We start from the raw sequence: 115,343 nt of genomic DNA on the forward strand, positions 1-115,343 counted from the left end.
GACAGTAGGTTCAGGCATGATTCTGTTCCTCGCAGGACTCATGAGCGTGCCTGCAAGTCTCGTGGAAGCCGCCAAGCTTGACGGTGCGGGACGCTTCCGGATTTTTCTGAATGTGACACTCCCCATGATATCACCGGTGCTGTTGTTCCAGCTGATTATGGGTGTCATTGACTCCTTCCAGGTATTTACGCAAGCGTACGTCATGACCCAAGGCGGTCCTAACTATTCGACATGGTTCTATGTTTACAACCTGTACACCAGCGCCTTCAAAGAATACCGGGCTGGATACTCCTCCGCCCTCGCGTGGGTTCTGCTGATCGTTGTCATGCTGTTTACGGCACTTATAATGAAATTCTCGAACCGTTATGTTCACTATGAAGGAGGCGGACGCAAATGAGAACCATTCCGACAGCCAGTCCTTCGGCTTCACCTTCTACGAATAAACGCCGGCGCAAAATCGATGCCGTAAGCATTGCCAGCTTTATTGCCTTAGTGGTTACTACCTTTCTCATGCTCCTGCCTTTGTTTTTCATGGTTTCGACCTCGCTGAAATCGAAGAAGGAACTCCTTAAGTTTCCTCCGACCTTTTTGCCGGATTCCTGGCAGTGGAGCAACTACAAGGAAATTTTCGAAACGCTAAACTTCGGCCAAATGTACATGAACAGTCTCATTATCGGCACTTTGACCGTGGTCGGCACTCTGTTGTCGTCGGCGCTGGCAGCCTACGGCTTTGCCAGATACCGGGGCAAGGGCAGCAACCTGTGGTTCATGTTGATGCTCAGCACCATGATGCTTCCTTATCCAGCGATTATGATCCCGCAGTTCATTCTTTTTTCCAAGCTGAACTGGATCGATACGTTCTTGCCGCTGATCGTACCTGCATTTTTCGGCTCGGCATACAACATCTTTTTGCTGCGCCAGTTCTTCTCCACGCTGCCGGATGAGTTGTTTGACGCCGGACGCATGGACGGTTGCAGCGAGCTGCGGATGTGGTGGCGGATTGCCTTGCCTCTGTCTGGTCCGGCACTTGCAACCGTTGCCATCTTTGCCTTCATTTACAGCTGGAACGACCTGCTGACACCCGTGCTCTACCTAAGCTCATCGGATAAATTTACGCTTCCGGTCGGTATGTCTTCCTTCACCTCGTCACGTTTTCGCATTCCGCCGTGGCATCTGCTCATGGTTGCCTCCGTGCTCGCCATGCTGCCGATTGTCACCTTATTTGCGATAGCCCAGAAACGATTTGTTGAAGGAATTGTACTTACAGGCATCAAGTAAAGACCCTGCCGCAGCGGCGGCAAACAAACTTGAGTATATGGGGGACTGTAGTTCATGAAAAAAAGAAGGATTAAAAAGACCTATACACTTCTGCTTGCGTTCAGCATGCTCGTCGTATTGGCATTGTCCGGATGTACCGGCGGCAAATCAGCGGGAGAAGTGGCTCCCGAAGGCAAAGGCGACAGCGGCGGTTCTTCAGGCGAGCAAGTAACCATTACGCATTACACGATGGATTCGGAAGACCGGACTTTTATTGAGAAGCTGGTTCCGGACTTTGAAGCCAAGCACCCTAACATCAAGGTCCGAATAGAAAAGGCCCCTTACGAGCAGTTTGATAGCAAGCTGCAAACGCTGATCGCTGGCGGTAAATCGCCTGACGTGACAAGCCATTATGGCTACGGCGGTTTTGCGGAATATTTCAACAAAGATATGCTGCTTGACATGAACGACATTATAAAGGAAGACGGCTTTAAGGCATCCGATTACAGCATCCCGGAAGACCTCATGGACATCTATACCATCAAAGACCATGTATACGGGATTCCGGTCAATATGTATGTGACCCTCATGCTCTATAACAAAGACATGTTTGATGCTGCCAATGTTCCTTATCCTCCAAGCGATTACGAGGACAAGAGCTGGACGTTTGATAAAATGGTTGAAGAAGCCAAGAAAATGACGCATGTATCCGACGATATCGCTAAAACACAGTATGGCGTCGACTTTACATGGTCCGAACGCGATATGCGCCCGCTGTATTTCGGCGTTGAACCCTACTCCCAGGATACCTGGACCAACGGCGGCGTGCCTTCGGAGACACACTTTGATTCTCCTGAAGTGATGGCAACCTACAACAAACTGTTTGACCTGATTTTGAAGGATAAGGTTTCCCCGACGACGGAATGGAGTAAGAGCGTAGCCGGGCAAAATGGCGATGCATTCGTAACCGGCAAGGTTGGCATGACCGTCAGCGGCTCCTGGAGCCTTGCAGGCTCCAATGACTTTCCGTTCGAGGTCGGCGTGGCTGCAGTTCCTGCTGGCGGCAACGACAAGATCCGCAGCGTGCTGTTCGTCGATCCACTCTTTATTCTGAAAGGTTCCAAGCATCCGAAGGAAGCTTTTGAATGGATCAAATATCTGGTCAGCGAAGAAGTTCAGGAAAAATCCATTGACCTGAGCGGCGGCAATCCACCTGTCAATACGAAGGCAGCTGAAGCTTATTACAAGCATTTTGAGGGCATCGATCCGGAAGATGTGAAAAAGGTTTATGAAGGCGCTGTGAAATACGGTTTTGAATCCTATAATCACTTGATCACCAACTACTCGCAAATCAATGACATGTTCATCAACGAAATGCAGCCGATCGATACCGGACACAAGACCGTTGAAGAAGTGATGCCAACGATTCAGAAAAAAGTCATGGAAATTATCAAACGTTAATGCAGACTATGGTACCGCCCCGAATGGGGCGGTGCATCTGTTAATTTAGCTTCGCGGCCAGGCCTCCGTCCATGTATACTAGTGTTAAGCCAATGTAAACGTACGGAAAATCCGCCGCAAGGAGTATAAACAATGAAGGTTAGTATATTTGACGTAGCAAAAAAATCAGGCCTGTCCGTTGTAACGGTTTCACGTGTCTTAAACGGTGCCGAATCTGTTCGAGAGAAAAACAGACAAAAGGTTCTGGAAGCCATCAAGGAGCTTGATTACCGTCCTAATGCTGCCGCTCGGAGTTTAGCCCGCGGTAAGACAGGGATTGTCGGTTTGATCGTGACCACCCTTCAGGACTCCTTCTTCGACGCTGTGGTCAAGGAGTTGAATGAAGTGCTGGCACTTCACGGTTATTTCCTGGCCATTTCGGTCTCTACGGGCATAGGCTCTGACGAAGCCCATTATCTGATTCAGGAAGACCGCGTGGACGGACTGATTCTGCTCTCTCCAATGGAAGAAGACAACTATATCGTGGAATTGAAACGGCGCAATATCCCTTATGTCCTGATTGACAACCAGAAGCCGGATAATGACGCTTTTTCCGTCACCATAGACAACTACAAAGGCGGTTATACCGCAACGAAGCACCTGCTCGATCTCGGCCATACTTCCATTGCGCATTTAAGCGGGCAGGATATGTTCCGCAGTACGAGGGAACGCCGAAGCGGCTTTCTGCAGGCACTTAAGGAAAAGAACCTGGCGCCGTTCGAAATGATTACGGGCGATTTCGAAATCGACTTTGGTTATGATATCTGCCGCAAATGGCTGCAGGAAGGGCGACTTCCTTCCGCCGTATTCGCAGGCGATGACAATATCGCGCTCGGGGTCATGAACGCTCTTCTGGAAGAAGGCATCCGGATTCCAGAACAGGTAGCCATTGTCGGCTATGACGATCAGTATATCTCATCCAAGCTGCGCCCCCATTTGACAACGGTCCGGCAGCCTACTGACCGGATTGGGCTTGCCGCAGCGGAAATGCTGCTGAAGCGTATGGATGGTACGATGAAACGCGGGGGCAATGTTCGGATTGACCCTGAACTTATCGTGAGAGAATCTACGGTTATACCTGCAGAATAGTCAGTTGTTTCATTCAAAGAAGAGTGCCTGGTCCCCGTATTTACGGGGACCTTTTCTTTTTTATCGAATGTACGAGTAGATGAGCATGCAGCTTCAAATACCATACATCGGTTAATAGATCAATGACTCGATAGAGTGATTTTTTTGTTTTTCACCGAGTTGTCGGAAAGATACGATTGTTTGTTGAACGAGAGGCTTTCGTGATTCATTTGAGACATTGCTTCGTTATAATAACGTTTAAATATCGGGTATGTACTTATTAGGGTCAATCCCGATCAACGAATGAACAGGGTTTGAAAGGAGGCAGTATCTCGTGGTTATAGATACGGTGCTGTGGAGCAAATGGCTGACAGGGCTAACCTTGGCGTTTCATGTCATTTTTGCCACGGTTGGCGTCGGTGTTCCGTTAATGATTGCCATTGCCGAATTTGTCGGTATACGTAAGAAGGATCCCCATTACATGCTCATGGCCAAAAGATGGTCGCGAGGATTCGTTATTTCGGTGGCGGTTGGCGTGGTGACTGGAACGGCGATCTCCTTGCTGCTCGCGCTTGTTTGGCCGAACTTTATGCAAGTGGCGGGGAATGTTATCGCGCTCCCGTTATTTATGGAGGTTTTTGCATTCTTTTTTGAAGCCATTTTCCTGGGGATATATATGTACACGTGGGATCGGTTCCGCAACCCGTATATCCATTGGCTGCTGACGATTCCGATTGTTGCCGGGGCAGGCATGTCCGCTGTTTTTATTACGACGGTGAACGGATTCATGAATCAGCCTGGAGGCTTTGTCATGGAGGCAGGCCACTTTACGGCGGTTAACCCGCTGCAAGCGATGTTGAATACGGCGACGCCTTCAAAAGTATTCCATGTACTAACCTCGGCCTATTTGACGGGAGCTGCCCTACTGGCAGGAATCGCAGCCTACGTGATTCTGAGAAAAGGGACCTCGGCATATTACAAGAAAGCATTGAAGCTCATGATGGCGGTTGTTCTGGTGTTCAGCTTGCTGACAACCTTAGCCGGGGATATGTCGGCCAAGTTTTTGGCGGAGCATCAACCGGAGAAGCTGGCCGCTGCAGAATGGCATTTTGAAACGGAAAGCGGTGCGGATTTGATATTACTGGGCTGGCTTAATGCGGAGCAGAAGGTAATGGGAGCCATCCACATTCCGAAAGCGCTCAGCTTCCTGGCCTTTGGGGACTTTGATGCCGAGGTAAAGGGGCTGGAGGAGTTTCCGCTTGATGAAAGGCCGCCTCTGCTGGTCCATTATTTGTTTGATTTCATGGCCGGGATCGGTTTTGTTATGTTAGCCGTTGCGGTCCTGTATTTCCTGTTTTTGTTCTGGAAGAGACGCAATGAGCTCAACAAGTGGCTGCTTCGGGCCATTGTTTTTAGTGCGCCTCTCGCATTTTTGGGCGTTGAAATGGGCTGGTTCTATGCGGAGCTCGGGCGGCAGCCGTGGATTATCCGCGGATATATGCGCGTAGAGGAGGCGGCTACGACTTCACCGAATGTGAGGATTCTCTTTTTCCTCTTCCTGCTACTGTATATTGTTCTTGGGACCATGTGTGTCTTTGTCCTGAGACGTTTGTTCCGTAACAAACCGGCAGAAGCCGAGCTGGACGAGTTCGTGAAAGAAAAACGCGATCAATCCACAGGAAAGGGTGAGCCGGTATGATCCATTACGAGTTGATAGGCATCTCTGTTCTTTGGCTGTTTTTATACGGCTATTTAATTATAGCTTCCATTGATTACGGCGCCGGTTTTTTTGCCTTCTATGCCCGTCTGACGAAGCAGGACCACCTGATCAATCGATTGATATCCCGTTATTTATCGCCGGTCTGGGAGATTACCAATGTGTTTTTTGTTTTTTTCTTTATCGGCATCGTCGGTTTTTTCCCGGACACGGCCTATTATTATGGCTCTGCGCTGCTTATACCGGGGAGCATCGCCATTATTCTGCTGGCGATCCGCGGCTCCTTTTACGCGTTTGAAAATTACGGCTCCAAAGAAAACATCGTGTATCTGTTTTTATATGGGGCCACAGGTTTGCTCATTCCGGCTTCCTTGTCGGTAGCATTAACGCTTTCCGAAGGCGGTTTTATTGTGGAAAGAGGTGGAGCTGTTTCTCTGGAATATTGGACGCTGATGACGAGCCCGTTGTCGTGGAGCATCGTCGCATTGGCCATCGTATCGGTACTATTTATAAGCGGGTCGTTCCTGGCCTTCTACGCCTCCCGAGCGGACGATCAGCCAGCGCTAAAGCTGGTGCGGACATATGCCCTGTTCTGGAGTACGCCAACCATTATTGCCGGGCTCACGGCATTTATTTTCCTCAGTCAACATAATGAGCGGCATTTTCAAAACATGATGGATTTATGGTGGCTGCTGGCGCTTTCCGTTGGTTTTTTCATGATAGCCATTTGGCTGCTGTACAAAGGACGCCGCTACGGACTCGCTTTTATTTGTGTCATGCTGCAATTTTTCTGTGCATTTTTTGCATACGGTATCGGGCAATATCCTTATATTCTGGATCCGTACATTACCATTCAAAGCGGAGCCACGCATGAGTCGATGGGTGCTGCGCTTGTAGCGGCCTTTATCGGCGGCCTCTGCCTGCTGATTCCGTCCCTTATACTGGTCTTCAGGCTATTCCTGTTTGATGCGGATTATGTAAAAGGCAAAAAATAATAATCGTGCGTGGGTATCACTTCATTCAGGAGTACCTTGCAGTGGTTTGGTATAAAGGAGGGGAGTTACTTGAAGGGGAAAACCAGTCTGCTGTCTCAGCAAATGTCCGCACAAAGGAAATGGTTTATTCTCTTGGGGATTATGTCGCTTGCGCTCGGTGCAGCCATGACAGGCCAGGCCGCGCTGCTCGCCGAAGCGGTCCAGAGGATTTTTGTGCAGCGGGCTTCCTTTTCGTCGGTTGTTGTCATACTTGGCGCATTGCTGGCTGTGATGGCTGCGCGGACGCTGCTGTCTTATGGAAACGGGATCATTGGCTTGCACATGGCTGCAAGCGCCAAGACGGAGATGCGAGCAGCGGTGCTGCGTAAGCTGGCCCATGCTTCCGTAGCTTCAACGCTTCGTGGACAAACGGGCGGAAAGGTCAGTGTGGCGCTGGATGCGGTGGATGAGGCGGACAGTTATTTCAGCCAGTATATGCCGCGTATGATAGAAGCCGCCATCATTCCCGTCCTGATTCTGGTCATTGTTTTTACTAAGCATATGAATTCCGGCTTGATTATGCTGGTTACCGCCCCCTTTATCCCGATTTTTATGGTGCTTGTGGGGCTGAAAACGAAGAACAAATCGGAGGAGAAATTCGCACAGCTGGCCGAGTTTTCCGGTACGTTTCTCGACTCTCTTCAAGGGCTGGTTTCGCTCAAACTGTTTGGTCGGACCGATCATCAGCAACAGGAAATTGAACGCAGCAGCCTGGGCTATCGGGATGCAACGATGGGCATTTTACGGATTGCGTTTACCAACACCTTCATGCTGGAATCCATCGTTATGCTTAGCATTGGCGTTGTCGCGCTTGAGCTGGCGCTGCAGCTGCTGGTTTTCAAATCGCTTTCCTTCCACACTGCCTTTTTGATCCTGCTGCTGGTGCCCGAGTTTTATAGCCTGCTAAAAAACACGGGAACTGCTTTTCATAGCGGTCGTACCAGCATGGGGGCTGTCCGAAAAGTAGAGGAGATGCTCACGGAAACAAGGGAAGCAGGAGCAGTGACAGATGGGCAAGAGGGCGCCGGGAAAAAGGACAGAACAAACAGGGGTGATCAGATGGATACGGCGGATAAGCCTGAGACAGCCGACTTGGGTTTGATTCGGATGCCGCCATCCATCGAACTGAGGGATGTCCGGTTTCGGTATGCGCCGGATTCGTTCGAGCTTGCAGCCGGCTCCATGTCGTTTGGACCAGGGGAGCAAATCGCCATTGTCGGTAAAAGCGGATCCGGTAAAACCACTTTGCTGCATGTGATTGCCGGGCTGCTTGCGCCGACGTCGGGAGAAGTGCTGGTGAACGGACGTCCGCTTGCGCAATACGATGAGGTTCACTGGTTTGATCATGTTAGCTACATTACCCAGCATCCGTATATTTTTGCCGGCACGTTTGCCGACAATATTGCGATTGGTGCGGGCAGGGACGCCTCCAGGGGCGAAGTCGTGCAGGCAGCGGAGGCCGCCGGACTAGCTGCGGTTGCAGCCGAGTTGGAGCAGGGCTATGACACCTTTGTCGGCGAAGGGGGCCGGGGGTTGTCGGGCGGCGAGAAGCAGAGGCTAGCGCTGGCGCGTGCTTTTTTGAAGCGGCCTGCCGTTATTTTGTTTGATGAACCCACCGTCGGATTGGACTTGCACACCGAACGCGTCTTACAGCGGTCCATTGCCGAGCTTGCAAGCAAGGCGACCATGATTACCGTGGCGCACCGCTTGTACACGATACGGCATGCCGACCGAATATTGTTTATGGACAACGGAGTGCTGCTGGACAGCGGGTGCCATGATGAGCTTCTTGCGCGTCTGCCCCAATATGCTGAAATGGTGGATGCCCAGCGGAAAGGGGGACTCGCATGAATGAGCTGGCTATTTTAACCAAGGCGATGATTCAGGAACGGAAGGATATTGCCATCGCCATCATCGGAGGATTCGTTGCCGGCATCGCAGGTGTATGCCTCTTCGCCGCAAGCGGGTATCTGATCTCCCAGACTGTATTTGCCCCGCCTCTCTATACCTTGATTGTGCTGACGTCCCTGGTAAAAATACTTGGTCTGCTGCGGGCGGCAAGCCGCTATGCGGAACGCTTGTATTCCCATCGGGCGACATTCTCTCTGCTCAGCCGTTTGCGTACATCCTTTTTTGCCAAGCTTGTTCCTTTGACGCCAGGGATATTGGGCAAAAAACGGAGCGGAGAACTGCTCGCACGGATCGTCGGGGATGTGGAGAGCTTACAGCATTACTTTCTGCGTGTCGCCTATCCGCCTGTCATTGTTGTCATGGTCTTTCTGGCTACGGTTTTGTTTACTTCCGCCTTTTCATTCTGGATTGCCTGTTTGTTTGTGCTGGGGATGCTGGCAACGGCTTTTGTGGTTCCTGCACTTGTTCTTCTTGGACAGAGAAGGATATATGGCCGCGTTCGCCAAGAGCGAGCGGCGCTTTCCACAGAAGTGACCGAACTGCTTTACGGTTTCCGCGATTTGAAAGTATACGGGCAAATGAACAAGCGCGAGCAGCAGCTGCAGCGTACCTCCGCCGCATTGGCAGCGGAACAGCAAGCGGCAGCCCGGCACTTGCTGCGCGGGCAATTACTACATGTTTTTGTAACGTATCTGATTTCGTGGGGCGTACTGATTCTTGGCGCCTATTTGATTATGGACGGCTCGCTTGCCGGCGTGTTTCTCGCCATGCTGGTCATGGCTTCGCTTACGGTGTTTGAAGAAGCTGCACCAATGGCCACACTGCCCGCTTATAAGCTGGATAGCGAACATGCGGCTAAGCGGCTTGCGGAAACGGTTCTTGCCGCAGATAGGCAGCCGCCGCAGCCAAGCGGTGTCCTTTCCGTCGAGAAAGCCGTTTCCATTGAGCTAAGCGGTGTTTCATTTCAATATGAAGATGAATGGCGTCCAGCGCTGAAGGACATTTCCCTCTATCTTCCGCCGGGGTCTAAAACCGCTATTGTCGGTCCGAGTGGATCAGGGAAAACAACCCTCATCGAATTGCTGCTCAAGCTGCGCACACCGACAGAAGGCCAGATTCGTTTAAATGATACTTCGATTAAGGAACTGGATGAAGCGAGCATTTGGCAAGCCTCAAAGGTAGTGCTGCAGCACAGTCATTTCTTTCGGGGCACCGTTCGGGACAACCTGCTGTTGAATGAGGAACATCATTCCGATCAGGCGTTGTTGGTTATGCTGGATAAAGTACAGCTGCCGAATAAGTCTCTGGACGATATGGTATATGAAAAAGGGGAGAACTTGTCGGATGGAGAGAAGCAGCGCTTAGCCTTGGCTCGGGCGATGCTCCGAGAAGGACGGTTATGGCTTCTGGACGAACCGACGTCTTCACTGGATTACGTTACGGAGCAGCGTGTTTTTCGGCATCTGTTGGCGCAAGCGGTTAACGATACGCTTCTTCTGATTTGCCATCGGCTGAACGGCTTGGAAGAGATGGACCGGATTTTGGTGATGGACCAAGGCAGAGTCATTGAAGCGGGCACGTATTTAGAGCTGATGGAGCAACAGGGATATTTTTATGAAATGAAACAAATTGAGCTGCAAATGATCGGCGAAGATGGGTAGAACGAGTGTGTTAGCATGAACTGTTGTGGAGCACGCCTACTTATAGTTTCGATTTAGAAAACCTTTATGTTTAGCGTTTGATATAATACAAATTAGCTTTTGAAATATAATCGGAAGTACAAAAAGAAGTCGATGAATCGGGCTTCTTTTTTTTTTGTTACTGATGCAATTGGAAACTACCTTCTATTACCATATATACTTATTATTTATATATCGGACATATAATATATTATTTCTTAATGACTTGTCTCTGTATACTTAGGATGCACCACGAGATTTGGACTATACGAGATTTGGAGATGATTCGTTTGAGAAGAAGTGTGCTGCCCTTGATTGCAATTGTATGTTTATTGATCTCTGCCGCCTGTTCCGGCGTTGGCGGGGGAGAGGCCAAAGAATTGGAAAAGCTGCAAGTTGAAGTGAATCCTGTTCAAGACGTCCTCGTATCCGGCCGCGCCATTCTCATAGATGCCCATATAACGAAGGGAAGCGATCCAATCGTCGATACCGCGCGAGTCGAATTCGAAATATGGAAAAAAGACAGCGCCGAACATGATATGATCACTGCCATTCCAGACCAGGATGGGAATTACCGGATTAAAACGCTGTTCTCTGAAGGCGGGGAGTATTTCGTCAAAGCCCATGTGGAAAATGAAGGGGCATCGGTAACGACGAGTGAAAAGAAACTGGTCGTTCATAACGATGAGATGAGCTAAGAATCACCGCTTATTAATGGATAGTACCATTTGGAGGAAGCCGGAAAAAACGGCTTCCTTTTTTAATCGATAAACGACCATTGACCATTTCAGCGTGGATCTAGCCTTTTTTTGCGATCGAAATAAAATCGCGGATGAATCCCTCCAGATCATCTTTATCATGAGAGCAGAGCACGATTTTGTTGGTAAAACGGACGCCAATGACATCCACTTTAGCTAATTCTCCCCGTTTGATGAATGGACTGGCCACAAGAGAGGATACAAAACTGACGCCATATCCGGCGACCACAGCCTGGATGGTTTCATTAAGGCCGTTAAATTGCAGTTCGATCTTTGGTGGGCTGACATCTTGAACGCTGCACAGCTCAAGGAGCCTCTTTCGGGTCGTGCTGCCTTCCTCCCGCATAATAAATGGCTCTTTCACCATGTCTTCCATGGAAATTTGCCTGTTGGCATACTTATGATTCGGCGCAACCACAAATTTGAATTCGTCTTGATATAATTCCAGGCAATGGAGGGAATGGTCATTCTGGTTTGTAATTTCGCTATTTCCAAAGATGGCGATATCCGCCTCGTAATTCGTCAATCTTTCAAGTGCAACTTGTGAATTCACCGTCGTGATTTCCACTTCCACTTTCGGATACCTTTGCTTGAATAAGGAAGCCCACTTGGGGATCAGAACGCTGGTCGCCAGGTAATTTCCGGAGAGCCGAAGTTTTCCCTGCGGATGTTGATGATAGTCTTCAATCATGGTTTCGATTTGCTCTTCGAGAAGAAACAGCTTTTCGGTGGGTTTAAACAGCTTTTGGCCAAAAGAGGTCAAAACCAGGTTTCTTCCTTTTTTCTCAAATAAAATGACGTTGTACTGTTTTTCAAAATTCCGAATTTGGGCAGAGATGGCAGGCTGGCTGATATTCAGCCTCTTGGAGGCCTCGGTAACGCTTCCGGCAAGAGCGACGTTATAGAACAGCATCAATGCATGCAGATTGAGAGACAATCCCATCACCTTCTATACATTTTGTTAATACATAATATAAAACATATATTTTTATTTTATACATTGCGGACGTATACTTCAATTACCAACAAAGGAGGGAGCAACATGACGACCACCACCATTTATTTCATAAGACACGGCCAGACCCAATGGAACGTGGAACAGAAGATGCAGGGGCATATGGACTCACCGTTAACACCTGAAGGCAGACGGCAGGCTGCACGGTTGCGTGACCGGTTACAGACGGTCACGTTTGATGCGATTTTTTCGAGTCCCAGTCCGAGAGCGTTGACAACGGCACAGATGATTTGCGGAAGCACATCGGAAAGAATCGTTAAATTAGATGAACTGAAGGAAATTCACATGGGGCTGTGGGAAGGACAAAGCGTACCAACAATACAGAATGAGCATACCGCTGAGTTTGATCATTTTTTGCATAAGCCTCATTTATACCGTCCAACAGGACAGGGAGAGGCCTATCCCGAGCTGCTGGATCGGGCGGTAACCGCTGTGGAAAGAATCCTGCTAAGCTATCGGGGAGGAACCGTTCTGATCGTAACCCACCGCATGACCTTAAAGACGTTAATGAACCATTATTCCGGAATGCAGTTGAGCGACATGGGGAATTTGCCGGATGTTCCTTCAGCGAGCTTAAGCAAAATTGTATTTCATGATTCTCATCCATTCATCGAGTTGTACGGAGACACCTCTCATTACGAGGGAAGCGCGGACGTTTTGCTGAAATAAGGGGAGGATGCATGAACACGAAGAAAAGGAAAAATCTCTTGGCTTACACGATGGCCTTCGCCATGATTATCCTGATGGCCGCGGCTTCGGAACTTAGTCATAATCATGAGTTCATCCTGCCCGAAATCGCAGCCATGGTGATCGCCATGTGGGTCTACCGGGATCCGAATTGGCTCAGGCATCCGCTTCAGATTTTCCTTGCTCCCACACTCACATCCGTGATCGGTTTTACCGTCAATCATCTTCCTGCTGCTTATCTCTGTAAAGTGGGTATCGATTTCATCTTGATTATGGCCTGTTTGCGTTTGATCCAATCCAACTTCGCTCCGTCCCTTGCGACCGGCTTGCTGCCTCTGATCACCGACGGGCATGATTGGAAGCTTGTCCTGATCATTTTCCTCGCCACTTTAATATTAATGCTGGTGGTCATATTCTTTCGAATGAATGCATCCCTGGAGAAGAAGGCGCAGATCCATTATAAATATACGTATTTTTTCCTGTGTCTGATCTTTATGTGGATCGGAATATGCTGGATCACCGGCTTCGGGAAGCTGGCCGTCATTCCGCCCATCATTGTCGTAGTGTATGAGTCGATTCAAAAAAGTGAGTACAGCGCTAAGCTGGCATTGAAGCAGGGAACTGCACTAACTATATCCGCGACGATGGGGACACTGCTGTTTCTGGTTTTGGATTCTTTGGTCATCATAACGGTACTGGATATGATGCTGATGCTGTTATTGCAGTGGGTGGTTAAGATTCGTATGCCCGCGATATATGCTTTCCCGCTGCTTCCGTTCATCTTCACGCATGATGTCGTGCTGCTGCTCCCGCTGACAACAGTGTTCACTTGTTTGTTTATGTTTACAGCGGCTGTCGCTTATAAAAAAATTGAATCTGCTATCCGACCGGAGCGGGTGGACGTGGATATCTCCATGTAATTGAATCCATCTGAATCTATCCATTCATTAATAAAACGCACACATTCCCAATATAAGCTTGGGGATCTGTACGTTTTTTTATTTATCTGCTCCGGTCAGCTCATTTTCCCTGATGAAACATATTGAATCATCCTTTCCCTTAATTATGATTTAGCAGAGCCTACAAATCGATTTCTAGCTGCCCCTAGACCGAATATGAAAAGCAATACTGATGCAGTGACCAATATTGAGAAGCGGAAGGGTCCAACTGTTTGTTACATCATGCAAAAATCCGAAAATGGTTGGGCCGATTGCGGCTAGTTCTGTGGGGGTTCGGGCCACCAGTTGGGTGGCCCTTCTACCCGGAGGGGCATAAAATTATCTGCCCTTTACTCTAGCACTGCTGCCTTCACAGTTCCGGCAGGACATGTATGGGTGATTGAGCAGCAATTAACTAAGAGATAATGCTTGCTCACTCAACTCCCTAACTGGTTGGGCAACCTCTACAGCAATAGAATGGCAGCACCAATCATTGGGGTGAGGACCATGCAGGTTTTCAGCAAGACAACGGGTACCCGCTTCGTAAACTTTGCTCCCACATACGAGCCGGACATCGTACCGATCACAACAGCGACGAGCAGTTGAACATCCAGGTACCCGATGGAGAAGTACCCGGCTCCTCCGGCCAGTGCGATTGGCATAATGACCAGCATGGTCGTGCCGGCGGCAAAACGCATCGACATGCCGAGGATCAGCATAAGCCCTAACTGGATGAAAGGGGTGGAGCCGATTCCGAACAGCCCCGATAAGGCGCCGGTGATGAGTCCGATGAGCAGCGCCTGCAGCCAGTATCGGAAGTCATGGACGACGGATGGCATCGAGTTCCCGGAAGCCTTCGACCGACGTGAGACGTACAGCATCCTGAACCATAAGGCTAGTCCAGAGGCGAACAGCATACCGGATGTCATGAAGCCCAGCTTATCCTCGGGAATAAGCGAGGACCAGCCCGAGCTGACCCATGCCCCTGCCGCACCGGCCAAGCCGACGACGGCCCCCGTCTTCAGTACCATGTTCCCTTCCCGGTAATGGCTGACAGAACCGGAAAGCGACGAGAAGAACATCGCCGCCAGTGCGGTACCCAGCGCGGTATGAATGGGATAACCGAATACGACGGTTAGGATGGAGATAATGAAACCTGAGCCGCCTGCACCTACGAAACCGAGAAGGAGTCCGAGCAGCACCATAACGAGGGCAATATCGACTAACTGCATCAGACCATCCTCCAAACCGGATGGGGAACGCCGATCCCAGCCGGAACCGGCAGGTCTTCGCGAACGCAGCAAGCCTTGTCCAGAACCATGGTGGCGTGCCCGCTTCCATAGACGGGCCAAGCCGGCAGCGCATGGATATTCGGATCTCCGCTTTGTATAAATGCAACCCATGCTTCCCGCATGGCGCCGGCCAGTGCATAACTCTCAGCTGTTACAACATATGGATCCTCAATGGTGGGCAATGTGGGCATAGGATTGTCGGGTAACGCCGCATGGATGAGACTGCCTTCATAACCGTGTATCGCGCCGAGTGTGCCGCCGCATTGAAGCCGATACATCCACACCGATGTTCCGGACGATGCCACGGCTTCTGCGAACTGCATCGCTCCAATCGTATAGAGATGTTCGGTCAATGCTATGCTCCACGCTTCACCCGATGCCATCGATTGCTCATAACGAGCATAAGCATTCCACGCCACAGCGGCATTCCCTCCGAAGAATCGTTCGAGCGTCTCGAGAGCCGGAGACTGAAGCACGGGATCGTTATGGATAAAAATAGCCGCTTCATTCTCATTCGTGCCGATCAGCAGCGGTGGAAGGTCGGCGTTCCCGGCTAGACTCGCCAGCGGATCCAACGGAATGACATGGCCGTCGGCAACCGGGCCGAATATATGCAGACTGCGCGAGGTGTCGGAGCCGATCGCCGACTGCGCTTCGATGATTCTCTCCGCAGGAAGTTCAAGCAGCTGATGCGCCTGCGCTTGCGATAACCCCAGCTCTTCAAGCAGCCGGAGAGTCGTGACATTGGCGGTTTGGCAATCCCGTATCGACTGCGTTGCGCCGCTTTGGGCAATGGCCCGGTGAAATAAGCCCTGTGTCGCTTCCATCACGTAGAGGGTGGCGGTACACTTGGCCCCGGCAGAGTTGCCAATGACGGTTACGCGCGACGGGTCGCCGCCGAAAGCAGCAATATTAAGCTGGACCCATTGGAGGGCAGCAGCGATATCCAGCATTCCATTGTTACCGGAGGTTTCATACTTTTTGCCCAGCACTCCTCCCAAATATAAGAAACCTAGCGCACCAAGCCGATAATTGATCGATACGTAGACGATTCCATCCTCTGCTGCATATCGTGATCCATCACACTCCGCTCCGTTGCCCGATACGAAACCGCCGCCATGGATATAGACCATGACTGGCTTTAGCTTATCGCTTGCACCTGAAGTCCACACATTCAAGTTTAGGCAGTCTTCGGACTGCACAAGCTCCGGCATGCAGCCTTGCGGATTATGCTTCTGCGGTGCGATGGGTCCGAATTGATTGCACTGCCTCACGCCCGGCCAGGAGAGCTGAGGTGCCGGAGGCTTGAATCTTCGCTTACCGATTGGCGGGGCTGCATAAGGGATGCCCCGGAATACATACGAACCTTTTAATTTTTCGCCTGCAACTTTTCCTGATAATATCTGTACGATCAAGTTGATTGTCCCCTATCCTTACGATTTGAGACTATTATATCTTGTATATTTCATGAACCCTAATATATATTGAATTATATTAATAATAACTTACAGGTTATGTATTGTGGAAAGTGGGGATCGGAATGGAACTGTTGCAATTAAAGTATTTTCAGACTGCCGCCCGAATGCAGCACATGACGAAAGCAGCCCATAGCCTACATATCTCTCAGCCGGCACTAAGCAAAATGATCGCGTCGCTTGAAGCTGAGCTTGGAACCAAGCTGTTCAAACGGGAGCGTAAAACGATACGGCTGAACGAGCACGGCAAGCTGTTTCTCCATCAAGTGGATATCGCGCTGCAAGCGCTGGAGGATGGAAAGCTGCAGCTGCAGGATGCTAATGGCAGCGCCCCCACCGCCATCACGCTTGATGTTCGCGTCTCCTCGCATTTACTGCCGGATCTATTGGCTGATTTCCGCAAAGAATGGCCGAATGCAGAGTTTCAATTGCAGCAGCACGTTTCGTCATTCGAAGGTATGCCGAGCTTCGATTTGTGCCTATCCGATGGCGCAACACCACCAAAAGGAACATCGTCGGTCTGCTTGCTCGAAGAGGATATCGTGGTTGCCGTTCCCGCCGAGCACCCGCTCGCGGATCGGAACCATGTCAGCTTGCAGGAGCTCAAGGAAGAGAGCTTCATTACCCTGCCTCCGGGTAAATCGTTGCGTGAAACAACCGATGCCTTTTGCCGCCTTGCCGGATTTACCCCCCGTATCCGATTTGAGAGCGACGATCCCGCCACCGTCCGAGGATTAATTCGAGCCGGTCAGGGAGTTGCCTTCCTGCCAGCCGTTACGTGGAGCGGATCAACCGGACCTGATGTCGTCCAACTGCGGCTCGAAGAAAGCTGGTGCAAACGCTCAATCTCCTTGTCTTGGCCCGAGGACCGATACCTCACGCATACTGCGGTACTGTTCCGGGATTTCATCATTCGATACTTCGCAAGACTGGCCGAATCGCACCGGCAGGACATCGCTCGAAGAGGATTCTAGCCTGTTTTTCTTATCCGTGTTGGAATTATTGTGAAATCAAAAGCGAAAGGAGCGTTTTAAGTGGAAACCAAGCAGCCCCCCAGGCTAACCAATGAAGATTACCGATTGCAGCCCCACGCGCCTGTTCAGGTGTTTCACGGCATTCATCCGGGGACAATTCCACTGCATTGGCATGAATTTTACGAGCTGAGTTATGTGGTTTCCGGAAAAGGCGAACACAGGCTCAACGGTTCGTCGTATCCGCTGTCTTCTGGAACCATCTTCTTGCTGACGCCAGCCGATTTTCATGAGCTGGCTTCCTTGGAAGAGGAACCACTTGAAATTTATAATGTCATTTTCACCGAAGCCATGATGGATGATAGCGTCTACCATTGGTTATTTGGCGGGAAACTTTTGCTGCAAGCACAACTTGAGGAGAAGCAGCTCCCGGGGGTATTCGCCGACTATGAACGGATGAGGGAGGAAAACGGAACCTGGCGGGAAGGCAGCGAGATCGTGATCCGGGCTACGCTTCAGCGGCTGTTGGTGGATCTGTATCGTGGCAGCGCCGCAAATCGCATTCAGCCCACGAACGGGACGAGAGATCGGCAGCTCAACTTAAACCTGCAAAAGGCTCTGATCTACATTCATCATCATTTCCGTGAGGATTTGAGATTGGAGGATGCAGCTGGCCAGGCCCAATACTCGGCTACTTATTTCAGCGAGTGTTTCTCGAAATCCGTGGGGCAATCTTTTCAACGTTATCTGCAAAATGTCAGAATGCAATTCGCCGAATCGCTGCTTCAGGCATCCTCGCTGCCTGTTACCGAAATTTGTTACGTCTCCGGCTTTAATACATTGGGGCATTTTGAAAGGGTGTTTCGTCAGCGAAAAGGAATGTCCCCCCGACAGTACCGCAACAAGGCAGAAAAAACCGAAGATATGCAGCATTTATCCTAACGAATGCGCAGTATGGCTCTGACCGTCCGGGATATAATGACCACAGTTAACGAAATCCCTACTTGACTGGAGGTTACGATGATGACAACGCAAGCCCTTTCGAAGCAAGAAGTTGAGTTTTATAAGGAAAATGGGTACTACTTGTACAAGAAGCCGCTCTTTAGTGCCGAAAAAATGCAGGTTCTGACATCGATCTTTGAAGAGCAGCTGGAGGAGAAGGGCAGCAAATTATCCGACGAGCTGGATACGCCGCATTTCCGTGACGAAAGGCTGCTCGATTTTCTGTTATCCGATGAGGTACTGGATCTGGTTGAACCGATCATTGGTCCGAATATCGGGTTGTGGTCCAGCCACTTTATCTGTAAAGATCCGCATGTCGGACGTGCTACGCCATGGCATGAGGATTCGGCCTACTGGAATGGCAGATTAAGCAGCTTCGACAAAATTATCACCGTATGGCTGGCGATCGATCGCAGTTGGAAGGAAAACGGATGCATGCGGGTCATTCCAGGTACGCATCGTAACGGCTTCTCGGATTATGAGGAAGTAGATCGGGCGAGCAATTTATTCGACACCCAAATTAAGAGCGGTTCCGTCGATGAGTCTCAAGCGGTTTACTTCGAGTTGGAAGCGGGAGAATGCTCGCTTCACGATTCGCGCATCATTCATGGCGCAGCCCCGAATACTAGCCCGTACCGTCGCTGCGGCTACACCATGCGGTATTTCTCGACGGAAGCGCTTGTCTATCCGGATAAGAACCCCGGCTTTAAAGTGTGGCTGGCCCGCGGAAAGAACATAGCCGGAACGAAATTCGTCAACGAATAACCTGAAGGGGAAAAGGAGACTTCGCGAATTGAATATTCAGCTGTATAAAGCCCTATGGGGCATGGAAGGAAGCTACAGGGACCAATTGACGCGGGCTGCACAAGCCGGTTACGCGGGGATTGAAGCCCCGCTGCCTCCTCGGGATCTGGAACGCGAATTCAAAGACCTGCTTGCCGAACTGCAGCTTTACTATATTGCCCAGGTGGTCACTTCCGTTCCCCATCAAGAAACCTTCGCCGAGCAGGTACGCCGGGCTGCCGATTTCGATCCGAAACTGATCGTGTCCCATAGTGCTCGGGATGGCATGAAGATAGAGGACCAGTTGGGTTTTTTCGAAGCCGCGTTGAAGATTGAGCAAGAGGTCGGCATTACCATCGGCCATGAAACCCACCGATCGCGGGCGATGTTCACGCCATGGACAACGCGCCGCTTGCTGGAGGAATTCCCTGAGCTGAGCATTACGGCTGATTTCAGCCATTGGTGCTGTGTGACGGAGACCATGCTGGAGGATTATGCGGAAGACATGGAGGTCGCTATTCGCCGTGCCGTCCATATACACGCGCGCGTAGGTTACGCTCAGGGGCCGCAGGTTCCCCATCCCGGAGCGCCTGAATATAGCCGGGAACTGGCCGCATTTGAAACGTGGTGGAAACGAATTGTCCAATACCGGAGCGAGCAAGGGTTCAGCTATACCAGCATAACGCCTGAATTCGGGCCTGCCAATTCCGGTTACATGCATACGCTTCCCTTCACAGGAGCTCCTGTTACTGATCTATGGGAAGTAAACGAGTGGATGGCCAAGAGGATTTCGGAACGGATGACACCATAAAAAAAGAAACTAAAACAAGCCGGACCATGAAGGTTCCGGCTTGTTATTCGTGCGTTTGGAAAGGCGACCTTGTCCAATCCTTCACGTACGGCCGACAGCCATCCAACTTATTAGAATAAAACAATACCGGCAGCGCCGGCCATGAGAAGTATCAACAACGGGTGAAGTTTATACTTCAGCAAGAGAAATAAACAGGCTCCGCAAATCAGCAGCGTAGGAATGAGGCCCTGAATGAGCCCTTCACCCTCATCGGGATACCCAAAATGAATAGCTGCATATATAATGAGTCCTGTCGTTACGGGACGCAGGCCATATAAAGAAGATTGTACATATGGATTGCCCCGCATGCGATAGAAGAGGGCGGACAGCAGCACGATGACGACCAGCGACGGCAGGATGATGCCCGCGGTTGAGACGGCGGCTCCGATATAGCCGGCGGACTGATAGCCAATCAGCGTAGCGGCATTGGTGGCGATCGAACCGGGCGCCATGCCGGCCAGCGCCACGGTCTGCTGGAATTCCGCAGCAGTCAGCAGTCCTTTTTCCGCTACCTCCTTCTGAATGACCGGGATTACCGCATAACCGCCGCCAAAGGACACGAGGCCTACACTTATGAACATCATGAACAAGTCCCAATACATGTTTCAATCGCCCCGATTCGTTTCGCTCAAATGTAATATTCCAGTTCCGGGCAGCTGTTGATCCCTGCCTTCTTCTCTGTATTCGCTTGAAGGCCCAGCCGTTTTTTTATCTGAATGACAGCCATTCCGCATAGTAAGCTTAGCGCAATAAGATAGAGGGGGTGCACCCCTGTAAACAGCATCACGGAAACGGTGGCTAGGGCGGATATCGTTGTCGTTGCATCAAAGACGGCATGTTTGGCCATCCGGTAAGCCGCGACAGCGATCAACGCAATAACGGCGCCATGCATCCCCTTTAAGGCAGCTTCAACCTTGGGTTGATCCGGAAAATACACGGCACCTACGCTGATCAGGATCACGATCAAAAACGTGGGGCATGTCACGCCAAGCACGGCCGAAACAGCCCCGGCAATGCCGGCTTGCCGGTGGCCGATCATCGCGGCCGCATTCACGCCGACTCCACCGGGAGCGGAACCGGCAAGCGAGATAAGCTCACCGATTTCCTCCTCGTTTACCCACTTTTTCTTGCTTACCACTTCGCGCTCAATAATGGGCAGCATCGCATATCCGCCTCCGAAGGTGGAAGGCCCGATGCGAAAGAAGGTCCAAAATAGCCGGGCCAGCAGCGTTAACCGTTCTTTCAGCCTGCTAAAGTATGCGTTTTTCCTTTCCATTAGGCGTGATGAATTCTCGGCATCGGCATCGGCTCCTTGCCAAGCTCGGCCCAGATGTATTTGAGCAGAAGCTCTGCCTTCAGCTGCTCGTACCCCGGTTCGTCCCATAAATTGCGCAGTTCGCCGGGATCTGCATCTAGGTCAAAGAGCTCGCCATAGGTTTGATTGTAATAAACGGTGATTTTATAGCGCTGCTCGATGTACGTTTTTTGATGAATTGTCGAAGGCTCGTGCCGGAATTCGCAGATAGCGTGCTGCCGCGCGGCGTCCGCGTTACCGAGCCACACTTCCTTTTGGTCGATGCCCGTCATCGCTGGCGGTTTCGGTATATTGCAGAAGGAGAGGAAGGTAGGGGCCAGGTCGACCAGGGACTGCATTGCAGTTGTCCTTTTTCCGGCAGGCACCCACCCTGGATATCGTGCAATGAATGGAAGCTTGATCAAATCCTCGTAATGGAACCCGCCCTTGGCTTGAAGGCCGTGCTGGCCGAAGAAATGTCCATGATCAGTGGTGAAGACAACGATCGTATCCTCGGTCAGTCCCAGTTCATCCAGTTTATCGAGAATGCTGCCGATATATTTATCCATCATGCTGATCATGCCGTAATACACAGCGACCAGCTTCTTCTTGTCGTACTCCGTTAACCTGGATTTCGAACCGTATTCGTAATAGTGATGGGAACGGTAGCCGTGAATGCCGAACCCGGTTTCAGCGAGATGTGAAAAATCCGGATCTTCTTCCTGCGTCAAGCGGAAGTGCGGCGGATTGCGGTCATGCTCACCTGGCGTCAGGGATGGGATCGTGAGTTGTTCCGGATCGTACATCGAAGCCCATGGTTCCGGTACCAGGTATTCCGGGTGCGGGTCGAAGAAGCTCGCCCACATAAAGAAGGGGTCATCCGCTTTCTTATATTCTTCCAAAAGAGAGTTGGTTCGATCAGCGATCCAGGTGTTGTAGTGGTATTTTTCCGGGATGGGCCAGGTGTACGTTTGGGAAGGATCCATGGTTCCCGTAGGCGGTAGGAAGTACTCCCGCCAATTGGCGCATCCTTGCTCCTCGAGCCATAAGGCATAATGTTGTCCGACATGGGCCTCATTCGTATGGTTGCGGGCCAGCTCGACGTGATCGAATCCGTAAAATGGCCCGTTAAAATTCCTCCAATACTCCAAATCTTGAAGAATCGGGTAGGCCTCCACGGATGGGTAATCTTCCGTTGATTTCAACGGCTGAAAATGCGCTTTTCCCACCAGTGCGGTCCGGTAGCCTGCGTCTTGGAAGCTTTCCCCCACAGTATGGCGGTCTTCCAGCAGCTTCGTCCCCAAGGTCCATGCTCCATGCTGGCTCGGGTACTGCCCCGTAATGATGGAGGCTCGACTCGGCGTGCAGGTGGGATTGGGGCAATACGCCCGATCGAACGTCGTCCCTTGACGCGCAAGGCGATCCAGGTTGGGCGTAGAGATTTCAGGCTGAAAGGCTCCGATTGTATTCCAATGCTGCTGATCGCTTGTGATTAGCAAAATGTTAGGTCTTCTCGACAAGTGTAATCGCCTCCTAGTATGATGATATTGAAAATAACGGGTTATAAAAATAGCGAGGTGTTATATTTTTGTTGTCATTTTGTTATTCTTGATGGAAAAATGAAGGAAGAGGAGGGAGCCATGATGCAGGAATACGAATATGAATATGCGGAATTCATCTATTATACGCCGGGATATTTGGATAAAGAGGAACAGATCTGGCCTGTCCGGGCGGGGCGAAGCATTGCCAAGCCCAATTACAGAGTCGGACCGAAGCGAATCGAGTGTTATAGCCTGCATTTTGTACATGAGGGCATGGTACGGCTAGAGTTCGATGACAAGCGAGTGGATCTGCAGAAGAATGATCTGTTCTGCCTGTTCCCGGGCCGGACCTATTATTATCACATGCTTCCCGCGGATACACCGCTTCAGATGAGCTGGTTGGCAGTGGACGGGAACAGGGTCAAGCCATTGCTTGCGCTGGCCGGCTTATTTCCGGAAAGCCCGTTCGGCAAACAGATGATATCCTCTAAGGTCAAAGAATCCTCCGAACGCGTGATTGATGCCCTGGCCGGTGTCGAGCGCTGGAAACCGGCGGTATCGCTGGAGCTGCACGGCTTGATTTATGGACTGCTCGCCGGCATGGTCCCGGATATGGCTTCCGCACAGCCGACGGAGCTAGCGGGATGGATTCACGAGTGTTTGGATTATATGGAGCTGCATGCTACCGAGGGGATTTCCGTACAACAGGTTGCCGAATTCGCGGGGGTGCATCGGTCGTACTTCTCCAATATGTTCACCCATCAGGTAGGAATGCCGCCGTTAAAATACCTTCAGCGCATACGAATGGAAAAGGCAAAACGGTTGTTACAAGAAACGGACGCAACGATTACCGAGATTGCCTTATCTCTCGGCTATCCGAATTTGTATTCGTTCACCAGGGCTTTCAAGATCTATTATAAGGTGCCTCCCATAACCATGCGCGGAGCTCAATGCTGACCGTACGGACGGCAACACGCTTTTGTAAACGTTTACTATCGATTTCTTCTGATCTGGAAAAAGGAGACACGCGTCATGAAACTCTCTACGATTCAAAGGTGGATATCACCCAGACGAAGTATTCAGGGGAAAATTTTCATTGCGTTCAGTGCGGTTACGCTCGTGTCCATCGTCTCCATTACGGTCATCGTGTATATGAGCATGCGCGAGACGATCATGCAAAATGCGATCACCTCGGTTTCGGACAGCATCAGGCAGGCGGATGAATCACTGAATATGATGCTGGAAGAGATCGACCGGCTGAACACCGTCGTGGTGACCAACAAAAATACGGTGATCGACACCTTACTGAGCCCTCATGAAGAAATTAGCTATGAATGGTTTCAAGAGCAGAAACGGATCGATGAGTTTCTATCCGTGCTGATCGATTACAAGCCTTATATTTCACGGATTGCCGTGGTCGGTTTGAACGGCAAGGTGTTTTTCTCGGGTGGTCCGTGGCTGGACAAGACGGTCTTGGGGACCGGAATGATGGATTACATGCTCCAGAATGGATCGCGTCATGCGTATTTCAAGCAGACCGGGGTGTCGGATGCCATCACGATCGGGCGGGAGATCCGATATAACCGGGAACCGATCGGGGTTGTCATGGTGGATTTGAATTATGATTTCATCCAAAAAACATACGGCGTGAAGCCTACCACCGATAGCATGATCTACGTGCTGGACAAGCAGGGCGGGTTTGTCTATGAGGCAGAATCGGCGCCGTCCTTTGCCCCGTCGTTCGAGAAGATCCTCAGCATCCACGGAGAACTCGCAGGGAATCGGGATGCCATCAAGCAAGGCATTGACGGCAGAGACTACATCGTTGTCAGCCGCCAATCCGGTTATACGGGATGGACTACCCTGGCTTTGATACCGATGGATTCGCTGCTTAGCGAATCGACAAAGCTCCGTAAACTGTTGGCGGAGGTATCGGTTATCGTCTTCATCGTTGTCCTGATCGGTTCGCTGCAGGTATCTTCCCGAATCACCCTTAATATCCGGAGGTTGAAGTCATTAATGATGTTTGTGAAGGAAGGGAATCTTACGTTTCCGAGAAAAGAGATAACAAGCGAAGACGAGACCGGGCAGCTGTACCGCGTCTTTATCAGCATGGTGGAGGAATTGAAGCGACTGCTGGAAGGGATCCGGGTCAGCGAGAAGGAGAAGCGGGAGGCCGAGTTAACGGCGCTTCAGGCGCAAATTCATCCCCATTTTTTATACAACTCGCTGAACACGATCAAGTATTTGGCCAAGATGAACGGCGTGCCGAATATCGAAGAGGTGTCCGGATCGCTGATTGAGCTCATGCGCGGCGTTCTGGGCAATTCGAGTGAATTTCTGACGGTGAGGGAGGAGCTGGATTATGTTGAACGCTATATCTCGATCGTGAAGTACAGGTATATGGAGCCGATCCGAATGGTTACCCAGATCGAGGACGACGTTTTGCTGGAATGCCGGGTGCTGAAGCTGATGCTGCAGCCCCTTGTGGAGAATGCCATCATTCATGGAATCGGAGCGATGGAGCAGGAAGGGCTCGTGCTGATACGCGTATGCGATGAGGGCAGCGATCTGAGGATTGAAGTGATCGACAATGGCAAGGGCATAACGGAAGGGCAAAGGGCACACCTGCTGGGTGGGACGGGCACGAAGGCAGAAACCTCCCGTTTTAGCGGTATGGGCGTGCGCAATGTGCATGAGCGGATCGTTCACATGTACGGCGATTCGTACGGCGTCAAGCTGTACAGTGAGCCGGGTTTATATACGAAGGCCGAGATCCGGCTGCCGAAAAAAATGGAGAGTTCGGACAAATCCCGACAAGAGGTGATATAAAGCCATGTTTCAAGTGCTGCTCGTTGATGATGAGCCGCTCGTGCGGCATGATCTGAGAACGTTATTGGACTGGAATGAGCATGGATTCGAATTATGCGGCCAAGCGCATAACGGATTGATGGCCTTGGCCATGATTGAGCAGTCTCCCCCGCATATTGCGATCATTGACGTGAATATGCCCGAAATGAACGGCGTAGAGCTCAACCGGGCGATCAAAGAACGGTTTCCGTTCATTCAGACGATTATGCTCAGCAGTTATGATGATTATGACTACGTGAGGGAGTGCCTGAAGAACGGCTCCATTGATTATTTGTTGAAGCATCGGCTGGACGGTGCAGTGCTGGTTACCCTGTTAAATAAAGCGGTCATGGAATTGCGGCAGGAGGATCGGTTGCTGGAAGAACGCATGACTAACGAGGCCGTGGCCGAAAGGCCGGGTCCCGTGCTGCTCCGTGATTATATCGTGTATCTCGTTAGCGGGAGGAAGGATGCAACCACGGAGGTGAAGGCTTTTTCACAAAAAAACCGCCTGTACACCCACGCCTTAAGCTATGCGGCAGCGGCTGTGCAGATTGTTCCGTTTCTGTTGCTGACGGAGTCATACAGCGACGTGCAAACGAACCGGCTGGTTCAGCAGGTGGTCGATATGATGCAGCAGAGCTTGGGTGATATTCAGGAGCGGACGGCAGCTTACGTGGAGGATGGACGGTTTATTGTCGTGTTTGCGTTCAAGGAGCGGAGCGAACATGCCATAAAGAATGAGATAGCCGGACGGATGAGGAAGCTTCAGCATGCGCTCGAGCTGTTCCTTAATCTAAAATGCGTGGTCTCCGTCGGACATGTATGCACCAGCTTGTCACAACTTGGCTCAAGTTATAGCTCCGCTGAGCGGATGCTCGACGCTTCCACCATGGAGCCGTCCGGAAGCCATGCGGCACCAAGGATGCCGGGCCGGGCGGGGGGACTTGCAGGCGGCAACCATCAGCGCGTATCTTTGACGATCGAGGAACACAAACAGCTGCTGCTTTCGATTGAACGACTGGACATCGAAGGCGTGCACGGTTTAATCGCCTCTGTTTTTGCTTCGATCCGTCATCTTCCGGTCCATTCGCATACGATCCAGATGTTCGTCAGTGAGCTCATGCAAACCGGGGATAAGGCGTGGAAGACATGGATGCCATCTGTTGGAGCCGCGAAGGAGAAGCTTCCTTCAAGAAGCGAGCTCGGAAGAATCGGCAGTGTCGGGGAGCTGGTGCAATGGCTGCAATCCTACTATGCGGACTTGCTTGCCCTGCTGAAGCAGCATCGTGCGGCGGGACCGTATTCCCGCCATGTCACGCAGGCTGTTCATTTTATTCTGGAGAGGTATCCGGGTTATGTCACGCTGGAGCTTGCCGCGGGTGCCATCGGCCTGAACTCTTCTTATTTAAGCCGAATCTTCAAGGAAGAAACGCAGCGAACGTTCTCGGAGTATCTGAATCGGGTTCGGATCGACGCAGGGCGGAAGCTGCTGGAAAGCGGCAAATACTCGATCAAGGAAATCAGCAATCAAGTGGGTTTTACGACCCATAACTATTTTTTCAAAGTATTCAAGGAAATAACGGGGGTGACCCCACAGGAGTATTTGAACCGCTTGGGAAGAGGATAGGCCAAAAACCAAGTATTCAGATCGGCAGAAGAGCCGTGCGGGGAGGTCGCCGCTCACAAACCGTAAAATATGTGGAGTAAATGGTCATATTTTTGTAATGGGCCGTCTTGAAGGGTGAATTATAATAATCACACACCAATAGTAAACGCTTACAAATGGCGCTTGGTGAATGAAGGGATATGGGGGTCGCTTATTTATGCGTAAACGCTGGGGAAGAAACGCGGTCATCACAATGATCGCTTCCAGCTTGATGCTGGCTGGATGCAGTTCCGATGGAGGTTCGAAGAAAGAGGCAACACCCGAAGGTACAGAGAATGTGGTTCATGCTACAGGGTTTCCGATTGTAGAGCAGCCCGTGGATCTCAAGATGTTCACCCGGATTGCACCCGTGAACGGTCCGTTCAAAGAGATGCCGGTATTTCAGGATTACGAGAAATTGAGCAATGTGAAGGTTGAATTCATTGAAGCGCCGACGGATGGTTTTCAGGAGAAGAAAAATCTGTTGTTCGCCTCCAACGAGCTGCCTGATGCCTTGTTCCGTTCCGGCCTATCCCCGCTCGAGGCCGTTCGCTACGGATCGGCAGGGCAATTGATTCCGCTGGAAGGCCTAATCGATGAATATGCGCCGAATCTGAAAAAATTGATGGAGCAATATCCCGAAATTCGCTCGGGTATCACAACGCCGGAGGGGCATATCTATGCGATTCCGGGCATTGTAACGCTGGGCGCGGCACGGACGGATAAGAAATGGATCAATCAGATGTGGCTGGAGAAGCTGAATCTGGAGGTGCCGGAGACGACGGAAGAATTGTATGAAGTGCTGCTGGCCTTCCGTGACGGGGACCCGAACGGCAACGGTAAACAGGACGAAATCCCGATGACGGCTCGGCTCGGATTGCCGGTTGTGGCCGCAATGAGCGGATCATTCGGACTGGATTCCCAGCTCGGCTATAACGTCAATATCGAGAATGACAAAGTCAGCATCTGGATGGGCAGCGACAAGAATAAAGAGATGCTCATGTACTTAAACAAGCTTTACAAGGAGAAGCTTCTGGATCCCGAGATATTCTCACACACCGAAGCGCAATATTTGGCCAAGCAGGGGTCGGGCAATGCGGGATTCTTCTTTGACCAGACCAACAATAATTTCTTGTCGATCCAGGACCAGTATACCGGAATCGCGCCTCCGGCTGGCCCGAACGGAGATCGGATGCAAAGCCAGGCCTTGCCGATTGCGCGGGATTTTGGAGCCTTTGCCATCACGTCCATTAATAAGTACCCGGAAGTAACGATGCGCTGGATCGACTATTTCTATAGCGACGAAGGATCGACGCTTCTGAGGTTCGGCAGGGAAGGAGAGCATTATGAGCTCAAGGACGGGATTCCGTTCTATACCGAGGATTTCCTGAAGGATATTACCAATCAGGCCAAAATCACGCCTTACGCCGGGGGAGGGGCACCTCATCTCATCAGCGAGCAGGTTTCTTCTTTCATCAATCCGCCGCAGGTACAGGAGGCGCAGCAGAAGCTGGATCCGTTCATGCCGGAGGTTCGTTATGCGGCTCCGATGTTTGATGAGCAAACCGCACAGCAGGTCAACATCCTGCGAAACGATATCGACAAATATTACGAAGAGCAAAGCACGAAATTCATTGTTGGCGCGCTTAGCTTCGACAAATGGGGAGAATTCCAATCCACGCTCAAGAAGATGAAAGTAGGCGAGCTGGAGCAATTGTATCAGGATGCCTATGACAAGATGCAGAAATAATGCTGCTACATCATGGATAAGGAGTGGATGCCCATGAAGCGTGTCAAAGCCGATACATCGATGGCTCTGCCTCGAAGCGATTCGAGGCGGGGTCCCCGCCTTTTAAGGCAAATGGCCAAGCGTTATGATCTGTATCTCATGCTGCTTCTGCCGGTCGTCTGGTATCTGGTCTTTCATTATGGTCCGTTGTACGGGCTGCAGATCGCGTTTAAAAATTTCAATCCGGCAAAAGGGATCCTCGGCAGCAGCTGGGAGGGCTTCGGGCATTTCGAACGCTTCTTCGATTCGTATTATTTTTGGCGGCTGTTGTGGAATACACTTTCCATCAATTTGTTTTCCTTATTGATCGCCTTCCCGATTCCGATCTTGCTGGCGCTGATCATCAATGAAATACGCAACAAGACTTTCAGCAAATGGCTGCAGAACATTACGTACATTCCGCATTTTATTTCGGTGGTTGTGATTGTTGGCATTCTGAACGTGTTCCTCTCGCCCAATAGTGGTCCGATCAATCAGTTGATTGAGGCCGTTGGCGGTATGCCGATCCGCTTTCTTGAGGAAGCCGGCTGGTTCAAGACCATCTTTATTGGTTCTAACATCTGGCAGAACATGGGGTGGCAGTCCATCATCTATATTGCGGCACTGAGCGGGGTGAACCCGCAGCTCTACGAGGCGGCCAAGATGGACGGGGCATCGAGGCTGCGGCGCATTTGGCACATCTCTTTGCCGGGAATCGCGCCTGTCGTTATCATTTTGCTTATTTTGGATATCGGCCATTTCATGAACATTGGCTTTGAGAAAATATTGTTGATGCAGAACAACTTGAATCTGGAATCGAGCGACGTCATTTCCACGTTTGTCTACACGACAGGCATTTTAAAGGGAGAATACAGTTACACGGCAGCGATCGGGCTGTTTAATTCGGTCATCAATCTGATCCTGCTGCTGTTCGTAAACCGGATTGCGCGTAAGACGTCAGAGACAAGCTTATGGTAAAGGAGGGGACGCGCCATGCCCAAGCCGTCGATAGTAAAAGAAGCCGCGAATGACCGGGTATTCGATGTCATTATATACGTGATTGCCTCGATCATTATCGTCATTGTGCTGTACCCGTTGATTTTTATTGTCAGCGCTTCGTTCAGTGATCCGACAAGGGTATTGAATGGCGAAGTTTGGCTGCTGCCGAAAAGCGTCACGCTGGATGCCTATGCGAATATTTTGCAAAACGAAAAGATTTGGATAGGATATCGCAACACGATCTTCTATACGATCGTCGGTACAGTGATCAATATTATCATGACGATCTTGGCTGCCTACCCGCTATCGAGGCCTGACCTTCCGGGGCGCAATGCCATCATGGTGTTTATCACGCTGACCATGTTCTTCAGCGGAGGGTTGATTCCAACGTATCTGCTGGTCAAGGATTTGGGAATGGTCGATACGATGTGGGCGCTGATTGTTCCCGGCGCCATCGCTACTTACAATCTGATTGTGATGAGGACCTATTTCCAATCGAGCATTCCCTGGGAGCTGCAGGAGGCCGCCCATATCGACGGCTGCTCCAACTGGAGGCTGCTTTTCAGTATCATTCTGCCTCTGTCCAAGCCGATCCTGGCAGTCATGGTTTTGTTTTATGCGGTAGGTCACTGGAATTCATTCTTTAATGCGCTCATCTATATTCGCAACGAGAATTTGCACCCGCTTCAACTGGTGCTGCGCGAAATTTTGCTGATCAGCCAATCCGCTTCCGTGGACGGCAGCGTTGGACTGGAGGATAAAATTTTACTTGCCGAGAGTATTAAATACGCGGTAATTATCGTCTCAAGTTTACCTGTACTGTTGATGTATCCGTTCGTGCAGCGGCATTTCGTTAAAGGCGTCATGATTGGCTCGATTAAAGGTTGATTTCCGATACCGATCGTACGGGCGAGCCTAAAATTCCTTTGGGAGGTTTTATGTTGAAAACGAACGCAACGATTACCATTAATTGCAGCCGAAAGAGCGATCATACGATCAATCCTTATCTGTTCGGGCATTTTGTGGAGGATATTCGGGACCATATGGAGGCAATGCTTGCGTTTCCGTTAAAGGACATGGATTTTGAAAGCGAGGCGGAGACCAAGACGCCGGTATCGGGAAGCTGGCGCCCCTATACCAACGGACGGAACACCAGGTACGCCATAGAAGCGCCGGCACCCCGGCATTCTGGACACGCTCAGCGCATCCGGATCCTGAGCGATGACGAAGCCTACGCCGGCATCGCGCAGAAAGCGGCATTAAAGGGTCCGATGAAGTATACGGTCCGGCTTGTTGCCCGCGCTTCCATTGAGCTTCAATACGTGAGGGTCGAAGCCGTGGATCGGCGCACGGAAGAGTCGCTTGGTCAGCTTCGCGTGGAGCTGGGCAGCCACAACTGGCAGGAATACGAGGGAGAGCTGTCCATAACACGCGTTTGCAGCGATGCCGAGATCCGGGTGTATGTTCCGGCCGAGCATCCAAGGTGGATCGATCACGTATCCACCGGCATGCTCTGGATCGATCACGTGTCTCTGCTGCCGATCGATAGCATTGCGATGGTGAAGCGTGAAGTGATCGAGATGACTAGAGGACTGAATGCGGGCATGATGAGGCTCGCGGGCAATTACATCAGCGCATACCATTGGGAGCACGGCATTGGCCCGGTTCTGGAGCGCCCGGTCATGTACAACGAGGCTTGGGGAGGATGGACCAGCAAATATTTCGGAACGGACGAATTCATCCGCTTTTGCCGCGAGCTGCGGGTGGAGCCTTTGATATGCGTGAACGATGGATCGGGTACCCCTGAAGAAGCTGCGCAGTGGATCGAATACTGCAATGGGAGCGTTGATACGCCGATGGGAGCTCTGCGAGCCCGAAACGGTTTCCCTGAGCCGTATAACGTCAAGTATTGGGAGATCGGCAACGAAGTATGGGGCCAATGGCAGGTCGGCACTTGTACGGCAGACCGGTTTGCGGAGCGGACGATCTCGTTTGCCAAGGCCATGAAGGAGGCGGACGCTTCCATCGTGCTGCTGGCCTGCGGTCATTACGACCAGGAATGGAACCGAACCGTGTTGGACCTGGCAGGCGAGTATATGGATTATTTGACGCTGCATTTGTATCACGGCTACGGACCTTTCGGCATGAACCGCGAAACGCCGGCGGAGGAACGCTATAAGGCGATTGCCTCTTATCCCGAGTGGACCCGGCACCATATCCGGCAGACGACGGAGCTGATTGAGTCCAAGGCGAAGCACAGCCACGTGAAGCTGGCGATCACCGAATATAACACGATGTACTATCCGAATACGGTGCGAAAAGGGCTGCCGAACGAACATACGCTGGGAGCCGCGGTGGCCAACGCCGCCAACCTGAACGAAATGATTCGCTGCAGCGACATGGTGCATATCGGCAGCTTCTCCGATCTTGTGAATGGCTGGCTTGGAGGATGCATCCGGGTAGGGGACTACTATGCGGATCAGTATTGCGGCAAGGAGCCCGGATGGAGCGGGCTTCCGCTCACGATATACGGGACGCCGACCTATGAAGTGTTAAAGCTTTACGCGAATCGGGACGTCCGGCGTATTCTCCCCGTCCAAGCGGAATGCGGAACTTTCTCCGTGGCATCAAGCAAGAAGACGCCTATGGAGCTTGATGCGCTTCCGGACCTGGACGTTGCGGCCGGGACGAATGACGACGGCAGCAAAGTCACCGTATTTATCGTTAACCGAAGTCTGGAGGAGGTAAGGGCCGTACTTAATCTGCAGGCCTTCGAGGCTTCCGGGGAAACGATCCTTTATGAAATCACCGGCAATTCTTACGATGATATTAACTCCGTATTCCAGCCGGATCATATTGTGTGCAAGGAAAGCAGGGTGCCGGTAGAAGCATGGCGCCAAGGTTACAACCTGCGGCCTTCATCCGTTTACGCGCTTGAATTCAAAGCGAGTGTATAGTGGCAGAAGGTACAGAGGAATGATGTAAGCTCCATAACAAATCGTTGCACCAAAAAAGTCGGACTGCGCTGGCAGTTTTCGGCTTTTTTGGTGCAGGTGGATGGTTTAGGCTCCGCCTGGATCATGATAGATCCCTGCAAAGGAAAACGGAATTATAAAGGATTCATCGTTTAACTTATTTTGGGGAAGTGTAAACAGAGACTAAACACAAGGATGGGGTGATTCAGATGTCAAACGAAACCGTAGTGAACCAGGAAGCGGTCGAGACCGTGAAGGATATTATTAAGGATATTGAAACAGCGATGTTCTCCACGATATCGGAGGGCGTGATCAATTCCAGACCGATGCAAACGCAGGATATCGAATTCGACGGCGATTTGTGGTTTTTAACGAAAAGGGACACCAGCAAATATCAAGAAATTATGGCCAATCCCAACGTCAATGTCGCTTATGTCGGCAAATCCTATGTATCGATTCGGGGAACGGCCGAAGTCGTGGATGACCTTGAGCGGAAAAAGGCGCTTTGGAATGCGGCATATGAGAAGTTTCTGCAAACGTCCTACGACGATCCCAACATTATTTTGATCAAGGTGGATACAGATACTGCGGAGTATTGGGAAACCGGAAACAAAACGAAAACGGTCAAAGCCTTCTTCAAGAAAATGGTGGGCCAAGAGCCGAAGGGTGACTCGGATATAAACAAAACCGTAGATCTCCATGGATAACGAAATACGTAACAACATGATGGAAAAACCGCAGGATCCAGCCACGATCCTGCGGTTTTTTCCTGTAAGTTGAACCAGCCTGCACGGATCCCTCTAGACGAATGCCATTATGGTTATGAATGGATGAACAATAGATGAAGCGTACATTTTAATACATAACAGGGTATATTTAGTACCACGTAGGAATATACCTCATCAAACAAGTGAGAATTATGTGAATTCGTGCTGGAACCCGCCCTCAAACCATAACGTGCAACTGGATGGTTTGAGTGCTGCCATGATATAATTTTTTCATAAATATGAAAAATAGATTCCAGGAGAGGAGGTAGTACATTGGGAAGGCGTTATTGCAAATGGATCAAATTGCGGAATTAGGCTGTAATATTCTCATCTGCGAACTACCTCTTTTTCATGGAAATATCGTATATAGACATGACCTGTTCTGATGCACAACATATGGCCTTTAATTCAATCTGGAGGTGAATCCCTCTGAAGAGGGAAATCATTGGACATTATTACCATCACTAATTTAATCATGCTTGCCATACTGATTGCGTTGACCGCTTTTTTCGTAGCGTCCGAGTTTGCTGTCGTTAAAATCCGCATGTCGAGGATCGATCAATTGATAACGGAAGGAAACAAAAAGGCGGTTGTTGCCAAAAAGGTAGCCGGGGATCTCGATTACTATCTCTCGGCCTGCCAGCTCGGCATTACAGTGACGGCGCTGGGGCTCGGGGCCATCGGCAAGCCGGCCGTTGAACGTTTCATGTACCCGGTATTCGATTGGTTTGACGTATCGGCTTCAACGGCCTCGATTGCCTCTTACGCCATTGCGTTTATTCTCGTGACATTTTTGCATGTCGTGGTGGGGGAGATGGCGCCCAAGACCTTGGCTATTCAATTCTCGGAAAAGACGACGCTGCTCCTTGCAGCCCCGCTGTATTGGTTCGGAAAGTTGATGTATCCGTTCATTTGGGCGTTAAATGGAGCCTCGCGCGTGCTGCTTCGTTTGTTCGGCGTGAAACCTACGCCCCATGAGCAGGCCTACTCGGAAGAGGAACTGCGCATCGTCATGGCGCAGAGTTTTCAGGGTGGCGAGATCAATGAGACCAAGCTGGCTTACATGGAAAACGTGTTTTCGTTTGATGAGCGGGTGGCCAAAGACATTATGGTACCGAGAACGGATCTGATCACACTTGATAAAGGCATGAAACACCCGGACATCGTCCGCATCCTGGATGAGCACAACTATACGCGGTACCCTGTCATCGAGGACGGCAGCAAGGATCGGGTGGTTGGCGTCGTCAACGTCAAAAAGATGCTGCCCCACATCGTGGCCGGACGAGACCGCAAGCTGGAAGAATTCGTTCGGGATCTCCCGGTCGTCCTAGAATTTACGCCGATCCAGGATGCCATGCTGAAGATGCAGCAGGAGCAGATGCATATGGCTTTGGTGATTGATGAATACGGCGGTACGGCGGGGATTCTGACCCTGGAGGATATCTTGGAAGAGATCGTAGGGGAAATTCGCGACGAATTCGATGAAGATGAAGTAGCGGATATCCGCAAGATCAGTGAACGGGAATACCTGATAAACGGACGGGTTCTCTTGGAGGAGCTTGAGAAGCGCTTCGGCTTGGTATTCGAGGATAACGAGGAGATGGATACGATCGGCGGCTGGATACAGTATCAGAAAGGCACGACGGCTCAAGACGGCGATGAGATCCAGCATGGCGAGCATGTATGGGCCGTAGCCGAAACGGATAATTTCCAGATCAAACACGTCATTCTCAGACACGGGTGATCAAGGGCATAGTGTGATCCCGTGTACATTCAGACCATAACTTTTTTGGAGGTGAATCCCTCGCAAGAGGGAAATCATTGGACGGAATAATCGTGTTAAATTTATTTTTGGTAGCTGTGTTTATAGGACTGACTGCATTTTTCGTGGGCGCCGAATTCGCCATCTTGAAGGTGCGGCTGTCCCGAATCGATCAATTGATCGCAGAGGGGGATAAACGGGCGGTCACGGCCAGGAAGGTAGCCCATGAGCTGGATTACTACTTGTCCGCTTGCCAGCTTGGAATCACCATTACGGCCCTCGTGCTCGGCGCGCTGGGCGAACCGACCGTCGAAAGAATGCTGCATCCGCTGTTTGATCGATTCGACGTGCCGGCGGCGGTGGCAACGGTACTCTCTTATGCCATTGCGCTTGGGATCATTACGTTCCTGCACGTCGTCATCGGGGAACTGGCACCTAAAACATTAGCGATCCAATTTGCCGAGAAAATGACGTTACTGCTGGCATCTCCCTTGTATTGGTTCGGGAAGATCATGTATCCGTTTATCTATGCACTGAATGGAGCTTCGCGTCTTCTGCTTCGATTATTCGGCGTAAAACCGGCAGGGCATGAAACGGTCCATTCCGAAGAGGAATTGAAGTGGATCGTGGATCAGAGTTACGAAAGCGGCGAAATTAATCAAACCGAGATGGGTTATTTGACCAATATATTTGCTTTTGAGGAGCGCACCTTGCGGGAAATCATGGTCCCAAGAGATCGCATCGTAACATTAGAACGAGGGTGGCCCCTTGCCAATATCCTGGAAGTTCTCGGCGAGTACGACTATACCCGTTACCCGGTGACGGAAGCGGGACGCGCGGAGGATTTCATCGGGTTTATCAATACGAAGGAGATGCTGACGGGCATAGCGGCCGGAAGAAACTGCAGCGTGAATGACTTTATTCATGACATGCCGCGTTTTCCGGAATCGTCTTCGCTCAAGGACGTCCTGATCAAGATGCAGCAAATCCGCGTTCATATGGCCGTCGTCGCGAACGAATCCGGCGCGGCAATTGGGCTGGTGACGATGGAGGATATCCTGGAGGAAATCGTGGGCGACATTCGGGACGAATCGGATCGTCACGAGCTGCAGGGTGCACAGGCCTAAGCGATGGCGAATTAGCATCGGGCACGATCTTAGAACATGAAAATGCTTTTAGCCACCCATTCGGTGGTGAGAGAGCATGGCCTTGCGGAATCGTGAAAAGAGCAGCTTCAACACGAAAGCTGCTCTTTTTGCATTTGTTCTATAGACTAGGTCAGCGTGCTGCCCCCATCGTAAAGCTGAAGCTATACGTTCGGTTGGAGGGCAGCGTGAACTCTTCATGGATTGGCGCTCCCCAGCTGTCGTCGCCGCCTACGCCCATTTGCTTGTAGTTGATGCGCAGGACGGTTTTATCGCTTGGCGGGAGCTTGTACACATGGTCGCTCCCCTCCAGTTCATCCGGCGTCCACGGCAGGGCGCACACCTCCATAAAGGAGGAGCTTTCGAATCGTAGACCTTCCCCGCTGCTTCCTTCGGTAAGGCTCGCGAAGCGGACATCCGTTTTGTTCCCGCACTCTTGAGGTCTCAGATAAGGAACGAACTGATCGGCTGCTTTTCCCGTGTATCGACCGATCTTGGCGCCCGTCTTCCGGTCCCAATAATTATCATGTGGCCCCCGGCCGTACCAGCTGAGCATATCGAGGCCTTCATCCAGCAAGAACAGCATGCCGATTTCCGGAATGTCAGGCAAGCCGCTGCCTGGGACAAAGGTTTCTTGCACGCGGATGGTTCCATCCGGGAAGATTCGATACTCCAAGGTCAGTCCGGATATAGGAGCGGTCTCGATCTGATAGTGACTGGAGACCACGACGGCAGGACCTTCCGTGTGCCAGCGCAGAGCCAGCAGCTTCCGCTGATTATGGGCCGTTCTCCATACGCCGCAGCGTTCGGGGAGCCGGTTGCCCAGATCGTTATCGGTTACGGCTCGCCAGAAATTCGGTCTGGCCGGTGCGAGCAGGTATTCCTTGCCGGATCGCGCGTAAGATGCCAGATCACCGGTGCCAAGGTGGAAGCGTAACGAAACGGCAGGACCCGTGATGAGAAGCTCTTCATCCGACTCGGTAACTTCTAGGATCTCCGCGTTTGAAAGAGAGTCTGTTTCCGATTGGCTCGCTATATAAGGCGTTAGCGCGAACTGCTCCCAAGCCTCTTCATGTCCTGCGGGTGCCCACTTGGCGCTCTCCTTCCGAACCAGGGAGACGGTGAGAATCGTTTCTTTTCCATCGTTCTTTATAGGAGAATAAGGAACCTTGATTTCGGTATGGTCACCGGGCTGGAGCGAGAGCTGGAACGTGCCGGATTGGCTTTCTTCTCCGTTCAGTTGGATCTCCCATTTTACAAGATACTGATCGAGATTAGTGAACAAGAAACGGTTGCTGACCCGAATCCGGCCTGCGGCAGGGTCCAAACATTCGAACTTGACGTTCTGGTAGCATTTTTTCACTTCGTCTAGCTTGGGGGTTTTGCTGCGGTCCGCGAAGATCAGGCCGTTTCCGCTGAAATTGCCGTCATGCGGCGTTTCGTTAAAGTCCCCACCATACGCTAAATATTCGATACCATCGGCCGTTTGGGTGCGGATCGCTTGATCGATCCAGTCCCATATAAAAGCTCCCTGTAAAATGTCATACTTCTCAAACAGCTCCCAATACAGGTGAAGCCCGCCGCAGGAATTGCCCATCGCGTGACTGTATTCGCAAATGATATAAGGCTTGCTCGGGTTGCTGATTGCATACTTCTCCACTTCCTGCGGTTTTGCATACATGGTGGACTCCATATCGCTAGCCGCCTCGGACGCCCTGTAATGAAAGATCCCTTCATAGTGAACGAGCCGCGACGGATCGGCCTCCTTCAGGAAATCGTGCATCGCAATGAAGTTGTCGCCTCCGAAGGATTCGTTGCCAAGCGACCAGATGATGACGGAGGGGTGATTCTTGTCTCGTTGAAACATCGAATTGCAGCGGTCCAAAACGTTGTCCCGCCACTCGAGCTTGCTGCCGGGGACCGTTTCTTTCAGTTCCTGCTGCCCATACTCCCACGTTCCGTGCGTCTCTAGATTCGTCTCATCGATCACATATAATCCATATTCATCGCAGAGGTCATACCATACGGATTGATTCGGGTAATGGGAAGTCCGTACCGCATTTATGTTATGCGTCTTCATCAGCTCAATATCGGTGATCATGTCTTCGCGGCTAAGCGCCCGCCCGGTATCCGGGGAGAATTCATGCCGGTTCACGCCTTTGAACAGAATGCGCTGACCATTAATCCGCATCAATCCGTCCTTAAGTTCGAAGTGGCGGAAGCCGGTGCGGCAGCTTACGGCCCCAAGGCAAACTCCGTCCGTGTCCTTTAATGCCAGAACGACGGTATACAGATAAGGCGATTCCGCGCTCCATTTTTTAGGTTCGGGTACGTTCATGCTAAGGGTGAAGGTGCTCTCCTCCATAATGTAATCCGCTATGGTGAGCGTTTGTTTCCGAACCAGCTGACGGTCCTGGTCGTATAGAAGCGCCTCAAGCTGAAGCTTGTCCTTATCAATGGTTTCATGAAAGTAATTCGTAACGGCTGCATCGATCTCCAGCTCGGCATCCTGGTATTCGTCATCCAGAACCGGCCGGACGAAGAAATCGGAGATATGGATGGCAGGGACGGTATAGAGGTAGACCTCGCGGAAGATCCCGCTAAGCCTCCAGAAATCCTGATCCTCGAGCCAACTCGCATCACACCAGCGATACACTTCAACAGCCAATTTATTCTCGCCTTCGATCAGATAGGGGGTAATGTCGAACTCGGCCGGCGTAAATGTATCTTCGCTGTATCCGACCATCTCGCCGTTCACCCATACATAGAAAGCGGATTCAACACCTTGGAAGCTAATATAAACGGGCTGTTCCTTCCATGTGTCCGGTACCGTGAATTCGCGAATGTAGGAGCCCACGGGATTGTATCGTGTTGGCGCGAAGGGGGCTTTCAATTCAGGCTCCGATTCGGACCAGGGGTATCTAACATTCGTATATTGAGGATAGTCATAGCCTTGAAGCTGCCAATGGGAAGGGACGGGCATATCGGCCCAGCTGCTGGAATCATAATCGGTCTCGTAGAAATGTTGGATGCGCTTGTCAGGGGTTTCCGCAAATGCAAACTTCCACATCCCGTTTAATGACTGATACCAGAGGGACATGGAGTGGGCATGGCTCAGCGCCTCGGACTCCGACGGAAACGTCATCATGTAAGCATGGGCTTTGTGACGGTTTAGCTGAAAAATATTCGGATTATTATTCCATTCGGGATAACCGTTTGCAGGTGCCTGGTAAATGAATTTGGTACGCAATGTGCTCAGCTCCTCCTAGATTATGGTTTCCTTCTACTGTCAGTATAGAGGTTAATTCGGTCCAAGAGTATAAGGAAGTTGCGTCTTTCTATTAAAAACGGCAGCCGGATTACACACCAGAGCGGTCAGCAGAGGTGAACAGAGCTTTTTTGCAGGAGTCATGCCGTATCTTGATGTGCGTGTTCGCCTCTAGGCTGTTTACATTTGAGAAGGTTTATGAAACAATGGTTAGTAAATGATCATTTACTAACTGTAGGGAGGCAATCACGCATGGTAAGACCTCGCGAATTTCAAGATGAGGCTATCTTCTACGGTGTCTACCAGGCACTGTCCAAAAAAGGATACGGTCAAGCAGCATTAACCGACATCACGCATGAAGTGAATATTTCGCCGGCAGCTTTAATGAAGCGATTCGGTTCGAAGAAGAATTTGTTCCTGGCCTATAGCGATTATGTTATTGAACTAACCAGGCATGCCTTCCAGGAGGCCAGCCTATCCGATCAATCCAGACTTGATGCACTAAAGGCCGTGTTTAAGCATGCGGTTTTACATATGAAAGATCCTGTTGAATTGGCTAACCATACTTCCTTCTATCTGGAAGGGACGAATGATCCGGATTTGTTGGAGAAGACCCGGTACCGACTGCAGCTGATCGATGAGTTTACCCGGCAGATGCTCAGCCAGGCGATTACGAACAAAGAAATCGCTGAATGCGACGTGGCTATGGTTAGCAGGGTACTGCAAGCCTCCATCAGCGGGGCTATGATGATCTGGATTAAAGAATCAAACCGAACGTTGGATGAACTTTTTGATGAGTGCTTTCAGGTGATATTTGCTCCGTTATGGCATGTCGGTACGGAATCATTTCAAATATAGTAAGGAGGATGGTTATATGCCGATTTTCAAAGGAAGGGAAGTCGATCTGTACTATGAAGTAAAGGGAGAAGGAAAGCCGCTTGTTTTTACTCATGGGGCCTCATGGAATCATGAACAATGGCGGCCGCAAGTCGATTATTTCTCACGTCAGTATCAAACCGTCGTATGGGATGTTCGGGGGCATGGTTCGTCTTCCTTGCCGGACGGCAAGGTGGACTCGGAGGATTTTAGCAGGGATTTGGCGGATCTGCTAAGCCATCTGGGCATCGAGAAAGCGATCCTTTGCGGGTTATCCCTGGGTGGGCATATTTCGCTGCAGACTGCCGTTCGCTATCCTGACAAGGTTGCAGCCCTGGTACTGATCGGCACTCCGTTCACGAATGCGTTCAATTGGTATGAGCGAATGTTCGTGCCGCTAAATCGCTGGTCAAGTTACTTGATGCCGATGTCCTTATCGGGAAAAATGCAAGGGAAAATGCTATCCAAGTACAATAAGAGCAATCAAGCTTATATAGAGAAAGCCTTTCGTTCCATCCCGCATTCTAACTGGGTTCGGATATGGGATGCGGTGACCCGGATGGAGAGCACGCAGGATCTGCATAAGATCCATTGTCCAACCTTGCTTCTTCAAGGAGAGAGCGACACGATGATCCGAAGGCAGCAGGAATACATGCAGGAGAGAATTGCGAATTCGCGATTAAGAATCATCCGGAACGCTCACCATGCAACGAATTTGGATAACCCGGATGAAGTCAATGAAGCCATCGCTTCATTTCTGACAGAGAACGCGATGTAGACTATCCTATTTGCGTCTTGGATCCGCGTAGTTTCTGCAGCGCGGATTTTTTTGCGAGAAAAACTTCATCTAAACGCGGTCTGTCTTCTATGATTCGGAATTCATACACTGGATATATCCGAACTAAAGGGGGGGCGGCGATCGGTGAGCCCCCTCATTGACACCCCAAAATAGGGTTGCTACAATTTTATGTATATATCTATCGGAATACAAGGGTTAGCAAGGAGGGGACGAACTTGAATCGATCCGGTTCCACAGATCCATTCATACGTAATGAACGCGAAGCCATGATCGCAGCTCGGGCCGATAGGCTTGGAGCGAAATTCGCGGAAAGAGCTCCACGGCACGACTTGGAGGGATCGTTTCCGTTCGAGAATTTTGATGACTTGAAGGAGTCGGGCTATCTGAAGCTGACCGTCCCGGCATCCTTTGGAGGAGAAGAAGCCTCCGTATACGAGATGGTGCTTGCCCAGGAACGACTCGCCAGAGGTGACGGCTCTACGGCGCTGGCGGTCGGTTGGCATATCGGGCAAATACTCCAGCTGCGCCTATCCGAGGCTTGGCCGGAGCCTTTATTTGAGAGACTGTGCAAAGACGTTGTAGCTGAAGGCGTGGTTATTAATGAGCTGGCGAGTGAACCTGCGACAGGGAGTCCCAGCCGGGGCGGAAGGCCGGAGACCACGGCGCGGCGGGTGTCGGGCGGCTGGCGCATTAACGGACGCAAAACCTTCAGCACGTTAAGCCCGATCTTGAAGCAATTTGTGGTTACGGCAGGTATCGAGCATAGCGAGAAGGTCGGTGCGTTCCTCGTGCGCAGCGGGCCCGGGGTTAAGGTCGAGGAAACCTGGAATACGATGGGCATGCGGGCAACGGGAAGCCATGACATGATTCTGGAGGACGTCTTCGTGCCGGAGACGGAAGTGATTCGGGGACTCGATTATGAGAAACCTAAGTTTCCCGTATCGACGGAAGGCATTCTGCTTCACATCCCGGCATGTTATATGGGGATTGCTTATGCCGCACGCAATTTTGCCATCGATTTTGCCCGTCATCATAAACCGAATTCCTTGACGGTCCCCATTGCCGAATTGCCGAATATCCAAAGACATATCGCCCAAATCGAAGTGGATCTGCTTACGGCCCGCAGTTATTTGTATCAAACTGCCGACCGCTGGGACAAGGAAGTGGAGAACCGCGCTGCGCTCAAGCCTGAGCTGGGTCTTGCCAAATATGTCGTGACCAATGCAGCGGTCCGGATTGTCGATCACGCCATGCGGATCGTTGGAGGATTGAGTCTCTCCCGGAATCTCCCGTTGGAACGAATGTACAGGGATGTCCGGGCGGGCCTTCATAATCCGCCGATGGACGATGTCGTGCTGACGAATCTCGCCCGTCGAGCCATTTCGGAAGTGGAGGAGCAGGGGAACTAAAGCTCGATATGATGGGATGAGGCCATTTCGAGAATAGTTGCTTATTAAATCGTGAAGGAATAACAGACAGGAACCGCTGAAGAGGCTGCCTCCGGCGGTTTTTTTTCGTTGTCTTTTTGATTGGGAATAGCTATAAACCGCGTCCGCGATCCTGGTGAACACGGTATGTTGTGTCTAGCATTCAGCAAACCTTCAGCTTAGCCTAAGCCTGGCATAACGTTCCCCTAAGTTTACTTTCAGATTCCCTCTCTATACTTCAAATTGTAAGACAAACCATAACCCTAAAAGGAGAGATGAAGATGAATCCGATAAGTAAAAAAGTATTAGTAAGCAGCATGGCAGCAGCGATTGTGCTGGGGGGAGCCGGGTACCTTCAGAACAAGGTTTTTGCAGCGGCGAGCACGGACGCTTCCACCTCGGTATCCGAGGATGGACAGACGGGGACAGACTCATCGGCTGCGGATGCAGTGAAGAACCGAGCTGGAAAGTGGATGGATCGTAAAGCGGGTGGACCTCGCGGCGGTAACATCGTAAAAGAAACGGCCGAGGTCCTTGGGCTCACGGAGGCAGAGATCCGGACGGCGCTTGAAGCGGGCAGCACGTTTGCTGAAATTGCCGAAGGCAAAGGAATGACCCAATCCGTGTTCGTGCAGAAGCTGACCGAGCTGGAAACCTCCAAGATCGATGAGCGCCTGAGTGAAGGCAGTATAACGGAAACTGAAGCAGCCGAATGGAAAGAGGGGCTGAGTGCCCGCCTTACGCAAATGGTAGAGAGCAGCGAAGTCGGTTTTGGAAAAGGTCATGGCAAAGGCGGCCGAGGTTTCGGCAAATTCGGTAATCCGGAGGAAATTGCAGCTTTGCTCGGATTGTCGGAGGACGAGCTGAAGGTGGAAATGAAGGAAGGGCAATCGCTAGCCGAGATAGCCGCCACGAAAGGGATTTCAGAGGATCAATTGGTTCAGAAGCTGAAGGATCAAATGACCGAGCCCTTGAAGCAGTGGATTAACGAGAAGCATACGGATGCCGATAAATCCGCAGCCGCTGCAGCGGATACGGAAGAGGAAGCGAACTAACATACTGAATGGGATCGTTTTGGGAGACTGGATGATATTCTGTTAAGAATACATTCAGTTTCTTTTTTATTTTGTATGCTGAGGATGGCGGGTATCATTTTTTTCGCGAAAAGTGTTGACCTTAACGTTACGTAAAGGTGTACATTGATGTTGTCAGGAGGTGAAACCATGGAATACACGGTGCAGAAGCTTGGAAAGTTGGCAGGAATAAGTACCCGGACGCTCCGTTATTACGATGAGATTGGCATTCTGAAGCCGGCCAGAATCAACTCGTCAGGATATCGGATTTATGGGCAGGAGGAGGTCGATCAATTGCAGCAGATCTTGTTTTACCGGGAGCTCGGGCTTCCATTGGACGGGATCAAAGAGATTATGACCTCACCATCCTTCAACCGGGCCCAGGCGCTCCAGGAACACCATGCGCAGCTCCTAGACAAAAGAAGGCAATTGGATTTGCTGATTACCAATGTGGAGAACACGATCGCCTCCGCCGAAGGGAGAAAGACCATGAGTGACCAAGAGAAATTCGAAGGATTCAAGCAGAAGCTGATTGATGATAATGAGAAGAAATACGGTAAGGAAATTCGCGAGAAGTATGGCGAAGAGACTGTAAATAAATCTAATGCCAAGCTGAAAAACATGACGCAAGCGCAGCATGAGGAAGTAACGCGACTGGCTGATGAGCTGTACGAGACGCTGGCTGAAGCGTTTAAGCAAGGCGACCCTGCCAGTGAGCTGGCCCAGAAGGCGGCCGATCTTCACAAGCGTTGGCTCACCTATTATTGGAACGATTACAGCAAAGAGGCCCACGCGGGCCTTGCTCAGATGTACGTTGATGATGAGCGCTTTACCGCCCATTACGATGAGAAGCAGCCCGGAACAGCAGTGTTCCTACGCGATGCGATTCTGATCTACACAGGCATGAACCCTTCATCATAGAAGGGCTGGTTGTAGGTAGCCTGAACATGATGACTGGACCCTCTCCCTGCGCTTTAACACGCAGAGGGGAGGGTCTTTTTTTATATGGTATCCCTTGCAGGTCCATGCCTGCTCACCCTGCTGCTGAGTAGGGAGTACCTAAACAATTGTCTCGTCTTTCAGGAGGAGGGATCCCGTCGAAACCATGTCCCCCAATTTCCACAATTAACCTCTTGTTTCCGAAGGGGAAGTAATGGTTAGATGAAACGTGGACTATTTTACACAAAACCTACACCATGGGTGATGACTTATATAGCGAGGGTAGAGTATGGATCAAATTGTACAGCAAGTAGTGAATATCTTTAATGATTTTTTATGGTCTAAGCTGCTCATCGTATTGCTGATTGCCGTTGGCCTGTATTTCACGGTAGGGACCAAGTTTCTGCAGTTTCGCCTGATCGGTGAGATGTTCCGGGTAATCCGCGAACCCAAGAGTAAAGGCAGCATTTCGCCTTTTCAGGCATTTGCCATCAGTATGGCTGCCCGTGTCGGGACAGGGAATATAACCGGGGTTGCTCTGGCCATCTCGCTTGGGGGACCTGGGGCCGTATTCTGGATGTGGATTATTGCGCTTATCGGTTCGGCATCCAGCTTTATCGAGAGTACGCTGGCTCAGATCTATAAAGTAAAAGATGGGGCGGGCGGTTATCGCGGCGGTCCCGCTTATTACATGCAGCAAGGATTGAAGAAACGGTGGATGGGCGTATTGTTTGCGATCCTGATCACCTTGTCCTTCGGGCTTGTCTTTAATGCCGTCCAGTCCAACACGATTACGATTGCTTTCGAGAATTCATTCGGAACCGACCGTTTAACCATCGGAATTATTATGGCGGTTATCTTCGCCGTTATTATCTTTGGCGGCGTGAAGCGGATTGCCAAAATGTCGGAGCTGATCGTTGTCGTATTGGCGGTGGTGTATGTCGGTGCCGCGCTGTTTATCGTATTAGCCAACATCACTAAGCTGCCGGAAGTTTTTGCTCTTATCGTCAAAAGCGCGTTCGGCTATGAGCAGGTCGTTGGCGGATCGATCGGTGCCGCTCTCATGAACGGAATCAAAAGAGGGCTGTTCTCCAACGAAGCCGGCATGGGGAGCGCACCTAACGCAGCGGCTACCGCAACAACAAGCCATCCTGCCAAGCAAGGGCTGGTGCAGGCGCTGGGCGTAATGATTGATACACTGGTCATATGTACAAGTACCGCCTTCATTATTCTTTTTACCGGTGCCTACCAGCAGACCGGACTTGATGGAATCGCCCTGACTCAGGCTGCGCTGGGCATGGAGATGGGGGCATGGGCGTCCGACTTCCTGGCGATCATGGTCTTCCTGTTTGCGTTCAGCACGCTGATTGGCAATTATTATTACGGCGAAACCAATATTGAATTTTTGAAGTCGAATCGGGCATGGATATGGGTCTATCGGGCTTGTGTGCTGGCCATGGTCATCTTCGGCTCCGTTACCAGCGTGAAGCTGGTGTGGGATTTGGCTGACCTGTTCATGGGATTGATGGTGATTGTGAATCTTGTGGCCATTACGCTGCTTTCCCGAACGGCCTTTGCAGCGCTTCAAGATTACTTGAAGCAGAAGCGGGCTGGCGTGAACCCTGTCTTCACCAAGGACAGCATCAAAGGGCTGCAGGATGTGGAATGCTGGGATGGACACAACACCCCATCCACTGAAGCGAAATAATATAGAATTTTGTGTGATATGGAATCGTTACAGTAGCTGCGTGTTTTTAGCTGCTGTAGCGATTTTTATTTTACCGTAACATTTGCGCGATTAAACCGTTGTCTACATCATTTTCTTTCTAGTTGGCATACTTTCTTCTCACTGGATGCCGGGATAACGGATCATGAGCAGCAACTGATCGCCGACGTTGAATGGATGACTAACAATATCAAATATAACGGTGTGGATGATGACAAACACCGGCTGGCCTACCTGAAGAAAAATGGAGTTCAAGTTTACGGAGCGACCGTTACGGGACCTGTGCGGGAGCTGGAGAAGCTAAAGGAGGAGCAGGAATTTTGGGAATTCCGTTTGGGCCGCATCGAGGTATGGAATTGGAGTTAAGGCAGCTTGAGCTGCCAACCTTTACATATCATACAAGAAGAGTTGGTGGGTCGCGCTTCCATTTTACCAAGAAACGGTCTCCTTTCGTATTTCTAGCGGAAAGGACGAAACGATTCGTACACGGAGCGTCTCCTAACAGAAAAAGGGGGATCCCGTCAGATCTAAGATCTTTATGGACACCCCCATTTTGTTAAGAATAAGCAATATTAGATCATTGCTAAGCAATCTTCATAAACTACGTTAAATATTTATCCCGCAGAATATTCAGGTGATGAAGCTCATGCCCAGCTATGACATAGGCGGCTGCCCGGGCGGAGAGCGGGTAATTGTTGAATGTACCTTGACGCAGCAGAGCTTCCTCCGTCAAGCTTCCAACCAGTGTAATGGTAGATTGCCTGACGGCAGCATAATCCTTAAGGGCTTCCCGTAACGGGAGATGGCTGAAAGGAGAATTCTGGACAAAAATCTCCCGGTCGTATCCCGAAAATTCACGGGCATCCCCACGCGCGATGTAGAGAATGCGGTAGTTCCATAAGCGCTCTACATCGGCGATGTGTCCGACCACCTGTTTTAGACTCCATTTCCCTTCCGCATAACGAACATTCGCTTGTTCTTCCGTCAGATCGCTGAGCGATCTCAACGTTTCATCATGCTGCCGCTGCAATACCTCAGCAATATGGCCTTCGGGGACAAGAGAGACGTATTTTTCGGCGAGGAGCAAATATTCATTAGAATCAGGCCTTGTATTCATAACAAGTTCCTCCAGATCAATTAATAAGAGCTTACATAAAAAATTATGCAGACAGGTCAAAATCAAGGAATGGATCAAGTTGCTTGTGCCCAGATTAGATGGACGATGCCGTTCCAATAGCGCTCCGTCTTCATGATATTCAGTTCCGAGGCATTCGCGATCTGGATCATGTCCCTATTATAATGACAGCCGGATATCCGCCGTGCTGCGGGGTTGATCAGATGCTGCATGGCGCCAAGGAGCCGGTTCGTGCTCATGCCATGCTCCAATAAATAAATTCGGCCGCCGGGTTTGGCCCAGCGGTTGATTTTATTCAAGGCTTTGACCGGATCCTCATAGCCGCATAGCGACAGGGTGGATACAACGCAATCATAGGAACGTTCCGGCAGCTCCAGCGTCTCGATATCCCGTTCCAGGAAACTGGCCCGAATGCCAAGCTCGGAGGCCATCCGCCGCGCACGGCTTAGCATCTCGGGACTGAAATCGACAGCCGTTACGTTCACCTTATCGCGATGATAAAATGGGAAATTCGCGCCGGCGCCAACAGCTACCTCAAGCACGTCACCCTCTACATCCTGAAGCAGCTGCTGTCTCCATTCACCGAGCCTCCGTTGCCTGGTGTTCCTTTCATATATCGCTGCCTGTTTATTGAACTTCCGAATGAGGGATTTCTTATTCACGCGGAATTCTCCGGGCAACGCCGGTTTTGACAGCTGCTTTCACGACAAGCTCCCGAATGGCTTTCACGACGTTCTGGTTGAACACGCTTGGAATAATATACGACGGGTTGCGTTCTTCGTCCGATACGGCGGATGCAATGGCTTCGGCTGCAGCCAGCTTCATTTCCTCATTAATCGTGGTCGCTCTGCAGTCCAAGGCCGCACGGAAAATACCCGGGAAACAGAGGACGTTATTAATCTGGTTCGGATAATCCGAACGTCCGGTTGCAATGACGCCTACAATATCCTCGACCTCTTCCGGTTTAATCTCGGGCGTAGGGTTTGCCATTGCGAATACGATCGGTTGATCGGCCATGGCTTGTACGTCCTCACGGCGGAGCAGGCCGCCGGCAGAGAGGCCGATGAACACGTCGGCACCTTGGATCACTTCACGCAAGGAACCTTCGACTTTATTCGGGTTCGTATGCTCTGCGTACCATTGCCACATACTATTGCTATATGCATGTCCGCCAACCAGTGCACCCTCGCGGTCTACGCCAATGATGTCCTTGACGCCGGCCGACAGGAGGATTTTGCTGCATGCTACGCCCGCAGCACCGATTCCGCACACTACGACTCTAACTTTATCGATCGATTTGCCGACAATTTTGAGGGCATTAATGAGTGCGGCATACAGAACGACCGCCGTGCCGTGCTGGTCATCGTGAAACACGGGAATGTCCAGCTCATCCCGCAGTCGTTGTTCAATCTCGAAGCAGCGCGGTGAGGAGATATCCTCCAGGTTAATGCCGCCAAAAGCCGGAGCCATTGCTTTGATGCAGGCAATAATCTCTTCGGTATCCTGGGTATCCAGGCAGATCGGAAAGGAGTCTACGCCTGCAAACTGTTTGAAGAGCATCGACTTTCCTTCCATGACCGGCATGGCCGCATAAGGACCGATGTTGCCCAAACCAAGTACGGCGCTTCCGTCCGAGATGACGGCCACCGTATTTCTTTTAATTGTAAGCGTAAAGGCTTTTTTCGGGTCTTCTTGGATGGCTGAACATACGCGGGCAACATCTGGCGTATAGACGCGCGACAGGTCATCACGGTTTTGGATTGGGATTTTGGGCTGGGTTTCGATCTTGCCGCCGAGATGCAGCAGGAAGGTACGGTCCGAAACGTTGACGAGCCGGACGCCCTTTAGATTTTTCACTGAATTAGTAATTTTACCGATATCCACGCTGTCCGTAACCGTAATAGTAATATCGCGTACGGTAATGTGGCCGCTCGCCTGAATGACGTCGATGGCGACCATGTCTCCCCCCGCCTCAAATATGGCGGATGCAACTTGACCGAATTTGATTTCTTGTGTATTCATTTCTAGTCTGAGGATAATGCTTTTTCCTCCGAGTCCGTTGTTTTCCATTGCTACCTCCAAATGTTTGATCGATTTCGTCCTTCTGAGTGTATGTAGCTGTGCAAAATGTTAACGTTATCATAGTTCGCTGAGCAGTGGTCAATTTCCTGTTTCATTGGAAAGAAACCGTGATATATATAAGAAGAATTTATTGGAAATGCGAATGCCAGGGAAGTATAATCGAAAGCATCTTATTGTGAAGGAGAGAGCTGCCATGAATGCCAGAATCGAGGAGCTTGAAAAGCGTTTGACGACCCAGCATCATAAGGACCTGTTCCTTCAGATGAAACATACGTTGAAAGCCGTTGATGATTTGGCCGAACAGCACCGGGTCTACCAGGCTGTTCAGGCACTCAGTGGGACACGCATTGTGGGGACGGAGGAACATGTTTATTTCGACACCTTGAATCAGGTCAAGGAACAAATTGTGCATACCCTGGAGCTGACGATTGAGGATTTGGAGCACAAAGGGGATAAACATTATACGAAGCATTTTAAGGACGGCGTGGAATAGGAGTCGTTCTGCCGAACAGAACGGATAAAAAGTTTGGATGAAAGCAAGAATCCACAGGGATTCTTGCTTTTTTATATTTTGTTTTTTTGATTGTTTTCAGCAAATTCAGTGTATTTTCATAACATTTTGTGTTACATATTTATCCAATTTCGTTGAAATGTGTAACAAATCGTTGATTAGTATTATGGGATAAGGCTTCCAGATGCTTTAAAATAATTATAGTACTGGTAAAGCTTGGACGATGATTGTGGAAGATTTCCAAGTTCAGTCAAGTTATCTAGTCAAGTTAAGAGGGTAACTACTGTATCGAAGAAAGGAGGTGGACTGAACAGCCGGAGGTTGTGTAAACGCTTTATTTATTATCTTTTATATTAAAGGAGGATTAATTGTATGACTTTAAGTTTGCCGAACAAAGCTTGGCTCAAGCATCTAATCATTGCCGGTTCCACGATGTTAGTGATGACCTTATTCATGGTTTTATTTGCAGATAAAGCTTTTGCCCACGGGTATGTCGATTCTCCAGGCAGCCGCGCCATTCTGTGTAAGCAGGGGCAAAATACCGATTGCGGCGCAATCGTGTATGAGCCTCAAAGCTTGGAAGCTCCTAAAGGCTGGCCGAATGCAGGTCCTGCCGATGGCAAAATCGCCAGTGCAGGCGGCGCGTTCCCTAAACTTGACGAGCAATCCGCAACTCGTTGGAGCAAAGTAAGCATTTCCCCGGGAACCACAACGTTCCAATGGCATTTGACAGCCAACCATGTGACGGCAAGCTGGAAATACTACATTACGAAAGACGGCTGGGATCAAAATGCTCCGTTGAGCAGAGCATCGTTTGATCTGACGCCTTTCTGCTCCATTGACTACGGCGGTGTAAAACCTCCGACAAACTATGCGTCCACTTGTAACGTTCCTGCTAAATCCGGTTACCATGTCATTCTGGCGGTATGGGAAGTAGCTGACACACCTAACGCTTTCTATAACGTCATCGACGTGGACTTTGGCGGTGGCGGCGGAACTCCGGATCCAGGCGTACCAGCACCGACAGGACTTAATTCCCCATCCCAAACCAACAGCAGTGTTTCCTTGGCATGGGCAGCTTCCACCGGTGCTTCCAGTTACGAAATTTACCGTAACGGATCTCTTGTGGGTACATCCACAACAACCTCCTATACCAATACGGGGTTAGCCGAAGGAACGTCCTATACGTATACTGTGGTAGCCGTAAGCAGTACGGGCAGCAAATCATCAGCATCCGCCCCGCTTACCGTGTCAACATCCGGAAGCTCAGCGACCTATCCGGCATGGAATGCAACAGCTGTTTACTTAGGTGGCAGCAAAGTCAGCTACAACGGCGTGAACTATGAGGCGAAATGGTGGACTCAAGGCGAAACTCCTGGATCTGCCGATGTTTGGAAGGTCATACCTTAATTATCCCTTAACCAATAGTGTGCGAGGATCCGGCGTCATATGACTGCCGGATCTTTTTTTAAGCCGCCGAGGAAGGAATGGGAGAGTTGGGTTCATTAATATGTGTAGAGGAAATAGCTCCCGTCGGCTACGCATTGACCCTGGTGGCTCTTGGAAGTACCTATCGAAATGTTGTGGGTTCACTGACTGTCGATGTTCTTCATTCGATGATTTCATGGCCTTCGTCAACTTTAACGGAACCTAGTTCCGTTATTTAAGATCATAACCCGATTTTTCACAATGTACCGGACTCCAGATCCGCTATTATGAGAATTACGGGAGCAAATACCGATTAAAACAGCAAATAAGGTTTGCTGGGTCCGCTAAAGTTACTAAAAGGGCTGTTTTCTATGAAACAAGGTATTCTGAGTCCGTTAGGAAGTCCTCACACCAAAGAACAAGTTGAGTTTTGGACATATTGAATGATATGACGATCGTATTTTTGGACGTACAGTGAATTTCTGCATATTGCCCTTTTGGTCTAAGCGGGGGGAATCGAAGTCCGCTCCCCAACTAGTCTTAATGGTAGCAGAAGAGCTATCCTTGAGAGTTAACGGCAGCATGAGCTTGTTGTCACTTGGATGGTAAACATAGCAGTGGAATAGAAATAAATAAGCTGCCAGCAAGCCGCAGCTTGATCAGGGCACCCCTAGGGGTGCCCTTTGTGTTTCTGTAAGAAGGATGTTTAGGTATGCAAAGGTACGCAATGGTACGTAAGGTATGCAAAGGTATGCCAAGGTATACAAAGAGCGCAAGCCTCAAACCCTGTACACGGTAATGCCTCGTTCCTGAAACGGCTTGATATCCGAGTCGGAAGCCTCAGTGCCGGTGACGAGGGTATGTATGGCGCTGTTGGGAGCGACTGTGTGCAGAGACAGCTTGCCAATCTTGCTGTGGTCGGTGACCACGACAATTTCGCCGGCGGCTTGAATCATATTCTGTTTGGCCGGGACGAGCAGCGCCTCCGGGTGCATGAGGCCATGCTGAGGATGCAAGGCAGGGGTACCAATGAACGCTTTCTCGACATGCAGGGATTTCAGTACATGGTCGGTAAACATGCCGTTTAGCATATAGCTCGAGGGGTACAGCTCCCCGCCGGTCAGAATGACTTTGATACCCGGAGCATCGCGGAGCTCAACAGCAACGTTCATATCGTTCGTAATGACCGTAATGTCCGAGCGGTGCACAAGATGCGTCGCAATATGAAGGGTGGTTGTTCCCGAATCAATGATGATATTCTCCCCGTCTTCCACAAGCGAAGCCGCAAGCTGACCGATGCGTATTTTCTCGTCCCGGTGAAAGTTGGTTCGCTCATTAAAGGATGGCTCGTTATGCGTCCATTGCTCCATGATGACCCCGCCATGTGTGCGCTTCAAAGCGCCTTCCTGTTCAATCTCCGCCAAATCGCGGCGAATGGTGGCCGTGTGAACACCGAATTCCGATGCCAGCGCAGCAACCGTTGCTGTTCGGTATTGCCTTACGTAATCAATGATCCTTTTCTTTCGTTCATGTGCCAGCAATCGATAATTTCTCCCTTCCTGAATGGACAATGAGCAGTTTAGGTGCGTTTGTACATACAATGCGCATTTTTGCTCTTTTATGCTTAAGGATTCCATGTCTTATTAGTGTACTCGCATTATGTTAATTCCATGTTAAATCCCTTGATACGAAGCGAATTTACAAAATCCGTACGAAGGTCTAACACTCTCCTAATATTGCACATCTACAATCGAATTAAATAAAAATGAGCAAAAGTGATCATTACATGTGCATTTGATGCGTACTTATTATCAGGTGCATGTAAGGGATTTCATTTTTATGGATTCATTGATTTTTGCTTGTCATGACAACATCATTACACTTTCGTGAGGGGGATCGCTCTTGGCATCCATTGAATTTGTGAAAGTAAGCAAGTCGTTTGATCGTCAAACCGTTATCCAGGACCTGGATCTTACCATCGAAGACGGAAAATTCACCGTGCTGGTCGGTCCGTCAGGTTGTGGAAAAACAACGCTCTTAAGGATGATTGCAGGCATTGACCCTCAAACCTCAGGTTCCGTTCTTATCAATGGCAAGGATGTTACGCGAATTGCACCGGGGAAGCGCGGCGTGGCCATGGTATTTCAGAATTACGCAATCTACCCAACGATGTCGGTCCGCGAGAATATCGAGTTTGGTCTCGTGAACAACAAGGTTCCCAAAGCAGAACGCACACGTCTAGTGGAGACCATAGGGGCAACCGTGGGACTGAACGATTACTTGGATCGTAAGCCTTCTACCTTGTCTGGCGGACAACGGCAGCGAGTGGCTTTGGCCCGGGCGATGGTTAAGGATCCGTCCGTATTCCTGATGGATGAGCCACTGTCCAATCTGGATGCCAAGCTGAGGGTTCAGATGCGGATCGAGCTGATTGAACTGCACAAGAAGCTGGGAACGACCTTTGTCTATGTGACCCATGACCAAATCGAGGCGATGTCGATGGCAGATACCATCGTGCTTATGAACAAAGGCGTCATTCAGCAGGAAGCGCCGCCTGAGGTGGTGTACCGCGAGCCTAGCAATCTGTTTGCGGCCCAGTTTATCGGGGTTCCCCCCATGAACATTGCGCCGCTGGGCGACGACCGCACTACATTTGGATTCCGTCCGGAGAGCGTTGTGATCGGCTCAGAACCGGAGTCGTTTCATTATTCGACCAAGGGTGAGATCATCACGCGCGAAATGCTGGGCTCCGAGACAATTTATCAGGTAAGGACGATGGAGGGCCAGGCCTTCATGGTGAAGTGCCAGGATGACAAATTTCATGTCGATCAGGAGGTATATCTCGGCGTGCCGGCGGATAAATTGTTTTTCTTCGGGGCGGATGAGAAGCGGGTCGAAGAGCAGGACATCCGCTATAGGGGGTTTATGGAGCGGCTGAGAGGGCTGGCTCATGGATAAGAAGCGGATTTGGGAAGGGATCAGGCCCTATGTGCTAATCGCGCCGGCCATGGCGGGTATCATGCTGTTTGTGATATATCCGGTAGGTTATCTGATTTACTTAAGCCTGTTCAAATACAACCTGATGAACAAGGACAAGAGCAAGTTTGTCGGACTGGACAATTTCACCCAGATTCTGGGTCGCGGGGATTTCTACAAAGCGTTATGGAACACTTCCATCTATACAGTCGGCGTCGTGATTCTAACCATGCTGCTGTCCCTGTTGATTGCGGTGTGGCTGAACAAGAAGGGCCGTTTCAATTCGGTCGTTCAGGCTGGGATTTTCACACCGCACGTCGTTTCCATTGTATCGATCTCGCTGGTCTGGCTGTGGCTGATGGAGCCGAATCAAGGACTTCTCAATTATCTGTTCAAGCTGGTGGGGCTCCCGCCGTCCGCATGGCTGCAAAGCTCCAAGACCGCATTGATATCCGTCATTATCGTATCGGTCTGGCAGGCCATCGGTTATTACACCCTGATTATCGTGGCGGCCCTGCAGAGCATATCGCCAAGCATTTATGAAGCGGCGGCGCTGGATAATGCCAGTAGGTTCAAGGTGTTTTATAAAATCACATTGCCGATGATTTCGCCGCAGCTGTTTTTTATCCTGATCATCATGACGATCGGTTCCTTCAAAGTATTTGATACCGTTCAGGTGATGACAGGCGGAGGACCGAATAATGCAACGACCACGCTTGTGTATTACATATACGGCTTCCGAACGACCAACATCGGTTATTCGGCTGCGACAGGCGTCGTGCTCATGGCCATTATCGGACTGCTTACGTTCATCTATTTCCGGCTGCTGTCCAAGAAGGTCCATTATCAATAAGGCTTTGGCCATGCAGAAAGGAGGCACAGTTTGAAGACCTTTGATTTAAAAATCGTATGGACGGCGCTGGGCTATTTACTGAAGGCCGCAGTGCTCATGATTTTCATCTTTCCGTTTCTGTGGATGATCTCCACATCACTCCAGACATTCCGGGAAACGATGACGTTTCCACCGACGTGGTTTCCGGCCTCGCCGCAATGGGGCAACTTCGCGGAGGCGATGAATGCAGGTCCTTTTCTTACCTATTTCAGGAACTCGGTTGTCGTTACCGGATCCATCATCGTTCTGCAGTTTCTGATCATGATCCCGGCTGCCTATGCATTTGCGAAGTATAAGTTTCCGGGAAAAACGCTGCTGTTCGGCATGATCCTTCTGGCATTCATGATCCCGGGTCAGGTTACGTTCATACCGGTCTATCTGATGATGGCAGATTGGGGATTAGTCAAAACCCTGCTGCCGCAGATCATTCCGTTCATCTCGAATGCCTTCGGCATCTTCCTGCTGAGGCAGTACTTCATGCAGATTCCGGAGGAAATCATTGAAGCGGCCCGTCTTGATAATGCGAGCGAATTCAAAATCATTCGGAAAATCATGGTTCCCATGTCGAAGCCGGCACTTGCGACCATCGCGCTGTTCAGCTTTGTCAGTCACTGGAATGACTATTTCTGGCCGCTCGTCATGACCGATTCAGCTGCCGTCCGGCCGCTGACCCTGGGGATCGCCATGCTAAGGGAGACTGAGGGCATCAGCAACTGGCATATCATCATGGCCGGCAATGTGATGCTGGTGGTGCCCATCCTGCTTGTGTATGTATTCTGCTCGAAGCACATCGTGAAGGCTTTTGTTTATTCAGGCATTAAATAATTACTGGAATAACAGGGTTCGGCAATTCATAATCGAATGATTAATGGAGGAATGAGTCAATATGAAATCCAAATGGTATACACTGCTATCCGTCATTATGCTATTCAGTTTGCTTGCCGCGTGTGGTGGTGGGGGAACTTCCGGTGATACGGGCAAAGCGCCGGGAAGCGGGGGAGCCGAAGCCCCGTCCGGAGACAAAGGGAAAACTACAGTTCAGTTCTGGCACTCGTTGGGAGGCAAGAACGGGGAATACATGGATGCACTCATTCAGCGCTTTAATGCATCCCATGAGGATATCGAAGTGGTAGGCACCTTTCAGGGGAGTTATGACGAGACGGTAACCAAGCTGCAGCAGGCGATAGCCTCCGATACCGGTCCGGATGTCAGCATGCTGGAGCGAGCCTATGTTCAGATGTTCGCAGATTCGGAAGTGCTTGAGGATCTGACGCCTTATCTTGAAGGCTCTGGCATCAGCGCCGATGACTTTACGCCGGGGCTGATGGGACACTCCGTCTTCAATGATCAATTGGTATCGCTGCCGCTGAACCGTTCCACCCCGATTCTGCATGTGAACAAAACATTGCTGGATGAGCAGGGGCTGCAAATTCCGACCACATGGGAGGAGCTGAAGGAGGTCGCAAATGCGCTTGTAGTCAAGGAAGGCAGCGAGTATAAGCGATACGGCGTTACGATGCCCTATGACACTTGGTATCCGATTGCCATGATCTCGCAGGCGGGCGGCACTTTCTTCAATGATGACAATACGTCGATCGGCTTCGGGGATAACGGTGTCGGCGCCAAGATGTTCGCTTACCTTAAAGACCTGCAGAGCACAGGCGCCTTGTATTATCCGCCGGCTCAGGATTCCGGCAACATTGTGAACAGCATGTTTGTGGAAGGCAAGGTCGGAATGATGTATCAATCTACGGGATCGATTGGCGGGTTGTCCAGCGCGGTGGATTTCGATTACGTCACAGCGTTCCTGCCTAAGGACGAAGTGTATGCGAATCCGACCGGAGGCGCGAATGTGACGATGCTGTCCTCTTCCAAGAACAAGGAAGCGGCATGGGAATTCATCCGGTGGATGGAGATGGAAGAGGAAGGCGGTCTTGAATTTATTTTGCAATCTGGCTACCTGCCATTCACGAAGAAGATGGTGGAGTCGGAGCAGATCCAAGAGCTGTGGGCCAAAGAACCGAACCGTAAAGTCGCTTATGATCAGCTGGAATTTGCCGTCGATACCAATAAGGACGTGGCATGGCCGGAGATTATGCATGAGTTCTTCTCGGCTATGGAAGCGATCATGTACGACAGCAAGGATATTCCGGCTACGCTGGATACCTTCAAGAAAGAGACGGAACGGATTTTGGCCCAATAACAACTGGTAAAGGAGTGGCAGGACATATGATCGAACGACTACGGGAACCATCCTGTACGATGGTGGCTGCACACCGCGGGTATAAATCAGCTTATCCGGAAAATACGCTGCTAGCCTTTCGCAAGGCGCTGGAGTTAGGCGTAGATATGCTGGAGTTTGATCTCCGGCTGACGCGTGATAAGGAAGTGGTGGTTATCCATGACGCAACCGTTCAGCGTACGACGAGCGGTGCTGGCGAGGTGAGGGATTTTACGCTTGCGGAACTGAAATCGTTGGATGCGGGCGGCTGGTTCGCTCGGGAGTTTGAGGGATTGAAGATCCCGACGCTTGCGGAGCTATGCGAGCTGCTCCGGGAATATCCCGAAGTTCTGTGCAACGTGGAGATTAAGCCAAGCCCCGATGCTATAGAGGCCGCGGACCTGGCGGTTGATGTGCTGAACCAATACGGGTACCTGCCGCGCTGTGTATTCACCTGTTTCGATGCTGAAGTTCTGACGCATATTCATGATACGCATGGTCTGAAGACACAGGGCTTCCCGGGTGAGAAAATGTCCCGATTTATCTTCGAGGAGGATGGAACCTACTCCAAGATGTGGGCAATCGGCGTAGAGATGTCGCTGCTTACGCCAGAGCTCGTTGCCCGGTTCCAGGAACAGGGGCTGCTGGTCTGGAGCTATTGCCCGGACGATGAGGAGGGTGTCCGCTATTCGCTGGAATGCGGGGTTACCGGCATGACCTGCAATAACCCCCTTCCGGCGCTGGCGATGATCGGAAAGAAGGGCACGCGGATATGACCTCCATTTTATCGAATATCCGAAGTTTGGCGGCGCATTTACCTGCTAGGCAGCTTTCGAATCTGGACGAAGTGGAGTCGATTCAGATTCAGTCCGGAGCTCTACGCGAGGTCGCGGGTTACCTTGAGACAAAACAGTGGACCTCGGTGGTGATGGTCGTAGACGGCAATACTTATGACATAGCGGGCCAGCCGCTTGCGAACCTGCTTACGAAATCCTCGATTGAGGTCCAAGTTACCAAGCTTCTTCCTGACCGGAAGGGTGATGTTATCGCGGATGAGGTTTCCCTGATTCAGGTCATACTGGATATCCAGCAGAGCAGGGCGAAGGCGGTGCTTGCGGTAGGTGGGGGAACGATTCACGATATTAGCCGGTACGCTGCTTATACCGCCGGTATCCCATTCATCTCGGTACCCACGGCCGCTTCGGTGGATGGATTTAATTCCAAGGGAGCGCCCATCATTATACGGGGTGAGAAGAAGACGATTCCAGCTATTGGACCGAGCGCGATTTTTGCGGATGTCGATATTCTCATGTCGGCTCCCCCGCAGCTTACCGCGGCCGGGTTCGGGGATATGCTGGGCAAGTACACGTCCCTGTTCGACTGGAAATTCGGCAGCCTGGTGGCTGATGAACCCTATTTGCAAATTTCGGCGGATATTACGCGATCCGCGCTCAACCAATGCGTGAACGGGGTCGAGCAGATTGGGAAGCGAACCGAGGAGGGTGTACGCATCTTAATGGGTGCGCTCGTTGAATCGGGCTTAGCCATGCTGCTGTTCGGTCAATCCCATCCGGCTTCAGGCTCGGAGCATCATCTGTCCCACTATTGGGAGATGGAGTTTATCCGGCTAGGGGAGAAGCAGCTGCTGCACGGTGCCAAGGTGGGTGCCGCTTGCGTGGAAATCTCGAAGCTGTATCACCGTCTTGGGGAACAGGGGCTTGAGATGTACAGAAGCGCCTCCGTAGGTGCGAATGACACTGCACTTCGGATCACGCAGCATTGGAACGAAATCCGGTCGCAAATAATGCAAATCCCGGAACCGGTAGAGCTGGCCGATCTGATGCGCTCGATTGGCGGACCAGCCGGGGTATCGGAGCTTCCGATCAAGAGCGAATTGCTGAAGCGGAGCCTGAGTGAAGCTCACAAGGTTCGATTCAGCCGATACACGCTGCTCCATGCCTACAATGAACAGGGATATCTATTCGTAAACTAAGGATCCACATGCAATGAAATAAGGCTGTCTCCTCAAGCAGACCATTCTGCATGATAGGGACAGCCTTACTTGGCTTTTATCCAGCTTTGCTTCTATTTGGACGGGTCTTCTGGAGTTGGCCAGCCGCCCCAAAGACTGACGGTGTCGCCGTCACTTGTCCATTTTATAATTGCATCATTTCCCGCTTCTCCGCATCCGGGTCCTCGATGATCCTGCTGTCGTTGTTGAATATCATCGTTGAACGCGATGCCAGATCATAAGCAGGCCACGGCAGTGCCTCTGTATCCGGTGAGCCATTGCGCGCAAATGCAATCCAAGCATCCTGCATTCGGTCGGACAGGGCTTGCGTGCCGGCATCGACTTGCACACCGATGTTCTGAAACAGCCCCAGCGTGTTGAATACAAACGGTATTTCCAGTGCGTGCATCGCTTTGCCGAGAACCGGATGATTCGGCAGCGTCCAATCGAATCGGTACATCCATACCGGCGTGTGCTTGCTCTGAGCGGAAGCGAACTGCAGGGCCGAGCGCCAGAAATACAGGTCGGTCATAATCTGGGCATGTCCGTCTATGCTGTACGGATATTCTTTGGTGATAGGCGCAGCATCCTGGATGCCGGTCATCATTTCAACGGTGCGGACAAGATCGTCCTCCTTCACAAGCGGCATGTCCGGCCGGAAGAACAAGGCGCCTTCATCGAGATTCGTTCCGATCAGGATTGGCACGTCCTTCGCCCAGCCCGATTGAATAGCCTGCAGCGGATCATGAGGCAGCGTGTGGGGCTCCAGCACTGGTTGGAAGATCATGCTGACGCCGGGACCGATTCGTTTCTTCAGCCGTTCCCCGGCTTCGAATATTTGCTCACCTGTGAGGGATTCGAGTTGATGGGCCTTATCAGGCGTTATGTCCAGCTCTTTAAGCAAACCAGCCGTTATCATCTGTGCCTGCTCAGGAGCCATCACCTGGGCAGCACCGCTTTCCATGATGGCTCGCTGAAACAACCCTTTGGCTGCCGGCATTGCAAGTAAAGCTGCAATGCTCATGCTGCCGGCCGACTCTCCGAATACCGTTACCCGTTTGGGGTCGCCGCCGAAGGCCTCGATATGATCCCGTACCCATTGCAGGGCCGCAATCTGGTCCAATAAACCGGTATTAGAGGCAAAGGATTCCCCGTATGGGGAGAGATGGAGAAAGCCTAGCGGACCCAGACGGTAATTGATGGTTACCACAATCACGTCGCCTCTGAGTACGAAAGATGTACCGTTATAGCTTGGCAAACTGCCGGAGCCCGTGATGAAAGTGCCCCCGTGAATCCATACCATGACGGGCAGCGGCTCCGCTGGCGTATTCAGGGGTGCCCACACATTGAGGTAGAGACAATCCTCGGACACCGTTTTGGTCACTCCTCCGCCAAGCATGCTTGACGTGGATTCTATTGGCTGAAGGCACATGGGGCTGAAGGCGGTGGTATCTTTTATCCCGTCCCATGAATCGGGGGGAACAGGAGCACGGAATCGAAGCGGGCCTACCGGGGGCTTCGCATAAGGGATCCCCTTCCATACACGTACTCCGTTTTCCGAACTGCCTTGAATATGCCCGTCTTTCGTTTGAACGACAAGTTCTGACATGTTCTCTCTACACCCTTTCTCTCTGTGGATATTTCTTGGAATGTCGAAATTCTTCGAATCTGCAGTGCGCTACTATGTACCGTGACTGCTACCTGTGCGCATGGTGCGTGGTCCGGGGCGTGCTTGGATGACTGTCGACCCTATTCGAATGTTATTCCTTAATCGCTTAGGCGTGATATAGCAGATTTTTACTACTCTCTATATACACTTTACCAAGTTAGCGGCATAAGTTCAAAAAAGCACGAATCATGCGAAATAGAGGCAGGAATGTTGCGCTATATGAAGAATGTAACAGGGTGGGTAGTATTCGCGGACAACGGATACGGCATCACTTTTTGGTCCAAGTCATTATAGGTATACTGGAGGGATAAGCATGAACATTGCGATTTTGGGCTGCGGAACGATGGGGACAGCCTATGCGCATAATTTGGCGAAAATGCCGGGAGTAACAGTGACGGGTGTGGTCGATATTAACGCCGGGCGGGCTGAGCGGGCTGCAGCTTTGACCGGGGCGAAGGCATACACGGATGTAGAGTCGCTGTTTGAACAAAAAGATTTGGAAACGGTTGCGGTGTGTCTGCCCACCTATCTCCATAAACCGTTTGTATTGAAACTAGCTGAAAAAGGGCTGCACGTCATCTGCGAAAAACCGGCTGCATTGACCCTGGAGGATGCACAAGAGATGAAGGCGGCCTGCGAGAAGAACGGAGTCCGGTTGTTTATCGGACATGTCGTCCGATTCTTCCCGAACTATCATGATGCCTATCGGCAGGCCCACTCCGGGAACATCGGAACACCGAAGATGGCTCACTTCAAGCGGTACGGTTCGTATCCGCAGGGTATGGATGGATGGTATAACGACCCGAGTAAGAGCGGCGGTGTTATCATGGATCTCATGATTCACGATATCGATTTTGCTTGCTGGCTATTCGGGGAAGTGGAGTCGGTATATGCTTCCATCGTTAAGCGGGATGAGCCTGAGATGGAGTATGCTCAGCTTACGCTTCATTTTAAAAATAGTGCAATCGCCAGTTTAACCGGCTATTGGGGGTATCCCGGACCGTTTACGACGCAGTTCGAGATTTCGGGAGACCAAGGCATCATAAGATTTGATAGCAATCAGGTGCAGTCTTTGGATATTAAATTGGTCAATGCGGAGGCAGGGGAGGGAGCAACTGTACAGGTTCCTTCAAGCCCAAGTCTGCATGACCCTTATTATAACGAAGTGCAGCATTTTATCGAGTGCATCCGAACCGGCCATGAGCCGCTCGTAAGTATTAAGGATGCTTGTTATGCCGTTGAAATCGCTCAGGCAGCGGAGCAATCGGCTCAGACTGGACAGCCCGTGATGATCGGAGGGACGGTTTCATGAAGAAAGTTAAAGTAGGCTTTATCAGCTTTGCCCATATGCATGCAGCGAGCTATCTCCTAGGCATGCTGAAGCGGGATGATGTCGAGGTGGTCGGAGTCGCGGATGAAAACGCGGAGCGCGTGCGTCCTTACTCTGTGGACCGGGGAATCCCGTATTATGCAGACTATAATGAATTGCTGGCACAGGAACTGGATGCAGTCGTCATCTGTTCGGAAAATGCGCGTCATGCGGAATTTACCAAGCTTGCCGCTGCGGCGGGCAAGCATGTGCTGTGCGAGAAGCCGTTAGGTTTGTCCGAGTCCGAGATGCTGGAGATGATTCAAGTGTGCAAGGATCATGGCGTTCAGCTCATGACGGCTTTTCCTTGCCGTTATATTACGTCCGTTCGTCAGGCGAAGGAAGCGATTGACGCAGGGCAGATCGGCGAAATTTTGGCCATGAAGGGAACCAACCGGGGAAGCATGCCTGGCGGCTGGTTTATCGAACGGGAGAAATCGGGCGGCGGAGCTGTATTGGACCATACCGTCCATGTGATGGACCTGATGCACTGGTTTACCGGCAGCAAGGCAGAGGAAGTATACGCCCATGCGGAAACGCTTTTCAATGACACGGAGATTGACGATGCCGGTATGGTGCACGTCAAGTTCGCGAATGGCGTTGTTGCCGTACTGGACCCAAGCTGGTCCCGTAATCGCACCTTCCCGACCTGGGGGGATGTAACGCTTGAGATCATCGGCACCAAGGGTGTGCTGAACATTGATTCTTTTGCTCAGAAGAACGATGTCTACAGCGATGTAACTGGGAAAGCTGCGTGGAGCTTCTGGGGCGATGATATGGACGAAGGTCTCGTCAACAGCTTTATCGACAGCATTCGCGACGGCAAGCCGGTCGAAATAACAGGGGAAGACGGCTACAATTCTGCCCGTGTTGCCATTGCAGCGTATGAATCCGCAAGCACCAAGCGTACCGTTCAGCTGAAGCCGCTGGGATAATGCGGTTTTTGCGGCATTAGCCGTACAGCAGGATTACGCGCTCGGTCATGTGCTTGCCTTCGAGGACACGTATCCTCAAGACGTGAGGTCATGTCGAAACGTCCGACACTCATCCGGCAATATTTTATGCTCACTCACAAAGAGCATGTAATGCGGGAGTGCAACGGGATTCATCGGCGTGACTTCAAGTTATCTGGGTACTGGTAATCGATGATTTGCGGGATAACCGGCTAGAGCTCTTCTTCGCTCGTTGCGAGAAGGTATCGCCGCTAACGATGGATGAAAGCACGGTTATTCCTTCTTCATGGCAGGGAGCCTTTCCTGTGATCCATAACGAGAATCGTATCATTGTTTAAGCCTCTTCGATCTTTGTAATCGAAGGGGCTTTTTGAGGTTGGCAAAAAAGATCAAAAACGTCCCTCTCCCATTTGGTATCCTTTATAACAAAGGAGGGCCTAACCTTTGAGTACCCAGCGTATCATCCAAAAAAGTATAGCGTACATGGAGCAGCATCTGGAGGAGCAGCTGACCCTCGCGGATATTGCATCCTATGCCGGTTTTTCGCCATATCACTTCCACCGCTTGTTTCGGAAGGAGGTCGGTATGAACATCGCGGATTACCTTAGAAAACGAAGACTCTGTTATGCGGCACAGCTACTGCTGCACTCCGAGGCTGCGATTATCGACATTTCCCTGCACTGTCACTTCGAAAGTCAGGAGTCGTTTACGAGAGCATTCAAAAAATTATACGGCATGCCGCCGGGGCGTTACCGGAGAATCTTTGCGGTTCACGCTCAACACGCAAGCTACTTTAAAGGAGAGGATCACATGGAGCAGCAATCTCAATCCGCATTAAAAGGCTGGTTTCTGAGCGGAAGCCACCCGCATGATTATGAAATCGGTGTCGATCGGTCCACCGTCCACCAAGGAAGCACTTCCGGTTACCTAAAAGCCCTAACCCCAATGGAGGCTGGCGCTTTTGCGACCATGATGCAGCAGTTCAAAGCCGATAAGTATGCGGGCAAACGGATGCGGTTCTTCGGATTTGTCAAAACCGAGAACGTCAAAGAATACTGCGGGCTGTGGATGCGTGTTGACAACAGAGCGGAAGACGTACTCCAGTTCGACAATATGAACGATCGGCGCATTGTGGGCAGCACGCACTGGAATCACTATGCCATCGTGCTCGACGTACCCGAGGACAGCGCTACGATTTCGATCGGTGTTCTGCTGATGGGGGCAGGCAAGGTGTGGCTCGACAGCCTCCGCTTTGAAGAGGTGGATCTTAGCGTACCGACGACGAACTTTGATTTTCACTATGAGCTCCTGGAGGAGCCTACCAATTTATCGTTTGAAGAGTGAGGCGCAGGGCTCCTGGCTTTCACACACCATTACAGAAATGAAATGATCCTTGCGCGCTGATGGATAGGGGAAGCTCCCATTCAACTATAACCTGGAAGTCTCTCCAAAAACGGAGGGCTTCTTCTTTTTTCTTCATGGATGGATGGATGGTGGTTGCGTTGCATCATGTTTACTCCTATGATGGGTCTTGAGCAATGCTCCCTACTATAGTAATAATATTGAATCCTTATGCTTTTTTTGTTATAATTCCCAAATGGCGGTGGTGGATTCGATGGATATTTATATGGTTATTCAGCAGTTATATCCGAGTTTCTCGAAGAAAGAACAGTTGGTAGCGAATTATATTCTTCAAGAAGGTCAATCGATTAATAACATGAATATATCTGTGCTCGCGAACCATGTTGGTGTCTCGAATGGGACAATCACGCATTTCTGCAAGAAGATTGGTTGCAATAATTTTGCCGAATTAAAGGTTCAGTTGGGCAGGCTACGAACTGCGACGGCTCCTTCGGTGGAGGACAATATTCTCATTCAAGTATCTAAATTCTATCAGACAGTTATTGAGCGTTCGAATCAATTACTGGACATTACATATTTGCATCAGCTTGCTGAAACGATTAAGGGCGCAACACGGATTTTCATATACGGGATCGGAAGCTCGGGACTTTCAGCGAAGGAAATGATGCTTCGTTTGCTGCGTATGGGCTTCAATGTGCAGAGTATAACGGATTCGCATTTAATGCTGATCAATAGTTCGATAGTGAATGAGAATGATTTCGTTATTGCGATTTCCAGTTCAGGGGAAACGTCTGTCATTGTCGACGCAACCAGAATTGCAAAGAATAATCGGTGCAAAGTCATCTGTCTGACCAGCTTCTCCGAGAGTACGCTGGCGCAGCAAGTGGACTCTTTTATTCTGGTCCCGAATACATTGTTTGTTGATAAAGAAAGGTTTGTAAATAGTCAATTTTCCGTCATGTATGCGATCGATATTTTATGTATGATCTTACTCGCGGATGCGGATTTGAATAGACGGATGCAAATTACAGTTAATACGATTCTTGAACATAATCGAATGGATTACCAATAAAGCATTCATCGTACCTGTGAACCTCAGAAGTTGACGTATTTATCGTCTACTGGAGGGGCACAGGTTTTTTTATTGGTGAGTTGTTCATACTAAGGGTTGTCATGGATTTAATTGCCAGGTAATAATAAAATTATTTTAATAAAATTATATTTACTAAAATAATTTCATGATGTAGAATCGACATATCGCGATGGAAGTACAATGCTTGATCTAATAGGAGGAAAATCCATGTTTAAACAGTTGCAAAAGCTTGGTAAGTCATTTATGTTACCGATTGCAATCCTACCTGCTGCGGGTTTGCTGCTTGGGATTGGCGGATCCTTATCGAATGCAAATACGATTGCGGCATATCCGATTCTGAATACGCCGTTTTTACAAGCTATTTTTCAAATTATGTCAGCAGCCGGCAACGTTGTGTTTACCAACTTAGCGCTAATCATGTGTATTGGTCTTGCCGTGGGATTAGCGAAAAAAGATAAAGGTACTGCCGCACTGGCAGCAGCCGTCTCGTTCCTAGTTATGAATGCATCGATTGGTGCAATGATCACGGTATTCAATCCAAGCGTTGAATCCATTGACACCGGGGTTGTAGGGGCTATTGTCATTGGTATCCTGGTTACTTATTTGAATAATCGATACCGGGGGATTCAATTACCTTCCTTTCTAGGATTTTTTGGGGGCTCGCGGTTTATTCCGATCGTCTCATCGTTTAGTGCTATTTTTGTAGGCGGGATCTTCTTCTTAATCTGGCCTACGTTTCAAGGATGGCTGGTAGCGGCAGGAACTGCTATTGCCGGCATGGGATATTTCGGAACCTATTTATACGGATTCTTGCTTCGTCTTACAGGTGCTGTCGGTCTACACCATATGATTTATCCGATGTTCTGGTTCACAGAGCTGGGCGGTGTCGCCACGGTTGCAGGTCAGCAAGTGGTGGGTGCGCAGAAAATCTTTTTTGCAGAATTGGCTGATCCGAATCATGTTGGAATGTTCTCCGAAGGAACCCGTTTTTTTGCAGGGCGTTTTGCTACGATGATGTTTGGTCTTCCTGCGGCATGCCTTGCGATGTATCATTGCGTCCCGAAGAACCGTCGCAAACTTGTGTTTGGTTTGTTCTTTAGTGCTGCGCTGACATCGTTCCTGACAGGGATTACGGAGCCGATTGAGTTTATGTTCTTATTCGTCGCTCCATGGTTATATGTGATTCATGCGGCTCTGGACGGTCTATCCTTTATGATCGCGGATATGTTATCCGTTCGTATCGGGAATACCTTCTCTGGCGGGGCCATCGACTTCTTGCTCTTCGGGGTTCTGCAGGGGAATGCCAGAACTAATTGGATCTATGTCATCATTATCGGGCTCTTCTGGGCGATCATCTATTACCTTGTGTTCCGCTTCTTAATTACGAAATTCAATGTGGCGACACCTGGACGTGAAAGTGATGGGGAGAGCGTATCGGTTGAATCCAAGGACAGTATTGGAGATACCGCGATGAAAGTGCTGAGTGCGCTTGGCGGCAAGGAGAACCTGGAAGATGTCGATGCATGTATTACAAGACTTCGTGTTGCCGTCAAAGATGTATCGAAGGTAGATAAGGATACAATCAAAGAACTGGGTGCTACCGCAGTATTGGAAGTAAAAGGCGGGATTCAGGCTGTATTTGGCGCCAAAGCCGACTTAATTAAACAAAAGATAAATGAGACTATTGGTGAAGAATAAAACAGGATAGGGCATGGAGGGAACATATTGTGAATCGAGGATTAATTGTATCATGTCAGGCTTTGCCAGGCGAACCGTTGCATAGTTCATTTATTATGGGGCGTATGGCCATTGCGGCTGCCGAATCCGGTGCGGTGGGGATTCGTGCTAATAGCGTTGAAGACATCGAAGAGATTAAGAAGCAAGTTGAGTTGCCCATTATTGGCATTATCAAAAAAGAATACCCGGGTATGCAATCGTTCATTACAGCGACCATGACCGAAGTGGATGCGCTTGTTGGCACGGGGGTTGAAATTATTGCTGTGCAAGCAACGATGGATCAGGATGAGGCATTCCTGCAATCGATCTTTACAAAATACCCTTCGCAGAATTTCATGGCGGATATCTCCACCACGGAAGAGGGGTTGCGAGCAGATCGATTGGGGTTCCACTACATTGGAACGACACTTATTGGTTATACACCGCAGTCTCAGCATGTGGAGAAGTTCACCGTGCTGGAAGAACTGATTAAGCAGTGTAAGAAACCAGTCATTGCAGAAGGCAACTTCAACACACCGGAGCAGGCTGCAAAAGCGATCAAAATGGGGGCTCATTGTGTGGTTGTAGGCAGCGCCATAACAAGGCCGCAAATCATCGCGAAATGGTTCTCTGATGAGGTAAACGAAGTTCTATAACAAAAGAAGCATAGAGGAAAGATTTGTTATGATATAGTCTGTTAATACCATAGCCATCCGCGCACTTTTAATAAAACGGGGCTGTCCCAGAAGTCATGAAAGATGACTTTGGGACAGCCCCTTTATACGTGCCCGAGCACCTCTAGGATTGTAAACGGTACTTGTAGAACGGTTTTACAGATAAAGCACCAACGCAATAATAGCAGCGAGCACGATCCGATAGATCGCAAACGGCACCAGCTTGATCCGGTTAATCAGCTTCAGGAAGAAGCGGATGGAGATCAAGGCGAAGACGAAGGCTGCCACGAATCCGGCGATGAAGAATGGAAGAGCCTCCAGCGTGAAGTATTCCCAGTTCTTCAGCAGCGACAGTAAGCTGGCTCCGAACATGATCGGCACCGCCATAATGAAGGTGAAGTCCGCCGCCGCGCGGTGACTCATACCGAGCATGACGCCTCCGGAGATGGTGGAGCCGGAGCGGGAGAAGCCTGGCCAGAGCGACAAACACTGAATCAATCCGACGCTGAATGCCTGTTTGTACGTTATTTGGTCGACAGTGACCACGTTCGGCTCTCTTTTCGAGCTGACTTTATCGGCAACGATCATGAAGATGGCCCCGATTACAAGTCCGATCAGCACCGTTTCGGTAGAAAACAAATGCTCGTCAATAAGGTCTTCGAACAAGACGCCCAGAACACCGGCCGGAATCAAACCGACGATAACCTGACTGAGCTTCAGTCTGCCCGTAACCGCCGGTACGCCGGCTTCAGGCTTTTTGCGCTTGAGGCCCAAGAGATCCAGGAAGCGGTCCTTAAACACAACGAGGACGGCTAGAATGGAGCCAAGCTGAATGACAACCTTAAAGGTGTTGGCTACGTATTTCGTCAGAAACTCCTCGGATTTCAGCCACATATCATCAACGATGATCATATGACCGGTAGAGGATACAGGAGCGAACTCGGTCAGTCCCTCGACGATTCCCAGAATAATTGCTTTGAGGATGGTTAAAAAATCCATGACCTATAGCTCTCCCTTACTAAAATGTTAAATGTAATGATATGAATGATCAATGGCATGAATATGCGTAACTTTAAGCTGACTTTCTCCGCTTGCGGAAGAAAAAGAACAGGAACGCAATTACGGCCACAGCTATTACAGCATAAGCGATATTGGAATAGACGTCCATGAAGGCTACGATTTTTTCCCATGAATCGCCGACAGCGGCTCCCACGCATACCAGAATAATGTTCCAGATCAGGGTACCGATGGTCGTGAAGAGGAGGAACATGCCGAACTTCATGTTGGACATCCCTGCCGGGATGGAGATCAAGCTTCGGATCAGCGGAATCATGCGGCAGAACAGCACGGTCCAGTAGCCGTATTTATCAAACCAGGCATCCGCCTTGCGGATGTCTTCTTTTTTGACACGGAGGATATGCCCCCAGCGATCCACGATTTTTTCAAGCCGCTCGACATCGAGCAGGCGACCAATCCCGTACAGAATAACAGCACCGACGATAGATCCGATCGTAGCGGCAATGATAACGCCAGGCACCGTCAGTTTCGTGTAGGTGGTCATGAATCCGCCGAAGGTAAGAATGACTTCGGAGGGGATCGGAGGAAACACGTTTTCCAGAGCAATCATCAGCAGGATGCCGATATAGCCGAACTGCTCCATAATATCCGTAATCCAGTTTTCCAAGGGTTACACCTCTTTCAAAATAAGGATGCTGCTGCATCCTTTATATAAGGGTCTGCTTCAGCTTGCGCAGATATTGACTGCGGATAAAGAAGAAATACAGGACCTGCATCATCAGGAAGCTGATCAACACGATGCCCATTTCAGCTGCAATGGATAAATAGAAGTAGCTCTGCAGCGCGATAAAAGCAAAGATGCTGTGCACAATCGCAAGGCTGATCGGTACAAAAAACAGCAGCGCCAGCTGTCCGGTGACGATCCGCCGGAACTCCTTATCGGTCATTCCAAGCCGGGATATCGTGGCATAATGCCTGCGGTCATAATCCAGATCGGCATAGAGGCGGAAGTACAGGAAACTTCCTGCCGCGATAAAAAACACCGTGCCCACAAGCAGCGCCGCAAAGAGCAGCATATTGTACAGGCTGTCTCGAAGGGCAAAGAGCGTGCCGCTGACCGCCAGCGCATAAGGCTGGCCCATCTCATAACGCACCGCCCCGCGCGGGGCCAGATGGGGGACGATGCCCTCCGTCTCTGTGAAATCATCCACATAGAAGCCGGTGTACCGCTCTAGCCGGACCGGATTCGTGATGGCGGCGAAGGCTTCGTCACTGACCACAAGCCCGCCGAAGCGAGAATCGTCGTCCATTTCCGGCAGCAAATATTCCGGTACGCCGACATGATCGGAATAACCGATTTCATGCAGGAGAAGTTCGGAATCATGGATTCGGTACGAAGCGTGCTCTCGGTCGCGGATATAAGCCCTGTCATTTTGCGAAGCAATGAGGACAAGCGCATCCTCACCACTTAGCGGCTGTTCATCAAATGGCAGTCCCGCCATTAGCACCGCCGCCTTATAGTCGGAGAAGGAGATCAGTGCCAACGGATTTTGCAACTGCCCGACCTGTGCGGAAGCTGGCTCAACTTCCGTATATTTCACGCGAAACGATAGCGTTTCAAACGGCATTTTTTTCGACTCAAGCTCCTGCCGGATTTCATGTAAATGCTGCTTCTCGGAGGTGTCCCCCGTTTTGGCGAGATAACCGATGGCAGCAGGGAAATCCTCGTTGAATTGCTTCGTGAGCACCGGGATGGAGGCAAATACGCCTACCGAGCAAAAAGAAACAGCCAGCACGATTGTCACCATTGAGAACATCTGTGCATGATCCCTAAGCCGGTAATGCAGGCTGGATAGCGAGACCAGCTTGGTCCTTCTCCAGGCTAACCGGCGGCTCTGCTTCAACCTTCGCACGAGAGCAACCCCTAGCTGCGTATACAACAGATAAGTGCCGATCATCGTCATTAAGGTAACCGGGAACATGCGCAGCGCCAGGGTCGACGCGCTTGTCGTGGCGGCCAAGCTGTAGCTGACCACCAGCAGCACGGCTGCCAATATCGATAACCAGGGCGATGTCCTGGGCGCGGTTTTCGGCCGCTGTCCGGACTGAAACAGATCGATCAACGCTTTAGGACGCAGCAGCCTAGAGGTGCACAGCGAGATAATGATAAACAGCAGCACATAACTTGCAACCGTCAGTCCAAGCGCACGCAGGGGCAATCGAAACGGCAGAGGCGGGATTCCAAGAAAGGCCGAGCCTGCCATCAGAAACAGCTTGCCTGTAATGATGCCGAACAGGATGCCTGTAGCAATGGCGCTTACGCCGATGATCATATTTTCGAGAAACACCATCTTGTTAAATTGGCGATCCGTCATGCCATGCATGAACAGAATGCCGAACTCGCGCTTGCGCGTCTTTAGAAAAGCCCCCACGGAATACAGCACGAAGAAAAACGAGAATACATACATGATCAGCTCGGCCCCGAGCATCGCCTGGATAACAACCGGATAGAACATCTCGTCCGCTATCGAAGGATGGAACAGGAACAGCGCACACACGAAGAAAATCATGACGGAGAATGCGCTGCTTAAGAAATAGGCAGCATAGGTCCGCTTATTCCTCAGGACATTCCTAAAAGCGAATTGTCGAAAGGTCATGACTGCCTCCTCCCAGTAAAGCCAGCATGTCGATGATTTTCTGGAAAAAGGCTTGGCGGTTGTCACCGCAGTACATTTCATTATAAAGTTGTCCGTCCTTGATGAACAAGACGCGGTCACAGTAGCTGGCTGCCACCGGATCATGAGTGACCATGAGAATTGTTGCGGAAGCCTCTTTACTCGAAGCAGAAAGCGTCTGCATCACCTCTTTGGAGGCTTTGGAGTCTAGGTTGCCGGTGGGCTCGTCAGCGAGAATTAGAGAGGGCTCCTGAATGAGCGCCCTGGCAATGGCGGTACGCTGCATCTGCCCGCCGGATATCTCATAGGTATGCTTATGCAGAATGGACCCGATGCCGAGTCGATCTGCGATCCGGCTCAGCCGGATGCCCATTTCGTCAAGCGGCATGCCCTCCAGCGTCAACGGGAGAACGATATTTTCCTCAACGGTCAGCGTATCCAGCAGATTGAAGTGCTGGAAGACGAAGCCAAGCTCCCGGCGCCGGAACAGAGCGGTGTCGCTTCTGCTGAGAAGATGAGGATTGCGCCCGCCTATGATCACTTCTCCGGCTGTGGGCTGATCAATGGTTGCAATCAGATTGAGGAGCGTGGTTTTTCCGCTGCCGGAAGGACCCATAATGCCGACGAATTCCCCTTTGGTGACGTTGAAGTGAATATTGTTCAGCGCTTGGAACGCCACTTTGCCCTCATAGATTTTAGATAGATGCTTGACGCTCAGGATGGGCATATCTTCACTCCTCTATAACGATGATATCATTGTAAAAGATTCCTTCGCGTTCAGCCATATTCGTAACTTACAGTTACCTTACAACCTTGTAAGGTTTCTTTAACTGCCGTAAGTTAGATCAGGAACTGCCAGACTGCCACTGCTATCGTTTCCGAATGGGCAAAAAGCGCTGCCCTGCCTGCCGTTGAACTTTATTGTGCAATGTGGCCTGAAGAATCCGCAAAAATGATGCGAACCGTCGTTCCTTCATCCACTTTGGATTCGATTTCGAAGGCATGTCCTAGCTTATCGCATATTTGTTTGACAAGAAACAGCCCCATGCCTGTCGATTCCTGGAACCTGCGCCCGTTCTCTCCGGTGAAATAGGGGTCGAACACTCGCGGCAGGTCGCTTTGGGGAATGCCGATGCCTTCGTCCCGGATTTCAAGTACAACTTGATTCTCCCGGGTGTAGCCGTTAAAAAAGAGGGTGCCTTGTTCCTTCAGCGTATACCGAACCGCATTGGTCAGCAGCTGTGTCAGCACAAAAGAGAGCCATTTCTCGTCCGTGGCCACCGTTAGTCCGGAATCGATCTGGATGGACGGATAAATTCTCCGCCGGATGAACAGACGCTTTTGCTCGGAAGTGACATTCCGGACGATTCGCTGTAGCGGCAGGTTCTCCACGTGAAAGTCATGCTCGAACGTATCAAGCCTGGCGGTGTACAGCACCAGATCAAGCCCTTTTTTGAGTCGATCCAGCTCGTCGCCGATCGCGGCAAAACGGGGATCATCGTCATCCTGAAGAATCAGGTGAATGACCGAAATCGGCGTTTTCATCTGGTGGGCCCATTGATTGATGAACTGAAGATGGCCCTCAATCTTATGCTTATAGTTATGCAGATCCGTGGTGTAATGCCGGAACTGGGTTTTCAGCAGTTGATGAAGCGCTTCGGCGAGCGGGGCATGGGAGGATTCTGCCGAGGATTCGCCGGTGAGGGATTCTCCCGGGAGCGGCTGTTCTAATCGTTTATAGAATGAACGATTGGCAATAAATCGAAAGGCCAGATAGCCGAGAAGCAGCAACAAGCTGATGATGCCTGCGTACAGACTGACCATCAAATTGCGATAGCCATCCAGTCTGTAAATGAGTGTTATCACGAGAAGCTGGGCTATGTAGACAATCATTAAGGGACGCTGTTCTTGCAGAAATAGCCTCATGCTTCGTCCCCCCAGTTCGGTACCAGTCGATAGCCGCGACCGCGCACGGTTTGAAGGCCATCCTCGATCCCAAGGGCAGCAAGTTTCTTGCGGACGCGGGTGATGTATACATTCAGTGTATTATCGTCCACGAAGGCCTGATCATCCCATATTTTCTCCAGAAGCCGGTCTCTGCTGATGATCTGCTCGGGCTTCTTCATTAACTCGTCCAAAATTTTGGCTTCAGTATGGCTGAGCTCCGTTTGGTTCTGCCCAAGCGACAGGGAGAGACGCTCAACGTCGAGCGTGAGTCCGTCAACGCTGAGCACGCGCTCATTCTGAGCGACAGCATAAGAGCCGTAGGCACGTCGGAGCTGGCTCTTGATTTTGGCCATGGCAATCTCGTAGTCAAAGGGTTTGGTTATATAATCATCGGCACCGTTCTCCAGCGCCATCACTTGATCCATTTTCCCGTCGCGGGCGGAGATGAAGATGATCGGGCAGGTGGAGAGGCTTCGGAACTGGCGGCACCAGTAATATCCGTCGTATTTTGGCAGATTGATATCCAGAAGCACAAGGTGGGGGTCATACGATTCAAATTGATCGCGTACCGTCTCGAAATCATGAACGGACTGCGTCATGTAACCGAATTTATGAAGATACTCTTTCAGCAGGTTGACCAGCCCGGTATCGTCTTCGACAATAAAGATTTTGAACATATCGATCATAGTCCCTTCATTTTACATTCTTCTAGTACCGAGTGTATTGTACCAAATTGTCAGGATATAAGGAAAAATACGTTAGCAAAGACAGTGGGACATTAGGGAGAGCGGTGGGAAGTTATGTCTTGCGCACATCGTGATTTCTCCTAAAAAATGACTTGACGCTTGTGTCATCTGCTGATAATATACTTGGTAATTCCAATCGAATAACTATGATAAATTCAATCGACCAGTCTACTGGAGATCATGAGCATCCTTCATGATCTCCTTTTTTTGTTGTTATGATCTCATATTATTTAGCAATCAAGGAGGGGGGATCATCGATTGCGTGCAAATGAGGAACTCAAACTGACGGCCGATGTTTTCGTCATTGGTGGTGGTCCCGCCGGAGCTTGTGAAGGGGGATTTCAGGCTAAGGACTGAATGATACCCGGCCACTCGGCACGAAAAACCGTTCCTTGGTTGACCGTGCTGTCCACGCTCATCTGACCGCCATGTGCGGCAATGATGGATTGGGTAATGGATAATCCAAGACCCGCACCGCCGTGCTGTCTGGTCCGGGATTCATCGATGCGGTAGAACCGCTCGAACAGATGGGGCAGATGCTCCTCCGGAATCCCGGCTCCATTATCGCTAACCAGCAGTACGGCCTGGTCCTTGGTTTTATTAACCGTAAGGGTAATCCGCCCTATGGCAGAATCGGTATGCTGTACCGCATTATGAAACAGGTTATAGATGACCTGTTTGATCTTATCGGGGTCACACCGGCACAGCACCGGTACCGCTCGAATCGTTACAATCCTGCCTTGGGCAAGCATCCTCAGATGGGGCTCCATCTCAAGCAGCAGCTGATCCAGCCGGGTTGCCTGCAGATGGAGCTCCGGCTTGCGGTCAAGCTTGGCTAACAGAAGCAAATCCTCGACCAATTTCTTCATGCGCTTGGATTCCCCGTGCATGCTGGATAGTGCAGCATGCAGCTGCTCCGGGTTGTCGGCAGCTCCGCGGCCAAGCACCTCCAAAAAGCCGTGAATGGAAGTGAGCGGCGTTCGCAGCTCATGGGAAGCATCGGCAATAAACCTCCGCATCTGCTCTTTGGCTTCACGTTCCGTTTCAAACGCATCCTCGAGCCTTTCCAGCATGCCGTTAAACGATTCGGCCAAGCGGTCAATCTCCCGTTGACCCTGCACGGCAGGAAAACGCTCCGCCAAGTTCCCGGCGTCTGTGCGTTTTACCGCTTCGACCATTCGGTTTAGGGGGTGGAGCGTTCGGCGCAGCAAAGGCAGGTACAATGCAACCCCTGCAGCCATGGCCAGTAAAGCCAGTACGGCAAAAATCAGCAGCTGCCGCAGCAGAACGGCATGCAGGGGCTGCGTATCTAATCCAAGCTGCAGTACACCCGAGGGGCTGCTCGGATTGCCGTAAGGGCGAAAGACAATGATCTGCTCGGTGCCCTCGGCATTGTCGATTACTTCATACGGAATAGGCAGACGCTTCTGGAATTTCTCCAGGATCGCTGAATAAACCTCAGCTGTCAGCTTTGGCGCGGACAGACCGTTATCAGCGGCCAGGTCGGTGTAGCCTCCGTCGGTTTCGATCTTGGCAAGCGACATATTCGGCAGAAAGAACATAGGTCTGTCTTCCTGACGCGGGTTTTCCGGAAGGGCTTCGTTATTTCGCCCTGCAGGCCGGTTACGCGGCTCCTGATCAGCCTCCCATAGCTCCATGGGGATCGACCGAGCCTGAAGGGAAAGCGCCTCGGCTTGATTGCGGAACAGGGCGTTTTTCATTAACACATATTGCAATGCGCCGATGAGCACGAGCAGAAGCGCCAAGACGATGAGGGATCGTGACAGGAGCTGCGTACGTAGAGACGTAGGCCCGGATGAACGTGTACGGTTTCGCAAACTCATGGCAAATCGACCCGGTAGCCGGCTCCGCGAAGCGTGCGAATGACCCGGTGTTCCTTATCGCCGAGCTTCTCGCGCAGGGATCGGATATAAACCTCAACGATGTTATCCTCTCCGCCAAAGTCGTAATCCCACACAATATTCAAAATGTTCGTTTTACTCAAAACGCTGCCGTGTTTGGTCACAAGCAGATTAAGCAGCTTATACTCCGTGGGCGACAGCTCAAGGGCCTCCCCCTGGTATGCAATTTCCTTCTTCCGGTCATCGATGGTGAATGGGCCAAGCCGAATTTCACCCAGCAGGCTCGGGAACTGATTGCGCAGCCTTGCTTGAATTCGGGCAAGCAGCTCTTCGAAACTGAAAGGCTTGGTCATGTAATCATCCGCTCCGATCATGAGGCCCTTCACACGGTCATCAATCTCGTCCTTCGCGGTAAGCATAATGATCGCGACATCCCGACCCTCCTCTTTCAACCGTCTGCATACCGAAAGTCCGTCCATTCCCGGCATCATCACATCCAGAACGATGATATGCGGCTCGAAGCGGCTTGCTTCCATTATCGCACGTTCCCCATCCGGGGCCGTTCGCACCCCAAACCCTTCATTTTGGAGACCAAGCTCCAGAAACTGCAGGATATGCGGCTCGTCGTCCACTAGCAAAACACGAATACGATGCGTTGATTCCATAGCACAAAACTCCCCTTATCTCATTCCTTCAACTTTATCATACGTGCTCTAGCTGAATGAAGACTGAACGTGAACTGAAAATAAACTGAAAAGTGATTCGCAAATATGCATCCGCAAGAAGGGAATTTAAGGATGTTGATATATATTCTGTTATCGTTGATACTATCTTAAAGCCGAGATAATCAATGGAGCACCTGTTCAAGGTCCATCATGGATGGGTGAAAGGAGGAGACTGGACATGATAGGAAATGTATATCCACCCGAGAATCAGAGCACGGACTCTCTCGATGGAGGAAGGATAACGGAGCAGAAGCCGATCGGTTTCTCCGGAGAAGGGTCTGCCGTGACCCGGGTGGGGCCACTATTCTATTGGTCCTGGTTCCGTTCGCCCGTCGAAGGTTATATTGCGCCTCATCCCCATCAGGGTTTTGAAATCGTGACTTATATGATTCAGGGAAAGGGCGTTCATAAGGATTCGCATGGCACGCACAGTGAGTTGGGGCCTGGAGGCCTGCAATTGATGAGGGCCGGTTCCGGGCTAACACACGAGGAACGTTTGACTGGACCGGATGCAGAAGGATTTCAGATTTGGTTCGAGCCGTATCTTCGCGATTCATTGAAACAGAATCCTGCCTGTCGTCAGTATCGACCGGATTCCTTCCCGGTAACCCGCATACAGGGTGGACTGGTCAAAACGATGATTGGCGGTTCTGCACCAACCGATTTATCCGTAGATGTGAGGATGCTGGATATTCAGATTCTGGCTGGTAATGAAGCTCAGTATGAACTGAAGTCCGGCAGGAGAGCGGCTGTGCTTGCCGTAAGGGGAGCTGGCAGCTTTTGTGCCGAAGAGGAAAGCCTTCAATTTCGTCAGCGGGACTTTATGGTAATGGATACAAAGCTGGGCGAGACGCTAAGCCTTAAGGCGCAAGACAATGTCAGGGTTATCCTGATTGACGTACCGGAAAACCCTGGGTATCCGCTCTATTCCAAGAGGCCATAAGGTCAAATGTTTACAAAATTGTAGTGGAATGAAATTTAGGATGTACGATAAACTAAAGTCTGTCAGATGGGGATACCCGTCTGGACAGGCTTTTTTAGCTGTAGGAAGGATCGCAATATATACTCTCCTGCAACAATAGTAAGAAAAAATACGTATATATGGTAAGTAGAAAGACCCAACAGAGAATTCCGGCGTTTGTTATACCGGGCTGGTTGGGTTATTTTGGCATGCATTATTTCTATAATAATCTATTTATACTAAATTTAAGCATAAAAAGAGACTATAGTCCCCCTCTTTGCCAATAGTTGGCATGCGTTTTTGTGAGGATGGTAGCATGCGTCCCGAGACATGGCCTGTCTATAATGATTGCGGGATCACGAAAATGACAATTTCGTCATTCCACAATCTAACGAGATGGGGGAGATCATTATTTTCTCGAAAAAAAGCTTTAAACAATTGATGGCCGGAGCGCTTCTATCAGCAGCGGTTCTTGGTTCTTACGGATATGGTTCTGTGAATGAAGTGGCTGCTGCCAGCGTGCAGTCTGCAACAAACGGCGTGGCAAGCTCGAATGTGTATATGCGCAATAAGGCTTCGACTTCGGGTAAAGTCGTTGACCGCGTGCATAAGGGTGACCGCGTTCAAATTCTGGGTAAGAGCTCAGGCTGGTATAAGATCAAAACTTCGGACGGCAAGCAAGGATATGCTTCGTCTAAATATATTAACCAAAGCAGCGGCTCTTCTAACAATTCCGGCAATTCGGGAAGTACTGCGCCTTCTGCCAGCGCCAGCGTTGAAAAAGTAATCAGTGCAGGCATGAAGTATCTTGGCACGCCGTACGAATTCAGTTCTAACCGGAATTCAACGAAGACCTTTGACTGCTCCGCTTTTGTTCGCCGCGCATTCATGGACGGCGCTAACATTACGCTGCCAAGCGATTCCCGCAAACAAGGGCAATACGTCAAGGATAAAGGAACGGCTGTTTACAACGTCAATCAATTAAAGCGCGGGGATCTAGTATTCTTTATGAGTTACAGAGGTTCATCGGCATCCGCTTATGCCGGATTGGACAAGTCCAAACAGCGGATCACCCATGTAGCTATTTATTTGGGAGACAATAAGCTGCTGCATACGTACTCAAAACAATCCGGTGGTGTCCTTGTAGGTACCTTCGGTGATTCCTGGAAAAATCGCTTCATGCATGGCGGAAGCGTCCTGTAGCGCATCATAATTTTTCATTGGGTATGTACCCGTACTTAGAATGAGATAGAAGGACTGTCCGATTCGAAGATCTGAATGATCTTTTAACGGGCAGTCCTTTGTTGTTTGGAATTTGCTTTTCAACCTTGATTTCAGTAAGGTGGACAATAGAGAATGGACAGCATCAAGAAATGGACAGGAGGGACAACGATGAACGGTGGGCAGCGTTCCAATATCAAACCGGGACTTGAGGTTGATATCGTATTGAAGCAGGATCAGCGAACGGGCAAATTAACCCGCGGCGTGGTCAAGGATATTCTGACCAATTCCCCGAACCATCCGCATGGCATAAAAGTACGCCTTCAAGATGGCCAGGTGGGACGGATAAAGAACATTTATGAGTCTTGAAATTCGAAGCAGTCCTGTGGCCGTCAAAAAACTCAGGCTGCCTTAAATAGAACAGTTTGACTATAAGTCGATCCAAAACTTCGCAGTTCTGAGGAGTTTTGGATACGGCTTTTTTGCAGTTCTGTGCAACATTGCCCTCTGACCATCCGTCTGGAAGTTGAGGTGAAAATGAAGATGAAAAGGTACCTTTATATGGGGTTTATCGTGATGTTGATGATGCTAACAGGTTGTGCGAAGCAGGAGATGCAGGTGGCAGCTTCGACTGATCTTTCATTGAATAAAGCTGCCAGGGGGAATCAGGCTGAGATACCCGACGGGGACTTCGTGTATCGCCTCGTTAGCGAAAAGGAGCAGTACGAGCATGGAGATCAGGTTCGAGTATACGCGGAGCTGGAGTATGTCGGCGAGTTGGATGAGGTTACGATCGGCCATGCGGCCTCCGCCTTTTATTTCCCGATGAAAGAGCTCACAAGGGACTACAACATCAGTTATGGCATGAATGAGCCCTATATTACAACCACGCTGAAAAAGGGCGAGCCACTGCGCGAATATTATCAAATCGGCGGTGGTTACGACAGCAGTGACGACAAGAGGTTCAAAGATTTCATCCATTCCCTGCAGAATGGCTTTCCAGATGGGGATTACGTTGTATACGGATCTGCGGATTTTGTGATTGATTCACAATCGCACGGCGCGGACCAGGGCGATTCGAACGGGGAAGAGCCAAAGAGGTATAAGATACAAGCTGAGATCGAATTCAGAGTAAGTGAAGAGAAGAAGTAGATAACAAAGAGAAGAAGTAGATAACGATAGAAGGGGTATCTCGTTAGGTCTTATCGACCTATGAGATACCCCGTTTGACATTTTTATTGGAAGCCTTGGCCTTGGTGTGTGTTAGGAAAACCCTGTTGGCCAAATGAAGGCTGAATGTGTTGTGTTTGGTTGTGAGCTTGCACGGAATTCTCGACTTGTCTAACGATTTGTGAGATTTGCTGATACTGCTGCATCGCCTGTTGATGGCCTTGAAGGGCAGACTGGATCATCTGTGCCGCTTGACGCTCACGTTGAGCGAGCTCCTCCAGGCGGGCTGCATTTTGCTGCTCTTGCTGCATCAGCTGCTGGTACAAAGCCGAACCCTGCTGTGTTTGCTGGGTCAACTGCTGAAGAATTTGCTCGCACTGACGAATTTGCTGCGAAATTTGCGAGTTGTTGTTATTCATTTGATACATAGCTTGTATTCCTCCTAAGAATTGTGGTTTCAAATCCTTGGTTAGTGTACGGAAGAATACGTAAAAACATCCTGATTATAAAGTGAGCTGACCTTCCAATATATGGACAAACTCCTCCAGAAAAGCTTGATCCTCCTGATCGAAACGGTTCTTTAGCGGACTATCGATATCGAGAACGCCATACAGTGCGCCATCCACCATGATCGGAACAACAATCTCGCTGTTCGAAGCTGCATCACAGGCAATGTGCCCGGGGAATTCATGTACGTCGGCAACTAGCAGTGTCGTCTGTTCAGCCGCAGCCGTGCCGCAAACGCCACGATTCATTGGAATACGAATGCAAGCGGGCAGTCCTTGGAACGGCCCGAGCACCAGTTCTTTACCATCATAGAGATAGAAGCCGACCCAATTCGTATCGGACAGAAACTGCTTGAGCAGCGCCGAGGCATTGGACAAATTGGCAATGGCATTGGGCTCATCGTGTATAAGTGCTTTTAACTGGTTCAGGACCTGGGCATATTGCTCGCTCCGGGTGCCTTCGTAGGGTGTGTTTTGAAACATGTGATTATCCGCCCTTCCTTTATTTTCGCGTTGGTTCCATCACCTTAGTATAAGTATATGATATTCGTCAAGAGACAAGCCAAGAGGAAGAAAGCTCCAAGTGAATCCAACTGATTCCTCTTCTAGGCGCAAGGGTAATGTATGACATGACCAGGTATCAATTTAATCAGGTGGAGGGAGAGAACCTTAATGCGGGCAGACGTACAGAATTTGTTTATCGGTATTCATATGCTCTATCACGCCCATGAGCGGGACCTTACGATCAGCGAAATGCAGCCCGAGCTGGAGCGCCATGGATATAAGGTTGGCGATAGGGAGGTTAAGCATGAGCTCGAACGATTGACCGAGGAGAACTTCCTGACGGCGCACGGTGAAGGATACAGCCTCACGGGAGCCGGAATCGAGGAGTTCAAGGAAATCCAGAGCAGGCTTAAGGAGCTTTGCGATGAAGTGCTTAAACCGGTGAATCCCAAGAAGGCAGACTCCATGGCGTAAGTAGATAACGGCATAACAATTGAAGAAGCCCCCGACTCACGCTGGTTCTTATGCGTGCAGGCGGGGGCTTTTTTGAAGAGATAAGAAAGGGTTAGAGCCAGCGGACTATATCGTTTCAAGCGAGCCGTCCAACTCCAGCTGGAAAGGATGGGGTGCAGGTGCAGCTTCTTTTTCCGGCTGCGTTGCTCGTTCAGCTTCCGCCTGCGGTACTCTCACGGGTTGATCTATATGTTCGCGAAGGAAAGAGTGCACGCTTTCCCGATATAACTTGGGATCAACATGATAAGCGTTCGCATGGATAGCGCCTTCGATAAGAAGAAGTTTTTTTGGGTCCGGTTTAGCCTCGAACATGTCGATACTCATTCGGGTAGGCACGTAATTATCCTTGGTGCCATGGATAAACATAACCGGCAGCGTGCTGTTCCGAACAGCACGGATCGGACTGACTTGATCGAGGCTGAACCCGGCTTTGCGTCGAATTCTGGCGTTGACCCAAGACAGGAACGGCACCGAAGGGATTTTGTTAATGCGCGTAAGCTGATGCCGCATTAAATCCGTCAAATCGGAATACGGGCAATCGGCGATGACAAGTTTAACCTGCGGCTCGGCAATGGACAAGTATTCAAGCACGGTTCCGCCTCCCAGCGATTGACCATGCAGCCCGATGGCCACATCCTGGTCATACTGCCGAATAAGCCAGCGTACCCACGCTTGCACATCGTGTTTCTCATAATAGCCGTAGGTGGTATAACGTCCTTCGCTTCGTCCATGCCGGCGTTGATCGATGAGGAGTACATTATAGCCCTCTTCTGTGAACAAATCGATAAATTGAGTGGATACGGCTCGGGATCCGGTATAACCGTGAGCGAGAAGCATCCAATGCTTGGAGCCGGGATTGTTCTCAATGGCTGCGCCGCACAGCTTCAATCCGTCAAAACTCGTGATAACCACTTCGTTCTTCTGAAGCGACTCATATTGCTTTCTGCTGTATAGTCCGGCTTTTTCGAGAACGGTGAACAGCTTGAGATCGTTCTTTACTCTCATCCTTGTAATTTGCAGATATCCGATTTGTGTAATGGCAGCGGCAATGACAACGACGGTGAACAGCAAGACAATCGCGATATACATACTCAGATGATTTTCCTCCTTCTTCCGTACTGTACAAGGGGGGCCGTAACATGCGTATTGACGGAAGCCTCCCGAATCCATCAATATAGATACATCTAGGTTCTGAGATGCAGATGGATGACCAGGACACGGATTAAATGTTCGCTATACTCTTTTATACACGCACATAGTATCACCGGAAACAGCCCATACAAGTCAGTTTTTTTGCAAGGAGGTGGGAAAGCCATGTATGTTTGCGAGGGAATCATCCCGGAAATAAAAGGCGGGCGAATACGGCTGCGAAGGATGGAGGCGGATGATGCGGAAGCGATGCTGCGCTGTTGGTCCGATCCGAAGACGACCGCTTTTCTGGATTTGCCTGCAATGCATTCGGCTGAGGATGCAAAGGCATTGATTCATTGGCTGCATCTGCTTGCCGAGCAGGACGAAGCCATCCGCTGGGGCATCGAAGTCATCGACACCGGCCAATTGATCGGCAGCTGCGGGTTTAATATTTGGCAGCTGGAGGGCGCATTCAAGGGCGAGTTCGGCTGTGAGCTCACAAGCGCTTATTGGGGGCAGGGCTTCATGTCGGAGGCGGCCGAAATGGTTGCGGCATTTGGGTACACATCCATGGGACTAAACCGGATTGAAGCTTTTGTTGATCCGAGAAATGAACGGGCATGTCGATGGTTTACGGGGATCGGCTATACGCGCGAAGGACTATTGCGGGATTATCGCCATACGCCTAGCGGTTATGTGGATGCCGTCGTTTTTTCGCGATTAAGAAAAGATTGGCCGATAGAGAGGCAGGAGTTGTAATATGCTGATTCAATATGAGAAGGGGAACGCGCTTCTTCATCGATATGATCCATTAAGCAAGCTGGTGATATTATTTTGTACCGCTGTGATAGCCATGCTGCTTGACCAGGCCTGGCAGCAGGCAGTATTCCTCCTGCTATGCATCGGACAAGCCCGATTTGCAGGCCGGGTATCAGGCAAACGGCTGCTGGGTGGGATCCGGCTGATTGCGATGGTTGCCGTGCCCTATTTCATTCTGACCAGCCTGACGGTTAAAGGAGAGACGGTATGGCTGCAGTGGGGACCCATCTCCCTGACGGTGGAGGCGTTAAACGCTGCGGGCGCCATGACGCTCCGGATGTTTACCTTGTTTCTAACCTCGATGGCTTATATCTTGACGACAGATCCGAGAGAACTGGTCGCCGAATTGACCCGACGTCTTCGAATCCCTTATCGGTTTGCGTTTGGCATATCTGCTGCGCTAACCTTCATCCCGCTGTTGGAGGAAGAGGGAACTCATATTCTGGCAGCCCAGCAAGTAAGGGGCCATCGACCTCCCAGGGGCCTCGGTAACCGAGTGCGCTACGGCTTGAAGTTTGTATCGGCTGTACTGCTCAATGCGCTGCGGCGTGTGCAGCAAACGGCGGGTGCCATGGAGTCCAAAGGCTTTGGCGCGTATCCGGATCGAACGTACCGCACGGAGGTTAACATCCCATCTTGGGCGGTCATATCGGCTGTCATGTATGTACTGGCAACCGTTTTCGTGTGGTGGATTGTCTAAATTGTTAACCAATAATAATAAAAATTAGGTTGACGTTAAGGACTGAAGCATGCAAAATATGAAATGAAGCATTCGAAAGCGCTAGTACAGCCGCCCATGGCTGGAAATAAGGAGGACTACATTTGAATTCATCATCATCCCCAAAAAAATGGTTTGCTTTTACGACGCAGGAAATTATTCTGATGGCGATGCTCGCTGCCGTCAATGCTGTTCTAACTGTATACATAGGGCCGGTTAACAAGCTGCTGAACAGTCTTGGCGGACCCATCGCAACCTCGACGACGACGGGCATCTACATGGTATATGGGCTCTTGGCCTATTATATCATTCGTAAACCGGGAACGGCGGTTGTCACGTTTGCGATCGGCGGCACGATACAGGCTCTGACGGGCACGGTATACGGCATCGCTTCGTGTTTTGTGGCCGCAGGCTGCTATATGATCGTGGCAGAGACGATTTTTGCCATCTACCGCCACAAAAAGTGGAGTGCCGGCGTGCTCATGCTGGTTGGCGGCGCGATGGTACCGTTATGGTTCCTATTCGCGGCCAATATGTTCGGATATACGTCCTGGCCGCTTGAAGTGCTTGGCATCGCGCTGGTTGTGCGCATTCTGAGCGGCGTGCTTCTCTGCGGTCTGTTAACCAAAGTGTTAGGAGAGGCGTTAGTGAAGACAGGCCTGCTTCGCCGGTTTGCCGTCGCCGTGAAGGGATAGTTCCATGTCGGGAACAACGGTAACATGCCGGGAACTCGGGTTTATCTATGATGGAGAAGAGCGCCCGGTTATACAGGATCTCCATCTGGAGATCGAGCAGAACGGGTGGGTCGCTATCCTTGGGGCAAGCGGCAGCGGGAAGTCGACGCTTTGCCAGCTGCTGTGCGGCCTTCTTCCACGGAGCGGCGGAGGCACAAGAACAGGGGAAGTGCTGCTGGATGGCATTGATCCTGCAGCGGCGCCGATTGCCGACGTGGCTGAGGCGGTAGGGGTATTGTTTCAGGATCCGGATGCGCAGCTCGTTCAAGGCATCGTAGAGGACGAGGCGGCCTTCGGTCCTGAAAATATGCGGGTTTCACCCGCGGAGATCGAGGAGCGGGTGGTGCACTCCCTTACGGCGGTCGAGTTGCTGGAGCGCCGGATGGATCCGGTGCGCAGCCTGTCCGGCGGACAGCGGCAGCGGACGGCCATTGCCGCGGTGCTGGCGCTGCGCCCGCGGCTCTTCGTCTTCGACGACGCCTGCGCCAGCCTGGATGCCGCGGCGCAGGCGAACTTCCTGCAGCTGTGCCATAAGCTGCAGGCGGAGGGCCGGACGCTTATCACCGCGTCCGGCCGCTTTGACGATGTCGCACGCGCCGCGCAGCGCGTCATCGTCCTGGATGGCGGGACCGTCGTGCTTGACGGTCCGCCGGAGGAGCTGCTGCACCGCTGCGGGGAGCAGCTGGTGCAGCTGGGCTTGCTGCCTCGGCCCGCAGGCGAGGCAGCGGGTGCCGCCGCCGGAGACAAGCCTGTCCCGGCGGCGACTCCCCCGCAATTGGCTGCGCGCCATGCGGGCAAGCCGATCGCCGCAGGTTCCATGCCTGCGGCGGTACCCCATGCAGAAGGCGGTAGGGAGTCTGCTGCCTCCCCGCTGCTCGAGGTCGATTCGCTAACATTTGCCTATCCCGGGGGCCGGGAGGCGCTGTGTGATATCCATGCGAACATTTACCCCGGCGACTGGGTGCTGTTAACGGGGGAGAACGGCTCCGGCAAAACAACCCTCAGCCGTCTGATCATGGGGCTGCTGCCCGCTCCGGCAGGCAGTATACGCTGGCAAGGGGAAGATATGAAGGGAGTGGCCGTCTACCGCAGAGCCGAGATGATCGGTTATGTGTTCCAGCAGCCGGAATATATGTTTACCGCCCCGAATGTATGGGAAGAGCTGATCTACAGTCTTCATGGAGGGCTGCCCATGAAGAAGCGTCCGGAGCTGTCTGCCAGCCAACAGCAACGAGCGAGGTTCCTGTTGGAGAAGGCGGGACTTGCGGATCGGCTTCAGATGTCACCCTACCTGCTCAGTCAGGGTGAGAAGCGCCTTCTGAGCATCATCAGCCAATTGATGCTGGAGAGATCGCTGTACATCCTGGACGAGCCGACCTCCGGGATGGACTATGCCGCCATCGATAAGGTGATCGAGCTGTGTCATTTTGTCATTGGGGAAGGCTCGGCCATATTGATGATCACTCACGATCCAGAACTCATGAAGAAACATGCTACATCGTTCATTCATCTGAAGAGCGGGAAAAAGTGACTGTGCAACCTTCAAGGTAACCTTTATAATAGAAATATTACATGATATGAAAGCGCTCCTGGTATCGGGAGGCGCTTTTTATGCTGTTGGCCCCGGTTACACCTTATTTTCTCTATTAAGGATACATGCCAGAAACCTGTTGCAGCAGGTCTGGGATTATGCCGGGGCTGTCTAGAGTAAAGGGGACGAAGGAACGTGGGTGTATTAAAACAAGACAAACGCGGTTATATATTGGTCGGTATTCTGTTATCCACCTTTATGGCTGCGATCGAGGGAACGGTTGTCGGTCCGGCGGGTCCGGCGATTATCAGCAGCTTCGGCAGCGTGAGTCTGATGAGCTGGATCTTTACGGCCTATCTGCTGACGATGGCTGTGACGACGCCGATCTTCGGTAAAATAAGCGATTTATATGGACGCAAGCCCGTATTTTTATACGGCTCGCTGATCTTTCTCGTAGGCTCATTACTGTGCGGCCTGTCGCAGAACATGACGCAACTGATCATATTCAGGGCGATCCAAGGGATCGGGGCGGGCGCCGTCATTCCGGTGACCTTCACGATTGTTGGAGATATTTACAATCTGGAGGAGCGCGGTAAAATTCAGGGGATGATCAGCTCCGTATGGGGAATCTCCTCTCTGATCGGCCCGCTGCTTGGCGGTTATTTTGTCGATTACCTGTCCTGGCACTGGATCTTTGTCTTTAATGTACCGTTTGCGCTGTTATCGATATGGCTGATTTTCCGTTATTTCAAAGAGGAACGCACCACCCGCGAGGTGTCGATCGATTACGGGGGAGCGGCTCTGTTTACCGTTGGGATGACGGCGCTGCTATTTGCGCTCGCGGTAGGAGGCGGAGAGACCTATTCCTGGACTTCTCCATTCATGCTCAGTCTGATCATCGGTTCCGTGGTGCTGCTGCTTGCGTTCCTGGTAGTGGAGAGCAAGGTGAAGGAGCCGATGCTGCCGCTGCATCTGTTCAAGATCAGGGATATTACGGTATCGACGGTGGCCAACATTCTGGTCAGCGCGCTTATCATCGGGTTGACCACGTATTTGCCGCTGTGGATTCAAGGCGTTCGAGGTGGCAACGCGACCTTGTCGGGACTGACATTGGCCCCGATGTCGATCGGATGGCTCATCGGTTCGATTATCAGCGGCCGTTTGATCGTTAAATCCGGCTCCCGGAAAACGGCGATTATCGGCGTCGTATTCCTAATGATCGGAGCGGTGGGGTTGGCTTATATGCATAAGGATACAGCGCTGGGCGTGCTGCTGGTCTTTACTTTCATTTATGGCGTCGGCTTCGGATACATCTCGACGTTGTTCCAGATCATTGCACAATCCTCGGTGGGTTATCAGGTTCGGGGAGCGTCCACGGCGCTGAACTCCTTCATTCGGACGTTCGGTCAGACCGTGGGCGTAGCGGTGTTCGGATTATGGGTCAACGCGGGAATTGCGGGCAGACTTGCGGCGGAGCCGGATGCTGCAGGCATTACCAGCGACGACATTAACAAATTGCTCTCTCCGCATGGAATGGCTGAACTGCCTGAAGGGTCAGGCGGTCTGCTGAGCGGAATACTGGAGGGCAGTCTGAATTCGCTGTTTGTGGTGATGGCCGCAATGGCTGTGATCTGTTTGTTTATCGTGGCCGCCTTCCGCAATGCTCCTCCTGAACCGGAGGCGGAAACGGAAGAGGCGCAGACTTCAATGAAATGATAGATAGACTCTTATTAATAAGAAGAACCCTGATTCCGAGAAGGAGGAAGGGTTCTTCTCTTTGTTTTTTCAGCCTTGCTGGCGTACGATTTGCACCTGTTCCGCATGTTTGCCCATTTTACTCAGAAGCCCAATCAGTTGATACTTCTCTTCCTCATCCAATCCACCCAGGGCATGCTGGATGTGACGTTCATGCAGGGGGTAAAGCTTCTGCATCAATTGTTCTCCGGGCGGAGTCAGCTCGGCGTAAATCACTCTTCTGTCCTCGGGACAGGGCTTGCGGCGTACATAACCTTTTTCGACGAGCTTATCAACCACATAGGTTACGTTTCCGCTCTGCAGGAGCAGCTGTGCCCCGATCTGCTGGATGGGCTGGCGGCCTTTATAGAACAGTACTTCCATTACGGCAAATGAAGTTGGATTAAAGCCTTCGATTTTACTGCCATTCACGACATGTTCGTTGACGCTCTTGAATGACTTGGCAAACACCCGATACAGGTGCATAGCAAGCTGTGTATCGCGTTCATGTGACACCTTCATACATTCTCCCGCCTTTGATATGGACTCATGTCCTGAATTACTTCAAATCTAAGATTACGCTGAAATGAATAAATTCAACATGTGATTTGTCACAATGCAGCCGAAACATTTTCATTCTCCGGCCCCGTATCAACTACACCTCCAGCCCGATACGCCTTCTGAACGCCGATTTTATAATGAAATTATTCAGATGGGATGAAAAGGGTGGGGAACATGAATCAAGCACAAACCGTGGAATCAGAGGGATTAAAACCGCTGCTGCGCAATCGGAACTATATGTTATTGATGGGATCTCAACTGGTGTCCAACATGGGAGAGTGGCTGTATATCATTGCGCTCTTGACGCTTGTCGGATTGAAATGGCAGGCCGCGCCCTGGGAAATAACGGCGATGACATTATGCATGGCCATTCCCGTCTTGATTGGCGGCCCTGTGGCAGGATGGATCGGTGACCGGTATGACCGCAAAAAAATCATGGTGATATCGGACGGGGTCAGAGTTTTTATCTTGATTGGGGTTTTGTTTGCAGGCAATCTAATACAAATTTATATACTGCTGATCGTTAAAGGCCTGATGGATGTCCTGTTCTCTCCTGCCAAGAGCGGCAAGATTAAAGAGATCGTAGACTCGAAGCACATCGATCAGGCGGTGACGATCAGTTCATCGATCGAGCAGTTGTCCAAGATCATCGGGCCGTCCTTGGGCGGTTTATTACTGGCGTTGTTCGGCATTCAGTTATGCTTCATTATCGATGCCGGCGCTTTTGTCGTATCGGCACTGTTTCTGCTTGGCGTGCCGGGTCGGAAGCAACTTAAGCAGAAAGAATTGACCGGTGAGTCGCCAAATGAAGGGCGTAGTGGACATGACGGACGAAAAAAATCCTTCTTCAAGGAAATCGGGGAAGGGGTGCAGCTGATCTATGGCATACCGCTGCTGCTGGGAGGCGTCGTTACGATATGCGCAGTAGTACTGGTGCTGCAGATGGCTGATTCTCAGATTGTAACCTTGTTCCGGTTGATTCCGAATGTATCAGAAGATCTGCTTGGTTACTGTATTTCCGCCAGCGGCCTGGGCACGTTGATCGCAGCCATGTTTGTCCGCAAGTTGAGCTGGAGCACGCTTGCCAAGATGGGAATAGGCGCTGCCGCAGCGGGTTTGGTGTTTGCTGTATGTGCCGTAGTCGTCGTGACTGAAATGCCGCATCTGCTGCAGAGCGTGGTGCTGTTCGGATCCTTCTTTCTGGCGGGTGCAGGCGGAGGCTTCGTGCTTGTACCGTTCCAGATGCTGCTGATGAAGAGGACCCCGGAGCATATGACGAGCCGCGTATTCGGAACGGTCAATAGTCTTACCAGCGGTGCGGCGATCATCGGACCTACGCTCGGCGGCGCTCTCGTTACAGGCCTGGGACCTGTGCCGACTTATATCGTTGCAGGGCTTGGAACTGCTGCAGTGGGTGCCGTGCTTCTGCTGTTCAAAGGCAGAATCGAAAGGAAGGATGAAGCCTCTGCCACAGGGAATGGAGTCCATAGGGTCCCTGAAACTTCTACGATGTAATGTAAGAGTATTTCACTAAATGCAACGAATCCCCGTCCATCTGCGTAATACTGAGAATAGGATTAATGGATGGGGTGTTAAGATGCATAAGATTCAAGAGAATGGACTTGAGCTCGAGCCGGTGCTGAAGGTGGATATTCAGCAGGCGGGTTACGAACCAGGTCGCCCACGGATACGGGATATATCGTTTCAAGTGGTACCCGGCGAACTGCTGGGGTTGATCGGACCGAATGGAGCCGGAAAAAGCACGACCATTAAGACGGTGCTGGGGCTGCTTAAAGATAGTAAAGCCGACGTCTTTATTGCAGGCCATCCTCCCCGATATGCTTACGTTCCTGAGCAGCCGGTGTTTTATGAGGAATTGACGCTATGGGAGCATCTGGATTTGGCAGCTGCCGCATTTGGAATGGATGATGAACATTTCGAAGCACAGGCTGATCAGCTTCTCCGTCAGTTTGGAATGGAGTCGGTGCGCAATGAACTGCCGGGAGGCTTCTCCAAAGGAATGAAGCAGAAGATGATGCTGATGATCGGCTTTCTCTCCAAGCCAGACGTCTATATTGTAGATGAACCGTTTATCGGATTGGATCCCCGGGCCACCCGAGATTTTTTGAATCTGCTGCTTGAGGAGAGACGCCGGGGAGCCGGTGTATTGATGTCTACCCATGTGCTGGATACCGCAGAGAAAATTTGCGATCGCTTTGTGCTCATATCCGGCGGCCGGATTGCTTCGGAGGGCACGTTGGATCAAATCCGCCAGGCCGCTGATCTTCCCGGCGCATCGTTGTTTGATTGCTTCGATGCGCTGACATGAGGGAGGTGATGGATATGGATCGATCCTATCATTTTAGCCATCCGGGCGCTCTATTTTGGCGAAGGGTAACTGCTCATTGGAAGAATCAACGCGATAATCTGGCAACCGTGGTCGACTGGATCGTGATGCTGTACATCATTGTTCCGGGTCTGCTGCTGGGAGGCGGGCTCTACCGCGAGTTATGGACGAGCCCGCTTCCCGGATGGGCACAGTTCTTCCCGCTGCAGGCGGTGGTAGGCATCCTGCTCTTTATGTTCTCTGGCAGAGTGCTGCTGTTCCTGGAAGAGGCTGACGTGTTGTTTCTTCGGCAGCAGGGGGGGTGGATGAAGGGCTTAATGATCAGAGGCATGGTATACAGCCATACGGTCTCAGCAATCAAGGGATTGGTCGTTACAGTGCTTGCGCTGCCAATCCTGGTCAGGGAACATGGGATAACCGGTATTGTTCTGGTGACTTTGCTGATGATTACAGCTGTATGCGCCTGGTGCGCGAATCTATTAACCGCTATGATTCGCGCAAGCTATAAAGGCTGGCGGAAACATGTACTGACTTATATCGTACGCTGGCTCTCATTCGGACTGCTGGCGCTGCTTGTTACATTTTGGCTTGAGTCCTACGTTGTACTATGGGCAGCTTCCTTAATTTTGCTCTTGGTGCTGTTTCTTCTTAGCCGCAAGCGTCTTGCCATGCAAGGGACCTTCATCGCAGATGCGCGTGAGGATGCGAAGACAAGGATCCAGTTGACGGAGAAGCTGCTCATTCAAGCTGTCGGTAAACCTCCCAGCGTACGAAGTAAAACCTGGTTTATGCGCAAGTCCGGCCGGTTGTTCAAAGGTACGGCGGAGAAGAGGCTTGCCGATGCGGGGTTAAAGGCGATTTTGCGCCACTCTGAGAGCTTATTATTATATATTCAGATTACGCTGGTCGGCATCCTGGCCGTCTGGCTGCCGCCGCCGATCATCAAAATCATCGTATATCTTGCTCTGGTATTGATGATGTCATATTGGCTGAATACAAGGTGGGCATTGTTCGCCAAAGCCGAATTTATGCAGGTGCTCCCGTTTACGAATCAGCAGCATCGTTCGGCTGGTGTTCTCACGGTCCGAACCTTACTAGCTCTTCCCGCCTTTCTTTATTCGCTCATGACAGGGTTAACGCTTTTACAAGGGGGAATGGGATGGCTCGCCGCGCTTGTATTGACTGTGCTGGCTGTCATGGTCGCGCCCTCGCTCATGTCTTGGCCGGTCTACAAGGAGGAGAGACACTCGCAAGAATAATAAAAAGCGCGCTGGAATGCTCCGATGGATGGGGCATACAGCGCGCTTTTATTCATTATTTGTTTATCACTGCGGCTTCGGCTGCATGCTTGCCTGCCGTATAACCGGTTGCAAAAGCGGCCGTAATATTGTAACCGCCGGTGTATCCGTGAATATCCAGAATTTCACCACAGAAGAAGAGCCCGGGCATCAGTTTGGATTCCATGCTTTTTGGTTGGACTTCCTTGAGGCTTACGCCGCCGCCTGTCACGAAGGCCTCCTTCAGCGAACGGGTGCCCGAAGCGCGGAACGTGAACTTTTTTAGAATGGAGGCAAAGGTTGTCAGCGCCGTTTTGGAGATACCGCTGCAGATCACGTCGCTGTCGATGGACGTCTTGGATAGCAGCAGGGGGATCATTCGTTCCGGGAGCATGCCTTTGAGCACGTTTTTGATGCTCTTTCTTGGCTCATCCTCCAGTCGACCTTTGAGCTCGGCCTCAAGCTCCGCTTGGGAGCGGTCGGGGAACATATCGATGCCCATGTCCACATTCACGATATCAAACTTCCGCTGCACCTGGCGGATGAACTGACTGCAGCGCAGCGCGATCGGACCGGACACTCCGAAATGGGTGAACAGCATATCTCCCCGGTGGGCAATCACTTTTTTTCCTTTCGGATTCCAGACGGACAGCTCAACATCCCGCAGTGACAAGCCCTGCAGTTCTTTAGAGGCAATAAAAGGCTCGGTAGAGACGATAGGCACTTCAGTTGGATACAGCTCCGTGATGGTATGTCCTGCCGCCTCAGCCCATGGATAGCCGTCTCCCGTGGAACCGGTTTGCGGAACAGACTGCCCGCCGGTTGCAATGATCACGCAGGAAGACTTGATCGCTTCCCCGGATTTCAGCTCAATCCCGGCCGTCCGGCCGTTCTCATAGAGAACTCTCTTCACCGGACTGTTTGTCCGGATGTCGGTACCGAGCTCCTTCACTTTGCCAATCAAGGCATTCACGACGCTCGAGGCTTTATCCGTCACAGGAAACATGCGCCCGTTGTCTTCTTCTTTGAGGCGGATACCAAGCCCCTCGAAAAAAGACATGATATCCTTGTTGTTCCAATGCTGAAAAGCACTATATAAAAAACGGCCGTTTCCCGGGATGTTGGCAATCAATTCATCCTGTTCTTTGGCATTCGTCACATTGCATCTTCCGCCGCCCGATATGCCTAGTTTACGGCCTAGTTTATCTCCTTTATCGATCAGCAGAACAGAAGCTCCTCTTTCCCCTGCAGCCACGCAGGACATCAATCCGGAAGGTCCGCCGCCGACGACAATAATATCATAATCAAGCATGTTTGCTCATAGCTCCTTTGGGGGTATATCAATTAATAGATGAATCTTATTATATAGGATATTTGCGAATTATCCCAAACCTCATGAAAAGGACACAGGATGGAGTTTCCCCAGACTTCGAATGAGAAATTACAATATATTGTAATATGATGTCGCCTATGCTTTAATCAGAAATATTAGATGCGTTGTCCAATTGAGGTGATCGATCGCTGTGCTGAGCCTATGGAAAGATATTTTGCTGCAAGTTTTGCTGTCTGGTACACTCATCTTTCATCTGCCGCTTCTCCTCGACAGACATCTAAAGTGCCTGAACAAGAAGAATCCGGATGATCTGCTTCGATTTCGCCAACATATTGTCATTGCATGCGGAATCAGTACTGTATTATGCGTCTTGATCTCGGCTATGAACGATTATTACGTTCCGATCCATCTTGGCGTAATCCCGTTATTTTTAGGCATATTATATGGAAGTCGGCGTTCAGGTCTATGTCTTGCAGCTATATATATCACAAGCTATGGGCTGATGAACGGCTGGTCCACGATCGGCCTCATTCTGTATATGCTGGTTCTAGGGTACTCGCTATTACCCTGGATTACCTCCAATTTCAAGAAAGGCTCCATGACCGAAAAGATTTGTTGGCTGTGGAGCGCGCTTATTCCGGCTATGCTGATTATTGTAGCCTCCCACGCGATTGAAGGAAAGGTTAACCAGGATGCTCTGAATCCGGATACGATTCTGGTAACCATTCTGTATATGCTGATCGGTATTATTTATTCTGGAATGATTGTGTACTGGATCGAATTAACATGTGAGCGCCTAGGCGCAGGTCAATACGATGTGAAGGTCAAAGAGTGGTCATCTTTAACAAAAATGATGGAGATGATTCCTTTAGGAATGGTTGCGGTGGATCGAAGCGGCAATATCATCGCCTTTAATCAGCCGCTTATCCGCAGCTTTCGAAACGTCTTTCCTAATCTGACGACCAAGGATGTCATCGGCAGACCATTATTTGACTTATTGGACGGCATGATTCAAAAGGAGCATCTGCGCAACCGGTTTCAGAGAGCTATGGATGGAATCGAAAGCACCGGCGAGATTATGCGAAGCGCTACCCGGGTGTATTCCACCGGCATCTATCCACTTATACATAATGGGAACGGAGACATCTTGGGTGCGGTAGGAGTTATGGAAGACATTACGGAGCTGGAGAGGCTTCGCACGGAATTTATGAATGTAGAGCGTTTAAGCTTGGTTGGCCAAATGGCGGCAAGTATTACCCATGAGATTCGCAATCCAATGGCTGTCGTGCGCGGATTTTTGCAGCTGATGCAGGAGAAGAGTCCTGATACGCTGGACCATTATTACCGGATCGTCATGGAGGAGCTTGATCGGGCCAACGGTATCATCAGCGATTTTTTATCCCTCGCCCAAAACCGGGTGGCAGAAAAAGAAGAGTGTCACCTTCATGACATTATCCATGAGCTCAATCCGCTCTTGTGGGCCGACGCGAATTTGCGCGGACAGAGCATTGAGCTGAAACTCGGAACCGAAATTCCCCATCTGTACCTGAATACCAAGGAAATGAAACAGCTGATTCTGAATTTATGCCGAAACGGGATGGAGGCTATGGACGATAAGGGAACGTTGACGATTGAAACTCGGATGGAAGGAGATCGGGCGCAGCTGTTCGTTGCGGATACCGGAATCGGCATCTCGGAGAATGAGCTGGAGCGCTTGTTTGAACCATTCTTTACGACGAAGAGCAAGGGAACGGGGCTTGGACTCGCCCTGTGCATGAGCATTGTACAGCGTCATCATGGAACCATTGATGTGAAGTCGAAGCTTGGCGAGGGAACGGTTTTCATTATTTCTTTTCCTCTTCACTCGTACCCGCAAGGTTTGCCGGAATCCCAGAGCGCTGCCGCTTTCGAATAAACGGATTGGTAATTAGGCATCATAAGGCAGAGCTTAGGGTAAAGGAGGGATTCGGATGAGTAAAAATGATTCCAAGCAACAGGAGCAGCAGGAGCGTGAAAACAAAGATCGCCGTGGTGAGCCCATCGTTGACAAGAAAAAAGATGGGGTAAACTATCCTGCTACCTAGTTCAACCAATGGAACATGAAAAACGGGCGGTATCCTATTTTGTGATGCTGCTCGTTTTGTATTTTCTTGCTTTCACTCTTTAGGATTGTATAATATAGATATCGATGAGCTGTTATAATTCGAACAATCTTGTTTATATAAGGAGTGAAGAGTTATGGGTATGTCTTTTGACCGATATATGCGCGATATGGTTCAACCAATGCGGGATGAGCTGACCAGCTTGGGAATCAAGGAACTGACAACACCTGAAGAGGTAGAGGAAGTTCTTCCTACAGCGAAAGGTACAACGCTGGTCGTTGTAAACTCCGTATGCGGCTGCGCAGCAGGGCAAGCGCGTCCTGGTGTAGCCATAGCGCTTGAGAATCAGGTGAAGCCGGATCAATTGTTTACCGTGTTCGCCGGACAGGATAAGGAAGCAACGGCTAAAGCACGTGAGTATTTTGCTCCGTATCCTCCATCCTCCCCATCGATTGCTCTGTTGAAGGACGGGGAATTGGTGCACTTTATTGAGCGTCATCAAGTGGAGAATCGTTCTGCAGAAGAAATCGCGGCGGATTTGACCGACGCATTCAATCGCTACTGCCAGTAATCCGGCAGTTACATAGGCCCCGAAGCATTCGGCATATTCCGAAGCCGCGGGGCTTTTGTTATAGATATAGAATTTATAAGTTATCTAGCTACGCTGATGAAATTCTATATCGCAAGAAAAACTTCCGCTAAATGCGGTCTGTCTTCTGAGGAAGTACGTCCATAGACGTTTTTCTTTTATCAATGAAGTACTTCAGAAAGAGAGAGCATACTGAAAGGAGTCATATATCATGAGCCTACAAGAACAAATTATCGCAGAGCTGGGTGTCAAACCTACCATTAATGTGGAGGAAGAGGTACGCAAGCGCGTTGACTTTCTGAAAACCTATGTAAAGAACTCGGGCACTTCCGGACTGCTGATCGCCATTAGCGGCGGGATTGATTCGGCTGTGGCTGCCGGTCTGTGCAAGCGGGCCACCGATGAACTCACGGAGGAGATTGGCAAGGAATACAAGACACTCGGGGTGTTCCAGCCATACGGCGAGCAGGCTGATATTTCAGACAGCTATGCGACAGCGAAGGCCTTCGATTTGAAACATACCGTCGAGACGAATATCGAGGAAACGGTGAACGAAATAGCTTTGGAGGTTGAGCATGGCCTGAAAAATATCGGGGTCCATAAGCATATGAGTATTCCGGGTAAAGGCAATGTGAAGGCCAGAGTGCGTATGGTGGTACAATATGCGCTGGCATTCGAGCAGAATTTGATCGTGGTCGGTACGGATCATGCTTCCGAGGCGATTACCGGCTTCTATACCAAGTGGGGCGATGGAGCAGTGGACATTACGCCGCTGAGTTCCCTGAACAAGCGTCAGGTTCGTATGCTTGCATCCTATTTAGGAGTTCCGAAATCGATTCTGGATAAAGCCCCTTCTGCCGGCCTTTGGGAAGGTCAAACAGACGAGAAAGAGCTCGGAATCAGCTACGAGGATAACAGCGATTACCTGGAAGGTAAGACGATTGATCCTGATGTTCAGCAAAAACTCGAGAGTTATTATGTCAAAACCGCACACAAGCGCAATACGATTCCAGGCATCTAACATACGAATATCCAGGCAACTAGCCTTCCGGTGGAATAACCTCTGGAAGGCTAGTTTATTTAGAGCGGCATTAGGTATATATGATATTGTAGGTCGGTTTGAGAACGCCGTTGGCATATTGCTTCATATCGACCAGTTCGAGTTTTAGCCGCGGTTTGACACTGCCGAACAACAGAACCCCGTCACCAACCATTACCGGGTTTACCTTTAATACAAGCTGATCGATCAGTTGATGCTGAAGCAGGCTTCCTGCCAATTCCCCGCCCCCGCACAGCCACAGCTTACCGTCTGTCTGTTGTTTAAGATTATGGATGTACGGGATGGCGTCCTCCTTGACTAATTCAACTTCTTCATTGGATTCGAATTCTAATGAGCGTGAGAATATATAATGCTTGAGTCCTTTGTAACCAGGCTCTCCTGGCTTAGCCCCCATCTTAAATCCAAACTCATACGTTTTACCGCCCATCAGCACAGCCTCAAACTCCTGGATTTCTGCCAAGAAGTCCGGAACATGCTCCCCATCGAATAAAAAGAGAGTTCGGTCGATCCTTCCATCCATCATGGCTTGATCGGCAATAAAATAGTCAAGAGAAACAGCCACGTGATAAATCAATGAGCCCATAATATGATTCCCCTTTCACCATGCTATTTTGTACAGTCTATATAGATGAAATTTGAAATACAACAAATTTATTTAATTCATGTTGTTGTAACACCGTTGGTCTCGCGTTGACGTACATCGACTGATACAATAAGTAAGAGTATATTTTTTGGACAGGAAGACTGGATCCATGAAGGAGAGCGGACGATTGTGATCTACGGAATCGGACATGATGTGCTGGACATGAAGCGAATGGAGATGTTGATGACAGGCCCGCATGGAGAAAGATTCATGAAGCGCGTGCTTACGCAGGGTGAGCAGGTCATTGCCGCCGGCAAGGGGGCGAAACGGACGGAGTTTGTTGCCGGGCGCTTTGCTGCCAAAGAGGCGATATCCAAAGCCTTTGGCTCCGGAATTGGAGGTATAATCGGGTTCCGTGACATAGAAGTGCTGCCGGGTGTTCTTGGCAGGCCTGAGACTCGACTATCCCAGGAAGCCTGGGATCGCCTCGGAATGGAGGAGTCCGCACATTATGCGATTCATTTGACGATTTCGCATCAGACCACGCTGGCTTCCGCTTTCGCCGTGGTTGAGAAGATAAAGTAAGGTTGACGAAGGAGATTACTTATAGATGCATAATACGGAACACAAACAATACTTCAGCCAAGAGCTGCTGGATTGGTATGAGATCAACAAAAGGGATTTGCCATGGCGCCGGCATCGTGATCCCTACTATATATGGGTATCTGAAATTATGCTTCAGCAGACCCGGGTGGACACGGTAATCCCATATTTCCACCGGTTTATCGAGCGGTTTCCAACGATTCAGTCGCTTGCGGATGCGCCGGAGGACGATGTGTTGAAGTGCTGGGAGGGCCTTGGCTATTATTCCCGGGCACGCAACCTTCAGGCTGCCGCAAGGCAGGTGACAGAGCAGTATGGGGGCGTTATGCCGAGCGGCAAAGATGAAGTGTCGGGACTTAAAGGCATTGGTCCATATACCTCGGGTGCCATTCGCAGCATTGCATTCAATATTCCTGCCGCAGCAGTGGACGGTAACGTCATGCGTGTGCTGTCCCGCTATTTTTTGATTGAAGAAGATATTATGAAAGTGAAGACCCGCACCAAGATGGAGGAGCTGGTGCTGACGCTGGTTCCGGATGGGCGAGCATCGGATTTCACCCAGGCGTTGATGGAACTGGGGGCGTTGATCTGTACGCCGAAGTCCCCCAAATGTCTGGTATGCCCTGTGATGGAGCATTGTACAGCACGGTTTGAGGGCAAAGAGGAGTCCCTTCCTATTAAGACGAAGGCCAAGCGGCCACGTCCTGAATACCGCCTCACGGCCATTGTAGAAGGCACTGGCGTGCACGAAGGGAAGATTCTGATCCGCAAGCGTCCATCCACCGGTTTATTGGCAGGGATGTGGGAGCTGCCGCATGTGATCGTGTCGACCGAGGGGAGCGGCGTACCGGCCGTGATGTCCGAGGAGACGGCGATGAGCCGCTTGCGTCATGCCTTGCTGGAGGAAGGAGTTCCGATCCTGCCGATGGGCCATGTGATGGACGCCGAGCATACCTTTAGCCATATTCAATGGCATATGGGCGTGTACCGCTGTAAATGGCAGGATGTGCCGCCGGAAGCCCTGGAAGTAGCAGAGAGTGCAGCGGCATATGAGACAGGCGAAGAGAGCTTTCGCTGGATTCACGTTCATGACATGGAACGCTACGCATTTCCGAATGTGTTCATTCGGATTCTGAACTCGTATTTCTCATCTTAAAGCCGTATTTCCCTTGCAGTGGGAGATATAATGTTGAAACGGCTTGTAAGGAGTAGTGGAGATTTTGCATAGCTGGAAGAATGCGCTTCTTTACATTTTTGGCATCGGGGTTTCCAATCTGGGAAACTGGATCTATCTGGTCGCGATTAATTTGCTTGTGCTGCATATGACTGGTTCTCCTGCGGCAGTGGCTGGATTGTTTATCATCCGGCCGCTCGCAACCCTGTTTACCAACTCCTGGGCGGGCAGTATTATTGACCGGGCGAATAAGCGCAGGCTTATGATCACCACCGATGTGATCCGGGGGGCTTTGATTGCCCTTATCCCCTTCATGTCCTCGGTTTGGGGCATCTACTGTATCATGTTTCTGATTAACGTTGCGGGGGCTTTCTTCGGGCCTACGTCCATGACATATATAACGAAGCTGATCCCGGCAGAGGAACGAAAGCGGTTCAACGCATGGTCCAGCTTTACGACATCCGGCGCGGTGCTGCTTGGACCCGCTATATCCGGTCTATTGATCGCTTATACGGACATTCGGATCAGCATCTTCATCAATGCCGTATCTTTCTTCATCTGCGCGCTTGTCATTTACTTCCTTCCCGATGTGGATGGAAAGGAAAGCGCAGGCAATGGACGGGATGCCATCACAATGAAGACACTGCTTCAGGACTGGGCTGCGGTTATTGATTTCGGGAAAGCGGCGAAGTATTTTATGCTTGTATACTCGTTATTTCAATCTGCCATGCTGCTAGGCTTCGCGCTCGATTCCCAAGAGGCAACCTTTATTAAACAGGTATTGCTCCTCGGCGACGAGGATTACGGACTACTCGTCAGCGTAGCCGGAGCTGGGTATTTGGCCGGCTCAGCGGCTGCGTCTCTAACTGTCAAATGGCTATCATTGCGCATGTTTATCGGGGCTGGTGTGCTTCTATCGAGTGCCGGGTATATGATCTTCTATGCCGCATCCGGCCTCCTGACGGCCGTTATCGGCTTTATCGCGTTTGGTTTCTTCTCTTCGTATGCGAATGCGGGATATACTACTTTTTTTCAAAATCAGGTGCCTATTGATCTGATGGGGCGCTTTACGAGCGTGACCCGCTTATTGGAAGGGATGCTGCAGATTCTCTTAACACTTCTGCTCGGTTTTGCCGCCGATGCCTGGCCGCTGCAGGCCGTATGCCTGATCGGTGCAGGTGCAGCCGTCCTGATCTCGGTCATTCTGCTGGTGGTCATCTATGCACCATCCAAGGTCCGCCATTATGAGTCAGGCTCTGCAGCAGCGGTAAATAACACGTAACAGCATGATATAAATATAGAGAAAGGCTGCTTTCGCAGTAGACAGGGTCTACAGCTGAAAGCAGCCTTTTTTAGTATGATATCGGTTTTTAGTTAAGCGATATTATTTCGCGTTATCGTAACGTTTGCCGACTTCTTCCCAGTTCACTACATTCCAGAATGCGGAGATGTAATCAGGGCGTTTGTTTTGATATTTCAGGTAGTAAGCATGCTCCCAAACGTCCAGGCCGAGGAGAGGCGTTTGACCTTCCATGATCGGGCTGTCTTGGTTCGGTGTGCTGGTTACTGCCAGTTTGCCGTCTTTAACAACGAGCCAAGCCCAGCCGCTGCCGAAACGGGTTGTAGCCGCTTTTGCGAAATCTTCTTTGAATTTATCAAAGCCGCCCAGTTCACTGTTGATGGCATCAGCCAAAGCGCCAGTCGGTTGTCCCCCGCCGTTTGGTCCGATAACTTCCCAGAACAGGGAGTGGTTAGCATGGCCGCCGCCGTTGTTGCGAACCGCTGTGCGGATGCTTTCCGGTACAGCGTCAAGGTTAGAGATCAGATCCTCAAGGGATTTGCCTTGAAGCTCAGGAGCGTTCTCAAGAGCACCGTTCAAGTTGGTTACGTAGGTATTATGGTGGCGATCATGGTGGATCTCCATCGTTTGTGCGTCGATATGAGGCTCGAGCGCGTCGTTTGCGTAAGGAAGTGCTGGTAATTGAAATGCCATAGTAAAAAACCTCCTGTAAATTTAGTTTTTGGTTATGATGAAAGGGTCTTCCTTCATCAGGAAGTCTTTATCATCCCGGAGACGTAATATGTAATCCGGCTACACTACATATATTAAACCGTTTTGGGTGATTAAATCAACTTTTATGTTTGAAAAGTCCGAGAGGGCTGATTTATTGCATGAACGAAAGTTGTGACATCGAAAATTAATGGAAAACTTTTCTGTGAAATTTGTCGTTATATATATAGTCTTGAACAAATCTATGATCGAAACGTCGATATAGAAGGGATATGTCGAGGTAGAAAGGAGTCGGTACATAACATGAATAGTACAAAGCTCAGAGTGACTGCCATTCTGATGGCTGCCATTCTGGCTGCGGCACCGCAAGTGGAAGCTGCAGCAACTAAGACACAGCCATCGCAAATCACGAAGTCGACTGCACAGAAGGGTGCAGCTCTGGCCTGGAGCGTGCAGCTTGGGAACAACGTCACAGCAAAGCTTGACCATGCCGACGTATGGCAGCAGACCGGCACGAATGTGGCGGTATTTACACTGACTTATAAAAACGGGGGGAAAAGCGCAGCGCGCCTGGTATCTTATTTTCCCAAGGTGGTGCTTCCCGGCGGTTCCGTGACGGCGGCCAATCCCATATCCAAGGATCTGGCCAAGAAGAAGGTAGAGCCCGGGCAAAGCCTGAGTGTAACCTACTATGCGAAGACCGAGAGCAGCTCCTTGTCCGGCATGAAGCTGGTGATGGACGTATGGAATCCGCAAGTCAAAGGCTACCTGCAGCGTGTCGGAACGTACAGAATGCCCGCCAATTATACAGCAGCCGTACCATCTGGTTCGAGCTCCAAGCTGAATCTGGGCGGCACTCCGGTTACCGTACAGGCTGAATCACTGGAGATCATCAAGTATGACGGCAAAGTCATCGCCAAAGTCGGGATGTATATGACGAACCATGGTGGAAAGGTATGGAATGATCGGGGGTTCGAACCGTATTTGGCGACGGCAAGCGGCAGTTCGTTCCTTCTGCGTCATGAGGCAGGGGCTGAGGGTGTGCCTGTTCAGCCGAAAGAAAAGAAACTGGTTTATTACATAACAGAAGTTCCCTCTTATCTTAAAACGACCGGTTTGCATTTTCTGTGGACCGAAAACGATGAAACGCTGAAGCTGTCATTGCCGGTCGCATCCTTCAAGCTACCTGCGGCAACAGCTCCAAAGTGGGACGTTGCGGCGGGCGCGGCCAAGAAGTTGACCATCAAGGGGATTCCGGTCGATGCCAGAATCCGCCAAGCTTCGCTGCGTGCCTCAGGGGGGCAGGGCATATGGAATATCGAGATGGCCTTCAAGAATAAAGGGAAAAAATCGGTGGAGGTTCCGGCCTACGAATTTGCGATTAAAGCATCCGAAGGCTCCTTCCATCCTTACACTCCGGATAACAAAGCGGGTTTGACGCTGCGTCCCGGGGAAGAGAAAACGATGGTGATGGAAATAACGCTCCCGCTAGATCTCAAGCAGGACCGATTGAAGCTGCAAATGATCGGGACATCTGGACCAGCCAGCTCATCTAAACCGCCGGCGAGCTCGGGTGAACCGGCCGGTGAGCCGACCACCGAGGTCCAGGAGTCATTGACCCTGCCGATTGCATACTTTGCCATCCCTTATCAAACGGAACGCAAATCATCTATCGGTGTGGAGTACGACGCGCAGACAGCCAAAGGATTTGCGTACACGCTGGAATCCATCCAGCGCCTGCCATGGCAGGATCAGGATCTGATCGTTGCAAAGCTGCGTCTGCGGAATACGCAGGAATCCAAATCGCTGCCGCTGCCTGAGCTTAAAGTGAACGTCACAGCGGACGAAAAAACAAGTCTGGCTGGTTCGGAGGTTATTGCGGAGGAGCAGGGTTCCCTGATTTCCCCGGGGTCATCAACCGAGGTATATGTCATGGCTCGGATCCCGTATACCAAGGATATCCGTTCGCTTCGTTTCGAGCTGTTTACGCAGCAGGATACGGCCAAAACGTCGTTCCTTACCATGACCACGTCCGGCATGACGCAGTCGATCAGCACTTTGGAGAAAGGGAAGCCGTATACCGTTACCGCGATTGGTAAGCGCGCAGAGGCGCAGGAACGGCGGACGGTCATCTATGAAGGTGTGGACTCCGATATTGTCTATTCCGAGTTCTTGCTGACCAGCAATGAACAGCGCCGCGTCCAAGCAGCGGTGCTGAAGGGGTATTTCCAAAGCACGGATGGAAAGATCTATGAAGCGGAAACCATTCAGCCTGAAGCCTCGCTTCAGCCGGGGTCCAAGCAGTCGATTGTCTTTTGGGCCAGAGTGCCGAAGGGGGCTGCAAGCGAACTGGGGCTTGCTCTGGGTACGGCGATGACCGGAGGCAAGTTTGCTGAAACGGGTAAAGATGCTACCGGCGTCATGGGCATGAAAAAATTGATGCTGAATCCGATCAGACCTGCCATAAGCTCCGGACTGACAAACCTCGATTGGTATCCTTACCACGTTTCGGTTACGAAAGCGGTAGGACATCTGCAGGAAGGCAGCTCATCCATTCCGCTGAATATCACGATTGATGTAAAACGCAGCGAGAGCATCATTGCGGCGGACTCCGGCCACAAGCTGATTTTAATCATCAAGGATAACCTCGGGCAGACACAGGAGCGCACGCTCACGCCAGGAACCGATATCCAGGTCCCAGGCACCCGGTCGATGTCGATCGAGCTGTCGGATGAGCAATACAAAAAACTTCGAGGCGGTTGGTTTAACTTGACCCTGGTTGATGAATTCCAGGATGAGCGGATCACGCTGGGCAGTCAAAGCTACAATCTGATTTTCACGCCTACAGCAGTTCCTGACGAGGAGAGTTAAATTAAGAACCGGAAAGGAATAGCGAACATGTTGCGTTTGGAGAATGTATCGCACAGCTTTAAGAACGGTAACGAAGTATTAAAAGTGCTCCATAATATCCAGTTCGAAGTCCAGAAGGGAGAGATGATTGCCCTGCTGGGCAGCTCCGGGTCGGGCAAGTCCACGCTGCTCAACTTGATGGCAGGACTGATGAAGCCGACGGAAGGCCATATTTATATTGCCGATCAGGATATCGTCAAGTACGGGGAAAACAAGCTTGCTGTCTTCCGGCGCAAGCATATCGGATTTATTTTTCAGGCCTATGAACTGATCCCGACGCTCACGATTCGTGAAAACGTGGAGCTTCCCCTGGTCTTTCAATCCGTTTCTCCGTCCAAGCGCCGGAAGAAAGCGATGGAGCTTCTGGAGATGACGGGGATCGGCGATAAGGCTTCACTATACCCGTCCCAACTGTCAGGCGGACAGCAGCAGCGCGTTAGTATTGCGCGCTCGTTGATTACCGAGCCTTCCGTCATTTTTGCGGACGAGCCGACGGGTAACCTGGACACCAAAACGGAAGAGGAAATTATCCGAATCATGATGGCGCTGAACGAGTCCATGAAAACGACATTTGTCATCGTTACTCACGAGATGGAAGTCGCTGCCCAAATGAAAAAAACGATTATGCTCCGTGACGGTTATCTGGTTCAGCCGGAGGACTATACAACGCCAGCAGCAGGTCAACGGGGGCCAAACGGCCCCTCGTCCCTGCCTGGGGTCCCGGTTCATACGGAGGGGGCAGGTGAGGTCAGCTGATAATTTTAGACAGCATACGGCTGGCATGGGGACAGATTAAACGTCGTAAAGTGGTGACAGCCCTGTGCATGACTGGTATTTCGATTGGATGCGCGGCTATTATCGTAGCGATCAGCATTGGGAACGGCGCCCAGAATTATTTGGAGACGGAAATTATAGGCGGCATGAAGCTTGACGAGATTACGGTGACTCCACAGGGCTCAAGCGGGCAAGGAGAAGGCAGCGGCCCCGCGGCCGGAGCTGACCGGGGATTGCTAACGGATGATAAAGTTCAGGTGATTCAGGGCTTTGATCATGTCAAATCCGTTATAGCCACCAAGCAGCTCGGGTATTTTAGAGCCATTTCGTCCGACAACCTGATAAACGACGGCTTCAATGTCGTGGCCGTGGACCTGTCAAAGCTCAAAGAGCAGGGTAACAGGTTCAAGGAAGGTGGCGCGCTTGAACAGATCGGTGCCATGGTGCTCAATTACGGAGCAACAACCGGATGGAAGGATGCAGAGACGAGCGAAAGATTGATGAATATGATAAATACCGATCCCAATAACCCGAAGCTATGGGAAGAATATCAGATGTATGAGAGCACCGTTTCGGAAATGCACGGCAAAAATATTCAGCTGGAGTCGATGGACGCAGACAAGAAACAGCTTAGCCCACAGCTTTATGTTGGCGGCGTGCTGGATGTGCCTTCGGGGAGAGATGCCCAGTTTGCGTTCTACGATCGTCAGGCCTATATTTCCTTTGACACGGCGGAATGGCTAACAAACAGTTTGAACCTGCAAAATGGGACATCTTCGAAACAGCGAGTATACGATAGTCTAACCATCAAAGTGGATGATCTGCAGAATATTAAACCGCTTGAGGATTTAATCTCAAAACTTGCGCTGAATGCGAGCGACAATCTGGCCATGCGTGATCAGGTCGCTTCCCAATTGGATACATTCAAAGCGATCGCTCTCGGCATAGGCGTATTTATCCTGTTATTGGCCTCGATATCAATCATCGTAGCCATGACGATGTCTACGCATCAGCGCCGTAGGCAAATCGGCATTATGAAGGTCCTTGGGGCGAATATGCCGCAAATCCGCAACATGTTCATCGTGGAAGCCAGCCTGCTCGGTTTGCTTGGTGGATTGCTTGGCATCGTATTCGCATTTTTGATCATCAAGGGACTGAATTCATTCATTATGGCTTCGGCGGGCATGTCAGGGCTGCAAATTGCGGTTACGTTGGAGACGCTGCCCATCGGCATCGCATTCGCTGTGATGACCGGAATCTTCTCGGGGATCTATCCGGCGATCAGCGCAGCAAGAACGAATGCACTTCTGGCCATCAAGCGGGATTAGGATAATGAGCATCGGAAAGGAAGCTAAATCGGTATGATAAAAAAAATCATAAAATGGACGGTTATCGTTGCCGTGCTGGGCTTGGTGGGATATTGGGGATACGGACAGGTCAAACCGAAAGAACCCGAGATTCCCATGATGGAAGAGCCGCAGGTCATCACATTTCCCGTAACGGAGGAAACCATCGTCTCGACCGTGCAGGTCAAGGGAACATCCGAATACGGGCGGGAGACCAATGTGTACGCACCTTTTGAAGCGAAAGTGGAGTCCTGGAACGTTGAGAACGGTCAGCAGATCAAGAAAGGCGATGCGCTTTTTAAATTAGAGCAAACGGCCATTCGCCAGCAGCTTCAGCAGAAGGAAGCCGAGCTGCAGAAGCGGAAGCTGGAGAAGGAACTGAAGGAGTTTACGTTAAATCAGGACCTCGATAGCGCCCCGGCTTTAGCGACGGAGGCCGAACGCCTTAAAGTGCTGGCAGATCAGGAAAATGCTCGGCTGAGCAGTCAACTGGACGAGGTTACTAACGATATTGAGCGCCAGACGATGGCCGACTTAAATGACAGGCTGAAGAAAGCTACATACTTATCACCAGCAGCAGGCCTGTTTCTGTTCGACCCGACACAGCAGCGCCCGCAATCGGTGACGGCGAACCAGTATATCGGCAAAATCGTCGACCTGGATTCTCTTCGATTAGTGGCATTTGTCGGGGAAAACGATATATTCAGCATTAAGCCGGACATGGCGGTTGAGGTTAAGATGCCGTCCATCAAGGATCTAAAGCTGAAGGGAAAGGTGCTGGAAGTAGCTAAATTCGCCGAGACGACGGCCCAGGAGAAACAAACTTCCCAGACACCGCAGTTTAAGGTGATCATCTCGCTGCCGAAGGAAGATCGTTTAATCGGCGGCCTGACGCTGAACGGAGACATTGTAACCAAACGGAAGGATAAGGCGGTTGTAGTTCCTAAACTTGCCGTTATGACGGACGGAGGCGCCTCCTATGTCATGGTGGACAAGGGAGGCGGCCAGATTGAACGGCAGGATATCGAGACCGGCTTGCAGACGCTGGATAAAGTCGAGGTTTTGTCAGGGCTGAAAGTGGGCGACACCGTCGTTCTCCAGTAAGTAAATATCATGATCAAAAAACACAGCGTTCCTCAGAGGCACATAGCCGAGAGGACGCTGTTGTTTTTTACTACATGTCTTTATCCTCGGTGGAACTGGAGAAGGTTGGTTATTTTATCGAAGTATAAATCTCAAATAAGAAAGAAAACCACTGGAAATTAATGGGCCTATTTTAACAGTGAGATAATGATTTAGCAGCAGGAAACAAACCTAGCATTCAACAAAAAAATGGAATTTTATCCAGCTAAAATGATGAAAACGCTTCCTATAAAGCGCTTTCAGAAGAAAACTCGTGAATTTACGAGAAAGATGTGGTTTAATGGACAAGGAAAGAGGATTTTCGGGTTTTTTGTAGTAATATAAATGTCAGGTTTGCGTAAACGGAATACTAGATTTTTGTAAACCGGGTAAACCGCATCATGCTAACGAAAAGGGAGATTTTGAAATGCATGTTCGTTCCTTTCAGTTGAGTGACTGTAACCCCGTAACCGAGCTACTTCAGATTGCTTTATCGGAAGAATGCTACGAAAACACGATGGAGCCCTTCTCCAGGCAGCTAGCTTGGGATTCCGATCTGATTATGGTAGCTGAAGAAAACGGTGAAATCGTTGGTGCCTTAATCGGTACGATCGAACGCAATCATGGTTGTTATTACCGCATTGCCATTCATCCCGACTATCGTAGAAAAGGGATTGGCAAATCTTTGATTTCGGCAATGGAACAGCGTTTTCAATCACGGAAAGTCAGTCGGATTATGGTAGCCGGAGACGAGCACAACGCCGCAGCCATGCCATTTTATGAAGCCATGGGATACGGTGCCAGCCAAATCCTGCGGTCGTTCCAGAAGCTCAGTATCCTTGGTCAATAGTCGTAATGACAAAAGCGGTACATACGAGCGACGCAAACGGCGGCTTTAAGCTTCGACAGAGATAAGAAACGACATTTTTTCGATATGAAGCATATCTTTCAGCCGTTGCAAATGGGTGGGAGATATGCTTTTCTATTAATGTACCTTTTTTTGAAGGTGCCGCCTTCGTTTTCCGGAGGTGAAATCGAAGTAAAGTAGGTGTAGCATGGGACAAGTGATTTCTCCGGATTCAACTGAGCATGGCGAGAACAACGAACCTCAGAATCAACCTGGCAAGAAGAACGGCTGGGCTGCCGAGCTTTGGGATTGGGTAAAGACGATTGCGATTGCATTTGTTATTATGGTGCTTCTAAATATGTTTGTGTTCAACCTGTCTATGGTTAAAGGTGAATCTATGCAGCCGACACTGGTAGCATCGGAGCGGCTATTTATTAATAAAGTGGTATATCGCTTTTCAGCACCGAGCCATGGCGATGTTATTGTACTTAAGGACCCGAGTGATGGCCCGGATAAGAAGGAGTTTCTGGTAAAACGTGTCGTGGGCGTACCTGGAGATACCATTGAGGTAAAGGACCAGAAGCTGTACGTAAACGGGGTTGCAAAGCAGGAAGGATATACCGATGTCCCGATCGAGGATCCTGGCTTTGAGCCTATAGTACTGGAAGAGGGTCGCTACTTCGTTATGGGAGATAACCGCCATCTCGGAAAGAGTAAGGACAGCCGCATGTTCGGCAGCGTGAAGGAAAGCGACATCGTAGGCAGAGCCGAATTTATTTTCTGGCCGTTGTCTGAGATCAAAAAGCTGTAACCTGAAAGACAGAACATCATCCCAGAAAAGGAGGCGCTGGAGAATGACCTACACACTCGGTTCGTACGCTCCTCCGCCTTCGGTATGGGAGGAGCTCAAGCAGGAGCTCAAGGCCGCTGCGCCGGAGCTTGGGATTGATGATATCGGCTTCGCTTCGGCGGAGCCGTTCCAATCCCTAAAGGGAATTTTGCAAAACCATCGGGATATGGGATATGAGTCCGGCTTTGAGGAGTCGGATCTGGATAAGCGGGTTACTCCCACACTCCCTGGCACGGAGCCGAAGTCCCTGATCGCCATCGCCATAACCTACCACTCCAAGATGGAGAACCCGCCCAAATCGGAGCCAGGTAAATACAGGGGGATTATGGCGCGATCAGCTTGGGGAAGGGATTATCATCAGGTGCTCCGGGAGGCCATGAGCCGTCTCGAGGAATACATTAAAGAACGCGTGCCGGATGCGAAGCTTGAAAGCATGGTGGACACCGGCGCGCTTGTCGACCGGGCGGTTTCGCAGCGAGCCGGGATTGGCTTTAGCGCCAAGAACTGCTCCATCATCTCCCCGAAATTCGGTTCCTGGATATTCCTTGGCGAAATGGTAACGAACATCCCGTTTCCTCCGGATACGCCGGTAACTGAGGATTGCGGGGAGTGCACCAAATGCATCGATGCTTGCCCAACCGGCGCCCTTGTCGGTCCCGGGCAGCTGAATGCTCAGCGCTGCGTTTCTTTTCTGACCCAGACCAAAGGGTTTCTGGACGAAGAGGCCATGCGCAAGATCGGCAACCGGCTGTATGGATGCGATACCTGTCAAATTGTTTGTCCGAAGAACCGGGGCAAGAACTGGACTCATCAAGAGGACTTCAAGCCCGATCCTGAAAAAGCCAAGCCTCTGCTCCTGCCCATCCTGGATATGAGTAACCGGGAATTCAAGGAGGCATTCGGAGATACGTCGGCCGCGTGGCGCGGCCGAAAGCCGATTCAGCGCAATGCTGTCATCGCGCTTGGCAACTTTAAAGATATTTCAGCCGTACCGAAGCTGAGCGAAGTACTGCTGAAAGACCCGCGCCCGGAGCTGCGGGGAACCGCTGCATGGGCTCTGGGCCGTATTGGAGGCGAAGAAGCGTTGAACAACTTAGAGAAAAGCATGAAATCAGAAGGGGACTCCCAAGTACGAGATATGCTGCAGCAAGCCTTGAATAAACTGAATGAACCAAGTGAGAAAGAAGCGTCTGCCGTAGCTTCGGCTGCGGCTGATGCTTCCTCCGCTAGCACTCCTGTTGCAGGTTCCTCTAATGGGGACAAGCCGGGACAGGAAAGTCCTGTTATTCAGGGAGTCGAGCCGATGGCCGTCCCTGAGGGAGGACCGGAAATGCTGTATTACGATGAACTTCAATCTCCGATTGGACCGCTGACGGTCTGCGCAACGGAGAAGGGATTATGTCTTATTGAATTTGGCAGCTTCTATGTGAAAGAAGCGGTCATCCAGCAGTGGTCACGGACCTGGGCCGGTAACGGCGGCTATCAGCGTGACGAGGCAAGATTAGCTCCTGCGATCACGCAGTTGAAGCAGTATTTTGCAGGGGAGCTAAAGGCGTTCGACGTACAGCTGGACATGCGCGGCACCTCATTCCAATTGCAGGTATGGGAAGCGCTGAAGTCCATTCCTTATGGAACGGTTTGTTCCTATAAGGATGTAGCCGAATCCATCGGGCGTCCTAAAGCAGTTCGTGCCGTAGGTGGGGCGAACAACAAGAACCCCGTTCCGATCATCGTGCCGTGCCACCGGGTGGTAGGAGTCGATGGAGCCTTGATCGGCTATGCCGGCGGTCCGGAAATCAAGCGCACCTTGTTAACGATAGAAGGAGCCATGCCGGACCGGAAAGGGTCGTAGTTGACCAAGGCGTATCATCAGGCCTGTCTGCTGCCATGTATCTGTTATTTTCATTTGCTGTGATGAAAAGGACATGCTATGATAGGTTCGTGTATGCGCCATTAAATGGCAGATATTAGTAGAAGGTGGTCAAGTGATGGAGATTGTCATTCCGATTATTACATTGATCGTGGGTCTGGTCGGCGGATTTTTCATCGGCGTATTCTATTTGCGAAAGCAATTGGAAAAGATGCAGAACGATCCGCAAATGCTGCAGAAGATGGCAAAACAAATGGGGTATAACATGAACAGCAAGCAGATGCAGCGTGCACAGCAAATGATGAAAAATCAGCCTGTGCCGGGTAAAGGGCAAGGCCGTAAACGCAAATCATAATGCAAGAAAGCCCACTCCCGTCTGAATGGATGACGGAGGGGCATTTCTATTTAAAAGGCCGCTAACAGCGGCTATAAGTTAACCGTTTGCTTTTTATATGGAACGAAAAAGGGGGATGTACTGTGGCAGGTGTAAAGGATTATGTAAACAATAAAGTCGGCGATAACCGAGAGCAGATCGAGTATCATGTAGAGCAAATATTGAAACTGATCGGTGAAGATCCCCAGCGTGAGGGACTCCTTGAGACACCGGCCCGTGTGACGCGGATGTATGAGGAGATCTTTGCCGGATACGAAGTGGATCCCAAGGATGTTCTCGGGGTTACCTTTGACGAGAATCATGAGGAATTGGTTATCGTGAAGGATATCGTATATTACAGCCAGTGCGAGCACCATATGGCGCCGTTCTTTGGTAAAGTCCATATCGGTTATGTCCCTAGCGGCAAAATCGCCGGCTTGAGCAAGCTGGCACGTCTGGTAGAGGCGGTTACCCGCCGTCTTCAGGTTCAGGAGCGCATTACCTCGCAAATCGCGGATATTATGGTGGAGGCGCTGCAGCCAAACGGCGTGATGGTGGTAGTGGAAGGCGAGCATCTGTGCATGTGCGCGCGCGGTGTGAAGAAGCCGGGCAGCAAGACGGTCACGTCAGCTGTACGCGGTACCTTCCAGAGTGATTCTGCACAGCGTTCGGAATTTCTGTCTTTGATTAAAGACTAATCATGATCCAGACAAATGAAAAAGGCTTCGCCCACGGAGGCGAAGCCTTTTTTTGTGCTTAATAATGAATGTGAACTCATGATAATCGATGTTGGGCAAGGGTTCCTCAAGAAGCGCCATCCACTTGTTTCATATATTGCACATACTGGATGAGTGCATGTTTTTGCTCCTCGATATCCCGGATGCGGCGGGACATCTCCATAAAGAAGGTTTCAATCTGGTCGCGCAGCACATTGGCGGATTGTCCCTTCCAATCCTGCAGACGGGCGTACATGACCCTTGCCTCCTGTTCGTCGGCTCGAATGGCTGCCAGCAGTCCTGACAGCTCGCGTTCGGCTTGAAGCAAATCATCAAGCTCCAGCAGAATCTCTCGACTCATCTCCATCCCTCCCGGTAGTTTTCGTATCGATGTTTATCCGCTGTTGTCGGTCCGTTCAAATAAATCCGCTTTGAATTTAATATATTGAACGATGTCGGTGGTATGCTGCAGATGCCATTGACTCATCGACATGATGGATGTATCCAGCTGCTGGACAATCGGCTGTAGACGCCTGCTGTGGCTGGAGAACATGTATTTGGAGAGGCGCTGCCGGATTCCCTGTAGTTCGGCATCACTTTGATGGGCGTGTGCTCTCCATTTCTCGGCTACGCTTCGCAGCTCGGCAGGGGTCACCTGAATGGTTCCAGCAGAGCCTCCTGTGGAGCCGGCTATGGCTGCCAGCGAGCCGCCCAACCCTAAGCCCAGATTGCTCAGCGGCCCGCCAAGGCCAAACAAGAGATCGCTATGGGCAGGGATTCTGGGCGAATCAACGACTTTGCCGGTAGCGCCGTCGTACAGAGGATTTGAGATGTAGCCATCCTCGAATCGATAGCGGTCAAGCTGATGATAATTGGGGCCGCCCAGTGTATTATCAATTTTTTCTTTTATACTAAGCCCGTCATTGGCGTCTTTATAACTGGAGTCTATGTAATAGGTAGAACCGACGTGGCCATCGAAGCCGCCGAGCGCACCGCTGGCAATAATGTCGCCAGGATGGGCGAAATTAGTGATTTGAGAGTCGAATTCCCCGTTCTCTGCCTTTCTTCTGGCTTCAGGGGAGAGGCTTCCGATGACCGACGGAGCACTGAAGGTGACAGCCGACATGCCCGTATAGGCGGCAGCATATTGCGCGTTAGCTCCCCCTAGGGAGTGACCCGTAAGGGTGAAATCAACGTCCTTGTATTTCTCCTTCATTTCCAGCGCATAATCCTCGGCTTGATACAATTGGTTGGTTCCCCATATATCCGTTTTTTTATCGATCTGTCTCGATTGTTCACCGAACCAATCCGTGACATCGTTAATCCCCGTGACTTCTTTGACTTTGTCCACATGGTCCGCCCAAGGTGGCCGAAATTCCGGGATTTTTCTTTTGATCTCTTCAATGCCAATATCCGCATCAGCCAAATAATCGGGGAGAGCATGGGATAAATCTTTGCCTGCCTCGGTGCCCCGGTATGCGATAACGGCTTGGTT

Annotated in this window: 103 protein-coding genes and 1 pseudogene (2 of these 104 running past the window's edge); 74 read left to right on the plus strand and 30 right to left on the minus strand. The window is 50.7% G+C overall.

Going from position 1 to position 115,343, the window contains the following annotated elements:
- The 9 genes from MHH48_RS03965 to MHH48_RS04005 all read left to right on the plus strand — a co-directional run.
- Positions 1–397, plus strand: the 3' portion of a protein-coding gene (locus tag MHH48_RS03965; RefSeq protein WP_256720821.1) for a sugar ABC transporter permease. The gene continues 497 nt to the left of window position 1, outside the view; 397 of the gene's 894 nt are visible here — the last part of the coding sequence; the start codon falls outside the window, past its left edge; its stop codon occupies positions 395–397.
- Complete coding sequence (locus MHH48_RS03970) at positions 394–1,278, plus strand: carbohydrate ABC transporter permease (protein ID WP_054402320.1); 885 nt, start codon at positions 394–396, stop codon at positions 1,276–1,278. Before MHH48_RS03965 ends, MHH48_RS03970 begins: the two co-directional genes overlap by 4 nt.
- 54 nt (positions 1,279–1,332) lie before the next feature.
- The gene (locus MHH48_RS03975) at positions 1,333–2,718 is read left to right on the plus strand and encodes a sugar ABC transporter substrate-binding protein (RefSeq protein ID WP_076325989.1); all 1,386 of its coding nucleotides are present in this window, start codon (positions 1,333–1,335) and stop codon (positions 2,716–2,718) included.
- 132 nt (positions 2,719–2,850) lie between these two features.
- Complete coding sequence (locus tag MHH48_RS03980; RefSeq protein ID WP_076325988.1) at positions 2,851–3,846, plus strand: LacI family DNA-binding transcriptional regulator; 996 nt, start codon at positions 2,851–2,853, stop codon at positions 3,844–3,846.
- Between the two features lie 313 nt (positions 3,847–4,159).
- Positions 4,160–5,524: a cytochrome ubiquinol oxidase subunit I gene (locus tag MHH48_RS03985; RefSeq protein WP_076325987.1), complete on the plus strand. Its 1,365-nt coding sequence runs from the start codon at positions 4,160–4,162 to the stop codon at positions 5,522–5,524.
- Entirely contained in the window at positions 5,521–6,537 is a 1,017-nt protein-coding gene (locus tag MHH48_RS03990) for a cytochrome d ubiquinol oxidase subunit II (protein ID WP_076325986.1), read from the plus strand. Before MHH48_RS03985 ends, MHH48_RS03990 begins: the two co-directional genes overlap by 4 nt.
- A gap of 69 nt (positions 6,538–6,606) precedes the next feature.
- Positions 6,607–8,427, plus strand: coding sequence for a thiol reductant ABC exporter subunit CydD (cydD, locus tag MHH48_RS03995; RefSeq protein WP_076325985.1), 1,821 nt, complete (start codon positions 6,607–6,609; stop codon positions 8,425–8,427).
- Entirely contained in the window at positions 8,424–10,148 is a 1,725-nt protein-coding gene (cydC, locus tag MHH48_RS04000; protein ID WP_076325984.1) for a thiol reductant ABC exporter subunit CydC, read from the plus strand. Before cydD ends, cydC begins: the two co-directional genes overlap by 4 nt.
- Before the next feature lie 308 nt (positions 10,149–10,456).
- Complete coding sequence (locus tag MHH48_RS04005; protein WP_076325983.1) at positions 10,457–10,864, plus strand: FixH family protein; 408 nt, start codon at positions 10,457–10,459, stop codon at positions 10,862–10,864.
- A 100-nt stretch (positions 10,865–10,964) separates the two neighbouring features.
- On the opposite strand, the gene MHH48_RS04010 is transcribed toward MHH48_RS04005, so the two are convergent.
- On the minus strand, positions 10,965–11,861 hold the full coding sequence (locus MHH48_RS04010) for a LysR family transcriptional regulator (RefSeq protein ID WP_256720820.1): 897 nt from the start codon (positions 11,859–11,861) through the stop codon (positions 10,965–10,967).
- A gap of 105 nt (positions 11,862–11,966) precedes the next feature.
- Here MHH48_RS04010 and MHH48_RS04015 point away from each other — a divergent pair, with 105 nt between their 5' ends.
- Both MHH48_RS04015 and MHH48_RS04020 read left to right on the plus strand, forming a co-directional pair.
- On the plus strand, positions 11,967–12,608 hold the full coding sequence (locus MHH48_RS04015) for a histidine phosphatase family protein (RefSeq protein WP_076325981.1): 642 nt from the start codon (positions 11,967–11,969) through the stop codon (positions 12,606–12,608).
- 11 nt (positions 12,609–12,619) lie between these two features.
- Positions 12,620–13,546, plus strand: coding sequence for a hypothetical protein (locus MHH48_RS04020; protein ID WP_076325980.1), 927 nt, complete (start codon positions 12,620–12,622; stop codon positions 13,544–13,546).
- 143 nt (positions 13,547–13,689) lie between these two features.
- On the opposite strand, the pseudogene MHH48_RS04025 reads toward MHH48_RS04020, so the two are convergent.
- The 3 genes and pseudogenes from MHH48_RS04025 to MHH48_RS04035 form a co-directional block, all read right to left on the minus strand.
- Positions 13,690–13,846, minus strand: a pseudogene (locus tag MHH48_RS04025) (MFS transporter); the annotation flags it as partial.
- 182 nt (positions 13,847–14,028) lie between these two features.
- Positions 14,029–14,796 carry a sulfite exporter TauE/SafE family protein gene (locus MHH48_RS04030; protein WP_076325979.1) on the minus strand — a complete coding sequence of 256 codons (768 nt, stop codon included), beginning with the start codon at positions 14,794–14,796 and terminating at the stop codon, positions 14,029–14,031.
- Positions 14,796–16,271, minus strand: a complete 1,476-nt coding sequence (locus MHH48_RS04035; RefSeq protein ID WP_076325978.1) for a carboxylesterase family protein — start codon at positions 16,269–16,271, stop codon at positions 14,796–14,798. The genes MHH48_RS04030 and MHH48_RS04035 overlap by 1 nt, the downstream gene beginning before the upstream one ends.
- 125 nt (positions 16,272–16,396) lie before the next feature.
- On the opposite strand from MHH48_RS04035, the gene MHH48_RS04040 reads away from it, so the two are divergent.
- The 4 genes from MHH48_RS04040 to MHH48_RS04055 all read left to right on the plus strand — a co-directional run bounded on the left by MHH48_RS04040 (position 16,397) and on the right by MHH48_RS04055 (position 19,898).
- The gene (locus tag MHH48_RS04040) at positions 16,397–17,305 is read left to right on the plus strand and encodes a LysR family transcriptional regulator (protein ID WP_076325977.1); all 909 of its coding nucleotides are present in this window, start codon (positions 16,397–16,399) and stop codon (positions 17,303–17,305) included.
- A gap of 60 nt (positions 17,306–17,365) precedes the next feature.
- A complete protein-coding gene (locus MHH48_RS04045; RefSeq protein ID WP_076325976.1) occupies positions 17,366–18,244 on the plus strand; it encodes an AraC family transcriptional regulator in 879 nt (292 codons plus the stop codon).
- A gap of 78 nt (positions 18,245–18,322) precedes the next feature.
- Positions 18,323–19,069, plus strand: coding sequence for a phytanoyl-CoA dioxygenase family protein (locus MHH48_RS04050; protein ID WP_076325975.1), 747 nt, complete (start codon positions 18,323–18,325; stop codon positions 19,067–19,069).
- Positions 19,070–19,097: 28 nt separating this feature from the next.
- The gene (locus tag MHH48_RS04055; protein WP_076325974.1) at positions 19,098–19,898 is read left to right on the plus strand and encodes a TIM barrel protein; all 801 of its coding nucleotides are present in this window, start codon (positions 19,098–19,100) and stop codon (positions 19,896–19,898) included.
- A 110-nt stretch (positions 19,899–20,008) separates the two neighbouring features.
- Here the strand turns inward: MHH48_RS04055 and MHH48_RS04060 are convergent, their stop codons facing one another.
- Genes MHH48_RS04060 through MHH48_RS04070 form a run of 3 tightly spaced genes read right to left on the minus strand, consistent with a single transcriptional unit; the run spans position 20,009 to position 22,751 of the window.
- Positions 20,009–20,539 (minus strand): chromate transporter, encoded by a 531-nt coding sequence (locus MHH48_RS04060; RefSeq protein WP_076325973.1) that lies wholly within the window; start codon positions 20,537–20,539, stop codon positions 20,009–20,011.
- A gap of 26 nt (positions 20,540–20,565) precedes the next feature.
- Positions 20,566–21,213, minus strand: coding sequence for a chromate transporter (locus tag MHH48_RS04065; protein WP_076325972.1), 648 nt, complete (start codon positions 21,211–21,213; stop codon positions 20,566–20,568).
- Positions 21,213–22,751: a sulfatase-like hydrolase/transferase gene (locus tag MHH48_RS04070; protein ID WP_076325971.1), complete on the minus strand. Its 1,539-nt coding sequence runs from the start codon at positions 22,749–22,751 to the stop codon at positions 21,213–21,215. The genes MHH48_RS04065 and MHH48_RS04070 overlap by 1 nt, the downstream gene beginning before the upstream one ends.
- Before the next feature lie 123 nt (positions 22,752–22,874).
- On the opposite strand from MHH48_RS04070, the gene MHH48_RS04075 reads away from it, so the two are divergent.
- From MHH48_RS04075 to MHH48_RS04120, 10 genes are all read left to right on the plus strand, one after another.
- A complete protein-coding gene (locus MHH48_RS04075; protein ID WP_076325970.1) occupies positions 22,875–23,729 on the plus strand; it encodes an AraC family transcriptional regulator in 855 nt (284 codons plus the stop codon).
- A 75-nt stretch (positions 23,730–23,804) separates the two neighbouring features.
- On the plus strand, positions 23,805–25,604 hold the full coding sequence (locus MHH48_RS04080) for a sensor histidine kinase (RefSeq protein WP_076325969.1): 1,800 nt from the start codon (positions 23,805–23,807) through the stop codon (positions 25,602–25,604).
- A 4-nt stretch (positions 25,605–25,608) separates the two neighbouring features.
- On the plus strand, positions 25,609–27,252 hold the full coding sequence (locus MHH48_RS04085) for a response regulator (RefSeq protein WP_076325968.1): 1,644 nt from the start codon (positions 25,609–25,611) through the stop codon (positions 27,250–27,252).
- Positions 27,253–27,448: 196 nt separating this feature from the next.
- On the plus strand, positions 27,449–29,020 hold the full coding sequence (locus MHH48_RS04090; RefSeq protein ID WP_076325967.1) for an extracellular solute-binding protein: 1,572 nt from the start codon (positions 27,449–27,451) through the stop codon (positions 29,018–29,020).
- A 33-nt stretch (positions 29,021–29,053) separates the two neighbouring features.
- Complete coding sequence (locus MHH48_RS04095) at positions 29,054–30,016, plus strand: ABC transporter permease subunit (RefSeq protein WP_076325966.1); 963 nt, start codon at positions 29,054–29,056, stop codon at positions 30,014–30,016.
- A 15-nt stretch (positions 30,017–30,031) separates the two neighbouring features.
- Positions 30,032–30,925 carry a carbohydrate ABC transporter permease gene (locus tag MHH48_RS04100; protein WP_076325965.1) on the plus strand — a complete coding sequence of 298 codons (894 nt, stop codon included), beginning with the start codon at positions 30,032–30,034 and terminating at the stop codon, positions 30,923–30,925.
- 53 nt (positions 30,926–30,978) lie between these two features.
- The gene (locus tag MHH48_RS04105) at positions 30,979–32,994 is read left to right on the plus strand and encodes an alpha-L-arabinofuranosidase C-terminal domain-containing protein (RefSeq protein ID WP_076326041.1); all 2,016 of its coding nucleotides are present in this window, start codon (positions 30,979–30,981) and stop codon (positions 32,992–32,994) included.
- Between the two features lie 227 nt (positions 32,995–33,221).
- The gene (locus tag MHH48_RS04110; protein WP_076325964.1) at positions 33,222–33,719 is read left to right on the plus strand and encodes a pyridoxamine 5'-phosphate oxidase family protein; all 498 of its coding nucleotides are present in this window, start codon (positions 33,222–33,224) and stop codon (positions 33,717–33,719) included.
- Between the two features lie 505 nt (positions 33,720–34,224).
- Positions 34,225–35,523 carry a hemolysin family protein gene (locus tag MHH48_RS04115; protein WP_076325963.1) on the plus strand — a complete coding sequence of 433 codons (1,299 nt, stop codon included), beginning with the start codon at positions 34,225–34,227 and terminating at the stop codon, positions 35,521–35,523.
- A 77-nt stretch (positions 35,524–35,600) separates the two neighbouring features.
- Positions 35,601–36,668, plus strand: coding sequence for a hemolysin family protein (locus MHH48_RS04120; RefSeq protein WP_076325962.1), 1,068 nt, complete (start codon positions 35,601–35,603; stop codon positions 36,666–36,668).
- Positions 36,669–36,819: 151 nt separating this feature from the next.
- Here the strand turns inward: MHH48_RS04120 and MHH48_RS04125 are convergent, their stop codons facing one another.
- Entirely contained in the window at positions 36,820–39,936 is a 3,117-nt protein-coding gene (locus MHH48_RS04125) for a glycoside hydrolase family 2 TIM barrel-domain containing protein (RefSeq protein WP_076325961.1), read from the minus strand.
- 270 nt (positions 39,937–40,206) lie between these two features.
- On the opposite strand from MHH48_RS04125, the gene MHH48_RS04130 reads away from it, so the two are divergent.
- The 7 genes from MHH48_RS04130 to MHH48_RS04160 all read left to right on the plus strand — a co-directional run bounded on the left by MHH48_RS04130 (position 40,207) and on the right by MHH48_RS04160 (position 47,160).
- Complete coding sequence (locus tag MHH48_RS04130; RefSeq protein ID WP_076325960.1) at positions 40,207–40,812, plus strand: TetR/AcrR family transcriptional regulator; 606 nt, start codon at positions 40,207–40,209, stop codon at positions 40,810–40,812.
- 16 nt (positions 40,813–40,828) lie between these two features.
- On the plus strand, positions 40,829–41,608 hold the full coding sequence (locus MHH48_RS04135; protein WP_076325959.1) for an alpha/beta hydrolase: 780 nt from the start codon (positions 40,829–40,831) through the stop codon (positions 41,606–41,608).
- A gap of 236 nt (positions 41,609–41,844) precedes the next feature.
- Positions 41,845–43,038 carry an acyl-CoA dehydrogenase family protein gene (locus MHH48_RS04140; protein ID WP_083659828.1) on the plus strand — a complete coding sequence of 398 codons (1,194 nt, stop codon included), beginning with the start codon at positions 41,845–41,847 and terminating at the stop codon, positions 43,036–43,038.
- Between the two features lie 299 nt (positions 43,039–43,337).
- Positions 43,338–44,111, plus strand: coding sequence for a hypothetical protein (locus MHH48_RS04145; RefSeq protein ID WP_076325958.1), 774 nt, complete (start codon positions 43,338–43,340; stop codon positions 44,109–44,111).
- 168 nt (positions 44,112–44,279) lie between these two features.
- Positions 44,280–45,050 (plus strand): MerR family transcriptional regulator, encoded by a 771-nt coding sequence (locus tag MHH48_RS04150; RefSeq protein WP_076325957.1) that lies wholly within the window; start codon positions 44,280–44,282, stop codon positions 45,048–45,050.
- Positions 45,051–45,357: 307 nt separating this feature from the next.
- Complete coding sequence (locus MHH48_RS04155) at positions 45,358–46,776, plus strand: alanine/glycine:cation symporter family protein (RefSeq protein WP_076325956.1); 1,419 nt, start codon at positions 45,358–45,360, stop codon at positions 46,774–46,776.
- Positions 46,777–46,971: 195 nt separating this feature from the next.
- The gene (locus MHH48_RS04160; protein ID WP_256720819.1) at positions 46,972–47,160 is read left to right on the plus strand and encodes an anti sigma factor C-terminal domain-containing protein; all 189 of its coding nucleotides are present in this window, start codon (positions 46,972–46,974) and stop codon (positions 47,158–47,160) included.
- Between the two features lie 235 nt (positions 47,161–47,395).
- Here the strand turns inward: MHH48_RS04160 and MHH48_RS04165 are convergent, their stop codons facing one another.
- The 3 genes from MHH48_RS04165 to MHH48_RS04175 all read right to left on the minus strand — a co-directional run bounded on the left by MHH48_RS04165 (position 47,396) and on the right by MHH48_RS04175 (position 49,999).
- Positions 47,396–47,911 carry a DinB family protein gene (locus tag MHH48_RS04165; protein WP_076325955.1) on the minus strand — a complete coding sequence of 172 codons (516 nt, stop codon included), beginning with the start codon at positions 47,909–47,911 and terminating at the stop codon, positions 47,396–47,398.
- Positions 47,912–47,985: 74 nt separating this feature from the next.
- Positions 47,986–48,591 (minus strand): class I SAM-dependent methyltransferase, encoded by a 606-nt coding sequence (locus tag MHH48_RS04170; RefSeq protein WP_076325954.1) that lies wholly within the window; start codon positions 48,589–48,591, stop codon positions 47,986–47,988.
- Complete coding sequence (locus tag MHH48_RS04175; RefSeq protein WP_076325953.1) at positions 48,584–49,999, minus strand: NAD-dependent malic enzyme; 1,416 nt, start codon at positions 49,997–49,999, stop codon at positions 48,584–48,586. The genes MHH48_RS04170 and MHH48_RS04175 overlap by 8 nt, the downstream gene beginning before the upstream one ends.
- 205 nt (positions 50,000–50,204) lie before the next feature.
- On the opposite strand from MHH48_RS04175, the gene MHH48_RS04180 reads away from it, so the two are divergent.
- Together MHH48_RS04180 and MHH48_RS04185 are read left to right on the plus strand one after the other, a co-directional pair.
- Complete coding sequence (locus MHH48_RS04180) at positions 50,205–50,504, plus strand: hypothetical protein (RefSeq protein ID WP_076325952.1); 300 nt, start codon at positions 50,205–50,207, stop codon at positions 50,502–50,504.
- A 390-nt stretch (positions 50,505–50,894) separates the two neighbouring features.
- Positions 50,895–51,932, plus strand: coding sequence for a lytic polysaccharide monooxygenase (locus MHH48_RS04185; RefSeq protein WP_076325951.1), 1,038 nt, complete (start codon positions 50,895–50,897; stop codon positions 51,930–51,932).
- Between the two features lie 797 nt (positions 51,933–52,729).
- Here the strand turns inward: MHH48_RS04185 and MHH48_RS04190 are convergent.
- On the minus strand, positions 52,730–53,491 hold the full coding sequence (locus tag MHH48_RS04190; RefSeq protein ID WP_071221931.1) for a DeoR/GlpR family DNA-binding transcription regulator: 762 nt from the start codon (positions 53,489–53,491) through the stop codon (positions 52,730–52,732).
- Positions 53,492–53,852: 361 nt separating this feature from the next.
- Here MHH48_RS04190 and MHH48_RS04195 point away from each other — a divergent pair, with 361 nt between their 5' ends.
- The 6 genes from MHH48_RS04195 (at position 53,853) to MHH48_RS04220 (ending at position 60,032) form a co-directional block, all read left to right on the plus strand.
- Positions 53,853–54,908 (plus strand): ABC transporter ATP-binding protein, encoded by a 1,056-nt coding sequence (locus MHH48_RS04195; protein ID WP_076325950.1) that lies wholly within the window; start codon positions 53,853–53,855, stop codon positions 54,906–54,908.
- Complete coding sequence (locus MHH48_RS04200; RefSeq protein ID WP_076325949.1) at positions 54,901–55,779, plus strand: sugar ABC transporter permease; 879 nt, start codon at positions 54,901–54,903, stop codon at positions 55,777–55,779. The genes MHH48_RS04195 and MHH48_RS04200 overlap by 8 nt, the downstream gene beginning before the upstream one ends.
- Positions 55,780–55,809: 30 nt before the next feature.
- Positions 55,810–56,643 (plus strand): carbohydrate ABC transporter permease, encoded by an 834-nt coding sequence (locus MHH48_RS04205; RefSeq protein WP_076325948.1) that lies wholly within the window; start codon positions 55,810–55,812, stop codon positions 56,641–56,643.
- 61 nt (positions 56,644–56,704) lie between these two features.
- Complete coding sequence (locus tag MHH48_RS04210; RefSeq protein ID WP_076325947.1) at positions 56,705–58,021, plus strand: ABC transporter substrate-binding protein; 1,317 nt, start codon at positions 56,705–56,707, stop codon at positions 58,019–58,021.
- A gap of 26 nt (positions 58,022–58,047) precedes the next feature.
- The gene (locus tag MHH48_RS04215; RefSeq protein WP_076325946.1) at positions 58,048–58,815 is read left to right on the plus strand and encodes a glycerophosphodiester phosphodiesterase family protein; all 768 of its coding nucleotides are present in this window, start codon (positions 58,048–58,050) and stop codon (positions 58,813–58,815) included.
- Positions 58,812–60,032, plus strand: coding sequence for a sn-glycerol-1-phosphate dehydrogenase (locus MHH48_RS04220; RefSeq protein WP_076325945.1), 1,221 nt, complete (start codon positions 58,812–58,814; stop codon positions 60,030–60,032). The genes MHH48_RS04215 and MHH48_RS04220 overlap by 4 nt, the downstream gene beginning before the upstream one ends.
- Positions 60,033–60,195: 163 nt before the next feature.
- Here the strand turns inward: MHH48_RS04220 and MHH48_RS04225 are convergent, their stop codons facing one another.
- Positions 60,196–61,659, minus strand: coding sequence for a carboxylesterase/lipase family protein (locus MHH48_RS04225; RefSeq protein WP_076325944.1), 1,464 nt, complete (start codon positions 61,657–61,659; stop codon positions 60,196–60,198).
- Positions 61,660–62,032: 373 nt separating this feature from the next.
- Here MHH48_RS04225 and MHH48_RS04230 point away from each other — a divergent pair, with 373 nt between their 5' ends.
- The 6 genes from MHH48_RS04230 to MHH48_RS04255 all read left to right on the plus strand — a co-directional run bounded on the left by MHH48_RS04230 (position 62,033) and on the right by MHH48_RS04255 (position 68,868).
- Positions 62,033–63,031 (plus strand): Gfo/Idh/MocA family oxidoreductase, encoded by a 999-nt coding sequence (locus MHH48_RS04230; RefSeq protein ID WP_076325943.1) that lies wholly within the window; start codon positions 62,033–62,035, stop codon positions 63,029–63,031.
- Entirely contained in the window at positions 63,028–64,023 is a 996-nt protein-coding gene (locus MHH48_RS04235; protein ID WP_076325942.1) for a Gfo/Idh/MocA family oxidoreductase, read from the plus strand. The genes MHH48_RS04230 and MHH48_RS04235 overlap by 4 nt, the downstream gene beginning before the upstream one ends.
- Before the next feature lie 462 nt (positions 64,024–64,485).
- Positions 64,486–65,385, plus strand: a complete 900-nt coding sequence (locus MHH48_RS04240) for an AraC family transcriptional regulator (RefSeq protein ID WP_076325941.1) — start codon at positions 64,486–64,488, stop codon at positions 65,383–65,385.
- Positions 65,386–65,656: 271 nt separating this feature from the next.
- The gene (locus tag MHH48_RS04245; RefSeq protein ID WP_076325940.1) at positions 65,657–66,475 is read left to right on the plus strand and encodes a MurR/RpiR family transcriptional regulator; all 819 of its coding nucleotides are present in this window, start codon (positions 65,657–65,659) and stop codon (positions 66,473–66,475) included.
- Positions 66,476–66,703: 228 nt separating this feature from the next.
- Entirely contained in the window at positions 66,704–68,194 is a 1,491-nt protein-coding gene (locus MHH48_RS04250; RefSeq protein WP_076325939.1) for a PTS transporter subunit EIIC, read from the plus strand.
- A 29-nt stretch (positions 68,195–68,223) separates the two neighbouring features.
- Positions 68,224–68,868: an N-acetylmannosamine-6-phosphate 2-epimerase gene (locus MHH48_RS04255; RefSeq protein WP_076325938.1), complete on the plus strand. Its 645-nt coding sequence runs from the start codon at positions 68,224–68,226 to the stop codon at positions 68,866–68,868.
- Positions 68,869–69,042: 174 nt separating this feature from the next.
- Here the strand turns inward: MHH48_RS04255 and MHH48_RS04260 are convergent, their stop codons facing one another.
- The 8 genes from MHH48_RS04260 to MHH48_RS04295 form a co-directional block, all read right to left on the minus strand.
- The gene (locus tag MHH48_RS04260) at positions 69,043–69,885 is read right to left on the minus strand and encodes an undecaprenyl-diphosphate phosphatase (protein WP_076325937.1); all 843 of its coding nucleotides are present in this window, start codon (positions 69,883–69,885) and stop codon (positions 69,043–69,045) included.
- A 73-nt stretch (positions 69,886–69,958) separates the two neighbouring features.
- Entirely contained in the window at positions 69,959–70,570 is a 612-nt protein-coding gene (locus MHH48_RS04265) for a DedA family protein (protein ID WP_076325936.1), read from the minus strand.
- A 40-nt stretch (positions 70,571–70,610) separates the two neighbouring features.
- The gene (locus MHH48_RS04270) at positions 70,611–72,560 is read right to left on the minus strand and encodes an ABC transporter permease (RefSeq protein ID WP_076325935.1); all 1,950 of its coding nucleotides are present in this window, start codon (positions 72,558–72,560) and stop codon (positions 70,611–70,613) included.
- On the minus strand, positions 72,535–73,305 hold the full coding sequence (locus MHH48_RS04275; protein WP_076325934.1) for an ABC transporter ATP-binding protein: 771 nt from the start codon (positions 73,303–73,305) through the stop codon (positions 72,535–72,537). The genes MHH48_RS04270 and MHH48_RS04275 overlap by 26 nt, the downstream gene beginning before the upstream one ends.
- Before the next feature lie 191 nt (positions 73,306–73,496).
- The gene (locus MHH48_RS04280; RefSeq protein WP_076325933.1) at positions 73,497–74,504 is read right to left on the minus strand and encodes a HAMP domain-containing histidine kinase; all 1,008 of its coding nucleotides are present in this window, start codon (positions 74,502–74,504) and stop codon (positions 73,497–73,499) included.
- Positions 74,501–75,202: a response regulator transcription factor gene (locus MHH48_RS04285; protein ID WP_076326039.1), complete on the minus strand. Its 702-nt coding sequence runs from the start codon at positions 75,200–75,202 to the stop codon at positions 74,501–74,503. The genes MHH48_RS04280 and MHH48_RS04285 overlap by 4 nt, the downstream gene beginning before the upstream one ends.
- A 410-nt stretch (positions 75,203–75,612) precedes the next feature.
- A complete protein-coding gene (locus MHH48_RS04290; RefSeq protein ID WP_076325932.1) occupies positions 75,613–77,115 on the minus strand; it encodes a HAMP domain-containing sensor histidine kinase in 1,503 nt (500 codons plus the stop codon).
- Positions 77,112–77,798, minus strand: a complete 687-nt coding sequence (locus MHH48_RS04295; RefSeq protein ID WP_076325931.1) for a response regulator transcription factor — start codon at positions 77,796–77,798, stop codon at positions 77,112–77,114. The genes MHH48_RS04290 and MHH48_RS04295 overlap by 4 nt, the downstream gene beginning before the upstream one ends.
- Before the next feature lie 238 nt (positions 77,799–78,036).
- Between MHH48_RS04295 and MHH48_RS04300 the strand changes: the two genes are divergently transcribed.
- The 4 genes from MHH48_RS04300 to MHH48_RS04315 all read left to right on the plus strand — a co-directional run bounded on the left by MHH48_RS04300 (position 78,037) and on the right by MHH48_RS04315 (position 81,192).
- Positions 78,037–78,801, plus strand: coding sequence for a pirin family protein (locus MHH48_RS04300; protein WP_076325930.1), 765 nt, complete (start codon positions 78,037–78,039; stop codon positions 78,799–78,801).
- Between the two features lie 366 nt (positions 78,802–79,167).
- Positions 79,168–80,022 carry an SH3 domain-containing C40 family peptidase gene (locus MHH48_RS04305; RefSeq protein WP_256720818.1) on the plus strand — a complete coding sequence of 285 codons (855 nt, stop codon included), beginning with the start codon at positions 79,168–79,170 and terminating at the stop codon, positions 80,020–80,022.
- A 189-nt stretch (positions 80,023–80,211) separates the two neighbouring features.
- On the plus strand, positions 80,212–80,409 hold the full coding sequence (locus MHH48_RS04310) for a YwbE family protein (RefSeq protein ID WP_076326037.1): 198 nt from the start codon (positions 80,212–80,214) through the stop codon (positions 80,407–80,409).
- A gap of 174 nt (positions 80,410–80,583) precedes the next feature.
- The gene (locus MHH48_RS04315; protein ID WP_076326036.1) at positions 80,584–81,192 is read left to right on the plus strand and encodes a hypothetical protein; all 609 of its coding nucleotides are present in this window, start codon (positions 80,584–80,586) and stop codon (positions 81,190–81,192) included.
- Between the two features lie 83 nt (positions 81,193–81,275).
- Here MHH48_RS04315 and MHH48_RS04320 read toward each other — a convergent pair whose 3' ends face one another.
- Complete coding sequence (locus tag MHH48_RS04320; protein WP_076325929.1) at positions 81,276–81,638, minus strand: AMP-dependent synthetase and ligase; 363 nt, start codon at positions 81,636–81,638, stop codon at positions 81,276–81,278.
- 75 nt (positions 81,639–81,713) lie between these two features.
- Positions 81,714–82,199 carry a GAF domain-containing protein gene (locus MHH48_RS04325; protein WP_076325928.1) on the minus strand — a complete coding sequence of 162 codons (486 nt, stop codon included), beginning with the start codon at positions 82,197–82,199 and terminating at the stop codon, positions 81,714–81,716.
- Positions 82,200–82,388: 189 nt separating this feature from the next.
- Here MHH48_RS04325 and MHH48_RS04330 point away from each other — a divergent pair, with 189 nt between their 5' ends.
- Positions 82,389–82,694: a hypothetical protein gene (locus MHH48_RS04330; RefSeq protein ID WP_071221900.1), complete on the plus strand. Its 306-nt coding sequence runs from the start codon at positions 82,389–82,391 to the stop codon at positions 82,692–82,694.
- Positions 82,695–82,799: 105 nt separating this feature from the next.
- Here MHH48_RS04330 and MHH48_RS04335 read toward each other — a convergent pair whose 3' ends face one another.
- Complete coding sequence (locus MHH48_RS04335) at positions 82,800–83,822, minus strand: alpha/beta hydrolase (RefSeq protein WP_076325927.1); 1,023 nt, start codon at positions 83,820–83,822, stop codon at positions 82,800–82,802.
- A gap of 225 nt (positions 83,823–84,047) precedes the next feature.
- Here MHH48_RS04335 and MHH48_RS04340 point away from each other — a divergent pair, with 225 nt between their 5' ends.
- From MHH48_RS04340 to MHH48_RS04360, 5 genes are all read left to right on the plus strand, one after another.
- Positions 84,048–84,623 (plus strand): GNAT family protein, encoded by a 576-nt coding sequence (locus tag MHH48_RS04340; protein ID WP_076325926.1) that lies wholly within the window; start codon positions 84,048–84,050, stop codon positions 84,621–84,623.
- Between the two features lies 1 nt (position 84,624).
- Positions 84,625–85,383 (plus strand): energy-coupling factor transporter transmembrane component T, encoded by a 759-nt coding sequence (locus tag MHH48_RS04345; protein WP_076325925.1) that lies wholly within the window; start codon positions 84,625–84,627, stop codon positions 85,381–85,383.
- 182 nt (positions 85,384–85,565) lie between these two features.
- Positions 85,566–86,096 carry an ECF transporter S component gene (locus tag MHH48_RS04350; RefSeq protein WP_076326035.1) on the plus strand — a complete coding sequence of 177 codons (531 nt, stop codon included), beginning with the start codon at positions 85,566–85,568 and terminating at the stop codon, positions 86,094–86,096.
- 4 nt (positions 86,097–86,100) lie between these two features.
- Positions 86,101–87,666 (plus strand): ABC transporter ATP-binding protein, encoded by a 1,566-nt coding sequence (locus MHH48_RS04355; RefSeq protein ID WP_256720817.1) that lies wholly within the window; start codon positions 86,101–86,103, stop codon positions 87,664–87,666.
- A gap of 195 nt (positions 87,667–87,861) precedes the next feature.
- A complete protein-coding gene (locus MHH48_RS04360) occupies positions 87,862–89,382 on the plus strand; it encodes an MDR family MFS transporter (protein WP_076325924.1) in 1,521 nt (506 codons plus the stop codon).
- Positions 89,383–89,451: 69 nt separating this feature from the next.
- Here MHH48_RS04360 and MHH48_RS04365 read toward each other — a convergent pair whose 3' ends face one another.
- Positions 89,452–89,922 carry a MarR family transcriptional regulator gene (locus MHH48_RS04365; RefSeq protein WP_076325923.1) on the minus strand — a complete coding sequence of 157 codons (471 nt, stop codon included), beginning with the start codon at positions 89,920–89,922 and terminating at the stop codon, positions 89,452–89,454.
- A gap of 213 nt (positions 89,923–90,135) precedes the next feature.
- Between MHH48_RS04365 and MHH48_RS04370 the strand changes: the two genes are divergently transcribed.
- From MHH48_RS04370 to MHH48_RS04380, 3 genes are all read left to right on the plus strand, one after another.
- Positions 90,136–91,476, plus strand: coding sequence for an MFS transporter (locus MHH48_RS04370; RefSeq protein ID WP_076325922.1), 1,341 nt, complete (start codon positions 90,136–90,138; stop codon positions 91,474–91,476).
- 82 nt (positions 91,477–91,558) lie between these two features.
- Positions 91,559–92,290 carry an ABC transporter ATP-binding protein gene (locus MHH48_RS04375; RefSeq protein WP_076325921.1) on the plus strand — a complete coding sequence of 244 codons (732 nt, stop codon included), beginning with the start codon at positions 91,559–91,561 and terminating at the stop codon, positions 92,288–92,290.
- Between the two features lie 14 nt (positions 92,291–92,304).
- A complete protein-coding gene (locus tag MHH48_RS04380; RefSeq protein ID WP_076325920.1) occupies positions 92,305–93,567 on the plus strand; it encodes an ABC transporter permease in 1,263 nt (420 codons plus the stop codon).
- Positions 93,568–93,622: 55 nt separating this feature from the next.
- Here MHH48_RS04380 and MHH48_RS04385 read toward each other — a convergent pair whose 3' ends face one another.
- Positions 93,623–94,897 carry an NAD(P)/FAD-dependent oxidoreductase gene (locus tag MHH48_RS04385; protein ID WP_076325919.1) on the minus strand — a complete coding sequence of 425 codons (1,275 nt, stop codon included), beginning with the start codon at positions 94,895–94,897 and terminating at the stop codon, positions 93,623–93,625.
- 211 nt (positions 94,898–95,108) lie between these two features.
- Here MHH48_RS04385 and MHH48_RS04390 point away from each other — a divergent pair, with 211 nt between their 5' ends.
- The 3 genes from MHH48_RS04390 (at position 95,109) to nadE (ending at position 98,630) form a co-directional block, all read left to right on the plus strand.
- Positions 95,109–96,833 carry an ATP-binding protein gene (locus MHH48_RS04390; protein WP_076325918.1) on the plus strand — a complete coding sequence of 575 codons (1,725 nt, stop codon included), beginning with the start codon at positions 95,109–95,111 and terminating at the stop codon, positions 96,831–96,833.
- A gap of 323 nt (positions 96,834–97,156) precedes the next feature.
- Positions 97,157–97,591: a BrxA/BrxB family bacilliredoxin gene (locus MHH48_RS04395; RefSeq protein WP_076325917.1), complete on the plus strand. Its 435-nt coding sequence runs from the start codon at positions 97,157–97,159 to the stop codon at positions 97,589–97,591.
- A 229-nt stretch (positions 97,592–97,820) separates the two neighbouring features.
- The gene (gene nadE / locus MHH48_RS04400; RefSeq protein WP_076325916.1) at positions 97,821–98,630 is read left to right on the plus strand and encodes an ammonia-dependent NAD(+) synthetase; all 810 of its coding nucleotides are present in this window, start codon (positions 97,821–97,823) and stop codon (positions 98,628–98,630) included.
- 70 nt (positions 98,631–98,700) lie between these two features.
- On the opposite strand, the gene MHH48_RS04405 is transcribed toward nadE, so the two are convergent.
- Complete coding sequence (locus MHH48_RS04405) at positions 98,701–99,252, minus strand: dihydrofolate reductase family protein (protein ID WP_076325915.1); 552 nt, start codon at positions 99,250–99,252, stop codon at positions 98,701–98,703.
- Positions 99,253–99,441: 189 nt separating this feature from the next.
- Between MHH48_RS04405 and acpS the strand changes: the two genes are divergently transcribed.
- The 3 genes from acpS to MHH48_RS04420 all read left to right on the plus strand — a co-directional run bounded on the left by acpS (position 99,442) and on the right by MHH48_RS04420 (position 102,311).
- Positions 99,442–99,837, plus strand: coding sequence for a holo-ACP synthase (acpS, locus tag MHH48_RS04410; RefSeq protein WP_076325914.1), 396 nt, complete (start codon positions 99,442–99,444; stop codon positions 99,835–99,837).
- A gap of 25 nt (positions 99,838–99,862) precedes the next feature.
- The gene (gene mutY / locus MHH48_RS04415) at positions 99,863–101,011 is read left to right on the plus strand and encodes an A/G-specific adenine glycosylase (RefSeq protein WP_076325913.1); all 1,149 of its coding nucleotides are present in this window, start codon (positions 99,863–99,865) and stop codon (positions 101,009–101,011) included.
- A 64-nt stretch (positions 101,012–101,075) separates the two neighbouring features.
- The gene (locus tag MHH48_RS04420) at positions 101,076–102,311 is read left to right on the plus strand and encodes an MFS transporter (protein ID WP_076325912.1); all 1,236 of its coding nucleotides are present in this window, start codon (positions 101,076–101,078) and stop codon (positions 102,309–102,311) included.
- A 102-nt stretch (positions 102,312–102,413) separates the two neighbouring features.
- On the opposite strand, the gene MHH48_RS04425 is transcribed toward MHH48_RS04420, so the two are convergent.
- Positions 102,414–103,022 (minus strand): superoxide dismutase, encoded by a 609-nt coding sequence (locus MHH48_RS04425; protein WP_076325911.1) that lies wholly within the window; start codon positions 103,020–103,022, stop codon positions 102,414–102,416.
- Positions 103,023–103,343: 321 nt separating this feature from the next.
- On the opposite strand from MHH48_RS04425, the gene MHH48_RS04430 reads away from it, so the two are divergent.
- The 9 genes from MHH48_RS04430 to folE all read left to right on the plus strand — a co-directional run bounded on the left by MHH48_RS04430 (position 103,344) and on the right by folE (position 113,830).
- On the plus strand, positions 103,344–105,911 hold the full coding sequence (locus tag MHH48_RS04430; protein ID WP_076325910.1) for a hypothetical protein: 2,568 nt from the start codon (positions 103,344–103,346) through the stop codon (positions 105,909–105,911).
- A gap of 27 nt (positions 105,912–105,938) precedes the next feature.
- A complete protein-coding gene (locus tag MHH48_RS04435; protein ID WP_053490009.1) occupies positions 105,939–106,706 on the plus strand; it encodes an ABC transporter ATP-binding protein in 768 nt (255 codons plus the stop codon).
- Between the two features lie 68 nt (positions 106,707–106,774).
- Positions 106,775–108,052, plus strand: a complete 1,278-nt coding sequence (locus MHH48_RS04440; RefSeq protein ID WP_256720816.1) for an ABC transporter permease — start codon at positions 106,775–106,777, stop codon at positions 108,050–108,052.
- Positions 108,053–108,085: 33 nt separating this feature from the next.
- Entirely contained in the window at positions 108,086–109,174 is a 1,089-nt protein-coding gene (locus MHH48_RS04445) for an efflux RND transporter periplasmic adaptor subunit (RefSeq protein ID WP_076325908.1), read from the plus strand.
- Positions 109,175–109,619: 445 nt separating this feature from the next.
- Positions 109,620–110,042: a GNAT family N-acetyltransferase gene (locus tag MHH48_RS04450; protein ID WP_076325907.1), complete on the plus strand. Its 423-nt coding sequence runs from the start codon at positions 109,620–109,622 to the stop codon at positions 110,040–110,042.
- A 205-nt stretch (positions 110,043–110,247) separates the two neighbouring features.
- Positions 110,248–110,850: a signal peptidase I gene (lepB, locus tag MHH48_RS04455; protein ID WP_076325906.1), complete on the plus strand. Its 603-nt coding sequence runs from the start codon at positions 110,248–110,250 to the stop codon at positions 110,848–110,850.
- Between the two features lie 43 nt (positions 110,851–110,893).
- Entirely contained in the window at positions 110,894–112,741 is a 1,848-nt protein-coding gene (queG, locus tag MHH48_RS04460; RefSeq protein WP_076325905.1) for a tRNA epoxyqueuosine(34) reductase QueG, read from the plus strand.
- Between the two features lie 136 nt (positions 112,742–112,877).
- A complete protein-coding gene (locus tag MHH48_RS04465; protein WP_076325904.1) occupies positions 112,878–113,114 on the plus strand; it encodes a YneF family protein in 237 nt (78 codons plus the stop codon).
- A gap of 122 nt (positions 113,115–113,236) precedes the next feature.
- Positions 113,237–113,830 (plus strand): GTP cyclohydrolase I FolE, encoded by a 594-nt coding sequence (folE, locus tag MHH48_RS04470; protein WP_071220880.1) that lies wholly within the window; start codon positions 113,237–113,239, stop codon positions 113,828–113,830.
- 106 nt (positions 113,831–113,936) lie between these two features.
- Here folE and MHH48_RS04475 read toward each other — a convergent pair whose 3' ends face one another.
- Together MHH48_RS04475 and MHH48_RS04480 are read right to left on the minus strand one after the other, a co-directional pair.
- The gene (locus tag MHH48_RS04475) at positions 113,937–114,209 is read right to left on the minus strand and encodes a hypothetical protein (RefSeq protein ID WP_076325903.1); all 273 of its coding nucleotides are present in this window, start codon (positions 114,207–114,209) and stop codon (positions 113,937–113,939) included.
- 33 nt (positions 114,210–114,242) lie between these two features.
- Positions 114,243–115,343: the 3' portion of a hypothetical protein gene (locus tag MHH48_RS04480; RefSeq protein ID WP_076325902.1), read on the minus strand. It continues 174 nt past the right edge of the window; 1,101 of the gene's 1,275 nt are visible here — the last part of the coding sequence; the start codon falls outside the window, past its right edge — the gene reads right to left on this strand; its stop codon occupies positions 114,243–114,245.

Source organism: Paenibacillus sp. FSL F4-0100 (assembly GCF_037993005.1).
In the GTDB taxonomy this organism is placed as follows: domain Bacteria; phylum Bacillota; class Bacilli; order Paenibacillales; family Paenibacillaceae; genus Paenibacillus_AQ.

Excerpts from the sequence above, each read along its gene's own strand:
- MHH48_RS03970 (WP_054402320.1), top strand. The coding sequence starts at position 394 with ATGAGAACCATTCCGACAGCCAGTCCTTCGGCTTCACCTTCTACGAAT.
- MHH48_RS03975 (WP_076325989.1), top strand. The coding sequence starts at position 1,333 with ATGAAAAAAAGAAGGATTAAAAAGACCTATACACTTCTGCTTGCGTTC.
- MHH48_RS03980 (WP_076325988.1), top strand. The coding sequence starts at position 2,851 with ATGAAGGTTAGTATATTTGACGTAGCAAAAAAATCAGGCCTGTCCGTT.
- MHH48_RS03990 (WP_076325986.1), top strand. The coding sequence starts at position 5,521 with ATGATCCATTACGAGTTGATAGGCATCTCTGTTCTTTGGCTGTTTTTA.
- cydC (WP_076325984.1), top strand. The coding sequence starts at position 8,424 with ATGAATGAGCTGGCTATTTTAACCAAGGCGATGATTCAGGAACGGAAG.
- MHH48_RS04015 (WP_076325981.1), top strand. The coding sequence starts at position 11,967 with ATGACGACCACCACCATTTATTTCATAAGACACGGCCAGACCCAATGG.
- MHH48_RS04020 (WP_076325980.1), top strand. The coding sequence starts at position 12,620 with ATGAACACGAAGAAAAGGAAAAATCTCTTGGCTTACACGATGGCCTTC.
- MHH48_RS04030 (WP_076325979.1), bottom strand. The coding sequence starts at position 14,796 with ATGCAGTTAGTCGATATTGCCCTCGTTATGGTGCTGCTCGGACTCCTT.
- MHH48_RS04040 (WP_076325977.1), top strand. The coding sequence starts at position 16,397 with ATGGAACTGTTGCAATTAAAGTATTTTCAGACTGCCGCCCGAATGCAG.
- MHH48_RS04050 (WP_076325975.1), top strand. The coding sequence starts at position 18,323 with ATGATGACAACGCAAGCCCTTTCGAAGCAAGAAGTTGAGTTTTATAAG.
- MHH48_RS04060 (WP_076325973.1), bottom strand. The coding sequence starts at position 20,539 with ATGTATTGGGACTTGTTCATGATGTTCATAAGTGTAGGCCTCGTGTCC.
- MHH48_RS04065 (WP_076325972.1), bottom strand. The coding sequence starts at position 21,213 with ATGGAAAGGAAAAACGCATACTTTAGCAGGCTGAAAGAACGGTTAACG.
- MHH48_RS04075 (WP_076325970.1), top strand. The coding sequence starts at position 22,875 with ATGCAGGAATACGAATATGAATATGCGGAATTCATCTATTATACGCCG.
- MHH48_RS04080 (WP_076325969.1), top strand. The coding sequence starts at position 23,805 with ATGAAACTCTCTACGATTCAAAGGTGGATATCACCCAGACGAAGTATT.
- MHH48_RS04085 (WP_076325968.1), top strand. The coding sequence starts at position 25,609 with ATGTTTCAAGTGCTGCTCGTTGATGATGAGCCGCTCGTGCGGCATGAT.
- MHH48_RS04090 (WP_076325967.1), top strand. The coding sequence starts at position 27,449 with ATGCGTAAACGCTGGGGAAGAAACGCGGTCATCACAATGATCGCTTCC.
- MHH48_RS04095 (WP_076325966.1), top strand. The coding sequence starts at position 29,054 with ATGAAGCGTGTCAAAGCCGATACATCGATGGCTCTGCCTCGAAGCGAT.
- MHH48_RS04100 (WP_076325965.1), top strand. The coding sequence starts at position 30,032 with ATGCCCAAGCCGTCGATAGTAAAAGAAGCCGCGAATGACCGGGTATTC.
- MHH48_RS04110 (WP_076325964.1), top strand. The coding sequence starts at position 33,222 with ATGTCAAACGAAACCGTAGTGAACCAGGAAGCGGTCGAGACCGTGAAG.
- MHH48_RS04130 (WP_076325960.1), top strand. The coding sequence starts at position 40,207 with ATGGTAAGACCTCGCGAATTTCAAGATGAGGCTATCTTCTACGGTGTC.
- MHH48_RS04135 (WP_076325959.1), top strand. The coding sequence starts at position 40,829 with ATGCCGATTTTCAAAGGAAGGGAAGTCGATCTGTACTATGAAGTAAAG.
- MHH48_RS04145 (WP_076325958.1), top strand. The coding sequence starts at position 43,338 with ATGAATCCGATAAGTAAAAAAGTATTAGTAAGCAGCATGGCAGCAGCG.
- MHH48_RS04150 (WP_076325957.1), top strand. The coding sequence starts at position 44,280 with ATGGAATACACGGTGCAGAAGCTTGGAAAGTTGGCAGGAATAAGTACC.
- MHH48_RS04155 (WP_076325956.1), top strand. The coding sequence starts at position 45,358 with ATGGATCAAATTGTACAGCAAGTAGTGAATATCTTTAATGATTTTTTA.
- MHH48_RS04160 (WP_256720819.1), top strand. The coding sequence starts at position 46,972 with ATGACTAACAATATCAAATATAACGGTGTGGATGATGACAAACACCGG.
- MHH48_RS04165 (WP_076325955.1), bottom strand. The coding sequence starts at position 47,911 with ATGAATACAAGGCCTGATTCTAATGAATATTTGCTCCTCGCCGAAAAA.
- MHH48_RS04175 (WP_076325953.1), bottom strand. The coding sequence starts at position 49,999 with ATGGAAAACAACGGACTCGGAGGAAAAAGCATTATCCTCAGACTAGAA.
- MHH48_RS04180 (WP_076325952.1), top strand. The coding sequence starts at position 50,205 with ATGAATGCCAGAATCGAGGAGCTTGAAAAGCGTTTGACGACCCAGCAT.
- MHH48_RS04185 (WP_076325951.1), top strand. The coding sequence starts at position 50,895 with ATGACTTTAAGTTTGCCGAACAAAGCTTGGCTCAAGCATCTAATCATT.
- MHH48_RS04200 (WP_076325949.1), top strand. The coding sequence starts at position 54,901 with ATGGATAAGAAGCGGATTTGGGAAGGGATCAGGCCCTATGTGCTAATC.
- MHH48_RS04210 (WP_076325947.1), top strand. The coding sequence starts at position 56,705 with ATGAAATCCAAATGGTATACACTGCTATCCGTCATTATGCTATTCAGT.
- MHH48_RS04215 (WP_076325946.1), top strand. The coding sequence starts at position 58,048 with ATGATCGAACGACTACGGGAACCATCCTGTACGATGGTGGCTGCACAC.
- MHH48_RS04220 (WP_076325945.1), top strand. The coding sequence starts at position 58,812 with ATGACCTCCATTTTATCGAATATCCGAAGTTTGGCGGCGCATTTACCT.
- MHH48_RS04225 (WP_076325944.1), bottom strand. The coding sequence starts at position 61,659 with ATGTCAGAACTTGTCGTTCAAACGAAAGACGGGCATATTCAAGGCAGT.
- MHH48_RS04230 (WP_076325943.1), top strand. The coding sequence starts at position 62,033 with ATGAACATTGCGATTTTGGGCTGCGGAACGATGGGGACAGCCTATGCG.
- MHH48_RS04235 (WP_076325942.1), top strand. The coding sequence starts at position 63,028 with ATGAAGAAAGTTAAAGTAGGCTTTATCAGCTTTGCCCATATGCATGCA.
- MHH48_RS04245 (WP_076325940.1), top strand. The coding sequence starts at position 65,657 with ATGGATATTTATATGGTTATTCAGCAGTTATATCCGAGTTTCTCGAAG.
- MHH48_RS04250 (WP_076325939.1), top strand. The coding sequence starts at position 66,704 with ATGTTTAAACAGTTGCAAAAGCTTGGTAAGTCATTTATGTTACCGATT.
- MHH48_RS04260 (WP_076325937.1), bottom strand. The coding sequence starts at position 69,885 with ATGGATTTTTTAACCATCCTCAAAGCAATTATTCTGGGAATCGTCGAG.
- MHH48_RS04270 (WP_076325935.1), bottom strand. The coding sequence starts at position 72,560 with ATGACCTTTCGACAATTCGCTTTTAGGAATGTCCTGAGGAATAAGCGG.
- MHH48_RS04275 (WP_076325934.1), bottom strand. The coding sequence starts at position 73,305 with ATGCCCATCCTGAGCGTCAAGCATCTATCTAAAATCTATGAGGGCAAA.
- MHH48_RS04280 (WP_076325933.1), bottom strand. The coding sequence starts at position 74,504 with ATGAGGCTATTTCTGCAAGAACAGCGTCCCTTAATGATTGTCTACATA.
- MHH48_RS04285 (WP_076326039.1), bottom strand. The coding sequence starts at position 75,202 with ATGTTCAAAATCTTTATTGTCGAAGACGATACCGGGCTGGTCAACCTG.
- MHH48_RS04290 (WP_076325932.1), bottom strand. The coding sequence starts at position 77,115 with ATGAGTTTGCGAAACCGTACACGTTCATCCGGGCCTACGTCTCTACGT.
- MHH48_RS04295 (WP_076325931.1), bottom strand. The coding sequence starts at position 77,798 with ATGGAATCAACGCATCGTATTCGTGTTTTGCTAGTGGACGACGAGCCG.
- MHH48_RS04300 (WP_076325930.1), top strand. The coding sequence starts at position 78,037 with ATGATAGGAAATGTATATCCACCCGAGAATCAGAGCACGGACTCTCTC.
- MHH48_RS04310 (WP_076326037.1), top strand. The coding sequence starts at position 80,212 with ATGAACGGTGGGCAGCGTTCCAATATCAAACCGGGACTTGAGGTTGAT.
- MHH48_RS04315 (WP_076326036.1), top strand. The coding sequence starts at position 80,584 with ATGAAAAGGTACCTTTATATGGGGTTTATCGTGATGTTGATGATGCTA.
- MHH48_RS04320 (WP_076325929.1), bottom strand. The coding sequence starts at position 81,638 with ATGTATCAAATGAATAACAACAACTCGCAAATTTCGCAGCAAATTCGT.
- MHH48_RS04325 (WP_076325928.1), bottom strand. The coding sequence starts at position 82,199 with ATGTTTCAAAACACACCCTACGAAGGCACCCGGAGCGAGCAATATGCC.
- MHH48_RS04330 (WP_071221900.1), top strand. The coding sequence starts at position 82,389 with ATGCGGGCAGACGTACAGAATTTGTTTATCGGTATTCATATGCTCTAT.
- MHH48_RS04335 (WP_076325927.1), bottom strand. The coding sequence starts at position 83,822 with ATGTATATCGCGATTGTCTTGCTGTTCACCGTCGTTGTCATTGCCGCT.
- MHH48_RS04340 (WP_076325926.1), top strand. The coding sequence starts at position 84,048 with ATGTATGTTTGCGAGGGAATCATCCCGGAAATAAAAGGCGGGCGAATA.
- MHH48_RS04345 (WP_076325925.1), top strand. The coding sequence starts at position 84,625 with ATGCTGATTCAATATGAGAAGGGGAACGCGCTTCTTCATCGATATGAT.
- MHH48_RS04350 (WP_076326035.1), top strand. The coding sequence starts at position 85,566 with ATGGCGATGCTCGCTGCCGTCAATGCTGTTCTAACTGTATACATAGGG.
- MHH48_RS04355 (WP_256720817.1), top strand. The coding sequence starts at position 86,101 with ATGTCGGGAACAACGGTAACATGCCGGGAACTCGGGTTTATCTATGAT.
- MHH48_RS04365 (WP_076325923.1), bottom strand. The coding sequence starts at position 89,922 with ATGAAGGTGTCACATGAACGCGATACACAGCTTGCTATGCACCTGTAT.
- MHH48_RS04370 (WP_076325922.1), top strand. The coding sequence starts at position 90,136 with ATGAATCAAGCACAAACCGTGGAATCAGAGGGATTAAAACCGCTGCTG.
- MHH48_RS04375 (WP_076325921.1), top strand. The coding sequence starts at position 91,559 with ATGCATAAGATTCAAGAGAATGGACTTGAGCTCGAGCCGGTGCTGAAG.
- MHH48_RS04380 (WP_076325920.1), top strand. The coding sequence starts at position 92,305 with ATGGATCGATCCTATCATTTTAGCCATCCGGGCGCTCTATTTTGGCGA.
- MHH48_RS04385 (WP_076325919.1), bottom strand. The coding sequence starts at position 94,897 with ATGCTTGATTATGATATTATTGTCGTCGGCGGCGGACCTTCCGGATTG.
- MHH48_RS04395 (WP_076325917.1), top strand. The coding sequence starts at position 97,157 with ATGGGTATGTCTTTTGACCGATATATGCGCGATATGGTTCAACCAATG.
- nadE (WP_076325916.1), top strand. The coding sequence starts at position 97,821 with ATGAGCCTACAAGAACAAATTATCGCAGAGCTGGGTGTCAAACCTACC.
- MHH48_RS04405 (WP_076325915.1), bottom strand. The coding sequence starts at position 99,252 with ATGGGCTCATTGATTTATCACGTGGCTGTTTCTCTTGACTATTTTATT.
- mutY (WP_076325913.1), top strand. The coding sequence starts at position 99,863 with ATGCATAATACGGAACACAAACAATACTTCAGCCAAGAGCTGCTGGAT.
- MHH48_RS04425 (WP_076325911.1), bottom strand. The coding sequence starts at position 103,022 with ATGGCATTTCAATTACCAGCACTTCCTTACGCAAACGACGCGCTCGAG.
- MHH48_RS04430 (WP_076325910.1), top strand. The coding sequence starts at position 103,344 with ATGAATAGTACAAAGCTCAGAGTGACTGCCATTCTGATGGCTGCCATT.
- MHH48_RS04435 (WP_053490009.1), top strand. The coding sequence starts at position 105,939 with ATGTTGCGTTTGGAGAATGTATCGCACAGCTTTAAGAACGGTAACGAA.
- MHH48_RS04440 (WP_256720816.1), top strand. The coding sequence starts at position 106,775 with ATGACTGGTATTTCGATTGGATGCGCGGCTATTATCGTAGCGATCAGC.
- MHH48_RS04445 (WP_076325908.1), top strand. The coding sequence starts at position 108,086 with ATGATAAAAAAAATCATAAAATGGACGGTTATCGTTGCCGTGCTGGGC.
- MHH48_RS04450 (WP_076325907.1), top strand. The coding sequence starts at position 109,620 with ATGCATGTTCGTTCCTTTCAGTTGAGTGACTGTAACCCCGTAACCGAG.
- lepB (WP_076325906.1), top strand. The coding sequence starts at position 110,248 with ATGGGACAAGTGATTTCTCCGGATTCAACTGAGCATGGCGAGAACAAC.
- queG (WP_076325905.1), top strand. The coding sequence starts at position 110,894 with ATGACCTACACACTCGGTTCGTACGCTCCTCCGCCTTCGGTATGGGAG.
- MHH48_RS04465 (WP_076325904.1), top strand. The coding sequence starts at position 112,878 with ATGGAGATTGTCATTCCGATTATTACATTGATCGTGGGTCTGGTCGGC.
- MHH48_RS04475 (WP_076325903.1), bottom strand. The coding sequence starts at position 114,209 with ATGAGTCGAGAGATTCTGCTGGAGCTTGATGATTTGCTTCAAGCCGAA.